General features: G+C 41.9%; 111 protein-coding genes, 1 riboswitch and 1 other annotated feature (1 of these 113 cut by a window edge). Of the genes, 24 read left to right on the forward strand and 87 right to left on the reverse strand.

The features are described 5' to 3' along the window. The first annotated feature begins 5 nt into the window (after window positions 1-5). The gene (locus tag OSJ91_RS20330; protein ID WP_214791049.1) at window positions 6-440 is read left to right on the forward strand and encodes a universal stress protein; all 435 of its coding nucleotides are present in this window, start codon (window positions 6-8) and stop codon (window positions 438-440) included. Window positions 441-497: 57 nt separating this feature from the next. Here OSJ91_RS20330 and argH read toward each other — a convergent pair whose 3' ends face one another. Both argH and OSJ91_RS20340 read right to left on the reverse strand, forming a co-directional pair. Then, complete coding sequence (argH, locus tag OSJ91_RS20335) at window positions 498-1877, reverse strand: argininosuccinate lyase (protein ID WP_485890312.1); 1380 nt, start codon at window positions 1875-1877, stop codon at window positions 498-500. Further along, entirely contained in the window at window positions 1874-3079 is a 1206-nt protein-coding gene (locus OSJ91_RS20340; protein ID WP_402938900.1) for an argininosuccinate synthase, read from the reverse strand. The genes argH and OSJ91_RS20340 overlap by 4 nt, the downstream gene beginning before the upstream one ends. 213 nt (window positions 3080-3292) lie before the next feature. Between OSJ91_RS20340 and OSJ91_RS20345 the strand changes: the two genes are divergently transcribed. After that, window positions 3293-3607: a hypothetical protein gene (locus OSJ91_RS20345; RefSeq protein WP_101222925.1), complete on the forward strand. Its 315-nt coding sequence runs from the start codon at window positions 3293-3295 to the stop codon at window positions 3605-3607. A gap of 57 nt (window positions 3608-3664) precedes the next feature. Here the strand turns inward: OSJ91_RS20345 and OSJ91_RS20350 are convergent, their stop codons facing one another. The 4 genes from OSJ91_RS20350 to OSJ91_RS20365 all read right to left on the reverse strand — a co-directional run bounded on the left by OSJ91_RS20350 (window position 3665) and on the right by OSJ91_RS20365 (window position 7598). Continuing rightward, a complete protein-coding gene (locus OSJ91_RS20350; RefSeq protein ID WP_350299702.1) occupies window positions 3665-4177 on the reverse strand; it encodes a MogA/MoaB family molybdenum cofactor biosynthesis protein in 513 nt (170 codons plus the stop codon). After that, entirely contained in the window at window positions 4174-5016 is an 843-nt protein-coding gene (locus OSJ91_RS20355; protein ID WP_485890313.1) for an EcsC family protein, read from the reverse strand. The genes OSJ91_RS20350 and OSJ91_RS20355 overlap by 4 nt, the downstream gene beginning before the upstream one ends. A gap of 212 nt (window positions 5017-5228) precedes the next feature. After that, a complete protein-coding gene (locus OSJ91_RS20360; RefSeq protein ID WP_350299704.1) occupies window positions 5229-6434 on the reverse strand; it encodes an acetate kinase in 1206 nt (401 codons plus the stop codon). 177 nt (window positions 6435-6611) lie between these two features. Next, on the reverse strand, window positions 6612-7598 hold the full coding sequence (locus OSJ91_RS20365) for a class I SAM-dependent methyltransferase (RefSeq protein ID WP_137018157.1): 987 nt from the start codon (window positions 7596-7598) through the stop codon (window positions 6612-6614). A 465-nt stretch (window positions 7599-8063) separates the two neighbouring features. Between OSJ91_RS20365 and OSJ91_RS20370 the strand changes: the two genes are divergently transcribed. Further along, window positions 8064-8375 (forward strand): hypothetical protein, encoded by a 312-nt coding sequence (locus OSJ91_RS20370; RefSeq protein ID WP_350299705.1) that lies wholly within the window; start codon window positions 8064-8066, stop codon window positions 8373-8375. Between the two features lie 207 nt (window positions 8376-8582). On the opposite strand, the gene tpx is transcribed toward OSJ91_RS20370, so the two are convergent. From tpx to OSJ91_RS20415, 9 genes are all read right to left on the reverse strand, one after another. After that, complete coding sequence (gene tpx / locus OSJ91_RS20375) at window positions 8583-9083, reverse strand: thiol peroxidase (RefSeq protein ID WP_101222931.1); 501 nt, start codon at window positions 9081-9083, stop codon at window positions 8583-8585. Between the two features lie 176 nt (window positions 9084-9259). After that, the gene (gene ytfJ / locus OSJ91_RS20380; protein ID WP_350299706.1) at window positions 9260-9742 is read right to left on the reverse strand and encodes a GerW family sporulation protein; all 483 of its coding nucleotides are present in this window, start codon (window positions 9740-9742) and stop codon (window positions 9260-9262) included. Between the two features lie 16 nt (window positions 9743-9758). Next, window positions 9759-10451 carry a DUF2953 domain-containing protein gene (locus tag OSJ91_RS20385; protein WP_485890314.1) on the reverse strand — a complete coding sequence of 231 codons (693 nt, stop codon included), beginning with the start codon at window positions 10449-10451 and terminating at the stop codon, window positions 9759-9761. A 99-nt stretch (window positions 10452-10550) separates the two neighbouring features. Further along, on the reverse strand, window positions 10551-11090 hold the full coding sequence (locus tag OSJ91_RS20390) for an RDD family protein (protein WP_350299708.1): 540 nt from the start codon (window positions 11088-11090) through the stop codon (window positions 10551-10553). Between the two features lie 12 nt (window positions 11091-11102). Beyond that, window positions 11103-12104: a signal peptide peptidase SppA gene (gene sppA / locus OSJ91_RS20395; RefSeq protein ID WP_485890315.1), complete on the reverse strand. Its 1002-nt coding sequence runs from the start codon at window positions 12102-12104 to the stop codon at window positions 11103-11105. Between the two features lie 275 nt (window positions 12105-12379). Next, a complete protein-coding gene (gene pdxA, locus OSJ91_RS20400; RefSeq protein WP_350299710.1) occupies window positions 12380-13375 on the reverse strand; it encodes a 4-hydroxythreonine-4-phosphate dehydrogenase PdxA in 996 nt (331 codons plus the stop codon). After that, window positions 13375-14667 (reverse strand): four-carbon acid sugar kinase family protein, encoded by a 1293-nt coding sequence (locus OSJ91_RS20405; RefSeq protein ID WP_485890316.1) that lies wholly within the window; start codon window positions 14665-14667, stop codon window positions 13375-13377. The genes pdxA and OSJ91_RS20405 overlap by 1 nt, the downstream gene beginning before the upstream one ends. 27 nt (window positions 14668-14694) lie before the next feature. Next, window positions 14695-15669 (reverse strand): 2-keto-3-deoxygluconate permease, encoded by a 975-nt coding sequence (locus OSJ91_RS20410; RefSeq protein WP_485890317.1) that lies wholly within the window; start codon window positions 15667-15669, stop codon window positions 14695-14697. Between the two features lie 154 nt (window positions 15670-15823). Next, window positions 15824-17491: a PrpR N-terminal domain-containing protein gene (locus tag OSJ91_RS20415; RefSeq protein WP_485890318.1), complete on the reverse strand. Its 1668-nt coding sequence runs from the start codon at window positions 17489-17491 to the stop codon at window positions 15824-15826. A gap of 312 nt (window positions 17492-17803) precedes the next feature. Here OSJ91_RS20415 and OSJ91_RS20420 point away from each other — a divergent pair, with 312 nt between their 5' ends. Further along, window positions 17804-18604, forward strand: coding sequence for an NAD kinase (locus tag OSJ91_RS20420; RefSeq protein WP_137018150.1), 801 nt, complete (start codon window positions 17804-17806; stop codon window positions 18602-18604). A 38-nt stretch (window positions 18605-18642) separates the two neighbouring features. Here OSJ91_RS20420 and OSJ91_RS20425 read toward each other — a convergent pair whose 3' ends face one another. From OSJ91_RS20425 to OSJ91_RS20445, 5 genes are read right to left on the reverse strand one after another with little or no spacing between them, the layout of a single operon-like run. Further along, on the reverse strand, window positions 18643-19413 hold the full coding sequence (locus tag OSJ91_RS20425; RefSeq protein ID WP_485890319.1) for a TatD family hydrolase: 771 nt from the start codon (window positions 19411-19413) through the stop codon (window positions 18643-18645). 19 nt (window positions 19414-19432) lie between these two features. Next, the gene (locus OSJ91_RS20430) at window positions 19433-20176 is read right to left on the reverse strand and encodes an ABC transporter ATP-binding protein (RefSeq protein WP_413019269.1); all 744 of its coding nucleotides are present in this window, start codon (window positions 20174-20176) and stop codon (window positions 19433-19435) included. Then, window positions 20160-20942, reverse strand: coding sequence for an ABC transporter permease (locus tag OSJ91_RS20435; protein ID WP_485890320.1), 783 nt, complete (start codon window positions 20940-20942; stop codon window positions 20160-20162). The genes OSJ91_RS20430 and OSJ91_RS20435 overlap by 17 nt, the downstream gene beginning before the upstream one ends. Further along, window positions 20939-21223 carry a thiamine-binding protein gene (locus OSJ91_RS20440; RefSeq protein WP_485890321.1) on the reverse strand — a complete coding sequence of 95 codons (285 nt, stop codon included), beginning with the start codon at window positions 21221-21223 and terminating at the stop codon, window positions 20939-20941. The genes OSJ91_RS20435 and OSJ91_RS20440 overlap by 4 nt, the downstream gene beginning before the upstream one ends. 11 nt (window positions 21224-21234) lie before the next feature. Then, the gene (locus OSJ91_RS20445) at window positions 21235-22230 is read right to left on the reverse strand and encodes an ABC transporter substrate-binding protein (RefSeq protein WP_350299717.1); all 996 of its coding nucleotides are present in this window, start codon (window positions 22228-22230) and stop codon (window positions 21235-21237) included. 134 nt (window positions 22231-22364) lie between these two features. Then, window positions 22365-22474, reverse strand: a riboswitch (TPP riboswitch). 314 nt (window positions 22475-22788) lie between these two features. On the opposite strand from OSJ91_RS20445, the gene OSJ91_RS20450 reads away from it, so the two are divergent. Continuing rightward, entirely contained in the window at window positions 22789-23616 is an 828-nt protein-coding gene (locus tag OSJ91_RS20450; RefSeq protein WP_350299718.1) for a protein-glutamine gamma-glutamyltransferase, read from the forward strand. A gap of 62 nt (window positions 23617-23678) precedes the next feature. Here OSJ91_RS20450 and rarD read toward each other — a convergent pair whose 3' ends face one another. The 7 genes from rarD to ezrA all read right to left on the reverse strand — a co-directional run bounded on the left by rarD (window position 23679) and on the right by ezrA (window position 32938). Further along, entirely contained in the window at window positions 23679-24608 is a 930-nt protein-coding gene (rarD, locus tag OSJ91_RS20455; RefSeq protein ID WP_350299719.1) for an EamA family transporter RarD, read from the reverse strand. Between the two features lie 79 nt (window positions 24609-24687). After that, on the reverse strand, window positions 24688-26292 hold the full coding sequence (locus OSJ91_RS20460; protein ID WP_485890322.1) for an amidohydrolase: 1605 nt from the start codon (window positions 26290-26292) through the stop codon (window positions 24688-24690). 150 nt (window positions 26293-26442) lie between these two features. Then, window positions 26443-28026 carry an acyl-CoA synthetase MbcS gene (mbcS, locus tag OSJ91_RS20465; RefSeq protein ID WP_485890323.1) on the reverse strand — a complete coding sequence of 528 codons (1584 nt, stop codon included), beginning with the start codon at window positions 28024-28026 and terminating at the stop codon, window positions 26443-26445. Window positions 28027-28379: 353 nt separating this feature from the next. Then, complete coding sequence (locus OSJ91_RS20470; protein ID WP_034309203.1) at window positions 28380-28586, reverse strand: alpha/beta-type small acid-soluble spore protein; 207 nt, start codon at window positions 28584-28586, stop codon at window positions 28380-28382. A gap of 82 nt (window positions 28587-28668) precedes the next feature. Beyond that, window positions 28669-29880: a tRNA uracil 4-sulfurtransferase ThiI gene (gene thiI / locus OSJ91_RS20475; RefSeq protein ID WP_350299722.1), complete on the reverse strand. Its 1212-nt coding sequence runs from the start codon at window positions 29878-29880 to the stop codon at window positions 28669-28671. Further along, window positions 29877-31025, reverse strand: coding sequence for a cysteine desulfurase family protein (locus OSJ91_RS20480; protein ID WP_350299723.1), 1149 nt, complete (start codon window positions 31023-31025; stop codon window positions 29877-29879). Before OSJ91_RS20480 ends, thiI begins: the two co-directional genes overlap by 4 nt. Window positions 31026-31243: 218 nt before the next feature. Further along, entirely contained in the window at window positions 31244-32938 is a 1695-nt protein-coding gene (gene ezrA / locus OSJ91_RS20485; RefSeq protein ID WP_350299724.1) for a septation ring formation regulator EzrA, read from the reverse strand. Window positions 32939-33106: 168 nt separating this feature from the next. On the opposite strand from ezrA, the gene hisJ reads away from it, so the two are divergent. Next, a complete protein-coding gene (gene hisJ / locus OSJ91_RS20490; RefSeq protein WP_350299725.1) occupies window positions 33107-33910 on the forward strand; it encodes a histidinol-phosphatase HisJ in 804 nt (267 codons plus the stop codon). Window positions 33911-33924: 14 nt separating this feature from the next. On the opposite strand, the gene refZ is transcribed toward hisJ, so the two are convergent. Next, a complete protein-coding gene (gene refZ / locus OSJ91_RS20495; RefSeq protein WP_101222952.1) occupies window positions 33925-34563 on the reverse strand; it encodes a forespore capture DNA-binding protein RefZ in 639 nt (212 codons plus the stop codon). A 154-nt stretch (window positions 34564-34717) separates the two neighbouring features. Here refZ and OSJ91_RS20500 point away from each other — a divergent pair, with 154 nt between their 5' ends. Next, window positions 34718-35197: a GAF domain-containing protein gene (locus OSJ91_RS20500; RefSeq protein WP_485890324.1), complete on the forward strand. Its 480-nt coding sequence runs from the start codon at window positions 34718-34720 to the stop codon at window positions 35195-35197. Between the two features lie 2 nt (window positions 35198-35199). On the opposite strand, the gene OSJ91_RS20505 is transcribed toward OSJ91_RS20500, so the two are convergent. Beyond that, window positions 35200-35340, reverse strand: a complete 141-nt coding sequence (locus OSJ91_RS20505; protein WP_350299727.1) for a hypothetical protein — start codon at window positions 35338-35340, stop codon at window positions 35200-35202. 310 nt (window positions 35341-35650) lie between these two features. Between OSJ91_RS20505 and rpsD the strand changes: the two genes are divergently transcribed. Beyond that, entirely contained in the window at window positions 35651-36253 is a 603-nt protein-coding gene (gene rpsD, locus OSJ91_RS20510; RefSeq protein WP_063232686.1) for a 30S ribosomal protein S4, read from the forward strand. Between the two features lie 97 nt (window positions 36254-36350). Here rpsD and tyrS read toward each other — a convergent pair whose 3' ends face one another. Then, complete coding sequence (tyrS, locus tag OSJ91_RS20515; protein ID WP_350299728.1) at window positions 36351-37607, reverse strand: tyrosine--tRNA ligase; 1257 nt, start codon at window positions 37605-37607, stop codon at window positions 36351-36353. 66 nt (window positions 37608-37673) lie between these two features. Beyond that, window positions 37674-37890, reverse strand: a binding site (T-box leader). A gap of 148 nt (window positions 37891-38038) precedes the next feature. Here tyrS and OSJ91_RS20520 point away from each other — a divergent pair. Further along, window positions 38039-41062, forward strand: a complete 3024-nt coding sequence (locus OSJ91_RS20520) for a transglycosylase domain-containing protein (protein WP_485890325.1) — start codon at window positions 38039-38041, stop codon at window positions 41060-41062. A gap of 131 nt (window positions 41063-41193) precedes the next feature. Here OSJ91_RS20520 and acsA read toward each other — a convergent pair whose 3' ends face one another. Further along, a complete protein-coding gene (gene acsA, locus OSJ91_RS20525) occupies window positions 41194-42912 on the reverse strand; it encodes an acetate--CoA ligase (protein WP_101223490.1) in 1719 nt (572 codons plus the stop codon). Between the two features lie 337 nt (window positions 42913-43249). On the opposite strand from acsA, the gene OSJ91_RS20530 reads away from it, so the two are divergent. Genes OSJ91_RS20530 through OSJ91_RS20540 form a run of 3 tightly spaced genes read left to right on the forward strand, consistent with a single transcriptional unit; the run spans window position 43250 to window position 45733 of the window. Beyond that, on the forward strand, window positions 43250-43882 hold the full coding sequence (locus tag OSJ91_RS20530) for a GNAT family N-acetyltransferase (RefSeq protein WP_034309235.1): 633 nt from the start codon (window positions 43250-43252) through the stop codon (window positions 43880-43882). Window positions 43883-43908: 26 nt separating this feature from the next. Continuing rightward, window positions 43909-44559 carry an acetoin utilization AcuB family protein gene (locus OSJ91_RS20535; RefSeq protein ID WP_214748659.1) on the forward strand — a complete coding sequence of 217 codons (651 nt, stop codon included), beginning with the start codon at window positions 43909-43911 and terminating at the stop codon, window positions 44557-44559. Further along, a complete protein-coding gene (locus OSJ91_RS20540) occupies window positions 44552-45733 on the forward strand; it encodes an acetoin utilization protein AcuC (protein WP_350299731.1) in 1182 nt (393 codons plus the stop codon). Before OSJ91_RS20535 ends, OSJ91_RS20540 begins: the two co-directional genes overlap by 8 nt. A 90-nt stretch (window positions 45734-45823) precedes the next feature. On the opposite strand, the gene ccpA is transcribed toward OSJ91_RS20540, so the two are convergent. The 5 genes from ccpA to OSJ91_RS20565 form a co-directional block, all read right to left on the reverse strand. Then, complete coding sequence (ccpA, locus tag OSJ91_RS20545; protein WP_350299732.1) at window positions 45824-46828, reverse strand: catabolite control protein A; 1005 nt, start codon at window positions 46826-46828, stop codon at window positions 45824-45826. Between the two features lie 382 nt (window positions 46829-47210). Then, the gene (locus OSJ91_RS20550) at window positions 47211-48287 is read right to left on the reverse strand and encodes a bifunctional 3-deoxy-7-phosphoheptulonate synthase/chorismate mutase (protein WP_101222960.1); all 1077 of its coding nucleotides are present in this window, start codon (window positions 48285-48287) and stop codon (window positions 47211-47213) included. Between the two features lie 486 nt (window positions 48288-48773). Next, a complete protein-coding gene (gene ytxJ / locus OSJ91_RS20555) occupies window positions 48774-49100 on the reverse strand; it encodes a bacillithiol system redox-active protein YtxJ (RefSeq protein ID WP_485890326.1) in 327 nt (108 codons plus the stop codon). 130 nt (window positions 49101-49230) lie between these two features. Further along, window positions 49231-49803 carry a YtxH domain-containing protein gene (locus tag OSJ91_RS20560; protein ID WP_350299734.1) on the reverse strand — a complete coding sequence of 191 codons (573 nt, stop codon included), beginning with the start codon at window positions 49801-49803 and terminating at the stop codon, window positions 49231-49233. A 45-nt stretch (window positions 49804-49848) separates the two neighbouring features. Next, a complete protein-coding gene (locus OSJ91_RS20565) occupies window positions 49849-50358 on the reverse strand; it encodes a DUF948 domain-containing protein (RefSeq protein ID WP_101222962.1) in 510 nt (169 codons plus the stop codon). 228 nt (window positions 50359-50586) lie between these two features. Here OSJ91_RS20565 and OSJ91_RS20570 point away from each other — a divergent pair, with 228 nt between their 5' ends. Then, complete coding sequence (locus OSJ91_RS20570) at window positions 50587-51699, forward strand: aminopeptidase (RefSeq protein ID WP_350299735.1); 1113 nt, start codon at window positions 50587-50589, stop codon at window positions 51697-51699. 53 nt (window positions 51700-51752) lie between these two features. Here OSJ91_RS20570 and murC read toward each other — a convergent pair whose 3' ends face one another. The 7 genes from murC to OSJ91_RS20605 all read right to left on the reverse strand — a co-directional run bounded on the left by murC (window position 51753) and on the right by OSJ91_RS20605 (window position 60822). Then, entirely contained in the window at window positions 51753-53057 is a 1305-nt protein-coding gene (murC, locus tag OSJ91_RS20575) for a UDP-N-acetylmuramate--L-alanine ligase (RefSeq protein ID WP_485890327.1), read from the reverse strand. 285 nt (window positions 53058-53342) lie between these two features. After that, a complete protein-coding gene (locus OSJ91_RS20580; RefSeq protein WP_434547744.1) occupies window positions 53343-56180 on the reverse strand; it encodes a DNA translocase FtsK in 2838 nt (945 codons plus the stop codon). Between the two features lie 418 nt (window positions 56181-56598). Beyond that, window positions 56599-57786 carry an amidohydrolase gene (locus OSJ91_RS20585; RefSeq protein WP_350302919.1) on the reverse strand — a complete coding sequence of 396 codons (1188 nt, stop codon included), beginning with the start codon at window positions 57784-57786 and terminating at the stop codon, window positions 56599-56601. Window positions 57787-57977: 191 nt separating this feature from the next. Beyond that, complete coding sequence (locus tag OSJ91_RS20590) at window positions 57978-58694, reverse strand: hypothetical protein (protein ID WP_485890328.1); 717 nt, start codon at window positions 58692-58694, stop codon at window positions 57978-57980. A gap of 343 nt (window positions 58695-59037) precedes the next feature. Further along, window positions 59038-59844: a DUF1444 domain-containing protein gene (locus OSJ91_RS20595; RefSeq protein WP_350299738.1), complete on the reverse strand. Its 807-nt coding sequence runs from the start codon at window positions 59842-59844 to the stop codon at window positions 59038-59040. Window positions 59845-59894: 50 nt separating this feature from the next. Further along, window positions 59895-60206 (reverse strand): thioredoxin family protein, encoded by a 312-nt coding sequence (locus tag OSJ91_RS20600; protein ID WP_230135653.1) that lies wholly within the window; start codon window positions 60204-60206, stop codon window positions 59895-59897. 109 nt (window positions 60207-60315) lie between these two features. After that, complete coding sequence (locus OSJ91_RS20605; RefSeq protein WP_350299740.1) at window positions 60316-60822, reverse strand: hypothetical protein; 507 nt, start codon at window positions 60820-60822, stop codon at window positions 60316-60318. Between the two features lie 123 nt (window positions 60823-60945). Between OSJ91_RS20605 and OSJ91_RS20610 the strand changes: the two genes are divergently transcribed. Next, window positions 60946-61395, forward strand: coding sequence for a YtoQ family protein (locus OSJ91_RS20610; RefSeq protein WP_101222968.1), 450 nt, complete (start codon window positions 60946-60948; stop codon window positions 61393-61395). Window positions 61396-61528: 133 nt separating this feature from the next. Here the strand turns inward: OSJ91_RS20610 and OSJ91_RS20615 are convergent, their stop codons facing one another. From OSJ91_RS20615 to OSJ91_RS20625, 3 genes are all read right to left on the reverse strand, one after another. Beyond that, on the reverse strand, window positions 61529-62398 hold the full coding sequence (locus OSJ91_RS20615) for an AraC family transcriptional regulator (RefSeq protein WP_350299741.1): 870 nt from the start codon (window positions 62396-62398) through the stop codon (window positions 61529-61531). Between the two features lie 120 nt (window positions 62399-62518). Then, window positions 62519-63040 carry a DUF84 family protein gene (locus tag OSJ91_RS20620; protein ID WP_350299742.1) on the reverse strand — a complete coding sequence of 174 codons (522 nt, stop codon included), beginning with the start codon at window positions 63038-63040 and terminating at the stop codon, window positions 62519-62521. Window positions 63041-63121: 81 nt separating this feature from the next. Then, window positions 63122-64195 carry a M42 family metallopeptidase gene (locus OSJ91_RS20625; protein ID WP_053535952.1) on the reverse strand — a complete coding sequence of 358 codons (1074 nt, stop codon included), beginning with the start codon at window positions 64193-64195 and terminating at the stop codon, window positions 63122-63124. A gap of 177 nt (window positions 64196-64372) precedes the next feature. Between OSJ91_RS20625 and OSJ91_RS20630 the strand changes: the two genes are divergently transcribed. Then, entirely contained in the window at window positions 64373-64690 is a 318-nt protein-coding gene (locus OSJ91_RS20630; RefSeq protein ID WP_350299743.1) for a hypothetical protein, read from the forward strand. A gap of 49 nt (window positions 64691-64739) precedes the next feature. On the opposite strand, the gene OSJ91_RS20635 is transcribed toward OSJ91_RS20630, so the two are convergent. Both OSJ91_RS20635 and trmB read right to left on the reverse strand, forming a co-directional pair. Then, the gene (locus OSJ91_RS20635; protein ID WP_485890329.1) at window positions 64740-65585 is read right to left on the reverse strand and encodes a YtnP family quorum-quenching lactonase; all 846 of its coding nucleotides are present in this window, start codon (window positions 65583-65585) and stop codon (window positions 64740-64742) included. A gap of 147 nt (window positions 65586-65732) precedes the next feature. Beyond that, window positions 65733-66371 carry a tRNA (guanosine(46)-N7)-methyltransferase TrmB gene (gene trmB / locus OSJ91_RS20640; protein WP_485890330.1) on the reverse strand — a complete coding sequence of 213 codons (639 nt, stop codon included), beginning with the start codon at window positions 66369-66371 and terminating at the stop codon, window positions 65733-65735. A gap of 242 nt (window positions 66372-66613) precedes the next feature. Between trmB and OSJ91_RS20645 the strand changes: the two genes are divergently transcribed. Beyond that, window positions 66614-66889: a YtzH-like family protein gene (locus OSJ91_RS20645; protein ID WP_350299746.1), complete on the forward strand. Its 276-nt coding sequence runs from the start codon at window positions 66614-66616 to the stop codon at window positions 66887-66889. Here OSJ91_RS20645 and OSJ91_RS20650 read toward each other — a convergent pair whose 3' ends face one another. The 8 genes from OSJ91_RS20650 to OSJ91_RS20685 form a co-directional block, all read right to left on the reverse strand. Next, on the reverse strand, window positions 66890-67672 hold the full coding sequence (locus tag OSJ91_RS20650) for a phosphotransferase family protein (protein WP_063232868.1): 783 nt from the start codon (window positions 67670-67672) through the stop codon (window positions 66890-66892). A 292-nt stretch (window positions 67673-67964) separates the two neighbouring features. Then, window positions 67965-68996 (reverse strand): diacylglycerol/lipid kinase family protein, encoded by a 1032-nt coding sequence (locus OSJ91_RS20655; RefSeq protein WP_350299747.1) that lies wholly within the window; start codon window positions 68994-68996, stop codon window positions 67965-67967. Next, the gene (locus OSJ91_RS20660) at window positions 68908-69909 is read right to left on the reverse strand and encodes an NERD domain-containing protein (RefSeq protein WP_350299748.1); all 1002 of its coding nucleotides are present in this window, start codon (window positions 69907-69909) and stop codon (window positions 68908-68910) included. The genes OSJ91_RS20655 and OSJ91_RS20660 overlap by 89 nt, the downstream gene beginning before the upstream one ends. A 25-nt stretch (window positions 69910-69934) precedes the next feature. Then, a complete protein-coding gene (thpR, locus tag OSJ91_RS20665; RefSeq protein ID WP_350302920.1) occupies window positions 69935-70486 on the reverse strand; it encodes an RNA 2',3'-cyclic phosphodiesterase in 552 nt (183 codons plus the stop codon). 289 nt (window positions 70487-70775) lie between these two features. After that, window positions 70776-72014: an Nramp family divalent metal transporter gene (locus tag OSJ91_RS20670; protein WP_350299749.1), complete on the reverse strand. Its 1239-nt coding sequence runs from the start codon at window positions 72012-72014 to the stop codon at window positions 70776-70778. Between the two features lie 214 nt (window positions 72015-72228). Next, on the reverse strand, window positions 72229-73083 hold the full coding sequence (dat, locus tag OSJ91_RS20675) for a D-amino-acid transaminase (protein ID WP_350299750.1): 855 nt from the start codon (window positions 73081-73083) through the stop codon (window positions 72229-72231). Between the two features lie 21 nt (window positions 73084-73104). Beyond that, window positions 73105-74517, reverse strand: coding sequence for a dipeptidase PepV (pepV, locus tag OSJ91_RS20680; RefSeq protein WP_350299751.1), 1413 nt, complete (start codon window positions 74515-74517; stop codon window positions 73105-73107). A 258-nt stretch (window positions 74518-74775) separates the two neighbouring features. Further along, window positions 74776-76113, reverse strand: coding sequence for an MATE family efflux transporter (locus OSJ91_RS20685; protein ID WP_485890331.1), 1338 nt, complete (start codon window positions 76111-76113; stop codon window positions 74776-74778). Between the two features lie 431 nt (window positions 76114-76544). Here OSJ91_RS20685 and OSJ91_RS20690 point away from each other — a divergent pair, with 431 nt between their 5' ends. Further along, window positions 76545-77279, forward strand: coding sequence for an SDR family NAD(P)-dependent oxidoreductase (locus tag OSJ91_RS20690; protein ID WP_350302921.1), 735 nt, complete (start codon window positions 76545-76547; stop codon window positions 77277-77279). 86 nt (window positions 77280-77365) lie between these two features. On the opposite strand, the gene OSJ91_RS20695 is transcribed toward OSJ91_RS20690, so the two are convergent. From OSJ91_RS20695 to OSJ91_RS20765, 15 genes are all read right to left on the reverse strand, one after another. Further along, window positions 77366-77851 carry a DedA family protein gene (locus OSJ91_RS20695; protein WP_350299753.1) on the reverse strand — a complete coding sequence of 162 codons (486 nt, stop codon included), beginning with the start codon at window positions 77849-77851 and terminating at the stop codon, window positions 77366-77368. A 234-nt stretch (window positions 77852-78085) separates the two neighbouring features. Then, window positions 78086-78634 carry a signal peptidase I gene (gene lepB, locus OSJ91_RS20700; protein ID WP_350299754.1) on the reverse strand — a complete coding sequence of 183 codons (549 nt, stop codon included), beginning with the start codon at window positions 78632-78634 and terminating at the stop codon, window positions 78086-78088. Window positions 78635-78728: 94 nt separating this feature from the next. After that, on the reverse strand, window positions 78729-79112 hold the full coding sequence (locus OSJ91_RS20705; RefSeq protein ID WP_485890332.1) for a DnaJ family domain-containing protein: 384 nt from the start codon (window positions 79110-79112) through the stop codon (window positions 78729-78731). Between the two features lie 439 nt (window positions 79113-79551). Continuing rightward, entirely contained in the window at window positions 79552-81432 is a 1881-nt protein-coding gene (locus OSJ91_RS20710; protein ID WP_485890333.1) for an immunoglobulin-like domain-containing protein, read from the reverse strand. Window positions 81433-81611: 179 nt separating this feature from the next. Then, on the reverse strand, window positions 81612-82025 hold the full coding sequence (locus OSJ91_RS20715; protein WP_350299756.1) for a DUF4064 domain-containing protein: 414 nt from the start codon (window positions 82023-82025) through the stop codon (window positions 81612-81614). 171 nt (window positions 82026-82196) lie between these two features. Then, window positions 82197-82370 carry a hypothetical protein gene (locus OSJ91_RS20720; RefSeq protein WP_157831021.1) on the reverse strand — a complete coding sequence of 58 codons (174 nt, stop codon included), beginning with the start codon at window positions 82368-82370 and terminating at the stop codon, window positions 82197-82199. Between the two features lie 185 nt (window positions 82371-82555). After that, entirely contained in the window at window positions 82556-84115 is a 1560-nt protein-coding gene (gene cobA / locus OSJ91_RS20725) for a uroporphyrinogen-III C-methyltransferase (protein ID WP_485890334.1), read from the reverse strand. Next, window positions 84018-84833 carry a uroporphyrinogen-III synthase gene (locus tag OSJ91_RS20730; protein WP_485890335.1) on the reverse strand — a complete coding sequence of 272 codons (816 nt, stop codon included), beginning with the start codon at window positions 84831-84833 and terminating at the stop codon, window positions 84018-84020. Before OSJ91_RS20730 ends, cobA begins: the two co-directional genes overlap by 98 nt. Before the next feature lie 462 nt (window positions 84834-85295). Further along, the gene (locus OSJ91_RS20735) at window positions 85296-85742 is read right to left on the reverse strand and encodes a hypothetical protein (protein ID WP_485890336.1); all 447 of its coding nucleotides are present in this window, start codon (window positions 85740-85742) and stop codon (window positions 85296-85298) included. Between the two features lie 1026 nt (window positions 85743-86768). After that, window positions 86769-87050, reverse strand: a complete 282-nt coding sequence (locus OSJ91_RS20740; RefSeq protein WP_485890337.1) for a hypothetical protein — start codon at window positions 87048-87050, stop codon at window positions 86769-86771. Window positions 87051-87178: 128 nt separating this feature from the next. Further along, on the reverse strand, window positions 87179-87889 hold the full coding sequence (locus OSJ91_RS20745) for a DsbA family oxidoreductase (protein WP_095394304.1): 711 nt from the start codon (window positions 87887-87889) through the stop codon (window positions 87179-87181). A gap of 74 nt (window positions 87890-87963) precedes the next feature. After that, window positions 87964-88419 (reverse strand): RrF2 family transcriptional regulator, encoded by a 456-nt coding sequence (locus OSJ91_RS20750; protein WP_052137319.1) that lies wholly within the window; start codon window positions 88417-88419, stop codon window positions 87964-87966. 192 nt (window positions 88420-88611) lie between these two features. Next, window positions 88612-89376: a TIGR03943 family putative permease subunit gene (locus OSJ91_RS20755; protein WP_413019340.1), complete on the reverse strand. Its 765-nt coding sequence runs from the start codon at window positions 89374-89376 to the stop codon at window positions 88612-88614. Continuing rightward, window positions 89376-90386, reverse strand: a complete 1011-nt coding sequence (locus OSJ91_RS20760) for a permease (protein ID WP_350299762.1) — start codon at window positions 90384-90386, stop codon at window positions 89376-89378. The genes OSJ91_RS20755 and OSJ91_RS20760 overlap by 1 nt, the downstream gene beginning before the upstream one ends. A gap of 116 nt (window positions 90387-90502) precedes the next feature. Then, complete coding sequence (locus tag OSJ91_RS20765; protein ID WP_485890338.1) at window positions 90503-91171, reverse strand: YdeI/OmpD-associated family protein; 669 nt, start codon at window positions 91169-91171, stop codon at window positions 90503-90505. Between the two features lie 760 nt (window positions 91172-91931). On the opposite strand from OSJ91_RS20765, the gene OSJ91_RS20770 reads away from it, so the two are divergent. Continuing rightward, window positions 91932-92435 (forward strand): DinB family protein, encoded by a 504-nt coding sequence (locus OSJ91_RS20770; protein ID WP_350299764.1) that lies wholly within the window; start codon window positions 91932-91934, stop codon window positions 92433-92435. Between the two features lie 180 nt (window positions 92436-92615). Here the strand turns inward: OSJ91_RS20770 and OSJ91_RS20775 are convergent, their stop codons facing one another. The 13 genes from OSJ91_RS20775 to OSJ91_RS20835 form a co-directional block, all read right to left on the reverse strand. After that, complete coding sequence (locus OSJ91_RS20775) at window positions 92616-93428, reverse strand: PhnE/PtxC family ABC transporter permease (protein ID WP_350302922.1); 813 nt, start codon at window positions 93426-93428, stop codon at window positions 92616-92618. Window positions 93429-93487: 59 nt separating this feature from the next. Continuing rightward, window positions 93488-94273, reverse strand: coding sequence for a PhnE/PtxC family ABC transporter permease (locus OSJ91_RS20780; protein WP_350299765.1), 786 nt, complete (start codon window positions 94271-94273; stop codon window positions 93488-93490). Next, complete coding sequence (gene phnC, locus OSJ91_RS20785; RefSeq protein WP_350299766.1) at window positions 94263-95051, reverse strand: phosphonate ABC transporter ATP-binding protein; 789 nt, start codon at window positions 95049-95051, stop codon at window positions 94263-94265. Before phnC ends, OSJ91_RS20780 begins: the two co-directional genes overlap by 11 nt. Window positions 95052-95078: 27 nt before the next feature. Then, window positions 95079-96113: a phosphate/phosphite/phosphonate ABC transporter substrate-binding protein gene (gene phnD, locus OSJ91_RS20790; RefSeq protein WP_485890339.1), complete on the reverse strand. Its 1035-nt coding sequence runs from the start codon at window positions 96111-96113 to the stop codon at window positions 95079-95081. A 128-nt stretch (window positions 96114-96241) separates the two neighbouring features. Then, window positions 96242-96955 (reverse strand): phosphonate C-P lyase system protein PhnL, encoded by a 714-nt coding sequence (locus OSJ91_RS20795; protein WP_413019351.1) that lies wholly within the window; start codon window positions 96953-96955, stop codon window positions 96242-96244. 22 nt (window positions 96956-96977) lie between these two features. After that, window positions 96978-98156: a phosphonate metabolism protein PhnM gene (phnM, locus tag OSJ91_RS20800; protein ID WP_350299769.1), complete on the reverse strand. Its 1179-nt coding sequence runs from the start codon at window positions 98154-98156 to the stop codon at window positions 96978-96980. 32 nt (window positions 98157-98188) lie between these two features. Continuing rightward, window positions 98189-99034 (reverse strand): ATP-binding cassette domain-containing protein, encoded by an 846-nt coding sequence (locus OSJ91_RS20805; RefSeq protein WP_350299770.1) that lies wholly within the window; start codon window positions 99032-99034, stop codon window positions 98189-98191. Continuing rightward, on the reverse strand, window positions 99035-99889 hold the full coding sequence (locus OSJ91_RS20810; RefSeq protein ID WP_413019353.1) for an alpha-D-ribose 1-methylphosphonate 5-phosphate C-P-lyase PhnJ: 855 nt from the start codon (window positions 99887-99889) through the stop codon (window positions 99035-99037). It lies immediately after the preceding gene. After that, window positions 99882-101018, reverse strand: coding sequence for a carbon-phosphorus lyase complex subunit PhnI (locus tag OSJ91_RS20815; protein ID WP_350299772.1), 1137 nt, complete (start codon window positions 101016-101018; stop codon window positions 99882-99884). The genes OSJ91_RS20810 and OSJ91_RS20815 overlap by 8 nt, the downstream gene beginning before the upstream one ends. Then, window positions 101000-101617, reverse strand: coding sequence for a phosphonate C-P lyase system protein PhnH (phnH, locus tag OSJ91_RS20820; RefSeq protein WP_485890340.1), 618 nt, complete (start codon window positions 101615-101617; stop codon window positions 101000-101002). Before phnH ends, OSJ91_RS20815 begins: the two co-directional genes overlap by 19 nt. Before the next feature lie 14 nt (window positions 101618-101631). Then, entirely contained in the window at window positions 101632-102057 is a 426-nt protein-coding gene (gene phnG, locus OSJ91_RS20825) for a phosphonate C-P lyase system protein PhnG (protein WP_350299774.1), read from the reverse strand. 281 nt (window positions 102058-102338) lie between these two features. Next, window positions 102339-103040, reverse strand: a complete 702-nt coding sequence (locus OSJ91_RS20830; protein ID WP_350299776.1) for a GntR family transcriptional regulator — start codon at window positions 103038-103040, stop codon at window positions 102339-102341. A gap of 251 nt (window positions 103041-103291) precedes the next feature. Beyond that, entirely contained in the window at window positions 103292-104149 is an 858-nt protein-coding gene (locus OSJ91_RS20835) for a PHP domain-containing protein (protein ID WP_485890341.1), read from the reverse strand. 1502 nt (window positions 104150-105651) lie between these two features. On the opposite strand from OSJ91_RS20835, the gene guaC reads away from it, so the two are divergent. Further along, the gene (gene guaC / locus OSJ91_RS20840) at window positions 105652-106635 is read left to right on the forward strand and encodes a GMP reductase (RefSeq protein WP_034309334.1); all 984 of its coding nucleotides are present in this window, start codon (window positions 105652-105654) and stop codon (window positions 106633-106635) included. Window positions 106636-106688: 53 nt separating this feature from the next. On the opposite strand, the gene OSJ91_RS20845 is transcribed toward guaC, so the two are convergent. After that, a complete protein-coding gene (locus OSJ91_RS20845) occupies window positions 106689-107030 on the reverse strand; it encodes a zinc ribbon domain-containing protein YjdM (protein WP_350299778.1) in 342 nt (113 codons plus the stop codon). Between the two features lie 145 nt (window positions 107031-107175). On the opposite strand from OSJ91_RS20845, the gene OSJ91_RS20850 reads away from it, so the two are divergent. The 4 genes from OSJ91_RS20850 to OSJ91_RS20865 all read left to right on the forward strand — a co-directional run bounded on the left by OSJ91_RS20850 (window position 107176) and on the right by OSJ91_RS20865 (window position 111665). Beyond that, the gene (locus tag OSJ91_RS20850; RefSeq protein ID WP_054400643.1) at window positions 107176-107865 is read left to right on the forward strand and encodes a response regulator transcription factor; all 690 of its coding nucleotides are present in this window, start codon (window positions 107176-107178) and stop codon (window positions 107863-107865) included. After that, window positions 107862-108866: a sensor histidine kinase gene (locus tag OSJ91_RS20855; RefSeq protein ID WP_413019358.1), complete on the forward strand. Its 1005-nt coding sequence runs from the start codon at window positions 107862-107864 to the stop codon at window positions 108864-108866. The genes OSJ91_RS20850 and OSJ91_RS20855 overlap by 4 nt, the downstream gene beginning before the upstream one ends. A gap of 101 nt (window positions 108867-108967) precedes the next feature. Further along, window positions 108968-109729, forward strand: coding sequence for an ABC transporter ATP-binding protein (locus OSJ91_RS20860; RefSeq protein WP_485890342.1), 762 nt, complete (start codon window positions 108968-108970; stop codon window positions 109727-109729). Then, window positions 109719-111665 (forward strand): FtsX-like permease family protein, encoded by a 1947-nt coding sequence (locus OSJ91_RS20865; protein ID WP_485890343.1) that lies wholly within the window; start codon window positions 109719-109721, stop codon window positions 111663-111665. Before OSJ91_RS20860 ends, OSJ91_RS20865 begins: the two co-directional genes overlap by 11 nt. 60 nt (window positions 111666-111725) lie before the next feature. On the opposite strand, the gene OSJ91_RS20870 is transcribed toward OSJ91_RS20865, so the two are convergent. After that, on the reverse strand, window positions 111726-112790 hold the full coding sequence (locus OSJ91_RS20870) for an NAD(P)/FAD-dependent oxidoreductase (RefSeq protein WP_485890344.1): 1065 nt from the start codon (window positions 112788-112790) through the stop codon (window positions 111726-111728). Window positions 112791-113212: 422 nt separating this feature from the next. Next, on the reverse strand, window positions 113213-114853 hold the full coding sequence (locus OSJ91_RS20875) for a PucR family transcriptional regulator (RefSeq protein WP_485890345.1): 1641 nt from the start codon (window positions 114851-114853) through the stop codon (window positions 113213-113215). Window positions 114854-115253: 400 nt separating this feature from the next. Here OSJ91_RS20875 and OSJ91_RS20880 point away from each other — a divergent pair, with 400 nt between their 5' ends. Beyond that, a protein-coding gene (locus OSJ91_RS20880) for an alanine dehydrogenase (RefSeq protein ID WP_485890346.1) crosses the window boundary here: on the forward strand, window positions 115254-115343 show its 5' portion. It continues 1032 nt past the right edge of the window; 90 of the gene's 1122 nt are visible here — the first part of the coding sequence; it begins with the start codon at window positions 115254-115256; its stop codon lies off the right edge, out of view.

Here is a 115343-nt window from a genome sequence, read left to right on the forward strand (position 1 = left end):
ATAGTATAGATTATAAAAATATTCTTGTAGCAGTGGATGGTTCGGAAGAAGCAGAGTGGGCCCTAAAAAAGGCAATCTATTTAGCAAAACTCAGTGACGCTACCCTTGTGCTCACACATATCGTGGATACAAGGAATTTCCCTACTGTCGAAGCTTATGATATGACTATCCGTGATCACTCTGAAACCTTTGCCAATGAGCTATTGGACAAGTATAAAACGGAAGCCATTGCATCCGGGATTGCAAAGGTCCAAACAGAAGTTGCCTATGGTTCTCCTAAAGTTCAAATTCCAAGGGATTTAGCGAAAAAGCATTCGATTGATTTAATTGTATGCGGTGCAACGGGCCTTAACGCAGTCGAACGTTTCCTTATCGGCAGCGTGTCGGAAGGCATAGTTCGCCATTCTAACTGTGATGTAATGGTCGTGCGTACGAATTGATAAAAGAAAATGATATAAAAAGCTCGTTCGCCAAATTGGTGAACGAGCTTTTTCCTGTTATTCACTTACCAGTTTTTCCGCTTTTTCAATCGCCAGCAGGACTTGGGCAAAACCTGTACCGCCCGCACTGTTACGGCGTTTAACTGCCTCATAAGGATTTAATGCATCATAAATATCATGATCAAACAAATCGGAAGCTTCCTTGAATTGTTCAATGCTCAGGTCGACTAAATAGCAGCCATTCTGGACACAGAACAATACAAGCTTCCCGACTACTTCGTGCGCCTCACGGAAAGGCATCCCCTTTGAAGCCAGGTAATCAGCTAATTCAGTCGCATTCGAGAAGTCATTTTTTGTTGCTTTTTCCATTATGTCCGTTTTCACTTTCATCGTTGAAATCATGCCGGCAAATATTTTAAGTGAACCAACAATGGTCTTAACCGTATCAAAAACGCCTTCTTTATCTTCTTGCATATCTTTGTTATAAGCAAGCGGCAGTCCTTTCAAAACAGTCAATAACCCCGTTAGGTTCCCATAAACCCGTCCTGTTTTACCACGGATCAATTCCGCCATATCAGGATTTTTCTTTTGCGGCATAATGCTGCTTCCCGTGGAAAAGGCATCATCCAATTCAATGAATTGGAATTCCTGGCTTGACCAGAGAATGATTTCTTCGCTGAAACGGGATAAATGCATCATCATTGTCGCACTGTTGCTCATGAATTCAATGGCAAAATCACGATCACTTACCGCATCAAGGCTGTTTTCGTAAATACCCTCAAACCCCAATAGCTCGGCACTGAGGGCACGGTCAATCGGGAAAGTCGTCCCAGCTAATGCCCCAGCACCCAATGGAGAAATATTGATCCTTTTGAAACTCTCGGTGAAGCGCTGCTTATCACGCTCAAGCATCCAAAAATAAGCCATTAAGTGGTGCGCAAATGAAATGGGTTGTGCACGCTGCAAATGTGTATAACCTGGAATTAGCGTTTCCACATTTTTCTTGGATTGTCCCAAAATCGCTATTTGCAAATCATTGATGAGTTCCAGGATCACTTTCGTTTGGTTCCGCATATATAGATGAAGGTCGGTTGCAACTTGGTCATTACGGCTTCTTCCTGTATGAAGCTTTCCGCCAACTGGACCGATTTCGCTTATTAGCATACTTTCCAGGTTAAGATGGATATCTTCCATCTCAACCTTAAAAGTCAATTCACCCTTCTCAGCCTTTTCCTGTAAACTTTTCAGACCTGCAACGATCTGATCCGCATCTTCTTCAGGTAAAATGTTGCACTGCTTTAACATGGTTACATGAGCTAAACTGCCTTGAATATCTTCAAGGACAAGTTCCTGGTCAAAGGAAATGGAAGCTCCAAACTCATCTACCCATTCTTCGGCGGATTTCGTGAATCTTCCTCCCCAAAGCTTGCTGCTCACACTGTCACCTTCTTGTTATTGACCATGCTGTTCACTTTCGTTGGAAGTCCCCATAATTTAATGAATCCAACTGCTGCATCATGATCGAATTCGTCTGCTTTTGTATAGGTAGCCAATTTTTCATCATATAGGGAGTACTCGGATTTTCTTCCTTCAACAATCGCATGACCTTTGAATAGTTTGACACGGACCGTACCCGTTACATTCACTTGTGTTTCTTTCAGGAATGCAGCCAAAGCCTTTTGAAGCGGAGAGAACCAAAGTCCTTCATAAATCAATTCAGTCATTTTCTTCTCAATCACCGGCTTGAAGTGCGCCAATTCTTTTACAAGCGTGATATCTTCAAGTTCTTTGTGTGCAGCTATCAATGTCATCGCACCAGGAGCTTCATAGACTTCACGTGATTTGATTCCTACTAATCTATTTTCAACGTGATCGATACGTCCAACTCCGTGTTTGCCGGCAATTTGATTCAACTCGACAATCAGGTCAGCCAGTTTATAGTTTTTATCATTTAATGTAACCGGCACACCCTGTTCAAAACCAATTTCAATGATATCGGCAGTATCTGGCGTACATTCAAGGCTTGTAGTCAAATCATATGCTTCTTCCGGCGGAGCTGCCCAAGGATCTTCCAGGATTCCACACTCGTTACTTCTTCCCCAAAGGTTTTGGTCAATCGAGAACGGACTCGCCATGCCAATCGGAACGGGAATGCCATTTTTCGCTGCATATTCAATCTCCTCTTCACGAGACCATTTCCAGTCACGAACAGGTGCAAGAACTTGCAAATTAGGGTTCAAGGCGGAGATGGATACTTCGAAACGCACTTGGTCATTTCCTTTTCCCGTACAACCGTGCGCAACGGCTACCGCGTTTTCCGCTTCAGCCACTTCCACTAATTTCTTTGCGATTAGCGGACGTGATAAAGCTGATACCAATGGATATTTCCCTTCATACAAAGTATGTGCCTGAAGAGCCATCAATGCGAATTCATCAGCGAATTCGTCCTTCGCATCAATGACATAGGAACTTACCGCACCAACAGTGATCGCTTTTTCTTTAATGAAGTCCAAATCTTTTCCTTCACCGACATCCAAACAGCATGCCACAACTTCGTACCCTTGATCTTGTAACCATTTAATTGCAACGGAAGTATCCAAACCTCCGGAATATGCTAAAACAACTTTTTGATTTTCCATTTCCATCGTCCTTTCGTGTGAATAAAAATTCATCGTTTGTTATTTTTATTCAATCTATGATTAGTACTTTATCATCTTTATTAAAGGAATACAAGGGGTATTTTAAAGATTTTGCTAAATAATCCGCTAATAATTTTAGTGAATTTACACATTGGATGCTTCCGCGGGAATATAGTAAACTAGGAGTATGATAAATCGAAAAGTGGAGGGCATATGAAAGAACTATTTACCTTTGATGAACGGCTTGGCATCTCAATTCCCGATTTGAATCTGGAGTGGGATGAATATACAAAAGGCGAGCAACAGCAAATACTCGTACACTGGGAGAATATCCGGGGAAGCATCCCGGACCGCATCAAGGAACTGGAATCCACCATTAACCGAAAGCAGTTTCGGCTCTCCGATGAAAGTAATTTCGCCAAATCATGCCAGCTCAATTCCGAAATTGCGGAACTTGCTTCCATCATCAATGATTTATGGCTATGGTATCGTGCCAATCAAGTCGTAAGTGAAAAGATGCATAATTAAGGCCTATTCCATGCAAAAAAAGCCACAGTTTAAAACTGTGGCTTTTTTTGCATCCTCTTATAAATCCTTGCGAAGTTCACCAACGACATGTCCCAATTCCGGAAGAATCAATTTATTCATCGCAAGCCGAACCGCCCCTGATGAGCCTGGGGTGGAAAAAACGGCTTTATTGTTCACGACTCCGGCAATCGCCCTGGATAGAATGGCGGCAGACCCGATATCCTCTTGATAACTGAGCATTCGAAAAATCTCGCCAAAACCGGGAATTTCCTTGGTCATCAACTCTTTGACCGCCTCGATCGTTACATCCCTATTGGCGATGCCAGTGCCACCATTTGTTAATATGACATCGACCTTGCTGATTTGGCTGCCAGAAGTGACCGCATCCTGAATCGCTTTCCGCTCATCTTTAACGATTACATATTCATTCACTTCATGACCATTCGATTTCAGCAATTCCATCATCAGTGCTCCGCTTTTATCCGTTTCTTCATTACGTGTATCGCTGACGGTTATCACCATGCAGCGAACTGCCTCCGTGACGGCTTTTTTATGATTCTTGACACTCATTCTTCATCAGCCTTCTTCTCCAGTAAATAACGATATTGATAGAACTTCTGGGCAAATTCACTGACACTCCGGGTCATTTGATAATTGGATCCAGCCCCGATGGCCATGCTGAAGAACGGTATGCCCCGAACCAGTTTTTTTCGAAAAACAGTAATGGATAATGCTTTCAACAGCTGCTTCAGAGGCTGTTCCATCCAGGTAGGGTTTGTCAGTTCTTCGATTCCTAAATAAAAATAGTCATCTTCTGCGGTCTGGACCTCGCGGATCAATTCTTCCCACGCTATTCCTTGGAGCCTCTTTGGCATCGCTCCTGCATTGAATACCTTAAGGGCCAGCATCATTTCAAACGGCGTATTCACCTCGACACCATAAGACATCGCAATAAGCTGTACGATCCTGACATTGATGACCGTCATGGCCGGAATATCGCTCCCTAGCAGAAGCAGGCCTCCTGATCCGCTCATCCCGCCCTGTGCAAATGAATATAAGCGATGCTTAGCGATATGCTGATTGGCTATGTAATTCAACTGATCGATCGATAAGTGATTCAAATCACTCAGCGTTTCGATATCTTCATTAAACACGCGCGCAGATGCTAAAATCCGCTCTCTTGCATCTATTTGAACTTGTGAGCTCTGAACCATGGCATGTAAATGAAAAAGCCAGGTATCCAGCTTTTCAAAAAACTGTTGTTGGACGTTTTCAGGAAGCAGGGCAAACCCCTGCTCCAACCATTTATCATACAAAGCAGCAAGGTCCGTGGGCTCATATTGATAAAGCTTTTCCTGCCATTCACTAATTTCATTCCAAATTTTCATTTCCCGGTTCGTGAATTCCATGCATCAAGCCTCCTATGTACAGAATTGGTGGATTCTCCCTTAAGTATACCATAGAGGACAGCTTTTCAGAGAACGGATGATGGGAATTCAGTATTAATGGGGATTGGCTGCATGGGCATAAACTCCATGAGGAGTCGGATTTCAAGGAGGAAATTTTATGGGAAAGACCCCTTACCAGAGGGATAAGGGGATCATTATAAAAAAACAGGAAGTCATGTTTTCCTAGTCTCGCTCAAAGCTATTTTCATGGTATCCCTGACAATCATGATTTCTTCATTAGTGGGGATGACCATGACTTTTACAGGGGAATAGGGTGCATTGATGAACGCTTCCTTGCCCGAGGTGCGATTGAGATCCTTATCCCAATATACCCCCATGAATTCAAGTCCCTCCAAGATTCGCCCCCTAATGGTTTGACTGTTTTCACCGATGCCCGCTGTAAAAATGATGCCATCCACACCTCCCATTTTAGCTGAATAGGAGCCAATGTACTTGTGAATTCGGTCTGCGAATACTTTAAGTGCGAGTTCAGCCCGCTCATTGCCTTTATCCGCTTCAACTTGAATATCGCGCAGGTCGCTGGAAAAACCGGAAAGGGCCAGGATGCCGCTTTTCTTATTCAGGACATCCAGAACTTCATCTGCTGTTTTACCCGTCTTCTCCATGATATAAGGAATCAATGCAGGGTCGATGTTCCCTGAACGAGTTCCCATAGTAACACCGGCCAATGGTGTAAATCCCATTGATGTATCAATTGATTTGCCGCCCTTTATGGCCGTGATGCTTGCACCATTCCCTAAATGGCACGATATCAATCGAAGCTGTTCAATTGGGCGGCCAATCATTACGGCTGCCCGCTGTGATACATATTTATGTGAAGTACCATGAAACCCATACTTCCTTATTCCGTATTTTTCATAATATTCAAGAGGCAAGCTGTACAAATAGGAACCTGCTGCCATCGTTTGATGGAAGGCAGTGTCGAATACCGCAACCGCTGGCACATCACCCAGTGCTTGCCTGAAGGCTTTGATCCCGGTGATATTGGCGGGATTATGAAGGGGCGCCAACTCGGAAAGCTTTTCGATTTCCTCTATTACATCCTCCGTAATCAAGACCGATTCGCTGAATACCTCACCGCCATGCACCACCCGATGCCCTACGCTTTCTATCTCTTCAAAGGAGTCAATGATGCGATGGTCAATCAGCTTTTCCAATAAAAGCCCTACAGCCACTTCATGATTTGGTATATCCATCGTTTCAGATACCTTTTCGCCTTCGAAGCTTAAAGTAAATGCGGAATCTTTCAAGCCGATTCTCTCAACAAGACCTTTTGTAATTACTTTTTCACTAGGCATCTCAAAAAGCTGAAACTTCAATGAAGAGCTGCCCGCATTAATAGCCATGATTTTTGACATCCATCCTGCTCCTTTTCTCTAAGCTAGTTCTTCCAATGTTATCTCAACGAAACATGCAGTATATTGAACAATCTTATCATGACAAGCGAATTCAACCAAATATTAATGAATAATTGCAAATAATCACTCTCAAATAAAAAAATGAAAGCCAATGCCCGGGGCATCAGCTTTCATTGTCTATTTTTCCTCTTTAAACCAATCGTCCATCTGTTGCATGACAGACCTGGTCGCTTCGAAATCCGACAACTTCGGAAGCTGTACGAGCAATGCCTTCTTCGGTGCTTCGATACCCTCTTTTTTCTTTTGAAGGATCAGGATGCTTTTCGCAGCCGCTTCACTTTTAAACATGGAAAGCGGCAATTGCACCATCCCTTGGATATGTGTATGCTTCTTCAGAAAATCATTGAGTTTCGGCGCTTCCTCCGAGACGAACAGGTTATTCGGGACAATGAAGAATAGATGTCCGCCATCCTTCGCATGTTTAACACCTTGTTCAATAAACAAATGGTGTGCATACGAATGTCCCTTATCGGCCTTCAATTCATATTCAGCTGCACGTACATCATTCGGATAATAACCAATCGGCAAATCACTGACCACAACATCTGAAGGATCGATGAAAAGCGGCTCCAGGCTGTCCTGGTTAAAAAATTGCAGCGGGTGTTCTTGCAGGTTGGCACCTGCATAAGCAAGCCTGATCAAGGTTTCGTCAATCTCGACACCATATGAAGCGATGTTTTTATCAGTAAGTTGATTCAAGATCGCAAATAGTAAGTTCCCCGTTCCGATGGCTGGATCGAGCATGACTATCTCTTTTTGATCCTTTGTGAATTTACCGACTAAATAACTGACGAACATGCCGACTGCATCAGGAGTCATATGATGATTCGGCTGAACGCTCTGCTGCATGCCTTTTAAAATGGCAAGCTGGTACGCTTTTCGGATTGCTTCTTTTTCATATTTCTCTGGTGAAAAATCTGCATAATGCTTCACTAACCTTTTTTTCGATACTTCACTGATTTCCTCCTGCAGGACTTTCCCTTCGAAGAAATTCTCGCCCGTTTCACCTAAGGCATCCAGATACGTACATGATAGTTCACTTTGCAATATTTGGGCTGTTTCATCAAATTCATAAAATAATTGTTCAACTGGGGTAGACTTCACTTATTAATTCCTCCTGTTTGCTTCTGTCCCTATTTTAAAGGTAAGAAGAAAGAGATACAAGCCGTACGTCCTGCTTATCATTCTTCGTTTGTTTAGCGTACCGTTTTCCGTTTTGAAATTCCGCATATAAGGAATCTCTCGCGCAAAATTTTAACCATGAGTAAGTAAAAGGTAAATTAAATACAAGGTGTAAAATTTGGACGTTGATTTCCACTTCAGGCACTCGCTTTCCGCGGGCGGTCGGGGAGCCTCCTCGGCTTGCGCCTGCGGGGTCTCCCCTAGACACGCTTTTCCCGCAGGAGTCTCGTACCTTATGTTCCAATCAACTTTGTTTTGAAATTAGATGGAAAACCTTTTGTCTAAAAACTCAAATACGGGTAGTGTTGTTGCCCTGTATTTTTTTTTTATTTGGATAGGCTCAATGAATGCCCAAACAGAATACCATGCATGAGGTGGTGATTATATATGGATAATCAATATCAAAACTATCATGGGCAGGTTAATCCGATAAATCAGCAACATGATATTCAGTCAGCAGATGAATTAAACAGGCAACAACAGGGGTTTCAACAAGGGTTTCGACAAGGATTTCGACAAGGGTATCGACAAGGATATCGAGAAGGATTTCGAGCAGGGCAACAACAGGGGTTTTTCCCAGGACCGAGACAATTGCCGTCGTGGCCTAATGAAATTGACATAAGAGTTGGAACACCTAATGGGCAAGAGTGGTCTGGCAAGGTTGTTTTACCACAAAATGGTCCGACTTTCGAGCCTTAACTGATCCAGCATATAATAAATGAATCTAGTCAAAAGAACCGAACTGTATCGATCGACCTCAGAAATTAATAATAACCACAACTTAAATGAATATTAGAGCCTAAAAAGGACCTGTCCACTTCAACGACAAGGTGTTTATCAACAAGAAAATCAACATTAAAACAAAAAACCGGGCACATTGCGCCCGGTTTTTTTTGAATTCGCATCTTATTTTGCCGCTTTAGCCGCTTCGATTGCACCTTCGTAATTAGGATGGCTGGTGCCTTCACTTACATATTCTACATATGTGATTTCATCAGAGCTGTTCACTACGAATACAGAGCGAGCCAATAGACGAAGTTCTTGCATGACTACACCATATGCTTCACCGAATGAAAGGTCACGGTGATCGGAAAGAACTTGAACATTATCCAAGCCGCTGGCAGCACACCAGCGTTTTTGCGCGAAAGGAAGATCGTTACTGATCGTAAGTACTTTTACATTATCCAATTTTGCCGCTTCTTCATTAAATTTACGTGTCTGTGCGTCACAAACACCTGTATCCACGGATGGAACCACGCTGATAATGCGGACAGAACCTTTGGAGTCGTTTAAAGTAACCGGAGATAAGTCATTAGCCAATACTGTAAAATCAGGTGCTTTGTCCCCAACTTTTAGTTCTGGTCCCACTAAAGTGATCGGGTTGTTTTTAAATGTAACTGAAGCCATTAAAAATTCCTCCTTTTTCTGCTATATGTACAAGCATAATAATATTTGTTTTGCCGGAATTTTGCAATTAATTGAATTGGGAAATGTGATTGGTGCTTGTACATGACATCCAAGCTTTTGAATCTGTAATGACATACTGCAGCAAAAATAAAAACTCGGCGGATGCCGAGTCGCAGTTAGAAATCAATATCCATTTTAGGTTCTTGGTACCTTTTTGCAGCTTGTTGACTGCCGCCTTGGTTTTGATTACTGCCCTGCTTTTGATTATTGTCTTTCTTGGATAGCATGGACTGGATCTTATCGACGACTTGAGGAGCTAAATCCATCATTTTTTCGAGAAGATGCGTCCCTTCATCCAGATGGATCATTTTCACCCCATGGGAACCGACAATCAAAAAGGCAATTGGTGTTATGGAAACCCCGCCGCCGCTACCGCCGCCAAAGGGCTGCTTGGAACCACCTTGCTGTCCTTGCTGGTTTCCATCCATCACAAATTCGCTGCCACCGGCTGCAAAACCAAATCCCACTTTGGATACGGTTAAAATGACACTTCCATCCGGAGTTTCCACCGGATCTCCGATGATCGTGTTCACATCGACCATTTCTTTCAGATTTTCCATAGCTTCTTTCATTAAACCTTGGATCGGATGATCTGACATTTAAATTCCCTCCACTCTAGAACGATTGTTTATTGGAATCACCTGATAGCTTCGCTAATTTCCTCGACTTGAAATGCGGCTTCCCGCCTTTCCAATAACGAAGCAGTTTTATTCCAGTCACCATAGCCTGCCCGATTCTAAATTGTAATATGCAGGAAATCGACGTGTTTGCCTGCCATCTCTGAAAGTCGGGTGTAATGGAATAGGAGGGCATGATCCGGAAGTTGAAATAGCTTGTCAGCAACCCGATGATGGAACCTTTGAGTGCCCAGCATGCTCCAGTTAAGACACCGGTGTGTGCAGCGTTTTTAGTACCGACCTTACTATGCCAGGAGAATTTTTTGACTTGGACTTTCCCAGCGAAGTGACGGACGATCTTATGGAATCCGATGATATGCTGAAGCATCTCCAGAATGTCTGCAAATCCGTCACGCAGATCTTCGGCTGTGATTTTTTTCTTTTCTTCCTTTTTTGTTTTTCCGTTCATTTCTTTTTCTTCGTTTACTACTACAGTTGCCGAGTCATCTTCCATTTTCATGACCGGAACCTTGAGTGTATAGTGAAAAAGCCCGTACCAAGCTGATAATTTAATATGTATTAGGTCATTCGTTTGGACACGTTTGTAGTCGATGGACACTTTTACTTTAGTGAAAACAACAATAAGCAGCACCAAAATGAGGATACCTATTATCAACAAAAGCCACTTCATGCACCCACACCCCTTCAGCCTATCATTATCGGCATATGCAAAAAAAATAAACCTGCAAAAGCGAAAATCACGCTCTTACAGATTTATGAATGGAAAAAATCATCTTCTGATCAACACTACGCCCGTGTCTGCAAAGACATCATGCAAAGCCTGTTTCTTCGGTAATAGGCCTGCCAAGAGATAGCCAATCCAAGTGACCTTTGAAATATAGCGGCCAATCAGCTCCCTGAACAAAATCGTTCCCCATGAAATGTTTTTTTTCTCTTCCTTCAATGCAACGACTTTCAGTCCAAAAATCATTTTACCAAGAGTTTGGTTCAAGAATTTGGTCATCAAAACAAAGTATAAGAAGAATACGACCCCCGTTAAAAAGCCCTCTGCGGAAAACCAGAGATCATCTGTCCCTTCATAAAACTTGAAGATGGGATGAATCAAAATCCGGTTCAAACTTCCGATAACCAATAGATCGGCTAAATAGGCCCAAAACCTCATCCAAAAACCGGCAAAATGAACTTTCTTGACACCATCATCATCCACGGCCTTACTGGCTGTTGAAAATCCCTGCTGAACGGGAATCTCTTGATCTGCCATTAGATTGGTTGAAGCGATTTGTTCATTATTTTCATTTCTTTCCGTCATCCTTCAGCCCCCCTATTCCGCATACAAATACATTAAGCGTGGAGAATTTGAAGAGGAAAGGATTTTTGTCAAGACTGCCGTTTCCACATCATTTCCCAACATTTTTTGCGCACCCATACTGAATAATGAACCGAATCCTGCCTCATCTGTATAACGGATAACTTGAGCATCCTTTTCACCGATATCCGTTTTCATCGCGGCAATTACATCATCCAAATGGCCGAAATCATCGATTAGATGGTTTTCTTTAGCCTGACGTCCATCATAAATGCGGCCATCGGCGATTTCCCTTACTTCCTTCTCTGACATACCGCGTCCGTCTGCAATGATTTTTACAAATTGGTTATAAGAATTATCGATCATGTCTTGGAGTATTTCACGTTCTTCACCAGTCATTTCCCGGGTCGGACTCATAATATCTTTGTGTGGTCCGCTTTTGATGGTTTGGAACTCAACACCATACTTCTTGGCCAACTTCTCGTAATTATACCCCTGCATGATGACACCAAGTGAACCCGTCATCGTTTCCGGACTAGCATAAATCTTATCGGCTGGTGCAGAAATATAATATCCTCCTGAAGCCGCCATAGACCCCATTGATACATAAACAGGTTTTTTCACTTTCTTGATATCAAGGATCTTTTCATATATCTCTGCACTTTCGACGACACCGCCGCCTGGAGAATTCACCCGAAGGATGATTCCTTTGATATCATCATTTTCCTCAGCCATCTTCAGCTTATCCATGAAGGCACGGTGATTATATGTTGCCGAACTAAGTAATGAGGCTTCTCCTGTATCTTGAATCGTGCCCTCTACATCGAATACGGCAATTACATTAGAGAAATCATCGCCTTCTATGACTTCCTCGTAAAATGCACTTTCAGAAGCAAATAAATCATCAATGATATTTTCCGTATCCGCTGTAAATATAGTCGTAGCCGTGCCTACAACAATAGAAACAAAAAATAAAACGGCTGCAATTCCAAGTGCCGCCCAACGCTTTCCATTCATCTGTTTTCCCCCTTAAATATATGTATCCTTCTTACCATACGAACTAAAGACGAAAATGTTTCATTCCATGATAAACCAAGACATATAAAATTGTAGCAAATAATCCTCCAATTGGAAATATATTGGTGCATTTTGCACAATCTCCATTTATTTTTCAATCTTCATTAATATATTAGTTTTACCAAGTTTCAATTTTTGAGCGGAGCAGTAAATGCCGTAAACGGAAAATCAGCTCAACTAAAAGACTGCCGGGATCATCCCGACAGCTTCTCTATTTATTGCTTTGGAGCTAATTCAATTGCTGACTGAATGGCCGCAAGCATGCTTTTTTCATCAGCGATGTTCTTTCCAGCGATATCAAAAGCTGTGCCATGATCTACGGAAGTTCGGACAATTCCGCCCTTGAGCCCTACGGTAATATTGACCCCAGCCTCAATCCCCATAACCTTGATTGGGGCATGTCCCTGATCATGATAACAGGCAATGACAATATCAAAATCTCCACGCCCAGCCCGGTAGAACAATGTATCTGCAGGAAGCGGTCCGCTTACATTGATTCCTTCAGCCTGTGCCCTTTCTATTCCAGGCATTAACTTCTCTTCTTCTTCACCATTTCCAAATAAGCCATTTTCCCCTGCATGTGGGTTTATTCCACAAACGGCAATGCTTGGGTTTTGGAAGCCCGCCTTTGTCAGCGTTTCATGTGCAAGTTTAATTACTTTGTACGTCCGCTCAGGATTAATGCTTTCGATAGCTTCAATCAGCCCCATATGAGTCGTCAAATGGATGACCTTTAAATTGGGAGTGGTCAGCATCATCGAAAAGTCATTTGTATCAGTAAGGTCAGCAAGAATCTCTGTATGACCCGGATACATATGACCGCCTTTGTGGAGCGCTTCTTTATTCAGTGGGGCTGTACAGATTGAATGAATCTTCTTCTCCTTTGCCAGGTCGATGGCCTTTGCCAAGTATTGAAAGGCGCCGTCTCCCGCTAAAGCAGAAACTTCTCCAAATGGAAGGTCCAAAGGCAGGATGTCCAGATCCAGAACATCTATCGAACCGAACTCATATTTCGCCTCTGTAGGATCTTTTATGGCATGAACCGCTCCCTCAAAGCCTACTATAGGCTTAACCTTTTCTATTATTTTCGCATCTCCGATAATTAGCGGCCTGCACTGTTGATACACCTCAACGTGAGCCAGTGCTTTTACGATAATTTCCGGGCCAATTCCCGCCGCATCTCCCATCGTAATTCCGATAATGGGTCTCATCAATCATTCTCCCCCTTCAACTTATTCATCGCATGAATAAATACGTCCTCTGAACCAAATCCTCCAGCTTTCGTGACGACATAAATATCGTCATTACCTAGGAATTTGGAGATTGGGACTCCTATTTCCAGTTCATCCAGCAATTCGAAACCTTTTACATCCCATAGATTGCATATTTGCTTGGCCGTATCGCCGCCGGTCATTGTCACACCTTTAAAATATTGTTTCTCTAACAGGACAGAACATACTGTTCCAATCGCTTTCACAATCTCGTTACTGACCTGTGTATGAGTAAGGCCTTTAGATTCGCCTGTTTTCCAAGCCATTTCAATATCCGCTTTTTCTGCAGTGGAATAAATGACGACATCCTGCCCTTGTGCTGCCATTTGGATGGCCTCATGATAGACTCTCCTGATTTCCTCAGTTCTTTCCCGGTCGTCCCCTACAGCTTTATGGGACTCGAATGATATGGCATGTACCTGGGTCTGTTCCAGCATTTTTTTCAACTGTTTCCGTGAATTCTTATTTACACTTCCGATCACTGTAAGGACCGGCGAGCTTGAATTAGGGATCTTCAATCGATTTTCCTTGTGTGGAATGGAATAATGGTCAGGCAGGTAATTGGCGATCCCTGCCGATCCCGCCCAGGCCACTTCAAGATTCATTTCCTTTGTATAATTCAATATGTCGTTCAAATGCTGCTCTTCGGTTGCATCGATGATGATATACGTTATCGAATCCTTTGCAAACCCTAATAACTTTCTGTTCACATGGTTTTTGCCTTTGTCCAAATCTCCCACTGTAATTGTACCAATTTTATGTGATGTCTGGGCGCCAATCAACTCTGGCAGATACGATTGGGTCACAGGCGTTTTTGGGTCCTTGGAAATCTCTGTTTCTCCAAGAGGAATACCATTTAAATAGTGGGTAGAATCCAGAATTGACCTTCCATTTTTAGGATAACCCGGAGCGATCATGACTAAATCCGGCCTTATAGCATCATAGATGCCATCGATTTCAGCACCGATATTACCGCGCATTGTCGAATCCAGCTTTTTGAATATCGTTGAGAAGCCAGCCCGCTTTAAAAAACCTGCCGCTGCCTTGACTTTATCGTAAGCATCTTGCCTCTCAAGTGAGCGGCTGTCTGTATCAAATACGACGGCATCATAATCCCGTACATTTTCTTCATCCAATCCAAATAGTACGGTCGTTTTAAGACCATGTCGAGCCAATTGGACTCCGCTATCATTGGCGCCTGTTAAATCATCCGCAATAATCGCTAATTTCATTTAAATCCCTCCAAAACATGGGCTAGCCTAATTATTGTATTTAGCCACTCCACCCTTCTTATCCAAATGCTTGGATAGGAAGCCGATGAATACCGGGAGAAGGATAGCTGTTGTTACAACACTTGCTGCAATTTGTACAGTAGCAAGCTCCGCATGGATCCCGAATGAAGCATTCGCTGCCACGATAGCCACCGGAGTCCCGACGGCGTTACCCGCAGTGGAGCCTTCAGAAGCACCGACAATCGGGTTCCATCCTATCCATTTAAAGATCAGATACCCTCCTCCACCAGTTAGGAGAACTGTAATCACGCCAAGTAATACTCCACTTAATCCACCTTGGATTATCGCTGTGAAATTAATCCCCATACCTAATGAAAAAGCAAAGAATGGAACAAGCTTATCGCTTCCTTTAGAAAGGAAATCTTTCATCTCGGAATCCAAATTCCCTAATACCACCCCGACTAGCAGTGGAAGCAATACGGCTATGAACGAAGTTGGAGAGAACATGCCATCAGCGAAGCCCATTGTCCCGAAAATAGCAAGCGCTACCATTGTTAAGAATGGACCGTCACTTAAAGCGAGAAATGGATAGGCAGCCTTGTCTTCTTCTTTCCCATACTGACCGGCTAATGCAATATAAAGCCCGCCATTGGAATTTGTCATGGCTGCAATAATTGCCAATGGTGCCATCCCTAAAAACAATCCGTTACTATCTGCCAGCCAGAACCCAAGTAGGCCGACCAGTGCTCCTAACACCCACTTATATGTTAAAAGTATAACGCCCTTTTTCACCGAAGTGCCTGCTGTACGAAGATTGATTTGCGTTCCGGCAATTAAGAGGAATAATGCTATCAAAGCACTTGAACTGTTCACGAAGAGTGCTTCCGTAAAACCGCCAATCCTTAATAGACTAGGAAATAATGTATTGATAGTGGCTGCCAGCAATAGCGGAACAACCATCATCCCCCCTGGGATACGATCAAGCGTTGCTTTAATTCTCATAATAAAAACCCCTTTGTTTTATTATTAAAGCGCTTACAATATTCATATTAAAATACGATGTTAATAAAAGCAACACTTATAAAAATATAAAACTACTTTTTGTTAAAATAGTTTAAAAATGCAACACTCTAATCAAAAAAAAACAAACTTAAAGTCATTCTTTAAGTTTGCGCCATAATGTTGCCCGGTTAATACCCAATCGTTCGGCAGTTTTCGTTTGATTATAATTTTCCTCTTTAAGAACTCGCTGAATGATATACTTTTCCATTTCTTTTAGCGTCGCTTTTTGTGAAACGAAGATATCAGTCGAAATGTTATTATCTTCTATTATTTTCTGAATGGTTTCCTTTCGTATCACATACTCTTTTTCATTTAAAGCAATTTGCTTAATTAACTGTTTTAAATCGTCAATGTTGTTAGGATACGAATACTCTTCCAGAAGAGCAAGAGCATCACTTTTTATATTCATTGCGGTTGTTCCATACGTTTGATGATAATAGGATAAAAAGAATTTCGATAAGTTTCCTATATCGCTCTTTCGTTGCGATAAATCCTGCATATGAATCGTGTTTATTGCAAAATGTCCAGCAATGGCTTCGTTGATTTGAACATTTGATACAATGAATATCGATAGACTTTTTCTGCAGCAAATGCTTAGAAATTCTCTTAATGGTTCATAATCATCTAGACAATCGATATTTTTCAGAGTTATGGTGCGGATATGCTCAAGAGGGAGCTTGTTAAGATCAGCTTCCTTGAATTCTTTGAAATCAATTATAAGAAGCTTTCCATTTTTAGTTTGTTCATTATGTATATAATTTACAAGAAACTCCTTACCCGTCCCTCGATTTCCTTTTAAGTGAATGATTTCATGGTTCTTATATAGCGATGTTACATTATTTATGAGAACTGTATCTATGGCAATCGGTTCTGAGATGGAAGCTTCCTTAATCTGCACCCCTTTTTGTTCGAATCGTTTCATCGAACTGGCATCTAATACATAAACACCATATGAAGAGTACAAACCATCATGCCAAAAGCCGTCTACCTCTATACTGCTGCCATCCTGTGAAAAACTGGTATGAAGCTGCTTACTTACGTTCACTTCTCCATTCATGGTTCTATATTGATCATCGGTCAATGGATTGAAGTCAAAATCCGTTAAATGCTCATAGACGATTTGGTTATCACTATTTAAAATGATGATATTGTGGACTTCTTTGACTAAAAGCCTTTCAAACATCCTATTGATGTCGCTTTTGTAATGAAGATAGGCAATCATTTCCCTAGCATCATTGATAGCCCTTATGATTGATTCCTTTCCCGATTGAATGAGGAATCCTTTCATGCCATAAGAGATGGTTGTATTTATTGTAATCACATCACCAACAATCTGTTTATAACCCTCGTTTTTCAAAGTCAAAATGAGAGGAGCTACTTCTTTTGATTCACGGACCGTATAAACCTGTAAAGGAAGGTCCAATAAGTCAATAATCGATTGGGCGCCTGATGTTATATTTGAAAATCCTACGATGGCCGTTTTATCTTTAAGCTCACTGGCCAATGTCAGGGAACGGATCATATCATAACCGGAAAGGTGCATGTCGATCACTGGAATATTGATCGATTTCTTAATTAACTTGGCCGTCCCTCCCCTGCTGATTATGGCATCCGCTCCGTTTTCCGCTTCCAATTTTGCAAGTTCAACACCATTTTCCAAGTCGCCTATGGAATACCCTATTTCTATGTCTGGATAAAGAGGCACACACGCTTTTATAATTGGAATCATTGATTCATACGGTGCAATGATATGTACTTTCATACACATAACCTACTTTCTTTTATATCCGAACCCTATTCACCAATTGGTCATATACCCTTTGTATGGCAGGGATTTAAAGAGCCCTTACTGAGAATTCATTATACCATTATTCGCTTTTCACTTCCTAAAAGGAACTGCTTCGCTATCGAGTTAATACTGCTTCCTCAAACGAATAACAAAAATGTTTCATTCCATGATAAACTATGTCATATAAAAATGCACGAAATGTGCAGCTGCATTTTGTACTGCGGTTTTCCTTTTTCAAAAGAAAAGAAAGCCCTTTCATAAACATACATACTAGGAGGGATCATGATGAACACTCGAAGGAATATTTATTTTTTCCATGCACCTAATGCAGAGATGCTTAGCAAGGTTGAATACCTGTCAGACTTGGCGAAGCAACATTCGTATGAAGTCATCCAGGATTTCACAAAAGCAAACATCATCGTAAGCATCGGTGATGACGGCACATTCCTGCAGGCAGCCCGTAAAACCGGGTTCAGGGATGACTGTTTATATGCGGGCATTTCCACCACAGGTAATTTGAATATGTATTGCGATTTCCACTTGGAAGATACGGATAAAATGATCGATGCCATGACTAGAGAGCAAATTGAGGTGCGTAAATATCCAACCATCGATATCCAATTGGATGATCAGCCCTCCTTTTATGCCCTTAATGAACTCAGTATCCGGTCTTCCATCACCAAAACGTTCATCATGGATATTTTCATTGATCGACTCCATTTTGAAACTTTTCGCGGGGACGGAATCATTATTGCGACTCCGACAGGAAGCACCGCCTATAATAAATCGGTCAATGGGGCCGTTGTCGATCCCCTTCTCCCTTGCTTTCAAGTGAGCGAGCTTGCTTCCATCAATAATAATACCTATCGGACCTTAGGTTCCTCATTCATTCTAAGCGGTGATAGGACGTTGACCATCCACCTTGAACAAAACGGACCAAGCTATCCGATCATCGGAATGGACAATGAAGCCTTAAGCATCAATCATGTCGAACAGGTAAAGGTCCGGTTAAGCGGTAAAGTCATCAAGACCGTTAAGCTAAAAGACAATTCCTTTTGGGAAAAGGTTAAAAGGACCTTCCTTTGAACGAACTAAAAAGGTACCGGAGATGATAGCCGGTACCTTTATATATGATAAAAATCTTTCGTATTTTGATAAAGGGTTTCATAAACATTTTCAATCGGCAACCCTTTAATCGAAGCAATTTGACGCACACTGTCATGCATCATGCCGGGATGGGTCCATTTCCCTTCGAAAACCCCTTCAAACGGCCATGGGCCATCCGTTTCAATCATCATCAGATTAAGTGGGTATGCCGAAACTAGATCCTGTATTTCCCTCTCATAACAAACATCAGGTGTAATCGAAATGCGGTAGCCCTTTTCGGCCATTCTTTCGACTGTCCGGATATCGCCTTTAAACCAATGAAAGTGCGCCTTTGTGATTTGATGCTTATCCAAAAGGTCGCAAACGATAGGTGCATCTTCGTGGACGGCATGAAGGATAACCGGCTTTTCCACCTCTTTAGCAAAAGCCAGGAACTTCTCCAGTATCACTATATACGCTGAGTTATCAATATCAGGATTTTCCTGCCTTAAGTAATAGGGCAGTCCAACCTCACCTATGGCAACCATATCTTGACGATGTTCCCGCATCCAGTTCAATAATTCGTTCACTTCTTCATCACTCGGGAGGGGCTGCTCTGGATGAAAGCCAAAGGCAGGCTTAATTCGGGAATCTTTCAGTGAAAGCTGATAATTGTTAATCGAAGAAGCCAAATTCATGGAAACAGTCAGCAAGGATTGCAAATGAACCTTTTCCATGTCAGTCAAAATCTGCTTCCGCTTAACAACATCATATTTATCCAAATGGATATGGCTGTCAATGATTCTCAAAATTTAATAGCCTCCTTACTTAAGTAGAAAGAGTTGGCATTAATGCTGCATATAACTCTCTTTTCAAATGAAAAAATTCATCACTAAGAAGCTGTTCTTCACTTCTTGGCCTTGGAAATGGAACATTCACTTCTTTGATGACAGCAGCCGGTTTTGCTGATAACACATAAATTCTATCGGATAGGAAAACCGCTTCATCTATGCTATGCGTAACAAAAAGCACCGACCTCCGATTTTCTTCCCAAACCGACAACAGCCATTTTTGCATTTTCAATCTTGTCAGTTCATCCAAGGCAGAAAAGGGTTCGTCCAGGCACATCAAGTCCTGTGGACTTAAGATACTCCGGATGAATGCGGCCCTTTGCTTCATGCCTCCTGATAATTCATGCGGATATGCTTTCTCATACTCTTCTAATCCAGCTTTCATCAAAAGGGCTTTTGCCTTTTCTTTATCTTTGATCCCAGCAAGTTCACTTCCAAGCAAAACATTTTCCAATACCGTTCTCCAAGGTAAAAGGGAAGGCTGCTGCGGCATATAGCTGATATGGCCCTTTAAACCATTTATCTTTTTACCATCCAGTGAAATGATGCCATGATCCGGCTTCAAAATACCGCCGATCAAGTGGAACAATGTACTTTTACCACTGCCCGATGGCCCAAGGATCGTGACAAATTCCCCATCACCCACATGAAAATTCATATTCTCCAATATATTCTGTTTACCATCGAAAGAATAGGAGACATCTTTAATTTCCAGCTTCATCCTTGCCGCCCTCCTTTCTCTTCCAAGAAACTAAGTATTTCTCCAGGAAGGTGATGATTCCAAAAAAGATCAGGCTCATTCCCATGATGATGAAAATGGCAACAAACACCCGGTCTGTCCTGAACGCAGAAGACGCGAGCGTCATATAAACACCAATCCCCGATTTTGCCCCGAGCCACTCTGAAATAACCGCACCCATTACACTATAGGTGGCCGAAATTTTCAGGCCGGAGAAAATGAACGGGATTGAGTGGGGAAATTCCAGCTTCCAAAATAACTGGTTCTTTCCCGCTCCCATCATCTTGAAATAATGCTTAAGTTCGTATGGTGTCTGGCGAAAACCGTCCAATGATGCAACCGCAACCGGAAAAAAACATACAAGCGAAATCACGATTAACTTAGGCAGCATGCCAAAGCCAAACCAGATCACCAAAAGCGGGGCCAAAACTATGATAGGTATATTTTGTGATAGTATGAGCAGAGGATAAACCGCGTCCTTCACACCTGGAAATAGGTGTAAGGTTGCAGCAACCAATAAGCCGATGCAGCTTCCAATAAAAAAGCCCGACAACGCAAGCTCATTTGTGGATATAAGGTGTCCGTAAAGATTGCGCGACGACTCAATTCCTTCAATGAAAATGGCCGATGGAGCGGGAAGCAGCCATTCTTCAACCTTCAATAAGATTGTCACTGACTCCCAAACTATCAGCAACAATAATAAAAGAAAGAAGGGAGCCCCCTTCTTCCAAATTCCCCTTCCGATCATGCCCGATATTTCTCCGTTAACGTATCCATCGTAATCCCGCTTGGCTGATATAATATTTTCACTTGCGAAATGACATTCGGCGATCCTATTTCAATCATTCTTACATTCATTTTTTCTATCACGGCAAAAAGTTCGGAAAGCTCGCCCTCCATTGTCGTTTCAAGCGGGTGAACCTCATACTTGACACCTGATTCTTCAATGATCTTGATTGCTTCATCGACCATAGGGATGACATTTTTCCCTTTAGGGATAATTTGTATACTAATTAATGAATTGGCCATTGTATTTCCTCCTATTTTGGTAAAAATTCATTGGTAAATGCCTTTTCAGGATCGAAATCACCTTCAAGAAGCTTGTTTTCAGTCATCCAATCACTGTAATTCTTCCAGATTTCCAGTTTTTGTTCACCCCAACGCGGAGCATCATCCTGATACTTGGCTGCAAGCCACTCCTGGCTTTTCTTAACTAGTTTTGCATCAAGATCCGGCGCAGACTTAATTAACATGTCTGCTGCATCAGCAGGATTCTTAATCGCAAACTGGTACCCTTTCGATGCTGCATGAACGAATGCTTTAACAGTTTCGGGATCTTCTTTTATCATCTTTTCATTTGTAGTCAAAACAGGCGTATAGTAATCAAGCTTATCTGAGTATTCGGTTAAGTAAACCATATTAAGCTTTTCATTTCGCAACTCAGCCTCAATGCCTGTCCATCCATAATAAATCCAGGCAAAATCTATATCCCTTTTAACCGAAGTGAAAAAATCCATGTCTCCTGTATTGACTATATCCACTTCATTTACATCCGCATTTTCTTTTTTCATTAGTGAATCAATAATGGCCTTTTCAACCGGAGACCCCCAGCCACCATACGTTTTCCCTTCAAAATCCTTGGGAGTTTTAATGTTCTTTGCCTCAGGGGAAGCGAATCCAGAGGTATTATGCTGGATGACGGCAGCAACCGAAACAATCGGCACGCCCTGCACGCGGGCCTGCGTTATGCCCTCCTGGTAGCTCACGCCAAATTCAGATTTTCCTGAAGCGACAAGCTTATCCGCTCCAGCTTCACCTGGCATGATAATTTCCACATCAAGACCTTGGTCTTTAAAATAACCTTTTTCCTTGGCTACATACAATCCTGTATGGTTTGTATTCGGTGTCCAATCGAGCACGACCGATACCTTTTTTAATTCTTCATTTTTAGATGCTTCTTCTTTTTCATTAGTTCCGCCTGCACCGCATCCAGCCAAAAGGAACAACGAAGTTAACAGTGGTAAGAATTTATTCAAGTCATTATCCTCCTACACATCTTATAAGATCCATATGCCGGAACCATAATGGGGCTCCAGGTTCTATTCAAATACTGGATAAAAAAGCAAAAAACGCCCGAAGATGAATTCGGACGTTAACATACAAAACAGAAAATCAGTAATAATATGTTCCCTCCGCTGGCATCATCCAGATCAGGTTCAAAGAGTCAGCATCTAAAGGATGCAATCTCAGCCAGCAGTACTGGCCCCCCTACATTTCTCGCACATATGAACTTTTCTCTCTCATTATATCAATTCATAGGGAAAAAGGAATACTAATTTGCTTCTTCTCACTAATTGGAAAGGTATTCCTGGCACTTTAGGATTTCTTGCAAAACATCTTTTGGAACGAAAATCATTGAAAGCAAAATAATTCTGCCTCTTTCCTTTCTAATCATTCTTGGCTGCAACGGTGGCGGACACTTATCAAATAGTCATTTCTTTGCAAGCATTCATATAATGAGCATTACCTGTAGACATTTTTGTTTACCGGTTTTATTAAACCCTTAATTTCATAAGCAAAAGGTGGATATGATCATGATAAAGATTAATCACAAATGGTTAGATGTCAGTCAAATCCAACCAGGTACAGCATCTGCCAAATCACTTGAAACTCTTCAATGCTTGGCGGAAGATTCTAACGTTTTTGAATACCGGAACTTTGGGGATTTTAATTTCGAGATACAGCTGAGGAACCGAGTCATAGAGGCAGCTATTGCGTTGGATAAAAGTGGTCCGGAATTTTCCACACTTGAGGAATCTCAATCCAATCAAAAATATTGGCACCTTTCAAAGGATGGCACCTTTACCCTTCAGCCAGGGATTCTCCCTCATGCTGCGCTTGTTGACATTTTCATGAATGGAAGGCTTTATGCCTTCGAATGCGGGACAGCAATAGTCGTCACTTTTTTAAAGGCGATTTTGGATTTAATCGGCCCCAGGAATTTCGACTATCTTTTTTCAGACCTATTTTTATATGACTTTCGCCCTCCAAGGAATATGGCTCTTATCATTCACCAAGGACGGGATTATTTACCAGGGGATTGCGTTTACTTCATAAACCCTGATCATGACGAGACAACTCCTGAATGGCAAGGTGAAAATGCCATATTATTAGGGAGAAACCTCTTTTATGGCCACGGGATCGGGATTACCACTGCACAGGGAATCATCAATGAATTAAATAGCAATAGAAAGCCGTACGCCACCATATCAGCATTCTTGACAACACATATCATTTTCCTGGATAGTTCCTTCTATAGACAATTTCAACTAAATATCCCCCGAGCAAAGCCCGATCACTGTCCTGTCAGCCTTTCCAATTGTATTGTTTCTGAAATAGGTTCGAAGATATACCTTTCATGACCTTTTTGTTTTATATGCATAAAAAAATGCTTGGGGAGAGATCTCCCAAGCATTTTTTCTTTTCACGCACCAATATTCCCTTTGCCTTTGAACCTGCGGGCACTTGCCTGACCCCATTTCGTTATGGATAGTGTATAAACAGCCAAGGCTGACCATATGAACAAAAAGGCTAAAAGATGTGCTTTCGTGAAACTTTCATGATAGACGAATACCCCGATCAATAAAGATAAGGTCGGAGCGATATACTGAAAAATGCCAAGCATCGATAACGGGATCTTCTCCGCCCCTTTTGCAAAATATAAAAGAGGCAATGCCGTGGCAATCCCGCCGCCCACCAACAGCAAGCTTGTGCTTCCATCTGTAAAGAACTGCATTTCTGATCGGTTCATTAAGTAGATCAGGTAACCAAGGGCCAGAGGCGTTACCATCATCGTTTCGAGCGTCAGCCCGATCGCCGATTCGGCCTTGATCATTTTTTTTGCCAGACCGTATAATCCAAAGGTCATGGCCAAAACAAGAGAGATCCACGGGATCGTGCCGAAATGAATGCCAAGGATCAAGACTCCGATTCCTGCAAGCAGGAATGAAATGATTTGGGCCCCGCTCAATTTTTCTTTTAGGACTATCACGCCCAATAGTACACTGACTAGCGGATTGATATAATATCCAAGGCTCGTGTCGAGGATCCGTCCTGAGTTAACGGCCCAGATGAACACTCCCCAATTAGCTGTAACAAGCAGTGACGCCGTTAGTAATGCCGTAAAGAGTTTCGGATTTCCCATTATGTTTTTGACATAATCAAGAAACGCTTGCCATTTTTTCATGAACATCAATAAAACCAGCATGAACACGAAAGACCATAATACCCTCTGAGCTAAAATTTCTATTGCACCGACTCCCTGAAGGAACTTCCAGTAAATCGGCACAACTCCCCACATCATGTAAGAAAGGGCTGCATAAATCGCCCCTTCTTTTTGTTCATCCACTTTCATAACAAGCCTTCTTTCCATTTACATCCTTTATCTAACTCCAACTAACAATTTTGTATTTCCATTTCTTTTTTTGCAACTGTTAATTTTTATCATACATGATTTTGTCATCGATGACCGTCATGACCGCCTCGGCTTTCAGGAGATCATCCGGTGCAACAGCAAAGACATCCAGATTAAACACGGTAAAATCAGCATCGTACCCTTTATTGATCATACCACGGCGTTTTTCCTGGCCGATTGCTGCAGCACTCCCTTTGGTATACAGTGCGAAAGCCTCGTATACGGAAAGCCTTTCAGACAAACCATACACGGTACGGTCCTCACTGTTGATTTTCATCCTTGTGACAGCTGCATGAATGCCCAAAATCGGATTTAATGGTTCAATGGGTGCATCCGACCCTCCCGCACAAATGATGCCCAAATTCAAATAGGTTTTCCAGGCATAGGAGGATTCCAATAGATCGGCTGGTACCTTTTCTTCCACCCACGGAAAATCGGACGGGACGAAACCCGGTTGGATATCAAAAATTACCGGCAGCTTTGCCGCCCGCTGCAAAAGCTCCGGCCGCACAATCTGCGCATGGATGAGCCGGTCCCTCTGTCCCTTTTCCGGGGGGAGGGCTTCAATAGCATTCAAGACGTATTCAAAAGCAAGATCGCCAATCGCATGGACAGCAATCGGCATTCCGGCAGCCCTTGCTTTTTTCACCCATTCCTGAAGCTCGTTTTCAGTGAATATCGCGACTCCATTCGTATTCTTTTGATCTACATAAGGTTCGCTCAACAGGGCTGTGCGTCCGCCTAAGGAGCCGTCGGTAAAGATCTTCATGCTGTCGAATTTGATATATCGCGTACCTTTCTGATAGCCGCCGCCTGCTGCCAGCATTTCTTCAAACGCTTCGTGATGGACGAGCAAGTTGGCGCGAAAGGCCATTTCCCGGTCCTCGATTACCGATTTAAACGCCTGATATGTCGGCATGAAGCCATTGTAGTAATGGAGGTCCTCAGTATGTCCGCCAGTCAAACCTAGCTTATATGCGTCTTCTATGGCCTCTGTGAGCGCGTTTTCGATATACTCTTGATCAATGCCGGGAAGACTGTCTAAAATAAGGTTCTGCGCCTGACTTTCTTTAAATAAACCATTTAAACGTCCGTCAGGATAACGGCAGATCACCCCGCCTGAAGAAGGTTCTTTAATATCTTCTTTAATATCCGCTTCCAAAAGGGCACGGGAGTTGACGACCAGGGCATGCCGGCAGATCCTTTTCAATACAATGGGATGATCTGCCGAAATCGCGTCAAGTTCATCCCGTAATATCAATTCAGGTCTCGGCCATTCATTTTCATTCCACCCTTCGGCAACGATCCACTTTCCAACCGGGGTCTTTGAGCACTTTTCCTTCAAGGATTTCATGATGGACTCCCTGCTATCCATCAAAGAGAGGTCTAAACGAAGCAGCCTTTCTCCATGCCCGACCAAATGGAGGTGACTATCCACTAACCCCGGCAGCATCGTTTGTCCTTTTAAGTCGATTTCCCTGGAAATATTGCCGGCATATTCATTTTTCAAATGGTCCAGGCTGCCGGTATCAACAATTACCCCCTTTTCAGTGAAGACTGCCTCCACTTGATCATTTTCTTTAACCATCGTATAAATCGACCCATTGAACCATAACGTTCCCATTCCGGCTTTACACTCCTTATTAAATGATTGTTACTGTGCAGATATGCAGTAAGTGTACCATCTCATATCATGAATTCCCATATTTATGCTTTTTAATCAATCCCCTATGTAATAAAAAAAACGCCAGCCATGGGGGCTGACGGTTTTCGATCAATTGTTAAGAAGTGCTTCTTCCCTTTTCCGTAAATCCACCCGTTTGATTTTACCTGATGTCGTTTTGGGCAGCTCTTCTAAAAATTCGATTTTCCTTGGATATTTATATGGAGCAGTCAATTCTTTCACGTGCGATTGAAGCGTCTTGATCAAGTCCTGGCTGTTCGGATCGATATCATCCATCAAGACGACATACGCCTTGACCACATTTCCCCTTATTTCATCAGGACTTGCTATAACGGCACACTCTTTAACATATGGATGCTTAACGAGTGCATCTTCCACTTCAAACGGTCCGATCGTATATCCCGAGCTGATGATGATATCATCAGAACGACCCTCAAACCAGAAATAACCATCCTCATCCTTTTTCGCTTGATCACCAGTGATATAATAGTCCCCGCGGAATTGCTGTGATGTCCGCTCCGGATCTTTAAAATATTCTTTAAAGAGAGCAGGTGTATCGACATGTACGGCAATATCACCCACTACGCCAGGAGAACAGGGCTTACCGGAATCATCAACGATTTCCACATGGTTGCCCGGAGTCGGTTTGCCCATGGAGCCCAATTTAATTCCCATGCCTTTCGTTACACCTACCAACAGGGTATTTTCAGTCTGTCCATAACCATCACGCACTTCAATCTGGAAATGGTTTTTAAAGACCTCGAACACTTTTTGATTTAAAGGCTCTCCCGCTGATACAGCACTATGAAGATGGGATAGATCATAGTCATCAAGGTTATCCACCTTTGCAATCAATCGATACTCGGTTGGTGTGCAGCATAATGCATTCACTTTGTAGTCCTGAAGCAGCTGAAGATATTTTTTCGCCTCGAACTTACCATGATAGGCAAGGCCTGTCGCTCCCGTTCCCAGAACCGCCAGGAAAGGACTCCAGATCCACTTTTGCCACCCTGGGCCTGCTGTTGCCCAAACGACATCCGTTTCGCTGATGCCGAGCCAGTTTGCAGCAGACGTTTTCAAATGGGCATAAGCCCATCCATGTGTATGGACGACCCCTTTTGGATTTCCTGTCGTTCCGGAAGTATACGATAAGAACGCCATATCCCCACTCTTCGTGTCGGCCATTGTCAGCTGATCGGACTCCTCAGCTGCAAGCTCATTCAAATCCAGCCAATTTTCAATTCGTTTTCCGATTGAAAATTTAAGGAGGCTTTCCGCTCCTTCTATTTCATTCACTTCATGAGTATATTCATGATAACTGATGATTCCTTTGACATCACCATGGTTGACTCGATACTGCAAGTCCTTCGCACGAAGCATTTCCGAACAAGGTATGACAATCATGCCAATTTTTAATGCGGCTAAATACACTTGATATGCTTCCACCAAACGAGGAATTATGATAAGGACCGTATCACCTTTACCCAGTCCTTTATTCTTTAAGGCATTTCCAATTTTATTTGCACTCTTTAATAAATTCTCATATGTAAGTTGTTTTTTATCTCCGGTTTCGTTCTCCCAGAGTACGGCAACTTTTTCTGAATCTTTTGCATAACGTTCCATTTCACTCACTAAGTTGTAATGTTCCGGAGCCAATAAGTCTTCACGCTTCATATTCTTCCCCTCCAATTATGAACTCTTAGTACCTACTCATTATACAAGATACTTCTCTAATATTTCTATTTATTTTTACAAATAAATAAAGAGAGCGGGTGTTGAACCCGCTCTCTGCAGACGTAGACAAACTCGAAGAAAAGCGAATTTGCCTGCAGTTTTTTATTGATAAACGTCAGTTGATTTTAGAAATCCGATCCCTTTCCGCCGATTGTCTGCGTTATTCGGCAGGAGTGTCACAAATTTCTTCAATCCAATTAGAATTACAGTAAAAAATAATGCAGTGAAACGAAGTCGACAAACGTAAAGAGAGCGGGTGTTAAAACCCGCTCTCTGTAGCCATATTTATTAAATTATCTGTTGAAACCTCCGCCTAATTGTTGTTCAGCCATTTGAACAAGGCGTTTTGTGATTTCTCCACCAACTGAACCGTTAGCGCGAGATGTTGTGTCGGCACCAAGTTGTACGCCGAATTCTGTAGCGATTTCATATTTCATTTGTTGTAGAGCTTGTTCCACTCCAGGTACCAATAATTCGTTTGAGCTGTTGTTGTTTGCCATGTGTTTTTCACCTCCTTGTGATTATAGAGTGTGTTAAAACACATGGCTTCATTCGCACAATTTTATTGGTAATTACAGGATATTAAAATAAATCTTCCATCGTTTCTTCCTTATCGAAAGTCTGACCAGGTTTAACCGTCAATATTTCTGTTTCGGAGACCGCTTTTTCGATCAAGGATTCAAAGTCGACGAAGCTTTCATAGTAATTGACCTTTTCACGTTTCGGTTTCGTTTTTGGGCTTGCCGGCGTAAAGACCGTACAGCAATCTTCGTACGGCAGATTGGATATTTCAAATGTATCAAGCTCTCTTGCAATTTTGATGATTTCCGTTTTATCCATGGTAATCAGCGGGCGCAGGATCGGTGTATTCGTCACCTCATTGATGGCAAACATGCTGCTCATCGTCTGGCTCGCAACCTGTCCAAGGCTTTCACCGGTAATCAGTGCCATGGCTTCTTCCTTTTCACGGATTCGATCGGCGACCCGCATCATTAAACGACGGGTAGTAGTCATTGAGTAGTTTTCCGGGATTTGTTTTTGAATCAATAATTGGATTTCCGTAAATGGAACGATATGCACTTTCATGCTTCCATTTATTTCGGCAAGCTTGCCCGCCAAATCAATGACCTTTTGACGTGAACGTTCGCTCGTGAACGGTGGGCTGTAGAAATGGATCGCTTCCACATCCAATCCCCGTTTCATCGAAAGGAATCCCGCAACAGGGCTATCAATCCCGCCTGAAAGCATCAGCATCGCCTTTCCGCTTGACCCGAATGGAAGACCGCCAGCCCCCTGGATGATTTCACCTGTCAAATACACGGCTTCGCGTCTCACTTCCACTAGCAGGTTCAAATCAGGGTTCTTTACATCCACTTTTAAATCCTCTGTATTTCGGAGCAAATGCCCGCCGATTGCCCTATTAATTTCATCGGTATTATATGGAAAATCCTTATCGGCGCGTTTTGTCGTGATTTTGAACGTGTTTACCTCTTCAAGAGTATGATTCAGGTAATACAATGCTGCCGTTTTCATCACTTCCAGATCACGCTCTATTTTTATCGCAGGGCTTAATGACTGAATTCCAAAAATGCCTTTCAATCGGTCAATGACAGGCTTATGGTCCGCACCGTTCAGGAGAACGTACATCCGCTCCCGGTTGGCTGTAAGCACTACACCTTCAATATCTTTTAAACTCCAGCGGATATGTGCCTTCATTTTGTCTACAAAGCCTTTACGGTTTCTTTTTTTCGTGGAGATTTCTCCATAACGGATAATTATATGATCAAATTTCATTTTGCAACCCTCATTATTTTTTCTAAATTAGCGACTATTTTCTGTATCGCCGCCAGAACTTGCTTTGCTTCTTCCATTTCATTGCCATAGGTAGTACTGATTCGGATGACGCTTTCGGAACGAGCCGAATTATGGAACATTGCATCCACCGTTTTGCTTATCGTTCTTTTTTTCGAAGAACAGGCACTAGTTGTCGAAACATATATTCCTTCCGATTCAAGTGCATGCAGCAATACCTCGGATTTAAGTCCGGGAACGGAAAAATTCACAATATGGGGTGCCCCTTCTTCAGGAGTGTTAACCAACACCCCGTCCATTTCCTTCAAACCTTTATATAAATAAGTTTTGATTTGCTGCAGCTTATCATGATACAGCAATTGATTGTTCATACTAATACGCAAAGCCTTCGATAGGGCGACGATTCCCGCAACATTTTCGGTGCCGCTCCTGATTTTCGTTTCTTGATTGCCGCCATGGAAAAGCGGATCGACCCGAACGCCTTCACGAACATAAAGAATGCCCGTCCCCTTCAAGCCGTGGACCTTGTGGCCGGAAATTGTACATAAATCCACATTGGCATCACGCAATGATAAAGAAACTTTGCCTGCTCCCTGCACATTATCGACATGAAAGAGCACGTTTGGGTATTGTTTTATCAATTTGCCGATTTCAGCAATCGGCTGTATCGAGCCAACTTCATTATTAACATGCATGACGGAAACCAAAATGGTATCCTCCCTCAATGCATCCTTAAGGTCCGTTACATCAATTTGCCCAAATTCGTTAACGGGAAGATTTGTGATCTCATAACCCATTTTCGTCAATGATTGGCATGCATCTTCTACAGAAGGATGTTCAATCGCTGTCGTGATTATGTGTTTGCCGCGATTTCCCTGAGAGTGTGCGGCCCCTTTAATGGCAAGATTATTTCCTTCCGTCCCCCCGGAAGTGAAATATATTTCCGAACTCTTCACCTTTAATAAATCAGCGATCTGCTTTCTTGCAGCGGAAAGCAGTTTTTCGGATTGCACCCCAAGTCCATGAAGCGAAGAGGGGTTCCCGAAATAGTCCGAAGTAACCTTCATGAATGATTCGATTACTTCGGGATATGGTTTTGTTGTTGCACTATTATCAAAATAAATCATGGGCTCACCTTCCATGTTTTTGTATCTATGATGGTCACTCTACTAAATATAAGTTTCAATGTTGCTGTTGCAACATCTAATATTAACATAATTGAATTTGAAAGAGAATGTAAAACACTGGTCCATGAATGATAGGATACCTGCTTCTTTTTATTCCCGAGAATGATTTAACTTTCCACCTAATCTATAAAAAGAAAAAAACCCGCCATGGCGGGTTTTCAGGAAAGGACTTCTTCTATGTTCGCACCAATTTTTCGTAAACTGCCTGGGTCGACCTTTTCTATGGCAGTGGCAGCCGTTTCCAATGCGGCTTGATATTCATAGCTTCGGAATTTCGCTTCGGCATCCCTTAGGCTCTCGGCTACCATATCGTGACTGCTTCGATAGCGATTTCCGAATTGGATCACCTTTTCGGCCAAATACATATGTTCGATCAATTCATGGGCTTTTTCGTGGACCCTATTCACCTGTTGAACCGCTTTTTCCAAATAAATATAAACAGCGGCCATGTCAAGCGGCTTTTCTTCAAGTTTCCCCTGAACGTCATCCATACTTTCTTTGGCATCAGATAGCACCACTTTATACTCTTCTGGAAGGCCTGGAATATTGCTTTTTGCAATTAAACGTCCAGTATCGACCATTTTACGTTTCAATTCAGCCAGTGAATCCCTGGCATCCATTTCATCTTTCCGTAAAGCCTGTAATTTAATGGTGAAGTCTTTCTGATTTTCCTGTAATTCCTTCAACTGTTCAGCCAGCCCCTGCATCTCTTCGCTGATAAGGGAGCTTGCCATCACATTATCCTCCATTTTCAAGACAAGCAATTGATGGCGTTTCGAAATCTGGGCAATCTGCTTTTCCATTTTCCGTTGTGCATCGAGCTCATTTTCCGTCAGATGATATGTGTGTTGAACATGTATCGTTTCAACTTTAAGTTTATCGTTTTCATATTCAAGGTCACTAATCGTTTTCCTGAGAACTTCATCATTTTTCAAGATATACTGTTTTGAAAGTACTTCTTTTTCCAAAAGGTCATAAAGCACCTCAATGCTTTCGCGCATATCTTTAATGCCTTTATCCACGGCTTCCGTTTCGGCATTTTCCAATTGTGTTTTATATAGTTCCAGTTCTTCCTCAAGCCGGGATATTTCCTGCTCGAATTGGATATGGCTCAACAGATACCCCTGTCCTGACATCTCCTCATAACCATCCTTCAATTCTTGAAGCTGGGAATGCAGCTCGGATTGGCTATCCACCAATAATTTCGGGAGCATTTCCATTTTAACTGACAGAACCGCCAATTTTTCCTTAATGGATAGAACAAGCTCCCTGGCATTCAAATAATTGCCGTTCACAGTCTCTTCGTCATACTTTTGAAGGATCTGCAATACCTCATCCAAGGTATTTTCCAGCTTATCAGCCGCTTTCCCGTAATTATGCCTGTGTGCAAGCAGGGATTTCTTCAATTGACGGTAGGATTCCTTGATATCCTCAATTTCCAATCGGTTTTTTTCCTCACTGCCTACGAGTTCATTCAGTTCGTATAAGATCTTTTTGATCATTTCCTCGATTTCATTCAGCTTGACTGTAATTTTGCGCTGTACTTCTTTTGAACGGCTGAAACGGTATTTATCGACGAATTCTTCGGCATCGAATAAAAGCTCTTCGACTTCGGGCATATGATCTGTAATGATGGCGTCCCATTCAATGCGCCAGTTCTCGAACATTTCCTCTGTTTCACCTGTCATGTTCAATTGTTTGACTTTAGAAAGCTCTTCCAGCACGGGGCGGTGCATGATGCTTATTTTCCAGGATTCCAGTCGATCGATTTCTTTAAAATATCTCTTTTTGAAAAAATAACCCCAAATGATGAAAATCAAAATTAATACAATTACCCCAATTATGTAATCCATGGTAAGCCCCCTGTTCTAGTCCTTACAGTCTTGCTCGTTTATATATCAATTTTAAAAATGTTAAATTTAATGCTTTTATGATACCATGTTAGCAATAATTTTTGACGAGAAAAATGTTTTTTTTGTAGAAATTTGCTACAAATACCTGTTTTTTGGGAGGGAAGGACCATGAAAGCTGACGGTCATGTGCACACTCCGTTTTGCCCTCACGGCTCTACGGATAAATTCGATGAATATATTACGCGGGGAATCGAGCTAGGATTAAAGGAAATCACATTTACGGAACATGCTCCATTGCCACGAAATTTTCAAGATCCTACGCCTGAAAAAGACAGCGGCATGGACGCTGCCCTGCTCCTGGATTACTTTCAAGAGCTCCGCGTACTGAAAGAACGCCATAAAGACAAAATCCTGATCAAAACAGGTCTGGAGGTTGACTTTATAGAGGGTTATGAAAAAGAAACAAAAGAATTCCTCGACGAAATCGGAGAATTCCTTGATGATAGTATACTTTCCGTCCACTTCATCAAGCATCAAAGCAGTTGGCACTGCATCGATTTCAGCGAAAATGGGTTTGGTGAGATTGCCAATGAACTAGGTTCAGTGGAATCGGTGTATGCCAAATATTACGATACTCTGGAAAAATCAATAACAACTGATTTAGGCATTTATAAACCAAAACGGATCGGGCATATTACGCTTGTCCATAAATTCCAGCATCGATATCCGCCTGCATCTAGTTTTGACGAGCAGGTTTACAAAGTGCTCGACATGATCAAAGAACAAAGGTATGAACTAGATTATAATGGAGCCGGGCATGTAAAGCCGCTATGCGGTGAACCTTACCCTCCTGAACGGTTTGCAAAGCGTGCTTTCGATCTCGGCATTCCGCTTATTTACGGATCCGATGCACATCAAGCTAAGGATTTGGGTCAGGGCCATCAGGCACTGATTGAAGGGTTCAATCGGTAACTCATGTATACACTTCAGCTCCGGCCCGCTAACAGTGGCTGTAGGTCTATGAAAAGGGTATCCTGCAAAAAACGTCCGACTTCATTGGCATAAATATTCGTGTAATAGGCTTCCTGCGGGAACACATGAAGCACATCCATCGCATAATGGGTATGCAGGACAGGGGCCGTCAATAAACCCTTCAACTGCAGCATATACATGGGAACCGAGACCTGCTGGAAACTCCTGCTCTTGATCCCCTGTTCCAAAATATATTGAAAATAAGACTTTTCCTTTGTAAAATAAGTCGAATGAATTTCACGATTTAAATTGGAATCGAGTGAAGATTCCCCATATATGAACCGTGCAGCAAGGAAGTTTTCCCTCTGGAAAGCGAGAATATCCTTTACAAGATTCATCAAGCAATGCTGCGGGCCTTTAAGTTCCAGCAATGTCATGTTCGTCTCTAGGACCAGGATATACTCTTCTAAATAGGAAGTGAAACAGAATTCCAGCAACCCCTGCTTATTCTTGAAATAGTAGGCAATATTTGCAGCGTTCACTTTGGCTTTATTCGCAATATCCCGTATGGATGTAGCATGATAGCCTTTTAAATGAAATAAATGCAATGCAGCTTCCACAATGGCTTGTTTCGTTGGCGTCTGGCGATTCATTCAGGCAATCCCTCGCTTTCTTTGAGACAAGTCTTGTGGACTATTTCTTCATGGAAGAGCCTGAATCCTTTAGTAAGTTCTCGACAATTTCCCAACAATAAAGCAACATGATTAGAAAGTGCTGTAAAAATATGCGGAAGACAGGTGAACGCTTTTGTTTAATGTCGAAATGTATCAAGGAAAAAAAGAAAATAACTATGAACTGGTCAAAAAGCAACTTCTTGCCTTAATTGAAGATGAAACGAACCGGATAGCCAATTTAAGCAATGCGGCAGCTTTACTTAATCAGTTTCTTGATGAGATTAACTGGGTCGGCTTCTATTTATACGAAGAAGGCCAATTAATTTTAGGACCCTTCCAGGGTCTTCCAGCCTGCGTCCGCATTCCAATGGGCAGGGGCGTTTGCGGGACTTCAGCGGCGACTGAAAAAACCCTGCGCATAGATGATGTCCACCAATTCCCTGGACATATCGCCTGTGATGCGGCATCAAGATCTGAAATTGTCATACCGCTCATGAAGGATGGCAAGTTGATCGGTGTCCTCGATATCGACAGCCCGGTCACGGGCCGTTTTGACGAAATGGATCAGCAGGGACTGGAGAAGTTCGCTGAAATCCTTACCAGGCATCTATAAAGTTAAAGGGAGCGGCAATCCTTGCCTGCTCCCTTTTCCATTACAGGCCCTATGTACATGTACCCGGTCCTTCCTGAATTCTTCGCAATATATAACGCTTCATCGGCCCATTTGATATTTTTCTCCATAATTTTTGTATTCATTATCTCATCATAACGCTTACAATGAAAAAACCTTTTTTAAATTTACCTGCTGCGATTCTCTTTATCTATTCCTTAATTAATTACAACTGTCCTTGACTCATTGAGCCAAATATTATACAATACTCCTTGTGTAAAATATTGCAGCCTATGTGACAGCCTTTATGTTCTCATTTTGTTCCTCAATACAGAGGTGTATCTCGTAACTCTCTGCTGCTAGGGCGAAGGTACATGAAAACAAAATGGTCATGATCGTACATTCACACGGTTTTTATTTTACCAAAATAAAAACATTTAAAGGAGGAGTCATCCTATGGCTCGTTATACTGGCCCAAGCTGGAAACTATCCCGTCGTTTAGGAATTTCCCTAACAGGTACTGGTAAAGAATTAGAAAAACGCCCTTATGCTCCAGGACAACATGGTCCTAACCAACGTAGAAAAATTTCTGAATACGGAATGCAACTACAAGAGAAACAAAAACTTCGTCACATGTACGGAATCACTGAACGTCAATTCCGTTCAATGTTCGACCGCGCTGGCAAACTTAAAGGTGTTCATGGTGAAAACTTCATGATTCTTCTTGAATCACGTCTTGACAACCTAGTTTACCGTCTTGGTTTAGCTCGTACACGTCGTCAAGCACGTCAACTTGTTAACCACGGTCACATCACTGTAGACGGAAGCCGCGTAGACATTCCATCTTACAAAGTGTCCCTTGGACAAACAATCGCAGTTCGTGAAAAATCACGTAACTTCTCAATCATTAAAGAATCAGTTGAAGCAACTAACTTCGTTCCTGATTTCCTTACTTTCGATGCTGAGAAATTAGAAGGTACTTTCACTCGTTTACCAGAACGTTCTGAATTGCCTGCTGAAATTAACGAAGCTCTTATCGTTGAGTTCTACTCTCGTTAATAACTTCAAAAAACCCCATCCTTGGATGGGGTTTTTTTTGCACCTAAACACCCCTGCACGAGAAAGCCCGGCTGTGATTCAGCCGGGCCTTGAACAATCATTTCACTAATGTATATTTCTTTTTGCCGCGACGAACTAGGATGAACTCCCCTTCAATCTTAGAAGCTTCCGTCACTACATATTGCAGATCAGTCACTTTCTCCCCATTTATGGAGATTGCCCCATTCTGAATATCTTCCCGAGCTTGACGCTTTGATGGCGAAATTTTCGCTTCAACGATTAAATCGACCAAACCGATATCTTCCTTGCTTTCACGTTCGAAGCTAGGGACATCTTTGAAGCCCAATTTGATTTCCGCCGCACTTAAATTCTTCACCTCTCCGCTGAATAGGGCGGCAGAGATTTTGATAGCCTGGTCAAGAGCTTCCTGACCATGAATCAAACGGGTCATTTCTTCCCCTAAAGCTTTTTGCGCTTTACGCAAATGCGGTTCGTTTTGTACAGATTGCTCTAACTCTTCAATCACCTCACGAGATAGGAATGTGAAGAATTTCAGGTATTTCACGACATCAGCATCGGCTGTATTGATCCAGAATTGGTAAAATTCATACGGAGTCGTCTTTTCAGGATCAAGCCAAATTGCTCCGCCTTCCGTTTTACCGAATTTCGTTCCATCCGCTTTCGTTACGAGCGGGATCGTCATACCGAATGCTTTTGCATCCTCATCATTGGATTTCCGGATCATTTCCAGCCCAGTCGTAATATTGCCCCATTGATCACTGCCGCCAATTTGCAATTTACAGTTGTAATTGCTGTATAAATGGCCGAAATCAATTCCTTGTAAGATCGTGTACGCAAATTCAGTAAAGGAAATTCCCGAATCCAAACGGGAAGCAACCGTATCTTTTGCCAGCATGTAGTTAATGCCGATGTATTTCCCGTAATCACGCAAGAACGTGACCATATCGATTTTTCCTATCCAGTCATAGTTATTGACCATGACCGCACCATTTTCACCTTCGAATTCAAAGATGTGGGATAGCTGCCCTTTTATGCAGTCGGCATTATAGAGCACTTTTTCCAGCGTTTGCAGCTGGCGTTCCTCTTTTTTACCGCTTGGATCACCGATAAGTCCAGTTGCACCACCCACTAATACAATGGGACGATGGCCGTGCTGCTGGAAACGGCGCAATGTCAAGAATGGCAATAGATGTCCGATATGCATACTATCCGCTGTTGGATCGACACCACAGTATAAAGAAATTTTCTCTTTTTCCAAAAGGTTCTTAAAACCCTCTTCATCCGTTTGTTGATAAATAATCCCTCTCCATTCGAGGTCTTTAAGCAATTCCATTGAATATTCCTCCTCCATCTTAGAAAAAATCCGCAAAAAGCACACAAAAACGCCCCTTCATAAATATGAAGGGACGAATGAATTCGCGGTACCACCCAACTTGAGGACATAATATGCCCTCCGCTCAAGACGAATAACGGTCGTCAACCGTTTCCTGCTACTAATCATTTCACAGCAAATGCTCCAGGAAGTAATTCATCATACCATTTGTACCGATTTCCACTAACCACCGGCTCTCTGAAACAGGGATAGTCTGACTACTGGGTCCTATCATCGCGATCATTTAATCATTTTATTGTTGTTAATAAACTTTTATCATACATAAGAACCCTTGTCAACCTACCCTTACAGATTATAGAAAAATAAGAAAGATGCCCTTTCCCCTACCTGTTGTATGCTATAATATATGTGATTTCAGGGGGTATGATACGATGAATAATAATCAAAAAGATAGATTTCTAACAGTCTGGAAGCAGCTGACCAGTTTTTTTCAAAATGAAAAAACACATAGGAACGCGCGGGTTACATACCAAGTCATTTGGAATTTAACGCTGATCCTCATTATTGTCGGGATTTTAGGATTCTCATTCGCCGGCGGTGTCGGAGCCGGCTATTTCGCTGCCCTCGTCAATGATGAGCCGGTACGCTCAAAAGAAGATTTGAAAAAAGACATTTACAATTATGAAGAGACCTCTGAAGTATACTTTGCTGACGAAGTATACTTGGGCAAGCTTAAGAGTGACCTTGAACGTGAAGAAGTGTCCATCGATAAAGTTTCCGAGCATCTAAAAAATGCAGTCATCGCTACAGAAGATGAGTATTTTTATGACCATGACGGGGTTGTTCCGAAAGCTATCCTGCGTGCGATTTACCAGGAATTTTCGAATGCAACCGTCCAATCGGGAGGAAGTACATTAACACAGCAGCTCATTAAAAACCAGGTCCTGACCAACGAAGTATCGTTTGAACGGAAAGCAAAAGAAATCCTGCTTGCGCTCCGGGTCGAAAAATTCTTTGAAAAAGAAGAGATTTTGGAAACCTACTTAAACGTTTCCACTTTGGGACGAAATTCTTCAGGACGTAACATCGCTGGTGTCGAGTCCGCCGCTGAAGGCATTTTTGGCGTGGAGGCCAAAGATCTGACACTGCCCCAATCTGCGTTTATCGCTGGATTGCCGCAAAGCCCTTTCGGATATACACCATATACCCAGAAAGGAAAACTGAAAGAAAATCAAGAGCCCGGCATCAACCGGATGAAAACCGTTTTAAAGCGGATGTATAGTAACGGATACATAACAAAAGAAGAATATGATAAAGCAAACACATATGACATAACAAAAGACTTTATCGGCAAAACGGAGATGCCATCCGAGAAATATCCATGGCTCACCTATGAGATCGAAAAACGCTCAATCGAAATCCTATCCGTCAGTCTGGCAAAAGAAGATGGATATGAAGAGAAAGATTTAAAGAATGATGATTTAAAAGCTCAATATCTAGCACTTGCCGACCGTAAGCTTCGACAAAATGGCTATAAGATTTATACGACCGTCAACAAAAAGATTTATGACAAGATGCAGGAAGTAACGAAAAACTATCCGAATTTCGGGTACGATAAACTGGCGCAAGTCCCCGACCCGGATACGAAGGAAATGAAGACCGTAAGCCAGCCCGTAGAGGCCGGAGCGATTCTTATCGAGAATAAAACAGGGAAAATCATCAGTTTCGTAGGCGGCCGCGATTTCAAGCGGGAACAGACGAACCACGCAACCGCATCATTGCGCTCAAACGGATCAACGATGAAGCCGCTGGTGATATATGGTCCAGGCATCGAGCTAGGCAAGATCTCGCCTGGCAGCGTATCGGCCAACGTGCCGATCTCCATTCCAACAGGCGGCAAACCGTGGAGTCCAGGAAACTATGGCGGCGGCAGCTATACGGGAGTATCGACTGCCCGCGAGGCCCTGAAGAATTCCTACAATATCCCGGCAGCGCTCTTTTACAAGAAAATAATCAACCTGAGTCCCGCTTCGTATTTGGAAAAAATGGGCTTCTCCACCGTGACGAAAGGGGATTACTCCAATCTTGCCTTGTCATTAGGTGCGATGGAAAAAGGTGTAACCGTTGAAGAAAACGTCAATGCATATGGCACTTTTGCCAATTCAGGAGAATTCATCGATGCTTATATGATCGATAAAATCGTTTCGAAAGATGGCAAAGTCATCTATCAGCATAAAGTGAAACCAGTGGATGTTTTCTCTCCACAAGCCGCTTACCTGACGCTTGATATGATGCGTGATGTCGTAAACAGCGGGACGGCGGCCTCAGTCAGGAACCGCCTTGCTTTCTCAAGCGATTGGGCAGGTAAAACCGGTACTTCACAAAACTATTGGGATGCCTGGTTTGTAGCCAGCAACCCGAATGTATCGTTCGGGACATGGCTCGGTTATGACAAGCCAAAATCCTTGCAAGGCACCTATAATGGGCTGGAATACAATAAACGTAATATGTATTATTGGGCAGATCTGATCAATGCCGCATATAAAGTCGACCCTAAACTCATCGACCCCGATAAGCGATTTGAAATGCCGGGCGGAATTGTCAGCCGTTCCTTCTGTGGCGTTTCAGGACTGCTGCCTTCAAGTTCATGCCAAAAGGCCGGGCTTGTCAAATCGGATTTATTCATTGCCAAATATGCTCCATCCAAGGCGGATGATAGTTTCATAGATGGACAATATGTATCAGTCGGCAGTAAACGCTACGCAGCCCTTCCGCAAACGCCTGGCGAATTCACAAGCGGCGGGTTCATGTTGAATCCCGATTCCTTTGCAGATATCGGATTGAAATATGTCAATGACCCGGGATCCGTAATTCCTGGAGCCGAAAAATCAGGAAATGTCGTCGGGGCGACAGCGAAATTGAATGATAATGGCAAAGCACCAGATCCCCTATCCATAACGATCAGTAACGATAAGATTACATGGGGCTTGCATGGCGAAGGAGATGTCGTCGGTTATCGTGTCTATAAAGACGGCAAAAAAGTGGCGAGCATCAATGCTGGGGAGAATCTTGTTTACAAAGTCGGCTCTGGCGGTTCCTATTACGTAACGGCCGTAGACATAGTCGGTAAAGAATCGGCCCCTTCTCAACGTGTTGAAAGCGGCGCTAAAAAGACAGGTTCAAAAGAAGATTCCACAAAAACTAAAGATGATCGCGGAAAAGATAAAATAGCTAACGAAGATAAAAAACCAGACTCAAAAGAAGAGAACGGTTCAGATAAAGAAAAAGAACCAGAAAAAGAAACGCAAACGGATAAAGATAAAGAGCCAGCTCAAGACAAAGAGCAGCAAAACAAAGAGAATACAGATCAAGAAAATCAAGAGACCGACAAAGAGCAAGACACAGTCAATGATAAAGAGCAAGACACGGGTAAAGCTGAAGAAGAGGAAGAATGACACTCTTTCTTGAACTTAAACAGGCTGTCGGTTCCCCGACAGCCTGTTTCCTTATAATCTCCCAAAAAGGCATCCATGGAAGTGACCATGGATGCCTTTTTCCTTTTCAATACTCAGTAAGACTAAGCTTCTCAATCCTCCATCGATGATAAATCACCAGTTGGCAGATCAAGTTCCCAAGCTTTCAAGACACGGCGCATGATTTTACCGCTTCTTGTTTTAGGAAGTTTATCCCTGAATTCAATTTCACGAGGTGCCGCATGTGCCGCTAGACCATGCTTTACAAATGTACGAATTTCCTCAATCAATTCATCGTTTGCCTCGTATCCGTCACGAAGGGCGATGAACGCTTTGATAATTTCCCCCCGAACCGGATCCGGCTTACCGATGACCCCAGCTTCGGCTACGGCTGGATGCTCGACCAATTTGCTTTCCACTTCGAAAGGTCCGACCCTCTCCCCTGCCGTCATGATGACATCATCAACACGGCCTTGGAACCAGAAATAACCATCTTCATCCATATAGGCGGAATCTCCTGAAACATACCAATCACCTGGCATAAAGTAAGATTCATATTTAGCTTCATTCTTCCAGACGGTCTTCATCATCGAAGGCCAGCCTTTCTTGATGGCAAGGTTCCCCATTCTATGCGGCGGAAGCTCGTTGCCTTGATCATCCACTATTGCCGCCTTCACACCTGGAATCGGTTTGCCCATCGAACCCGGTTTGATTTCCAGGCAAGGATAATTGCAGATGACCTGTGCCCCGGTCTCCGTCATCCACCATGTATCATGGATACGGTGATTGAATACCTTCATTCCCCAGCGCACCACTTCCGGGTTCAACGGTTCACCGACACTTAAAATATGGCGGAGAGAACTCAAATCGAACCGCTTAACGATTTCGTCACCTGCGCCCATCAGCATCCTGAAGGCAGTCGGGGCACTATACCAAACTGTGACACCAAAGTCCTCCAAGGTCTTGTACCAGGATTCAGGCTTGAACCGCCCGCCTACAATGACATTCGAGGTTCCTGTCAGCCAAGGTCCAAATATCCCGTAAGACGTCCCTGTCACCCATCCAGGGTCCGCTGTGCACCAATACACGTCCTCATCCTGCAAATCAAGGACCCATCTTGCCGTTTGATAATGTTGGATCATCGCATTATGAACGTGTAGCACTCCTTTAGGTTTGCCTGTGGAACCTGAGGTGTAGTGAAGAATCAGACCGTCATTCCGATCGACCCATTCAATTTCGAATTTTTTGTCGGCTTCTTTTAATTTTTTATTGAAGTTATGGTAATTTCCTTCTTCCTTTATATTTTCCCCCACCAAGAAAATATGCTTTAAATGGGGTAATTCATCCACCGGGACACGCGGCAAAAGTTCAGGTGTCGTCACTATCACACTTGCCTCACTATCTTCAAGACGATCCCTTATGGCGCCTTCCATGAAGGCTTCGAACAACGGCCCTACGACCGCTCCCGTTTTAATCGCACCCAACAATGCAAAATAAAGCTCCGGGGAGCGAGGCATGAAGATGAAAACACGATCTCCTTTTTCCACATTGGCAATGTTCTTGAACACATTTGCCGCTTGATTCGTATAATCTTTCATTTCCTTGAATGTATACTTTTCATTTCTTTTATCGTCTTTGTAATAAAGGGCCACTTTATTCTTTTTGTATGTTTCGACATGGCGGTCAATGGCTTCATACGCAAGATTCACTTTACCGGTTTCAGACCAGGAGAATTCCTTTTCGGTCTCAGACCAGTCAAACTTATTGTATTTTTCATCATAATTCTTTAAATTAAAATTACCTTCCACAACTGGTAACGCTTTCACATTCATACGACAAACTCCCCCTTCATTCGGCTCTATATTTTTATTATAGTATAAGAATCGAATTATCTCAATTTTTAAAATATTGAATACTTCCATATTAGGGAAATCCCTTCTTGGTGAATTTTGAAAGTTACTGGTATATGTTATGGTTAAGGTGAATCCATATGATGGCCGTGAAAGAAGAGGCACTGTAACAAAAGCGCCTTGAACTTTCTGAATTATGCCCCCCGTTTTCATGTATAATTTATGTAAGCTTTCCATTCGGTCAGTTTTTAAAAGCAATGCTTCTTATACTCCGGAATGCGAGAGTGTAAGATTACTATATAACAAAGGTGGTGAAAGAATGGAATATAGTAAGACCTTTTACACTAAGGAACTGCAGACATTAAGCGGAACGCTCATCATCGAGGGGCCGTTAAGCGGCGAAAAAATGTCAGCTTATGAGTTTCACGAAGACTTGGTCGCCTTTCGCCCGCCTGCTTTGCAGCATAAAGCGTTAATAGAGATTGCAGACTTGCCTGAGGGCAGGATCTTTATCGCCCGCGAAAATGAAACAATCGTGGGTTATGTAACTTACTTATACCCCGATCCCTTGGAGCGCTGGTCTGAAATCAAGATGGAGGACCTGATTGAGCTTGGTGCAATCGAGGTCATCCCTAAATACCGGGGTGCCTCCGTCGGGAAGAACCTAATCCGCCTTTCCATGGAAGACGATTCGGTTGAAGACTTCATCATCATCACCACTGAATACTATTGGCATTGGGATTTGAAAGGGACAGGTCTGAATATTTGGGACTATCGCAAGGTCATGGAAAAAATGATGAGTGCCGGTGGTTTGGTTTACTTTGCAACAGATGATCCTGAAATCAGTTCCCATCCGGCCAACTGCCTGATGGCCCGTATTGGCAAAAGGGTCCCGCCGGAATCCATCCAGAAATTCGACCAATTGCGTTTTATGAATCGGTTTATGTATTAAAGAGGCGAGTAAGAGGAGGAAGGAAAATGATTGTTGAAACAATAATGAATGAGGATATTATCACCCTCACTCCAACGGATACAATCCATAGCGCTGTTTTGATCATCAAGGAGAAGCGAATTCGCCATATCCCCATTGTCGATGACAGCTTTCAACTTGTGGGATTAGTCAGCGACCGTGATATTCGGGATGCTGCCCCTTCTATATTCCGTACCGAAGAATACAAAAATGATTTACAAAAACCACTGTCAAGCATCATGAAAACGGAAATAATCACAGGGCACCCACTGGATTTCGTGGAAGAAATCGGGGCTGTTTTCTGTGATAACAATATCAGCTGCCTTCCAATCGTAAAGGGAAGGAAGTTAGTGGGCATCATAACCGGTTCTGATTTACTTCATTCATACGTTGAGTTGACTGGAGTCAATCAGCCCGGTTCCCAAATCGAAATCAGAATCCCCGATAAGGCAGGTTCCCTTCATGATATTGCCCATATTTTCAAAAGGCGCAATACGAATATCCTGAGCACCCTTGTTTATCCTGAAAAAAATGGAACAGACTATAAAATTCTTGTAATTCGTGTACAGACGATGAATCCATTTATGGTGGTGGAGGATTTGAAGAAAGAAGGCTATACCGTTTTATGGCCTAGTCTACCGGGGATTTCACATGAATGATACATCCCTTTTCGTTTATTCGGATGAACTCCTTACCTACAAATTCAACGATGAGCATCCATTCAATCAAAAACGGCTTAAACTCACGCTTGATTTATTAAAAAAACACCATGCCATCAATGATGATCAAATTATCAAGCCCAGAATGGCAACCGATGCAGAATTGGAACTGATTCATGATCACCATTATGTAAACGCTGTCAGATTGGCAGGCCAGGGAAAGCTCCCCCCTGAAAAGGCTGTAAATTATGGGCTAGGAACGGAGGATACCCCTATCTTCCCCAAAATGCACGAAGCAAGTGCCTTGCTTGTAGGCGGTACCTTGACGGCTGTGGATGCAGTCATGACCGGTCAGTCCCTGCACGCACTTAATCTTGGCGGTGGCCTGCATCACGGTTTCCGCGGGAAAGCCTCGGGCTTTTGCATTTACAACGATAGTTCGGTCGCGATTAAATACCTGCAAAAAAAATATGGGGCGCGTGTCTTGTATGTCGATACCGATGCACATCATGGTGATGGAGTCCAATGGTCATTTTATGATGATCCGGATGTATGTACACTATCCATCCATGAAACGGGTCGCTACTTATTTCCCGGCACCGGCAATATTAACGAGCGGGGCCAGGGCAAAGGCTACGGCTATTCATTCAACATCCCGGTCGATGCGTTCACTGAAGATGAATCCTGGCTCGAATGCTACAGGGCTTCCTTTAAAGAGGTCATTGAATTCTTCAAACCGGATGTCATATTAACGCAAAACGGAGCCGACTCCCATTATTACGATCCGCTCACCCATTTATCAGCCACCATGAAGATTTATAGGGAAATACCAAAGCTGGCCCACGAAATGGCCCATAAGTATTGCGAAGGACGGTGGATTGCAGTGGGCGGCGGCGGATATGATATATGGCGCGTCGTCCCGAGGGCTTGGGCGAGGGTCTGGCTTGAAATGACGAATAATGATATATCAGGTCCCCTTTCAAAGGAATGGCTCGATTGCTGGCAGCCTGAGTCCCCTGTTCCCCTGCCGAATGAATGGGATGACATGGAGGATATATACGAACCCATTCCGAGGAAGCCTGAAATTACCGAGAAGAATGCCCTGACGCTTGAAAAGGTCCTTTATCCCATCAGGTCTAACAGGCAAACAACGAAAAGCAATGAACAAAGTTAACCAAAAGATCGTTGAAAAACGATCTTTTTTGTTCGGGCAAACATTAGAGAAACAAAAAGAGAGTGCCCTCGGGACACTCTCCAAACCAGTTTATTTCGTTGATTGACGGTTTTCAATCCGATGTGGCAGGATCACTTTTTCAAGACCTTCCTCCACTTGTTCTTTATTCATCAACTTTGTAAGAAGCCTCATCGCAACCGCACCAATATCATATAAAGGTTGAACGATCGTCGTGATTTGCGGACGCACCATCAATGTCAATCTCGTGTTATCGAAGCTGATCACTTCAAAGTCTTCCGGTACATTATACCCTTTGTCCTGAGCGGCATGGACAATTCCAAGCGCCATTTCATCAGCACCGGCGATGAATGCTGTCGGTCTGTCTTCAGCTTCCAGGTACTTTTCAAAAGATTCAATTCCTGAATCATATGTATAATCACCTTCAACGACATAACTTTCATCAAATGAAAGCCCAGCTTCTTTCAATCCTCGTTTATAACCAGTCAATTTCATTTCATTAATCAGCGCGGAAGGGTTTCCGCTTACAAAAGCGATATTCTTGTGGCCTTTTTTAGCGAAGAAGGTCACTGCGTCGAATGCCGCCGCCTCATAATCAATATTGACCGATGGAACTTGTCCGCTTTCATCCACCGAACCTGCCAGAACGATTGGAACAGGTGAATTCTTAAACTCTTTGACATGCTCATCAGAAATGTTGCCGCCCATGAATACGATACCATCCACTTGTTTTCCAAGCATCGTATTCAGCAAATGGAATTCCTTATCTATATTCTCATCAGAACTGCTTAGAATGATATTGTATTTATACATGGTGGCTATATCTTCTATGCCCCGTGCCAATTCTGCAAAAAAGATGCTTGAGATATCCGGGATGATGACCCCGACTGTAGTCGTTTTCTTTGAGGCAAGTCCCCTTGCCACTGCATTGGGACGGTACCCTAACTTCTCAATTACATCTGAAACTTTCTTCCTTGTTGCAGGCTTTACATTTGGATTCCCGTTAACTACGCGGGAAACGGTGGCCATGGAAACATTCGCCTCACGCGCCACATCATAAATGGTTATATTATTCATTCATCCATTCCTCCATTTCTTTCATTTTCCCCATAAAAGACCCGAATTATTTCGGAAAATAATCTTTTATGCGTTTTTCTCTATAAGGAAGATTATTTTAGGAACGATCTGCCTAACAAAAAATGCAGTCCTACTCTCTTCTCAGTCAAATATTCAATACCCTATTCAAGTATAAAATTCACATAGATATCACTTTATGTATGACTCAATCTTCCGAACAGTTCTCATTCTTGTTATTTATCATACGATAGTCGAATCTTTCCTGCAATCCAATAGTGCTCATTTCGAAGCTTTTTCTGCAAAAACAAGTATTTTACCATTAAAAAAAGCCCTTGCCAAGTTGGTAAGGGCCGTAAATAGATCATTTAAAGACTTTCTTAGCTTATACAGTTACCCAGTTCAAACGTTTAATTTCTTCGTAGAATTCATCAAATTGTTTGAAGTCCATTTGCTGTGCAGAATCCGATAAAGCAACGGAAGGATCTGGATGCACTTCAGCCATAACACCGTCAGCACCGATTGCAAGAGCCGCCTTAGCCGTAGGAAGCAGAAGATCGCGACGTCCAGTTGAATGCGTTACATCAACCATGACCGGTAAATGAGTTTCTTGTTTTAAAATCGGTACAGCAGAGATATCAAGTGTATTTCTTGTTGCTTTTTCGTAAGTGCGGATACCGCGCTCACAAAGGATGATGTTGCCATTGCCCTGCGACATGATGTATTCCGCTGCATGAATGAACTCTTCAATCGTTGCAGCCAGTCCACGTTTTAAAAGAACTGGTTTATTTACAGCACCTGCCGCTTTTAGCAAGTCGAAGTTTTGCATGTTGCGCGCCCCGATTTGGATGACATCGATATGATCGATCGCCGCTTCGATATCGTTGGCACTCACGATTTCACTGATTACAGCCAAACCGTATTCATCAGCAACACGTTTAAGTATTTGTAACCCTTCCAAACCAAGCCCTTGGAAGTCATATGGAGATGTACGTGGCTTAAATGCACCGCCGCGCATCAATTTCAAGCCTTTAGCTTTAATGACTTCCGCCACCGCAGCTGTCTGTTCATAAGATTCAACGGCACATGGTCCGAAAACGAAGCTAGGGATCCCGTTACCGACCAATTCACCCTTAATGTCGATGATAGTGTCTTCAGCCTTTTGTTTTCTCGACACAAGAAGCGTTTTCTTCTGATCATCTTTTTGTAGCTCCAAGCCCAATTTAAAGATTTCTTTGAAAATATGTTTAATCGAACCAAGATCAAGCGGTCCTTGATTATTGGCTTCGATAAGATCCAGCATTGTTCTTTCACGGACCGGATCGTAACGGTTTACACCTTGTTTTTCTTTAACGCGACCAATTTCCTGTACAAGTTCAGCACGTTGATTAATAAGATGTAATAACTGAAGGTTCACATCATCCAGTTGATTACGAAGTCCATCAAGCTCTTTGTTGCTCATTACAAATCCATCCCTTCGTTTTTTAAAATATAAATCGGTTCAGCAGACTCAAACTTATAAAATCCCATATGGATCCACCCCGATTGTTTTATCAATGAAAAATTTAGAATATTTCATGTATGATTAAATCAATTATAAATGAAGTGCCCATAAATGTCACTATATTTTTCTTTAATAATTAAACGCTTTTAAGCATTAAAGTTATAAATGCATAAAATCAGGTGTTACACATGCAGGAAAAACGATTTAGACTGAATATTGGAACAATCCGTTGTAGGAATTATATTGGAAATAGAACAAGAAAGCTATAATTTAATTGATATTTTATCTCAAAGAGCATTGGACCATGATCAAATCGTCTGCCACTTGAACAGGAAGGGCCTTTAAAGAAAAGGTTTCCCCTGGAGATCGTTTAAAATTCCCATGACCACCAAATCCAATAATAAAAGGCCGGACCCCTTGCCAAAGGGATCCGGCCTTCATGAATCATTCAGAGATGGCCTTGCTCAATGAATCATATGTAATACGCCAATGGGACTCATTCCAGGTCGGTTTTCCACTTTTAAAAAGGATGGCCTGAGGTGATTGATGTTTGACAACAAATGTTTCTGCCACATAATTGGATAGTGGACGAGCTTCCTGAACGGCTAAATAGGCCGTTTTAATTTGTGCGTTCTCTAAGATGTACCTCTCATATTGTTCAAATGCTTCAGCGCTGACCGGGCATGTTACGCTATGCTTGAAAAGCAGGAATGTATCCTCTTTTAGCAGCTGATTGAATTGTTCTTCTGTTTCGATTTTGCTCATGACCATAATACATTCTCCTTTCCTTGTACATATAAATTTTACCATCAATAAGGCGATGAAGCCATTGAAGCACTTCACCGCCTTATTCTTCGTCCCTTTATGCCACTTCATCCCCATTAAAGGAATTCAAGGAATATTATTTCTTTAGATTATTCTCTGTTTCATCAAATGCCTTTTTCGCTTCATCTAGTTTTAATTTTGCCGCATTCTTGTTTCCGCTTGTAGGATCGGCAGGATTATTTGCCGAATCATTGCCGTTAGCAAAGTTCGTTTCGACGGATACGATAGGAGAATCGGAAGTTCCGGTTACATCTATATCCTTATTGCTCGAATTCGTCGTATCATCAGCTGCGTCGCCGTTTTCTTTACCCGTTTTTAGGCTTTTCACTTTATTGACGATATTTGAAGATTTATTGGAAACGATTTCCGTGACAGAGCTCGTTTTCTCTTTTGCTGTATCAGCAAGTACTGTACCCTTTTCCATCGCCGTTTGTCTTAATCTTTCCGTTTTCTCTGAAATATTTCTAGCCTGTTCATTGAAGTCATTCCTTAATTCCTTGCCTGTTTTCGGAGCCATGAACAAAGCTGTAGCCGCTCCGATCATCCCGCCGATCAAGGCGCCAATCATAAAGTCCTTCGAATTGATCGAGTCGCGTTCGTCCTCATAAGATTTCTGATAGTCCTTTGCCGCAAATTCTTTTTGAGTCATAATACATTCCCCTTTCAATTTTAAGTTCATTTTTTTACCTTGATTTTAAGATCTAGAACGTAAAAACCTTTTTTTAGGCAGGTTATCTGTTTCCAGTGCTTCCCTTTCTAACTCCGCCCTTTCGGTTGGAGTCGGGGCAGCCTGTTTGCTTCTCGCCTTCCACTTGTCTCTGATCTCCATGGCAACATTGCTCCATTGTACAATTTGTGAGATTCGGTCTTGATTATTATCAATCTCAGCCTGCACTTTATGGGAAACCTTTTGGATGGAAGAATTGAAGCTGGAGATGGATGTTCCTACATCCTTCACCGCATCCACCACCGTGTTCAGGTTTTCTGACTTGTGCTGCAAATCTTCAGCCAACGTATTCGTTTTATGTAATAACTGAGTAGTTTCGAGCGTTATGCCCTGCATTTGGCTCTCTAGTCCTGTCAGCGTCCGGGCCACACTGTCCAGGGTAGTTTGAAGTGATGTCAGTACCTTTGTTAGGAAAATAACAAGTACCAAAAAAGCTATCGCTGCAACAGCAGCACTTACGTATAAAATAATCTCCATTGGAACACCTCCGAAAAAAATCGACTTATTTAATAGCTGTTAGATATTAATTACCCCTTCCCTAATATTATAAACGTATTTATTTTTTCAATATACCCTATCAAACCCTAATCTGGAAATATTGTTGTCTGCATCCAGTTCCTCCGTAAATTCATGGGTCACACTTATGGCAGGAAATCGGGTATGATAGAAAAGATAAGTCGAATTTAAACAATGGAGGTATTTTTTATGAAAGATCCCAGAATTGGTACATTGGCCAAAAACTTAATCAATTATTCCGTGAAGCTTCAAAAAGGTGAAAAAATCTTGATCGAAAACTTTGGATTGCAGCGTGAACTTGTTAACGCACTTGTGAATGAAGCCTATGCAGCAGGTGGTTACCCATTCGTCCTTTTAAAGGATCACCAAGTGGATCGTGCCTTGCTGATGGGTGCCAAAGAAGAACAGTACAAGCTGATGGGTGAGTTTGAAGCAAACGTAATGAACCAGATGGATGCTTATATCGGGCTTCGTGCCGGGGATAATATCAATGAACAATCCGATGTCCCTTCAGAGAAGATGGCGATTCATGGACAGACAGTCGGTAAAGTACATAGAAATATCCGCGTGCCAAAAACAAAATGGGTCGTACTTCGCTACCCGACAAATTCCATGGCCCAATTAGCCAAAATGAGCACAGAAGCATTCGAAGACTTTTATTTCGAAGTCTGCAACCTCGACTATGGCAAAATGAGCGCAGCAATGGACAACCTTGTTGAATTGATGGATAAAACGGATAAGGTCCGCTTGACTGGGCCCGGTACGGACCTAACCTTCTCCATCAAAGACATTAAAGCGATCAAATGTGCGGGTGAGCTGAACATTCCTGACGGTGAAGTATATACGGCTCCGGTTAAGGATTCCATCAATGGAGTGATTTCGTATAATACTCCGTCCCCTTATCAGGGTTTTACTTTTGAAAACGTGAAGTTAACATTCAAGGATGGAAAAATCGTTGAAGCGGTTGCGAATGATACAAAACGCATCAACAAAATTTTTGATACTGATGAAGGCGCACGATATGTCGGTGAATTTGCAATTGGTGTAAATCCTTATATTCTACACCCGATGCAAGATATCCTCTTTGATGAAAAAATTGATGGAAGTTTTCATTTCACTCCCGGACAATGCTACGATGATGCCTTTAACGGAAACCATTCAGACATTCACTGGGACCTGGTCAATATTCAGCGACCTGAATATGGCGGCGGGGAAATCCATTTTGATGACGTCTTGATACGTAAGGACGGACGCTTCGTTTTACCGGAACTGGAAAATTTAAATCCAGAAAATTTAAAATAACGTAAAAACCAATAAAAAAACGACCGACCCTCTACAGCGGGTCGGTCGTTTTTTTATTTTACCTGCAGTGAATGCTCATAGGCTGCTTGGAACTTTTGAATGTCCCCTGCACCCATGAATAACACGACACTGTTTTCATGATTTTGCAATATTGATGTTGTATTCTCCGTAATCAGCTCGGCACCGGGAATCTTATCTTGAAGATCTTCAATCGATAACTTCCCTTGATGTTCACGAGCAGATCCAAAAATTTCACATAAGTATACTTTGTCGGCCAAATTCAAGCTGTCGGCGAATTCATCAAGGAATGCCTGAGTTCTCGAGAAAGTATGCGGCTGGAATACCGCAACAACTTCACGCTCTGGATATTTCTGACGAGCCGAGTCGACAGTTGCAAAGATCTCGGTCGGATGATGTGCATAATCATCAATGATGATCTGACTTCCGATTTCCTTTTCGGAGAACCGGCGTTTAACTCCGCCAAAAGTCCGCAATTGGGCTTTCACAGCTTCCGTATCCAAGTTTTCATATTTACAAAGTGCAATGACACCGAGTGCATTCAACACATTATGCTTTCCAAAAGTAGGAATAATGAATGTATCATAGTAATTGTTCCTTACATGCACATCAAAAGTCGTGCCATCCGGAGTGACGGAAACATTTTTCGCTTGAAAATCATTTCCTTCTGCAAATCCGTAAAAAATAACCGGTACTTTCGCCTGAATATGTGGTAAATGATCATCATCCCCGCACGCAATGATGCCTTTGTTGACTTGAAGGGCCATCGTTTGGAAAGCCTCGAACACGTCTTCGACATTGGCGAAATAATCAGGATGATCGAAATCGATATTCGTCATGATTGCATAATCCGGATAGTAGGAAAGGAAATGACGGCGATATTCACATGCTTCGAATACGAAGTAATCAGAATTCGCGATTCCTTTACCCGTTCCATCCCCAATCAAGAAGGATGTCGGTTTAGCGCCCCCCATCACATGGGCAAGTAAGCCGGTCGTCGATGTTTTACCATGCGCTCCCGTAACCGCCACGCTGATGAAGTTTTTCATGAAATCACCTAGGAAACGGTGATAACGGATGATCGGCAAATCAAGTTCTTTTGCCTTCACGATTTCCGGATGGCTATCCGGAAACGCATTTCCTGCAATGATGGTCATTCCAGGTTGAATATTTTCCTCGTTGAAAGGAAGGATTTTAATCCCGGCTTTTTCTAATGCCAATTGTGTAAAAAATTCTTTTTCGTAATCGGAACCCTGCACTTCAATATTCATATCATGCAGTATTTGTGCAAGAGCACTCATACCCGATCCTTTAATTCCCACAAAATGGTAAGCAGTCATAAAGCGAACCTCCACCAATCGTCTACCTGTATGACAGTATATGACGTCATCTTTTATTTGTTTTTTCATTACGAGACTTGTTAGTAACGCAATTTCTTCATAGGTTTTTCAAGCTTATATTTTCAATCATTCATCAACAAAAAACTATTATATCACTTTTTTATTCATTCATCCATGTCAGGCAGATGCCAATTTATCAAATCATTGGCTTTTCCCTTAATTAAGGTGATAAAAAAGGGTTTTCACCCTTTCACATTATATACAATTTCCTTTTATTAGGTTCTCTTAATTAACATGCAAAAATTCCAGTTCTTCTTCCGTAATCAATACATCCCTGGGCCTTGAGCCCCTGGATTCGGAAACTACTCCATGTTGCTCCATCATTTCTATTAGGCGCGCTGCACGGTTGTAACCGACACGGAAGCGCCTTTGGACACTAGATGCAGATGCAGCCTGCTGGCTCACGACAAATTCACATGCCTCGAAAAACAGTTCATCCGCTTCTTCCGTGACCTGGGCCCTGTTCAGCAAGTCTTCCTGCTCGAACAGGTATTTTGGCTGCTGCTCCAGTTTAACATGGTTGACGACTTGGTCGATTTCTTCATCACTCACAAAAGTCCCTTGTAGGCGCACCGTTTTTGAAGAGCCGTTTTCAGCGAATAACATATCTCCTCTTCCCAATAATTTTTCTGCACCGCCGCTATCGATGATCGTACGGGAGTCGACTTGTGAAGAAACCGAAAAAGCGATCCTTGTCGGGATATTTGCCTTAATCAATCCAGTTATGACATCGACTGAAGGTCTTTGAGTGGCTACAATCAAATGGATGCCGCAGGCACGGGCCTTTTGGGCAATCCGGCAAATCGCTTCCTCTACATCAGCCGGGGACATCATCATTAGATCCGCAAGCTCATCGATGATCACCAGGATATAAGGCAGCTTGCTTGAATATTGACCGGCTTTTTCCGCTTGGTCATTAAAGCGGGTGATATCACGGACACCGGCATGTACAAACAATTCATAACGCCGTTCCATCTCCTCTACAGCCCACTTCAACGCAGCCGTAGCGGCTTTTACATCGGTTATGACTGGACTGACCAAATGCGGGATCCGGTTATATGGGGCGAGCTCAACCATTTTCGGATCGATCAATAGCAATTTCAACTCCTGCGGCGTCGCTTTATAAAGCAAGCTTACCAGCATGGTGTTGATACAGACACTTTTCCCCGATCCCGTTTGCCCGGCTATCAAGCCATGCGGCATCTTTCTCAAATCCGTGATGATCGGCTGACCGGATATATCGAGTCCTAAAGCCACAGCAAGCGGTGATTCATGCTCTTGAAACTCAGTACTTTCCAAAACCTCCCGCAAAAATACCGGTTTGCTTTTCCTATTCGGAATCTCGATGCCAATTGTATGTTTACCCGGAATAGGCGCTTCCATCCGCATATCCTGAGCAGCTAGGCTTAATTTGATGTCATCCATCAGGTTCGTCACTTTATTCACCTTCACTCCCGGTTCCGGATGCACCTCGAAACGAGTTACTGCCGGTCCTTGAGTGACATTGACTACCTTTGCACGGACATTGAAATTCTTCAATGTCTCATCAAGTAATAAAGTCTGTTCCTCGAGCCACACATCATCATGCACAGCATAAGTGGGAGGTGTCAGCAATTCGATATTCGGAAACACATAGTATGGATTTTCATTTTCATCTGCTTCCACGGAGCCAAAAACTGCCGGGATTTCGCCCTTACTGCTTTCTGCCGCTGCCTCTGTATAAACTGCTTCTTGATACCCGGTTCCAGAAATGGGGGATTCCTGTTCCAAGAGCGGCTTAGGGTTGGAACCGATGTTGGATTCGACTGTATTTTCAGGCACGGCGACGGTTTCGGAACCAATCTTAGTGTCCGAAAAGGTAGGTGAAATGTCCGGAGTCTGCTCTTTCGGCATAACTCTGCCTTCCTCCGGTTTCCATTCAGGAATGGTGGATGGTTTCGCTTGTCCTGCCTCCATTTGGGCAGCATCATCCATTGGCCGCTTATCAGATGAAACTACTGCCCTTTCCGAATTAAGGCTTTTTTTTTCCGGCATCATTTTATTCATGAAAACATTTTTTTCCCGATCTTGCTTAAGCATCATCACATTAAATGGGATATGTTTTTTCGGACGTTTGTGCTGCACTTCAGGTATTGCCTCAGATGGGTCTTCAGGCATTATCCCTTGACTAACGGATGGTTGATTGGATTGTACAGCAATCTCCCCAGGAACCGATATCGCTTCAGGCGGTGTGTCGTCCGTCTGTTCCATGATGGATACAGCGACTTCGCGTCCAAAATCGACTTCGTCCTGGTCAATAGCCTCTTTTTCCACCGCAGGCTCAATTATGTTAGGCTCGATTACTGCTTGTTCTGGCAGTGTCTCAATGGAATTCCTGCGAAAGAAAGCGGGTATCTCCGAATCTTCCCGTTTTTCTTCCGCTTGTTCCGGTATAAGAACGGATGGTTCTGTCGTCAATTCCTCATGTGACACTTCTTTTGGGATTTCAGGAATCGATACTGGAATCCCGATATCGGGTTCTTCTTTTTTAAGGATAGGCATTTTGCTTTCCAGTTCATATTCGACAATTTCTTCAGAAGCGACTATTTTTTTTTCCGGACGACGGAACCCATAAATGGGTGAAGGGATTTCCGTCGGCCGGAATGGAGTATTTGAAGGGACTATTTTTGAGACTTCCTCCCGTTCGAAGTTTCTCCGTTTTGGTTCAGGATCCCTCACAGGCCTTCTCGTTTCTTTGGCCGCGTTCCCCTGTTTGGGTTCATGATCTTCCCTGTTTCTTTCCCTAGGCTTTCTTTTGTTCTGTTCACGGTCTGGAATGAGCGGAAACTTGAACTGCCCTTTTGGATATTGAAACAGGATTTTCGTATCAGGGTCTGGCGTCTGCGACATTTTTTCCACTTTTTGATTGTAAACCTTTATTTCTTCTTCCTTTGACTTCGAAAGCTTTGAAAAATCCATTTTCCTTAATGTCTCTTCATCAAGCGGTTCATCTATAATAATTTCTTCAATTTCAATAATTTCCTCTGCTTGGAACCATTTTTTCATCTTATTTAGCCATTTCAAAACTATCACTCTTTCTACATCTGTAGTTATGTAACTAATTCTACCAGTTATTTTAAAAATATCGAGAAAATTTAAGCTAAATTGGGATTAGTATCTATTTTTTTACCGTACTCTTACTAACTAAACGTATTTCGCAGAACTCCTACCCTATTAAACCCCTTCTGGAATGAGTTTAAACCTACCCATCGCGAAATAACATTAGCCCCTAGTCTACTATTTAAATAAAACACCGCTGTTAAATCGCGTTTACAAAGAGATTAAGTTTTCATGAGGAGCAAGAAGCAAACTGGTCAATTCATTGAAGCATCCTTCACGAAACCTCCGGTGGCATCCTGAAACCCATAAAACACCGTTCGTTAATACCGAACGGTGTTTTGTGGGTTTCTGCATTTTTTTACAAACAAATATACCAATGGGACTATTCCCATTCATAAAAATTGCATACAACTTGGGCCACTGATTTGGATGCGATCAAAAGGGCATCTTCATCAATGTCGAATTTAGGATGGTGATTGAAATATGCCTTCTCCACCCCTTTCGGTTTACAGCCAATGTAAAAGAAGCAGCCAGGAATCTTTTCTGCATAATACGAAAAATCCTCTGAACCTGAGAAAACCGGAAATTCCAAAACCTTCTTAATATCTTTGTCTTTCATGCTTTCCAGACTATTTTTCACGAATACAGTCAGTTCAGGGTCATTAAATAACGGAGGATAATCAGGCACATATGTTAGCTCGCACTGAACATCAAATTCCGTTTCTATCCCTTTGACGATCCGGTGGATTTCCTTATCGATCAGCTTTTGGGTTTCTGCTGTCATATAACGGACATCCCCTTCAATTTCTATACGATCTTTAATGACATTAAAGCTTCCTTTTCCATCGAAGGAGCCGATTGTGACCACGCCCATATCAAAAGGGTTCAAGCGGCGGCTGATTACCGTTTGTACGGCTGTCACGAAATGGGCGCCTGCCACAATGGCATCATTAGCCATATGCGGGGACGAACCATGGCCGCCTACACCCTTTATCGCCAACTTGAAATAGGTCCGTCCAGCCATCGAATAGCCGCCGTGATACCCGACAACTCCTGCTGGATGGGACGGAAATAAGTGGATTCCAAAAACGGCATCCAGTTCATCCAAAAACCCTGATTCCATCATGCTTTTTGCTCCACCTGGGGGTGTTTCTTCTGCATGTTGATGGATTATTTTTATCGTACCGGATAGGGAATCTTTAAGCTCATTGATGCAGTCTGCCAGAACCAATAAATAAGCGGTATGCCCATCATGTCCGCAGGCATGCATAACACCTTCATTTTTTGAACGGAACGGGACATCCGCTTCTTCTGTAATCGGCAATGCATCGAAATCTGCACGGAGACCTATCGTTTTCCCAGGTTTTCCGCCTTCGATCGTTACGATGATCCCTAATCCATTTCCTACATTCGTTTGAATCGACACATCCTTTCCCTTATAAAAATCAATGATATATTGTGCCGTTCTCTCTTCTTTGAAGGATAGTTCCGGATTCTCGTGTAAATGACGGCGGATTTGAACCATTTCCCCTTTACGGGCTTCCAGCATGTTCATTAATTTGCTTTTCACGTTCACAACTATTCTCCCCCTTATTTGTTGGTCAGGTATGCCTTTCGTGGCCCATGTATAGCATTTATACATCATGCTCTGTTAATTATCATTGTGGATAAACAGCGTAATAGAAAAGGCCTCTGCTTGTAGGTCCTTACTTAGTTGCTTAACTAACGCACCGGATATTCTGGATATTACTAAAAAGGAATCTATTGGAATATTTGCTGTTCATATTTCCAATATAAGCTCTCGGAGCTATTCTTTTCTAAGAAGGTGACTATAAATTTAGTTTTATAATCTCGATCTGAAAATGAAACTTTATGATTGTATGTCCAACCTATTTTTCCTAATTTGCTGAAAAGATGCTGTTCATCGGTATCAGTTTCTCTCATAATCCGTTCTCTTCCTATGACTTCACCATTTCTCTTTTTGATTTCGAGAAACACATCTATATAAGAAACTTCTTGTTCACAGACAATACAGCAAGAATATTTTCTGTTAGGGCTGCTTTTCTTCGCATAAATCCACTTGTTCTCAAAGTCTAGGTTTATTATTTTTTGATGGATATCCTTAAAAAGGCTAATATCAAAATTAAGTTCCTTTGCTACTTGTTCTAAAGGTTTTTGCATAACTTCAAGTGTATATTCTTTTTTCCTTTGGTCCGTAGGCAATGAGAAAAACTCTTTCATATTAATCTCAGCAAAAACAGATTTATAATTAAACATAATAAACGAATCAGCGTCTAATTTATTTATTATGTCCAAGCCTGATACACAATTAATCATTATTCCCTTATATTCATCCGTTTTGAATTCTGGAAGCAAACGACTGTATAAAGAAGCGATACATCTTGTTTCCCTATAAAAGATTAAATTTGCCTGTCTATCCTCTGGAAAGAATAATTCAATATTTCTTATAATCGGCATAACTACCTCCGGAAAACCAATGAAAATATTTTTATAATGCCGGAACTAAGCAAAAGCCGCTACTGCTCAATTAAAAAAATTGCAACGGCCCCTATATTATATTGGACGATAAAAAGGACAAAGAGTTTAGCTCCAAGGGATATTTTTGGAGCTCCTTAGCGCCTCAATGCTTTGCACTCTCCCACAACGTTCATCCGCTTGTTCTATCATTATATATTTTCAAAATATTCCAATTATATTATCACCGATTAAAAAATAAATATCAACTCTGAGTTATACACTCTATTAAACTTTAAAAGGACCGCTGCCAGATGCTGACACGGTCCTTTTGTGATTCAATATATTATTGTTCACGTTTTTTGTTTTTACCCATAATGAAGATGGGCTCCAACTCATTTTCTTCGTAAAGGAATGATAGAGCCGTTATCGGAACATGACCGCTGGCAAAGAAGCTCATCGCCATTTGCGCAAGAATATCATAGCCCGTATCATTCTTCACATCTGCAATGATGATGACATCCTGATGGGGAATGGCCACAGCCATGGTTCCCTCGATCCTGTCCTTCATTTCCCGAAGCCATGATTCATTTAGAATCCTGCTGGCATCATATCCATCATTCGTGTTCAAAAAATAAAATGCATTACCTGCAACGATATCCGACTTCATTTCAGTGGAGAGGGAACGGGCATTAAAAAGGGCAATTTCACGGATTCTGTCACCCTGCCAATTTTCCCGTTGAATCATCTTTTCATCTATAAGACGGTAGGTTTTTCCTAAATCAAGGGCATAAAAAACCCGGGTTTCAGCCGTATGCTCATCGAATAAAAATGGATTTCCTTCTTCCGATTCCATTGGAAAGGAGGTCGAGCGAATGACTGGGAAAATGAATTTCTCCTTGCCTTCCATACTGTGTTCTTCCCCCATCACATTCAGGGCCTCTTCTACGTAATAGGTAATTTCATCGATGGCCTTTTCCTGTACGTTTTCATAGTTAGCAAGCACAGGAGGCAACTCGATGGTGATCCCCTTCCCGGTCTTCACATTTTCCACCCGTAACGTATCTTGCTTGCTATCGAATTTGAATGTGCGATTCTCATCTTTTAAACGTTCCTTCAAGATATTTTTCAGCTTCGTGCTGTCCATTTTCATGTCTGACCCTCCTCTTCATTGAAAAATCCCCAGCGAGAAGGGGAAATTGATTATAATGATTGAATGAATTCCTCAATTTGTTCTTGCGTTTTGCGATCCTTGCTCACGAATCTGCCTAGCTCTTTGCCATTCTCATATGCGATGAAACTTGGTATACCGAATACATCATTAGCCGCACACACATCGATGAATTCATCACGGTCCACATAAATGAATGTAAAGTCAGGAAATTTCGTTTCAATCTCCGGCATGATCGGTTCGATTACACGGCAATCTCCACACCATGTTGCTGAAAAAAGAAAGATATGTTTGCCTTCATTTTTCAAAGCATCATATTGCTCAACGGTTTGTAATTTTTCCATTTGTATATTCCTCCTGCTCTAAATGACACCTTAGTTTTTATAATCCCATCATACCAGAGTCTTTGCGAATCAACCATTAATACGGATCGGTTGAAAGGCAGGGGTCCTCTTATTTCTGGGGCACGGATGAGACGATTTCCATCATTTGTTTTGCATCGGTTTTTAATTGGTCTTTATCCGTTTCGGTTGTCAGCTTCACCCCGCCGATCCCCACTGCAAGCTCATACTTTTCTTTCGGTATCTCTTTAATCGAAATAAAGCCGAATTTATCATCGGTTTGAAAAGAATGCAGCACTTCAAATTGATCCTCTTGTTCCTTTATCGCCAAATATAACACGGAGCTGTCTTCTTTTTCATTCGGATTGACAAATAATATATAAATCTTATCACCTTTTTGTAAAATCAAATTATTATCATGTTCTTCCACTACTTTAAAATCGTTTGGCAGATGGACCTGAATTAGCCCTGCCTCTTGATTGGGCTGTTTTTCATCGTCACGAAAAGCCACTTCAGCAGCCTTCATTGCCCTTTCGGTTTGTCTCTCGATACCTGAGCAGCCCACGATCAAACTGCTTATCAACAGGAAAACAAAAAAATTCTTATTCGATAAAGCCATCGTCATTCCTCCAGCTGTCTCTTTTACTACCTTATGGATAATATTATCCTTATTTACGGAATTCATCCATTTACTAAAAAACATGGTACAATGAAAGCAATTTTAATACCGAGGAGGAAAACAATGAAGTTAATCGTGTATCTTGCTGGGGAAATCCATTCAAATTGGAGAAGCGAGTTGAGAGATAAGGCCGCTGCACTGAAGCTTCCTTTAGAATTCGTCGGCCCGATGGAAAATCATGAACGCTCCGATAATATCGGTGAAGATATCCTCGGAGAACAGCCGAATCCCATCCTGAAGGATGCAGCCGCTTCCCAAATCAATAATTTGCGGACAGGTCTTTTGATGAAAAAAGCCGATCTTGTTGTCGCTCTGTTTGGCGAGAAATATAAACAGTGGAATACTGCCATGGACGCAAGCACCGCCGTTTCCCTGGGTAAACCGCTTATTTTGATTCGTCCGGAATCCCATCATCATGCCTTAAAGGAATTGTCGGAAAAGGCGAGTGTCACGGTCGAATCCGTGAACCAAGCCATGAAGGTGCTTTCTTATATTTTTGAAGAAGGGCTGTAAATCTCCCTGTCCCTTAACCTTCCAGCTCAAGTATGAAGGATTCTTATTTACCCAAATAAAAAGCTTGCAGGGGAAAATTAGATGCCTAATCTCCCCTGCAAGCGAAAAACGAATAAATTTTTATGGTTGAACACTATCCCTTTTTAATGGGAATCCAAATTTCGGAGTAATAGTCAGGGTTTGAAGCGTCGTCGTTCGCGTATACTTCCAATTCAGGAGTGCCGGCATGTTCATGACCGCTGGTAGGGAACCATTCGGAAAAAATTCGCTTCCAAGCTTGTTGCATGCTATCAGGCATAGGTCCGTGAACTTCGAATACAACCCACTTGGAAGCCGGTATCGTAAGGGTCGAAAACTCTTCAGGCGCTTTTCCGGCATACTCTGCACCTATCCAATAATCCATCGTTTCATTTTTTTCAACAGCCCGCTTATCGACACATACACCAAGCAAGCCATCTATTTGGCCATTGTTCAATTTCGCTAACTTATCTCCTGTTCCATCCGAATTGACTTTCTCCCACAACTTTGGAATCCCGATCAAATTCTCTTCATTAACCAAGGAAAACTCTTGCTTGATTCCAATCAATTGAAAGGAATCCCTTTCAAGGATATTGTATTTCATCGGTTTTGCCCCTTTCAGAATGACCTGTATCATCAGGCGTTCATAGAATTTCAGCTTCCCCATGTACTTTCGGGCTTCGCTTGGAGAAACCCCATGCTGCCTTCGAAAAGCTTTTGAGAATGCCTCGGGGTTGTCATAGCCGTACTTGTAGGCTAAATCAATGACCTTGCCATTTGTGGATGAAATCTCCTGGGCCGCCAAGGTCAGTCTTCGACGCCGGATATATTCACCAATGGAAATATCCGTTAAAATGGTGAATGTCCGTTGAAAATGAAAAGCTGAAGCATTCGCCTGCCTGGAAATGCTCTCGATCGTCAGGTCCTCCAATAAGTGCTCTTCGATATAGTCGATGGCCTTTTGGATTGATTCAACCCACCCCATATCCGCTCACCCCTTGTCACTATACTAGCAAGGCCGCTCTATAAAATCCTGTCTTATTCTGCTCTGTTTTGGCAGTGTTCGTTTCCATCATTCGAAGCCCACCCTTTCCATGCCAGTGATTCAAAAATCCTGCTTTTTCATTTTCAGCTTATATTCGTGTTGACCGGCTAGCATCCTCATGATATGAAGGAACATTTCCCCCCTGGTGATTCGCTCATTTGTAAATACGCCGATCGCTCCTTCCTTTTTGCTAATATTCTCTTGCCTTGTGAAGGCGTCCATCACCGGGCCCAACTCTTCACCGTCCAGCAGCTTCCCGGCAACGATTCCCGGAACCGGGATTCTCGCTCCGGCAGCTACTAAGACCTCACCGTCCCTCGTGGCCATTGCGCCCCAATTACACAGAAACAGGGCTTGTCCCATTTTCACGACACCGCCTTCAAGTCCGATACCCATTTCGGCATCACTGTGAATCAAGCAATTCCGGGCACGCGTCATTGCCCCCTCCATCGTTTCCTCGTCTGAAAAAGGCTGTTCCGGAACCCCGCTCTCCACTTGAAGCGAAATGATTTCAGCATCTTCATATACACCAAGCACGGCACTTACTTTCGCCGGATTCTTACTGCCCACTGCTATTTTCAATATAATTACCTTCCTTCTATGTAAAAAAAAGCTGATGGAAAAGGATACATGAAGCATCCCTTTCCATTTCAGCTTCCTCCATCAACCGTTTTTTATCAAGGTCTCGAATGTCGTTTTATCACAGGAACGAACCAATTTCCCAATCAGTTCACGTGCAGCGGCATAATCATCAATATGAATCATGGATGCATGTGTATGAATATAGCGGGAACAAATGCCAATCACCCCGCTTGGAATGCCTTCGTTTGCAATATGGACTTGCCCTGCATCCGTGCCGCCTTGGGAAACGAAATATTGATACGGAATCTCATTCGACTCGGCCGTATCAAGGATGAATTCCCTCATGCCGCGATGCGTAACCATCGAACGATCGAAAATGCGGAGCAGAGCCCCTTTTCCAAGCTGGCCAAATTCACTTTTACTGCCGGACATATCGTTCGCCGGACTTGCATCCAAAGCGAAGAAAAGATCTGGTTTAATCATATGAGCTGCAGTTTGAGCGCCCCGTAATCCCACTTCCTCCTGGACAGTTGCCCCGGAATATAAGACATTTGGTAACGTTTCACCTTTTAAATCTTTTAACAATTCAATCGCAAGTCCGCAGCCGTAACGATTATCCCACGCTTTTGCGAGGATTTTCTTCTCATTGGCCATCGGCGTGAATGGACAAATCGGTACAATCTGCTGACCTGGTTTAATACCGATTCTCTTAACATCTTCCTTATCATCCGCCCCGATATCAATCAGCATATTTTTGATATCCATTGGTTTTGAGCGTTGCGACTCATCAAGCAAATGAGGCGGAATCGAACCGATGACACCAATGACCGGACCGTTATCGGTTATGATTTCCACTCTTTGGGCCAAAAGCACTTGACTCCACCAGCCTCCTAGGGTCTGAAAGCGAATCATTCCATTTTCCGTTACGGAGGTGACCATGAATCCCACTTCATCCATGTGCCCGGCAACTAATACAGTCGGACCATCCTCATTGCCTCTTTTTACGCCAAATATTCCGCCAAGGCGATCTTGGACAATTTCATCCGAATACTTTTCCAGCTCACTTTTCATGAAACTCCGAACTGCATGTTCATTTCCCGAGGCTCCCGGTAATTCCGTCAATGTTTTAAAAAGCTCCAAAGTCTCATGATTCATTTTTCTACCCCTAACCTATGTATTGTTTCTTACTATTTTACAGAACTTAGCATCGTGTTACACTAGAAAGTTCTAATTTATCAGTTAATGGGTAAAATTTCAAATTATTAGTCAAATAAAGCGTTCTTCTGTATACTGGAAGAAGTGATTTTAAAAAATGCAATGGAGGAGAAATCAATGAATTGGAAAACGTTTTTACTGGGTACTGCAGCAGGGTTTGCTGCGGGCTATGCGACAAAACAACTATTGGATCAATCAAGTAAACCTTCTCCCGATAAAGTCTTGGCCCAAGTGAAGGAAACAGTCAAAAAAGATGGAAATATATATGGCTCATGGATCTTGATGAAGCCGGAAAACTATACAAAAAATGATTTGGACTATGAAGTGTACAAAGGCGGGGTCACCAGAAACACAGAGGGTAAACGCGAGCAATTCGAATTTGTTGCAGATGCCTCAACAGGAACGATATTGGAGCTTAATGCGCAAAATGATTGAAACATAAAAGGAGGGGCGTCAAAATGACGTCCTCCTTTTGCTTTCCTTCTTAACGCTTCCGTTTCAATTCGTCCATTATCTCCTTACCCGTTACATCCCATTTGATGGCACAGTATTGGGCATCATGGTAAAAGCTGTACCAAGACCCATTTTCCAGTCCGGATTTCATCCACTTTTCCTTCGCTTCGATAGAAGTCATGGGATAATCATCATATGCGAGGACCCAGAGGACATTCGCATGGGCGTGCGTCGGCATGATATCTGCCATGTGAATCAATCTATCCCCGCCATCCTCAATGATGATGATCGCATGTCCATCACTATGTCCCCCAGTATGGATCATTTTAATACCGTCCGTAATTTCCAGCTCACCTTCAAAAGGACGTACAAGAGAAGCGACAGCCTCCCAGTTTTCTGCCCAATATGTACTTTTTGAACGAATATTCGGTTTTTTCATTTCATCCCATTCAGTTTGGGTCGTAATGATTTCTGCACGCTCGAAAACAGGCACCCAAGTTTCGCCTTCACGTTTCGTCAAACCGCAGGCATGGTCGAAATGTAGATGGGTCATTAAAATGTAATCGATATCATTTGGCTGAAGCCCAAGTCTGCCAAGATCTTCGACAAGATTGGATTCCTCCGTCACCCCAAAATTCCGTTTCTGCTTGTCATTCAGCTTTCCATTTCCAATACCGGAATCTATAAGCATGTTCAATCCATTAGCCTGCACCAAAATCGGATCCGTTCGTAGTTCGATTTGGTTATTTTCGTTAACAGGATACTTCTTGGACCAAAGCGGTTTCGGTACAACACCGAACATCGCACCGCCATCCAAGTGAGTCACACCGCCATTCAACCATGTTAATTTAATTTCCCCTATTTGCATCTTTTCCATTATACCCCTCCTCTTCCTATAGTTTAACACCCACTTCCATATATTGAAATTGATAACGATCAAGTCGTCCTCGTGATAGAAATACACCCGCTTTAAACAGTAAAAAAACCAGATGCTGTGCACCTGGTTTCTGATCGGTGATTATGATTATTGGAACATTGCTTCCAATCTGTATATCCGGTTTCCTTTACTCGAGAACTTTTCTTCATATTCAGTCATGATATTGCCTTCAAAATTACTGTTATGCAGATCAAGGCTTACATATTTCAAGAGCATGCCGTATTCGGAAATACTCTTCAAGGAAGATTCGAATAACCCTTGGTTATCCGTCTTGAAGTGGATCTCGCCTTTGTCTGGCAGGATGCATTCATATACTTCGAGGAAGGTCCTATAGGTTAACCGACGTTTTGCATGACGTGATTTCGGCCACGGATCAGAAAAGTTCAAGTAGACCCGATCCACGTCACCTTTTGCAAAATAGTCCCCCAAGTTCGCTGCGTCAACATTCAACAGCTTTAAATTTGGAACATCCGCTTCAATCAGCAAGTCCAATGCAGCTACAATGACACTTCCATATACTTCAATTCCAATGAAATTCACATCAGGATGGGCTTTTGCCATTTCTGTGATGAATCGGCCTTTGCCCGTACCCACTTCAATATATAACGGATTATCGTTTCCGAAAACTTCATGCCATTTACCTTTATGGCTCACTGGCTGCTGAATTACATATTGTGGAAAATCATTCAAACGGTCTTCAGCCCAAGGTTTATTTCTTAAACGCATGATGACACCCCTATTTATAATATAATCGTTCAAACCATACCACGAGTGGATGGATTCCTGCAAGTTGATTTTTTCAGGAAACACCCACTGATCAAATAAAAAAACTGCCGGCCATCCAGGCGACAGTCTCTGTAGTTTTCATGTATAAAACTTTCAGCAAAACACACCATAAATAAGTGAAGGGCAGGCAAGAACCACCTGAGAATCCCTTGAATCCATATTTAAGAAAGGAGAGGTATTATATGCCGCTTTCCCATGAACATCAAATGTCACTATTGAAAGATATATTGACCAATCATCAATCAGACTGCTGCGGATCCGTTTCTGAATGTGAACAGGTTGAAAGGCTCGTCAAATCCTTAATGATCAATATGGATATTGACAGCAATGTGAAATCGATACTGACGGAGATTTACGAATACAGCCAGACAGGCATCGGTACCGCCGATTTAGATGCACATATTTCAACCCACCAGAACGACTTGTCCCAGTGGGTGGATGATATAGATCAATTCTGATCAGCCAACCATCAATAATGCTTCCAGTTTTTGCAGTAATTCATTTCTTTCCTCGTACCGCTTTCTGCGATGATGCCATTGGATGGAAAGCACAAGTTGTGAAACCGTGTGCCATTTCATCCTCATCTCCAGGCCTGCATCAAGCTTCTTGCCGTAACGGGCAAGCCATTGATTCCATTCTTCCCTTGGGACATATGAATACAGGAGTATGCCGAGGTCAATGGCCGGATCGCCTATGACCGCTCCGTCCCAATCAATCAGGAACAATCCGTCCGTTTCGGTCATGAGCCAATTATTGTGGTTCACATCACAATGACAGACGACTTTTTCGTCGCATTCAATCAACAGGAGATTGTTCTGTAAAAAATGGATGGCCTGCTTGATAATCGGAATGTCCGTAACATCCGAAGATAACCCGGTTTCTATGTCTGTAAGTATACTTTCAGGTCGTAAAGGGGATTTCCCAAGCCTTTTGAGCATGCTTAACAAAGGATCGGATTGATGAATTTTTTGAAGCAGCTTTGCGACTCTTATATTGTTCATTTCCTGCTGAGATAGCTCCCTGCCTTCCATCCAATGCTGGGCCGTAATTACATCCCCATTTTCCAGGCGTTTTGTCCACATTAACTTTGGAACAATGCCCTCAGCTGAAAGAACAGCTAAAAATGGCGATGAATTTCGTTTAAGGAAGAGCTTCTGCCCCTCTTTCTCGGCAATAAAGGCTTCTCCCGTAGCTCCTCCAGCAGGGGATATATCCCACTCCTGACCTAATAAATGTTCCAACTGGTTCACCTTCGATTTCCTCGCTTAATCATACAAATGTGGGTACGTTCACCTAGTGTATGTATTACCACTACTTTGAGTCCATGTTTTATAAAAAATCCGCCTGCTGGCGAAGCTGCATATATACTTGCATCGGGATGATACCCGCAATTAAAAACATCCTCATTTTAGAGAAATAAAAAAATAGCTATTGAGCAATTAAACAATAGCCATAAATTAAATTTTAGTTGAAAAACGGTTTCTTCGTCAAGTACTATAAAACGATTATACGCATAAAACAAAAACAAATAAATCATTTCATATTTTTGTATGGGATATCACCCTTGAACATGACGCGCATTTTCTCTTTCAGAACCACTGCAGCAACTTCGTCCCTACCAACAATTTCTCCATCAGACTGGATTTTTACTGACCCTTGATTCTTCATTTTTATCATTTTACCAGAAAAAGAATCAACATTTTTAATGTTGAGGTGACCGCCCCATAAAACGGTGATGAAGACGGTCAATAATTTCAACAAAGTAATATCATGGACCGCAATCACGTTCAACCTTCCATCATCCACCTTCGACATCGGTGAAATTTTCATTCCACCTCCAAAGTAGGGCTGGTTCGCAATGACGATGAACCATACCTTTTTCAAAAGATGCCGATTTCCATCAATGATCAATTCCATGCAGCTGGGCTTGTAAGAAAATAACTTTTTTATAAAAATGAACAGATAAATTAATTTACCCGCTCTGACAAAATTAAACCATTTTTTCAGAGGGGAACGGTTTGCTTCATCGGAAATTTCAGCATCAATGCCCATTCCCAGGCTGTTCACGAAATAACCCACCTTGCCATTCGTCTCAAACTGTCCAATATCAATGGCATTAAAGGCATTATCCTGAAATAAAGAAAGGGCTTCTTCCATACTCTCAGTTTTTTGAATGCCCCTTACATAATCATTGCCGGACCCAGCCGCAAGGGAGCCGATGATTGCGTGAGGGAAACCAATGGCGCCATTTATCATTTCATTAATCGTGCCATCTCCCCCGACAGCAATCACCCGGGTATCCTGATTCGTCCCTGATAGAATTTCCTTCGTCAATCTTAGCGCATGCCCCTTTTCCCGTGTAAAAAACACCTCATGGGGAACAGCTTTTGATTTCAGTATTTCCTCGGCTTTTTTCCAAATCTTCAAACTCTCTTCATTTCCAGCCACTGGATTGACAATGAAATACACCGTTTCATTAAGGGGCGGCATGCTCATTTCCTTCTGTTTGGTTATATTCGGCTTCCCATTCAGGTCGCAGGCTGGATGTAGTTTGGCAATATTCAAGCAATGCCTGCGCCCCTTTTAACTGCTGTGCCTTAAGAGGAGACGATATTGCCCGCATCCTTTCAAACCATTCCGGGAAGGTCCGTTTATCCAATATCGTAATATCATAAGGGGCTTCGGGATAATCGACATATCCATTCCGGGATAAAATCACCTTTTTAATCGGCATGTTCACTTCATATAGCTCAAATAACTGGGTGACGATGTTCGTCATCCGATTTGCGCCCAACAAAGGATTGAGCACTTTTTTATCAGGATGCTTATGATGCCTGCGGACCCAGAACCGATCACTCGAACCGATGAATGCAGCGTCTTCTTCCGCTTCCAGAAAAGTGATGCACCAAGCCTCAACAGGGGTCAATAAAATGACTTCGACTTCAACAGGCGCATTTTTTAATAGAAAGATAGGTTTATATAATACGAGAAACGTATCCGGAAAACGCTGCAGAAAAAAGCGGAGCCTCTCATCCAAAAAGAATGATTGGTCCACAAATGACTTTTCACGAAGCGTCGAACTGCCCCATTTCATTTGAAAGCGGAGCAATTGATTTAAATAATTTTGCTTTAATTCATCCAGACTGGCCGGACGGAACGGAAATCTTAATGAAAAAACATTAGTGTCTTCAATCTGGCTCGGCATTGGCAGTTCTTCTGCTTCTGCCTCCTGTTTACCTGTCCGGTGGAAGATGCCTTTAACCTTTTTTAAAAGGCCCTTTGACTCTTCCTGAGGCGGATCGAATTTGACTTGTGTTTCAGTATGTTCGCTATACAACCGATCTAGCTCGCCCGCATTATAAGCAGCCTTCAATTTATCCCATTGCTGTTTTTTCAACCGTGCAAATTGTGTTGGATAACGATAAATATCCTGCTCATACCGGGAAATATAATCCTGCATCTTTATGAGCTGTGCCATTCGACCACCACCCATCTCTCTATTTTTAAAGGTTTATCGTAAAAATCTTCTCGTAAGAAGGGGAAGCTCCAAGATGTGTTTGATATAACGCAACCTGATCTGCTTCAAAATGCTTATCCTGCAAATTCGCTAGCTGGCGGACGCTCTCCAACGAAAAGGGACTATTCCCCTCGAATTTTCTTGCCAGCGTTATATGAGGCTTAAACGGCTTTTTATCAAGTTCAAAACCCGCTTCGATACAAGAATTATAGACTTTCCTTTGGATGGCAAAAAGCCTATCTTGCTGTTTGACGCCTGCCCAAAGAATCCTTGGACTGTCACTCTTGCCAAAACCGCCGATATCGCCGAGTTCCAAGCCGAATGAAGCCTCATTGGAAAGCTCGCTTTCCACACGCCCCATGGCTCCCTCTTTCAATGTATCGGGAGCATTGCCCAAAAATGCCATCGTAATATGATAATCGGCTGGATGCAGCCATTTCTTAAATGGAAATTCTGGCTTAAGCTGTTCCGTAACAGCATTTAAATAAGCCTTAATATCATCAGGCAATACTAAAGCAAAGAAAAAATGAGTATTCATGGTCACTTTCATTCCTTCCTATTTTCCCTTTAATTTTACCATAATTCCGATTGCATATACCTTTTCTTGGGCTTCCTAATAAATATTCCCTCCATCAGGAATATTCAAATCTAACTTACTATGAACGCGGTCCAGGAGGGATTTTTTCGGGCTGGGTCGGATTATACACGAACTGGGTCGGATTATCTCCGCGCTAGGTCGAATTTTCACCGAACTGGGTCGGATTAACGAAACACACAGCAAAAATCCAAACAAAAAAGGACCAAAGATTGGTCCTTCCCTGCTTCTTTTAACTGAAAAGTGTTTCGTAAAGCAGGAACAAGTTCAGTCCAATGATAAGTACAGCTATAAGCCAAGCGACGCTCGAGGTGATTTTATGGTTGACCAGGCTGCCCATGATTTTTTTATTGCTTGTAAACATGATCAAGGGCACTAAGGCAAACGCGATGCCAAACGAGAGTACAACTTGGCTCATCACAAGTGCTTTGGATGGATTCACTCCCCATAATATTATGAGCAGGGGCGGGACGGTGGTAATGACCCTTCTTAAATAAATCGGTATATGTCTTTTAATGAATCCTTGCATGACAACATCACCTGTCATTACACCAACGGATGAGCTGGATAAACCGGCAAATAATAATCCTATTCCGAAGAACATCGCGACTGATGGTCCAAGCATGGCCCCGAATTGTTGGTAGGCAACATCCAAGTCCTCCACCAGTGCTCCATTATTATGAAATAGGGCAGCTGAAACTATGACCATGGCGGCATTGATCGCACCTGCAATCAACATGGCGATGACAATGTCAATGAGCTCAAAACGATAAATCCTTTTTCTCTCCATATCGTTTATTCCGACTATTCTTCTTTGCGTCAAAGAGGAATGAAGGTATATCGCATGTGGCATAACGGTGGCTCCGAGCATGCCGGCCGATAGTAAAATACTGTCCACACCCTCGAATTTTGGAGTGAAGAGTCCTAAAACAACGGCTGAAGTGTCAGGTTTTGCATAAAAAACTTGAGCGCCAAAAGCTATCACAACGACAAATATCATGACCGTAATCAGGGCTTCGAATGTTCGATATCCTCTGCGCTGGATTTCCAGAATGGCAAAGGAACCAATCGCTGCAATTATTGCCGAAGTGATTAGCGGTAAGTCAAATAGTAAATAAATCCCTAGTGCCGCTCCTATGAATTCAGCTAGGTCGGTTGCCATAATAACGGCTTCGGCCTGAATCCATAAGAAGAAAGATGTTTTTTTCGAAAATTTTTCCCTGCATAACTCTGGAAGGTTCTTTCCAGTGGCTATCCCCAATTTAGCTGATAGTGATTGGATTAGCACAGCCATTAAATTGGATGCGAAGATAACCCATAATAACGTATAGCCATATTTAGATCCGGCTGTAATATTGGTCGCATAATTCCCTGGATCAATATAGGCAACAGCTGCTATAAAGGCAGGCCCTAGATAGGGAAGCAGTTTTTTTATTCCTCTCGAAGGAGATTGATGCAACACATCGGACATATCTATTTCTACTCCTTTTTAAACGCAACTCAAATTGTTGCAACAGGTAAACTTTTTAGGTTATTAGCAAGTATATTCCTGGTTTTTGAAAATGTCAAAAAAGGAGGCTTGCATATGGATTGATTAACGTGATTGGGGATTCGGGGAAGGCCTTCTCGCTTCCGACTACACAGATAAAAAACCCCCTTGCCAAAAGTGGCAAAGGGGCATCTATCTATTTAATGGAACCGCATTGCTTCTCGATTTCCTCGGAAAACAGCTTCTGCAGTCTTTGAGTTATCGGACCGGGTTCCCCGGCTGCTATCGATTGGCCATCGATATTAATAATTGGTGTCACTTCGACGCTAGTGCTTGTATAAAGGACTTCGTCGGCTGCCATCATGTCCTCGACCGTGAAGGCTTCTTCGACATAGGGAATCCCATGATCCGCGCAAAGTTTCAGCATCACCTGACGGGTAATTCCATTCAGGATCAAGTTTGTGGCCGGATGCGTTTTAAGTTGCCCATCCACCACGATTGAGACATTTGACGAACTACCCTCCGTCACCGTACCTTCACGATGCTGGATCGCTTCATCACAGCCGGCTTCGGCCGCTTGCTGTTTAGCCATTATATTACCAAGTAGATTTAAACTCTTGATATTACAGCGCAGCCAGCGTATATCGTCAGTGGTAACAGCCTTGACCCCTGGCTTCATTTTTCCTGTATAAGGCATTTCCTTGGTATAGGCAACAAAGACCGGTTCCACCTCTGCAGTTGGAAAAGAGTGTGTACGCGGAGATACTCCCCTTGTCAGCTGCATATAGACGATACCGTCCCTCAGATGATCTTCAGCGATCAGGTCTTTCATGCGGGTTTTGATTTCCGCTGCTGTAAAAGGAACTTTCATCTGAATCAACTTCGCACTGTCCATCAGCCGGTTCAGATGCATATCCCCCGCAAATAACTCGCCATTATAAACCCGAATGACTTCATAGACGCCGTCACCGAATTGGTATCCCCGGTCTTCAATATCTACCTTTACTTCGGACCTGCTTTTAAGGTCGCCTTTAAAAATGATTTTTCCCATGTCTTTCTCCCTCTTTGCCTCTTATTTAGCCAATTCATGAATGGCACGTGCATAAATGGACGTTGCCTTAAGCATATCTTCAATATCAATATATTCATCTTTCTGATGCGCAATGTCTTCGCTTCCAGGGAAAAGCGGGCCGAATGCTACGCCTTCTTTCAATGAACGGGCGTAGGTGCCGCCCCCAATCGAAAGGAGTTCTGCTTTGTCACCTGTCTCCGCTTCATAAACTTCCTGCAAGGTCTTAATCAAGAAGCTTTCACTGTCCACAAAATGTGGAGTCGAATGCGAATTGGTCTTCACTTTCAAATTATATGCCGCAAGTCTTTCTTCCAATGCCGCCTTTTGCTGTTCCCACTCAAACGTCACTGGATATCGCATACTGAAACCGATCGAGCTGTCCCCTTGTTTTGAATAATTGAAAACGCCAGCATTGAGCGTCAGTTCACCTGTTTGTTCATCCGAATAAGCCACACCTAAATTATTTCCGCGGGAATCTTCAAACAAACGACCCTTAATGAAAGTGAAGTAGGCTTTCGCATGCGGATCAAGAGTAAGATCAGCTAAAAATGCTGCTAAATAGAGACCTGCATTTCTTCCATTTTTCGGTTCCATTGCGTGTGCCGAAACACCATTCATTTCAAGCAGCACTTGATTTTTTTGCGGAACGGCTTGGCCTCTCAATGAGTATTTTTGCAAATAATCCTGATAGTTTGCCGCCACTTCAGCAGGGTTGGCCGCTTCCACAATGGCCGTAGCAAAATCCGGTACCATATTCGTCCTTCGACCTGAAGAAAATTCGATGACATTCACGTCTGAGTTCGTGCCATTTCCTGCATCGGCAGGGTGTATAACCGAGAAATCCCAGATTCCTTTTTCCGCACTGATGATCGGGAAATCAGCATCTGGCGCGAAGCCGATCGAGGGCATTTCCTCCACTTCAAAGTACCGGTCAACGCAGCGCCAGTTCGATTCTTCATCGGTTCCAATGATCATCCTCACACGTTTGTTCAAAGGTTCTCCTAGCTCCCGAACCAGCTTCATCGCATGATAAGCAGCCATCGTCGGCCCTTTATCATCAATTGCCCCGCGAGCATATATGCGGCCATTGCGGATTTCAGCGCCGAACGGATCCGAACTCCAGCCATCTCCCTCAGGTACCACGTCCACATGGCATAATATCCCAATTAACTCCTCACCTTCACCCATTTCAATATGACCAGCGACATTATCGACATTTTTCACAGTAAAACCGTCTTTTTCTCCTAATTGAAGCATGAATTCCAGTGCTTCCTTCACCCCTTTACCGAATGGGGCCTCCTCTGTAGGATGTTCCTCATCCAGTACACTTTTTATTTTCAATAAGTTTTGAGTATCCAGTAATAAGTCCATTTTCCGTTTTTCAACTTCTTCTCGCCAATTCAATTCACTCAAAATACGACAACTCCTCTTTTATATATATTTTTCATTTTATCACTTTTACTACCTGATTCGCCAAGCGTTGCTACCTATTCTTCGTATTCCCGTATTATCGCTACCGTCAAACTAACGATAAAACCCTTACATAAATAAAAAGCACCCCGTTGATTTCCTCCCCAGGCACTCGCTTTCCTCGGGATTCTCGCACCTTTCATTCCATCAACTAAAATTTAGATAGACTCCCTTTTGTCTACAAAAAAACACCCTCTTTTATTAAAAAGAGGATGATTTCATTAAACTATCGGCATCCATAAGCTTTGTTACTTTTCGGTTTAGCCTCGGGATGTATAATGCTAAAAACACGGAACGTCCTATACTGAAAGCCAGGAATGCTAGCCATAATCCATGATTGCCATGATTGCTGACCGCTGAGAATTGGACAATCAAAAAAGCCAATAGTGCAAGAAGCATCGAGTTCCTTACTGGAACGGCTTCAGTCGCACCGGTGAACACTCCATAAAAAATGAGTCCGATAAAGGCACTGAATGGGAATAACACTATCCAAAGTCCATATTCATGGGCCAGTTCGATGACACCGGGAATATCCGTGAAAAGGAGAATGACCTCATCGCTGAATAGATAGTAAGATGCGGCAAGTATGACCGAAGCATATAAGCCCCACCGCGCCGATAGTGAGAGTGTTTTTTTATAAAGGTTTATATCTCTCGAACCAATCGCCTTCCCGACCAGAAGACTTGATGCATTCGCGAAGCCATCAAAGCAATAGGCCATCAGGTAATGGATTTGAATAAGTACGGCATTTGCCGCCAGTGTCTCTGTCCCGAAAGTGGCTCCCTTGGCTGTAAAAAGATTGAAAACCGTGATCAGGCAAATGGTCCTGATGAATAAATCCCTGTTGACCACCATCATTTTTTTCAGGGAAGCCCGATCGAACCCCTCCCGGAATGAAAATGAATCCGGTACGTTGACCGCTTTCCGGATCACCCACAAGCCCAGGAAAAACGCGGCAATCTCTGATATCAATGAAGCGGCAGCAACCCCTGATACAGACCATGAAAAGCCATTTACAAAAACGAGGCATAAGAATATATTGATCACGTTCATGAAAACTTGGATGAACAAAGATGTTTTTATCCTGGATTTCCCGATTAACCAGCCTAAGATGACATAGTTCAATAATGCAAAAGGTGCACCCCATATCCGGATGCCGAAATAGTCTGCGGCAAAGGCGGAAACGTCCGATTCAGGACCGATTGCACCTAACGAAACATTCAAAATGGGCTTTTGGATCACGATAAAAAGAAGACCGATGATCGCTGCTATCAAAAAAGGCCGAACCAAGGCCATCAGGCTTTGCTTTTCATCCCTTGCCCCCTCCGCTTGTGCAGCGAAGGCAGATGTACTGACCCGAAGAAAACCAAAAAGCCAATACATCGTATTAAAAATAATGGTTCCGACAGCCACCCCGCCAATATAGGCGGGATCGCTCAACTTTCCAACCACAGCCGTATCGACCGCACCGAGCAAGGGCGTACTCATCGTCGAAATCGTAAGCGGGATGGCCAAGGAAAGATACATTCTGTTATTCATATATGATGACCTCCAATGTACATAAAAGTTCTAAAAAATCAAATTTGGAATGACGTTATAAAAATTTGTATTCAAAGTACAAAAAGATTGCAGTATTTCATTTTAATCACTAGAATTGAACATATGGTGCTCCCCAAGATCATACGATGCCTCTACAAGATTACTTGTGAATCGGTTCAAATAGAACGGATTAAGCTATTTTAGATATTGATGATATACGGTATCAAATTTGTAGATTAAAAGATTGATAACGCTCTCAACGTTTTCCACAAATATTTTTTATCCAGCAAGAAAAAGTAAATTCGCAAGCAGAAAAATAAAATGCTTGACGGATTCTTGAAGGAGTTATAGTATTGCTCGTTGATAATATAACTTTTGAACTATGCTTGAACATACATTCATCGTTACAACAACAATTAGGAGTGATCATGATGGGAAGATTGACTGATAAAGTAGCCATTATCACAGGCGGAGCATCTGGTATGGGAAGGGAAATGGTTGACCTATTCACAAAAGAAGGAGCACAAGTCATTGCTGCTGATATCAATGAAAAAGCTGTAGCTGTTGTGAATGAATTGGATAACGTCCATGGAGCTGTACTTGATGTATCTTCAGACGAAAGCTGGAAAAAAATGACCGATGAAGTTATCGCTAAATTTGGCAAGATCGACATTTTGATTAACAATGCCGGTATATCAACGGAAAAAGGCATTAACGATACGTCATTGGCCGATTGGCAGCTAATGTTAAGCATCAATGGATTTGGACCATTCCTTGGAATGAAACACGTTGTTCCTTACATGGCTAAAGAAGGTAAAGGCGCAGTCGTGAACATTTCTTCCTTTACTGCTCAAATCGGAATGGGCTTAAACTCTTATTCTGCTTCAAAAGGTGCCGTTCGTGCTATTTCCAAGGCTGCCGCAACGCAATATGGCCGCATGGGTGTCCGTGTCAATGCCGTATTCCCTGGTATCATCGAAACACCGATGACTCAAAAATTAGAAGAGTCAAAAGAGTTAGTGAACCAAATGATCAAGGCAACTCCATTACAACGCTTGGGTCAGCCGGCGGATATTGCAAATGCCGTGCTTTATCTAGCATCCGATGACGCTTCATACGTAACTGGTGCCGAGCTTGTCATCGACGGTGGATACTCAGCTCAATAAATATAGGCAGAAATGGAAAAACCCGTTTCTGGAATCCAGAAACGGGTTTTTCTGATTCAATAAAGAAATTTTGAAGTTGAAATGATTTAAGTTAACACTCCAATGAAATAGCCAAAAGTCGTAAATACCAAACACCAGCTGAAAGCCCCTGCTCCGGCAAAGATAAAGTACTTTCGTTTCCCCATTCCATTCATACCGGAAATGTAACTGGCGAAGTGACGGACTCCTGGGATGAAATAGGCTATGATAATGGTCCAAGGACCGTATTTATTGAACCATTTCTCCAATTTTTCCAACCTTGCAGGGGTCATTTTGATCCACTTACCATACTTCCTCAAAAAAGGCTTCCCTACCTTTTTCCCGATGAAATAACTGAAAAGCATCCCGGTTATCGATCCAAGGAAACTGACAAGGAATGCTCCCTGGACATTCAAAACGGAAATGGATGACAAATAGCCGACAAAAGTCATCATGAACTCATCAGGAACCGGCAAGCCAATAATCCCAATGGCCAACAGCCCATATATCGCGAAATAACCATAGTTTGATATTAAATCCTTTACCATATCCATCTATAGTACTCCATCTCAGCACCCTTTTTTAAAGTAATCCAATTTCTAATGCGGGCCTGGGTAACGTGATTACTTCTTTTTAATAGGATAACCTAATTTAACCCAAATGAGTTGATTTTCATAAAAAAAGATAAAAAAAAGTAGAATTGACACGTTTTTTGTTGAAAAACCTGTATGACAATGAAATGAAAAACGCAACAATAAAGCGGACTCTAAACCTGAGTCCGCTTCTTCTTATTTCACAATCTTTATTTCATTGATCGGCCAATACACTAGATTCGCCTTGCCTACAATTTCATCGACGGATATCGTGCCGATTTCACGGCTATCCAAACTATTTTGGCGATTGTCCCCCATAAGGAACAGCTGATCTTCCGGCACAGTCATGCTGCCTGTAATATCTTCGAGCTTGAAGGATTCAGTCAGCGGCACCCCTGCCATCTGATTCTTATATTTGTCCAAGTATGGTTCTTCATAAGCTTTCCCATTAATATAAAGCGTATCATCTTTATATTCAATATGGTCACCTGGCAGACCGATAACCCTTTTTATATAATCTTTATCTACCGTCGCATGAAAAACGACAATATCAAACCGGTCGATATTATCGATATTCGTTCCAAACTTGGTAAGAACAATTCTCTCGTGGTCTTGCAGAGTCGGCATCATTGACTCACCGTCCACGACAATCGGTGCAAAAATATACGTTCGAATTAAAAAAGCTAGAATGACTGCAATCAATATCGCTTTTATCCATGAAAAAACTTCTTTTCTATTTTCCAATCGAAGTCCCTCTCTCTGTTTTTTATTCATGCCATTATATCATAATCCTTTAATGATCACGTCATACAAATACCCACATTTTACACATTATCAATTACTTCCATTTTTCATATTGGATATCGATGCTTTCCAACTCTATTTCCCTGCGCTGCATTTTGGCTGGACAAATCGCATTATATGTACGGACTTTCTCATTTATTTCATCAATTCGTTTCATTATTTCAGATTCAGGTCCATTCATTTTTTTCAATCGAACCAATCCGGATAGCTCTTCCCGAATTTCTTTTTGCCATTTTATCCAAAGCGGAAGGTAGCCGGCAACCTTGGCCTTTGTCAAGAAATTGTCATATATATTTCCCGATAACGCCGACTCCGGAAGCGGTTTTCCAAAGCCAGGATTATTCTTCAACCCGCCGTCACGTTCATATTCCTTAAAAATCTGATCCATCCAGTTTACATGCCCGTGTTCTTTGCCCATAAACAATCCCCCTTCAGATCACTTTCTGTTACATCTATTTACAATTATAACATTTTTATCAATATCCACTCCACCCTGAAGGACACTTTCTACTATTATATATGCATATCTTTCAGCCAATCACATTCAGACATCAAAAAAAGAATTCCCTATGACGGGAATCCTACAGATTGTAGACAAACTCGATGAAAATCAAGTTTATCTACAGTTTTTATGAGGATTTGTAAAATCTTGGACGTCGATTGAAACGTAGGGCACTCGCTTTCCGCGGGCGGTCCGGTAGCCTCCTCGGCGTTTTTGGGCCTGTGGGGTCTACCCTCGACTCGCTTTTCCCGCAGGAGTCTCGCACACCCGCTCCAATCAACTTTGTTTTAAAATTTAGATAAAACCTTGCCTACAAACTCAAGGATTCCCCTATTGCGGGAATCCTTTTTGCCTTCTATTTAACTGTGATTTTCCTTTTTACTTCTGCCTTGTTCTTCGATTTATCCGTAACTGTGTAAGTCAATGTATAGGTACCTTTTTTCTTCGTATTCACCGTACCTGTTATTTTGATCTTACTTGTTAAACTTCCATCAAGATTATCTTTCGCAGATACACCTGATTTAGGATTGAATGTCGAGTTATAGGCAATGGTTTTGCTTTTGGCACCGGAAATGACCGGCTTGGTGCCGTCTACCGTAATTTTTCTTGTGACTGTCGCAGTATTTTTCGATGAATCAGTGATTGTATACTTTAATGTATACGTTCCCTTTTTCTTCGTATTCACCGTACCTGTCACTTTGATTTTACTTGTCATGTTGCCATCCAGGTTATCTTTTGCAGAAACACCTGATTTAGGGTTAAAAGTCGAATAATAGCCAACGGTTTTACTATTGGCTCCCGAGATGACTGGCTTGGTGCCATCTATCGTGATCTTCCTTGTGACTGTCGCTGCATTTTTCGATGAATCGGTGACCGTATACTTCAATGTATAGGTCCCCTTTTTCTTCGTATTGACTGTACCCGTCACTTTGATTTTACTAGTCAAGTTGCCATCGGCATTATCCTTGGCACTCACGTTCGTTTTTGGATTGAATGAAGAATTAAGTTTGATGGTTTTATTCCCGGCACCTGAAATCACTGGCTTGACTTGATCATAAACGGTTATTTTCCTTGTGACCTTGGCAACATTCCCAGCCTTGTCAGCTACCGTATAAGTCAAATTATAGGCGCCCACTTTCTTGGTATCCACCTTACCTTCAACACGTATGGCACTCGTTAAGTCACCATCTTTATCATCCTTCGCCTTTATGCCGGTTTTAGGATTGAAGGTTGAGTTGAATGGAATCGATTTACCGGCAGCCCCTGAAATCACAGGCTTATTTGTATCCTTGACAATCGATGGCCGATTGGAGATGTAAGCCGATGAAACATACCCCTTAATACTTTTGTCTTCCGTTTGTACGGGGTAAAAGACAAATTTATTTCCCTTAGAATCGTGATATTCAAAATTCCCTGTAATGATCAAGCTTGTATTGGGTGGCACACGTACTGCACCTTCCGTATTGCTTATTTCTTTCCTGATATTCGCGCTTGATGATGTCACCACTTTGTCACCTGCCTTGAACCAATAAACAGAGTCATGCGTTTGATCTGTCAGCGTGTATTCAAGATTTTTAAAGATGATATTTTCAGTGCTAGTCCGATCATATTGAAAGTCCGATGTTTTGAATGGATACTTTGCCAGTTTTGTATCAGTTAAATAACTTTGTTTTTCTATCTCAGCAAAAACTTCCTCTTGGTAGGCATTTGCATTTCTTTCCCCGTTTTCCTGGTAAAGAGGACTGTTCTCCGGTTTTGTCCCATTGTAAGCCATGACAGGGAAATACCAATTTTCGATGACCCTCCGTCCTGCACCTTTGATCTTAGGCAAATCCCTTCTTGAATACATGCCATTCAGGACCTCGACGCCTGCCTCGATATTGTAGACTATATCATTTTCCAGCTTTTTCTGGTCATATCCAGTTTTATTGGTAAGCTGCATTAGACCGATGCCGCCATCGTCGGATTTAATCGGTTTACCGTCCTCATTAAATTGCCTCCAATCCCCGTTTTCCTGCGTAGCCACCGCTTTTACCACTTCAGGGGGGATTTCAGCCTCTATTGCCGCATTCGTCAGTAAGCAGTTGATCTGCTTATGGGAAGGATTTTCATTGGATTGAATCTCACCGAATGATGAACACGCATTGGTTATTCCAGACTCCGCTAAAGCCTGTCCATTGAACAAACCAAGTGTTAAACAGGTCAGTGCTCCAATCTTCATTAAAGGTATCTTCATCGATCGAACTCCAGTCTATTTATATTTAAATCTATAATAATAGTAACATGATAGACTGGTGATTGCAGGTATAATAAGGTATTTACTCCTAAAATATCCTTACAGCATAAAAGAAGCTTACCCGCATTATCGGGAAAGCTCCTTTGTTTTCAAATTACAAAACTATGTATGATGCCGGATCATTCAATCACTTCCACCGTTTCCCTCGGCTTCCTTACAAGGCACATGATACCCGGTACGATGAAGAAGATAAGCGGCCAAACATGAAAGATCGTCACAATGCCCGTAATGATCAATAAGATTCCGGCTCCCTTCACTTTGCCGCCTTTTAATAGAAAGATAGCGATCAAACCGCCTGACAAGGCAATGAACAGCGATATGATCCCAGCCCATAATAAGCCCATGAAAAATTTGACTGACATATCTATCTCAGATGAAGAAAACTCCTGAGAATCTGACATTAATGAGTAGTCCACCATTTCTTTCAAATCGATACTGTTGAGATAAACGGCCGTTATGATCGTCACGATTAAAAAAATTGCAGCGATGCTCACGCCTATGATACTTAATACGTATTCCCATGTCCGTTTCATTTGCTTCGCCTCCCTGGAAAAGTCACTTATATATAATACCCAATCTGGGAAGGAATAAAAGACTTTTATTCTTTACTCCTCAAAATCTTACGAGCGTCCATTTGGCAAGGCTAATCCAATCTATCCCTGCCATAACTCGCAAACAGGAAACCGACCCCGGAGATACGGCCGTCACTCATCCTTCTTTTTCAATCGTTCATTTAATTCATCTCTTTTATTTTCAAGGTTATTCATTTTTGTCATATGTTTTATAAAGAAACGGATCGACTTCACAACCATTACGAATAGCAGAACTAGTAGGGCAAGGTAGAATAATTGCCATAAAATATCAACAATATTAAACATTAAGTCACCGCCTGTCTTTGAATGAATTCCGGCCAATAAAAGCAGTAAGTAAGGGCTTTTCGTACTCCGTGATGTTCCGTAATTAAATGATAACACGATTGGACTTAACACTGAACGCCAACAATATTAATAGAAGTGAATAACGAAGCCCCTCCAAAGGAAATAGACTCTGTAATTATCAGAGCCTAAAAAACATACCTATTCACGATCAACTCCACCAATTGTTCGACAGACGGTTCATTGGGCATCATATCCAATGTAAATCCATAGTCTTTAAGTCTATTGCCGGTACTTTCCCCGATTACCCCGATGGAGGCTTGATTTAGAAGCCCTTCAACATCCACGTCTGCCTTGTTCCCATATTGCATCAGCATATCAACTGAATGCCGATTCGAAAAAAGTACCGTTCCGACAGCTTTCCCCTCCAGCATTCTCGGAAGGATTTCAAGGAATCTTTCATCGACAAATTTATCGATTGATTGAAAATAGTCTCCGTCCCCATGAGCCGGATCTCTTTGATCTCTGTTTCGATCTCCAACAACCAACAGTGTTCCGGCTTCCGCCATCTCGGATTTGAGCTCTGCCATCAGTCCCCGTTGCTGTAAAGCCTTTTTCGATTTTCTTGATAACACATAAAGTTTCGAAGAAATCTGGCGGAAATCAATTGCATGTTCTGTGAGTGAATCCAAGAATCCATGGACACTTTCGGGCGAAGTGAAGAGTATTTGATCATACGAAAGAAAAGAGAGCAGCTGACTTTGTTCTATTTTCACTTTTGCCGCATTCCATTTAGGAAACTCGATGACTTCGCCGCCAAGTTCATGCAGGGCTTCTGCCAAGGAACTCTTTGCCGTTCCTGTCCTGGCCACTAAAAACCGTTGTCCATATAGCGGCTTCTTTTCGAACCATTGCAGTTTTCCCCTTAGTGAAATGATATCCCCGACCAAGGTGATCGCAGGATTGCCAAGCGATCTTTCACTTACCCTTTCGACGATATCATCCAATGTCCCCTCGACACTTTCCTGTCTTCCATATGTCCCCCATTGAATGACGAGTGCCGGCGTGTTCCCAGGCTTTCCATGATTGACCAAATTTTCACGGATATAAGAAAGATTGGCCACACCCATATAAAAAGCGACCGTATCTATACTTTTCACAAGCCCGTTCCAATCTATATCCTTCTTCGTTCGGTCATGGCCCGTCACCATCGCAAAGGAGCGTCCGTAATCCCGATGCGTGACGGGGACTCCTGAATACATGGATGCGGCAATGCTGGACGTAACCCCCGGAATGACTTCGAATGGGATTCCCTCATCCTTCAACGATTCCGCTTCCTCCCCGACTCTTCCAAAAACGGCAGGGTCACCGCCTTTCAAACGGACGACCCGCTGCCCTGCCTGTGCTTTGGAAACAAGCAGCTCATTGATTTCCCCTTGACTGATGCCAGTGGTATAAGGTGTCTTGCCACAATATATCAATTCACAATCGAGGGTGGCAGCCTCCAACAGTTTGGGATTTAGCAATCTGTCATACAAAATGACGTCCGCTTTTTCAATTTCTTTTTGACCCTTTACGGTAATCAGGCCCATATCACCCGGACCTGCACCCACAAAATAAACCTTGCCCTTGGTCATGCTGCACTCACCCCTATCTGCTTGCCATTCCCTGATAATATTTAACCAGTTCCACCATTGCACTGCCCATCCGTTGATCTTCAGGATAAATGACCCGCTCGATCCCTTCATCGATTACCACCTGCGCCGTTACCTTTCCGACCGCAAGAGCAATTACATCTGATGCAAACAGGTCGAATATCTTATCCTCCACACCTTGTTCACGGACAAATCTCATTAAATTTCGCGGCTGCGGTGCACTCGTGAACACAACCGAATCGATTTTGCCTTCAAGGAGTTCTTGGATCAGCTGCTGCATCGTTTCTTTTTCGGGCGGTATATGTTCATATGGCAGAATTTCTTTATGCTCCACTTTTTGTTCATCCAACCAATTCATCAAAAGTGGCGCCGGATCGCCGTGAAGCTGCAAAGCGACCTTTACACCTCCTGGCAGATGACCTTCCAGATTGCGAACAAGACCTGCCGTACTGCCATCATCATCACGGATTAATGGCTGCAGGCCAAGCTTTTTCAGCATATTCACCGTTTTATAACCCCTAGCTGCAATTTTCATAGACTTCAAGGCTTCTACGAAACGATCTCCCGCTTCCATCTTCACGGCCGTTTTATATAATAATTCCGTCCCCACTCCCGTCGTGAGGATAATCCAATCGAACTCCCCTTCCATCAACCGGGTGACATCCTCTTCCAAATGGGAATCATCAAGGAATACCGTCCCCTGTGCCGGGCGAACGAGCGGGACTCCCCCAAGATTTTGAACGATTTTACTAAGTTCTTCCGTCTTCCTTGCTCCCAATAAAGCAACGGTCCTGCCATTAAGCTTACTCATCCATGCCCCTCCTATATGTACATTCAATTAAATCCATCTCACCCATTATACAAATTTTCAGTCTTTTAAACTATAAAAAACGGATTCCGTATCAAAAACAACGCTTTTTCTTTCTTTTATCCTATATGAAATTAAGCATATCAACCAAGAACTAGCATTGTTAGGTCATATCTAAAATAAAAAAAACTTCAAATTGTATAATAATAGAAGGTCTTTTGGCATACTGAAAAAATAATGCTCTGCTGTATATAATAAACTTCGTTACATATTTCCAATAAGTTCGAATATAAAAGCTCCTAAACCTAATGATAAAATCACAAAAATACTAGAAAATATAATTATGTTTTTTTTCCTTTTCAACGATCCTATAATGAAAAAAAAGTAAAGATATAATGAATGAAATGATAATTAAGATTGAAATCCCCATGTCCTCCCCTTCCTTTTATTAGTATTTGGTATTTTTCATGAGTTGGTAGTAAAAATAATTTGAAATACGTCTTCTTTATATATCACAAATTGAAGTAGAAAATTCCTATCCTTATCAATATATGTAATAGTTTCCCCTATTTCATCTAAGGATGAAGTAAAATTAGGACCGTATAATTCTTTAACAGTAGTCAAGTTGTCTCCGATACTAACACCTTTACTAGTCTTTATATTAGGGTTTTCAGAGACAATACTATTAACTTCATTATCCATTAAGCCAAGATATAATTTTTCAAACTTAAAAGAATCATTATTTTCACTAGATAATAATATTGCCATACCAGGATCATTAACTAATTCCCCATAGTTATTTTTTAATTCCTTGAGTTTTAATGGGGTAATTTCATCGCCAAGATGTATCTCATTAAATGCTTCACTCTTAAGATTAGTGCTCTTTACAAAGAAATTACTTCTTTGTATCAAGTAAAAAGGTAATAATATAACTACAATAGATACAATTATTACAATAGTAAATTTTAATGGTAAAGATTTTAATAAAAAATAACCAAAACATAAAACAACAATAGCTCCTAAATATAAAATATCATCACTTCCCTTCTAGGATTCACTAAATGTAGGAGTACCATATCCTTTAAATTTATTAAATTCAGCTTGATTGTTTGTCATTTCAATTAATTTAGTATACACATTCGATTGAGTGAACTTTGGATATTCTTCTAGAATCCTACTCACTAAGCCCGACATAATTGCAGTAGAGTATGAAGTCAAAAGCATAACTTACAGTAGAGGTGATACAGTAAAAAAATAAACCCAAAATCATAAATTTTATTTTAATCATAATATTCCTCCATTTGTATTATTTAACAACTACTCTACTTATACCAATAATAATAAAATAGTAAAATAGAACCGAAGTAATGTGAGTAATAATACCTATAATAAAATGAAAGAATATTTTTCTCACCAATCTTAGAACATGATATAATGTTCTAACAATTTACCTAGCTGGGTTTTTTCTATGACCAAAAAGGGGAAAGCCTTTCAAAACTATACAGAGAGATTAAAGCGAGTCGCTTGCTTGAACTTGATCGAAGGCTGAACATATTGTTTCTTTCGTGACCATTTGGTATTAAAGTGATGCACAAATAGCTAGTTGGGAAAGGAAGGCAAAACAACGAGTCTTTTGAAAATACAATAGTATATGGAACCGTAAGAATTTTTCCAATGACGAAAATGCTTATTTTATAGCGTAGGTAAACTATTTAATAAAGCCCAAAGGAATTGTCCTAAAAGCCACTATAAATGTTCTTAGCAACACTAAATTCTCTTTAGTCTTTTTATCTAAATAAAATTCAACAAGTGTTACTCTTTCCGAAATTTTATGCACTTGTTTTTTTCCTATGAAACTTCCATTCCCTCATCTTATCTTTTCCAGTCAATACAAAAAAGCTGCCATCAGGACAGCGATTTTCACGATTTAACTTTTTGTTAATTCTTATTTATCACCCTTTGGGCAATATGCTCCTGTTCTTTTTTTACAAAAACATCATATTGATTGGTTTCATGGCGATTCTGAAAGTTTTCAGTGCCTAAATTCATAGGCGTTTTCGTTTTGAATGGTATCCCTTCCCTTTCCAATTTCGCAACCGCCTTATAATAATTTTCATTCCCGAATGCTGTATAAATACATGTCCAATATTTATAGGAAATTAGTTTGGCAATTACTGCACATGCAATCACGAAGGCTAGTATTCCAATTATTATATACACCTTTTAGCCCCCTTTCATTTCGGACTTTTGTAAAATGCCTTCCTGTACACTATATTCTTTGCCATATATAACATTTCCTTTTTAAGTAAAAAAAGGAGACCCCAGTTTGGGGTCTCCTTCTTCATCTTCTATTTTTCCTTTACGTTACAAGAACCGTCCGTACAAGCGTCGCCTGTTGCTGGATCATTCACGATTGTTAGTGGATTTTCCTCAGCCCATACTTTTTTTAGCGTATCCAGGAACGCTTCTGTTGGCTGGGCACCAGAGATTCCATACTTGCGGTTAATGACGAAGAATGGCACGCCTGTAATACCAAGCAGGCTTCCTTCTTGCTCATTTCCTCTGACCTCAGCCGTGAATGCCGTTCCTGCCAGCATGGACTCCGTCTCGGACTTTTCAAGGCCAACCTCTTCAGCCAAACTAGCCAATGTAGCGTGATCGCCAATATGTTTGCCTTCCGTAAAGTAAGCTTTAAATAGTCGTTCATTCATTTCTTTCTCTTTACCTTTTGATTCAGCAAAGTGCATCAAGCGGTGGGCATCGAACGAATTCGTTAAGACCACTTTGTCCAAATGATAATCGAGTCCCAATTCTTTAGCCTGTTGAGTCAGGTTTTGGCTGTTCGCTTCCACCTGCGCTTGAGACATGCCGTATTTCTTGGCCAGCATTTCATTTTGAGTCATATTGATATCCCGCTCAGCCTCTGGGTTCAACTCAAAACTGCGAAATGAGACTTCTACCTGATCTTTATTTTCAAACTGCTTTAACGCCTCTTCGAACCGACGCTTGCCTATATAACAGAACGGACATTGATAATCCGACCAAATTTCCACCTTCATGTATATACCTCCTTATTTTAAATGCAATCGCATTAAGCACATTATATAATCCTGGGTATCCTCTTGCAAGGATATTACCCCAGACACTCATTTTCAAAATTGGTGAAGTCGACTTTTTTCATGAATTCTTCCAATGTATAGCCCTTTAGCAGGCGCAATGTTTCCTTTTCGGCTTCGTTCATGATTTCCTCCAAAGCCGTATCCAGCTGCTTCCCGACCTCACCGCATTCGCTCGTTTCCATACAAACAAGACATTCCGGCCGTACCGCTTGATACACATCCGCCAAAGTCAGCTGAGAGGCAGGCACCTTCAAACTATATCCGCCTTCCCGTCCTTCCTTTGTTTCGACGATCCCCTCAGCTGCAAGCTGTGCCATCACCCTTCTTAAAAAAGTGGCGTGTGACTTCACCTTTAAGGCGATTGCCGAACTTGTCAGGAGCTTTTCGCTTTGTGCGAGCCAAACCAAAGAGTGAATGGCAATGGCAAACCGCGGCGGTCCAATTTGATTGTTTCGATTACTTGAAGACAAGATTATCCCCCCTTACACTCTTATCCATGGTAAGGCCATTATACTATGTTACGTGCTCCCGAACAAATGGCGCCGTTTCTCGATTTTCCGACCGTAGCGCACGATTTTACGTCCGTTTCCGGGTTCCGCAAAATAATATCCCCCTTTCGGCACCAAAACCCGGCAAACATCCTTTTGCCGGGTTTTCCACTTCTACTGAATGATTTGTACATTTTCATATAAATAAGCTTCTTCCGGTGCCTTTATTTTCTTCGACTCTTTTAAATCGATCACCGGTACGGGTTCCCCTTTATAGCTTCCTTTTTTTAAGGTCCCTGTAATCGTATACCAATCATTCGTCTTCATTCCTTCCACGTTTCCGTTGACCATATATCCGTATAACGTCGCATCGACCACACAGCAGGACATGGAGAGGCGGGAGATCGCCATTTGTTTTTTCGTAAATGTATCCTCACGGTATATGAACCCCGAAATCTCTATTTCCTTCCCCTCGATCGTATCGAGGTTGTTCAGTAAATCATCCAGTACTTCAAAATAATTATCATCGGTTACGGAGATTTTCTCCCCATTCGCATGTTTCCCTGAATCATATGAACTTACCATCTGTGCCTGCTGCTTCGCCATCCCCCTTTTCGCCAGCACTTCCCCGCTTAAGGTAAAATCGGTCAGGATGAAGCCCAGAAGAATCGGAATGAAGAACAAACTATATTTCAGGACCAGTGCGGAGGAGGAAGACTCCCCATTCGATCCGCAATCACAATGTTGTTCACCCTGTTTTTGTTTTTTCATTCGGAGAAGGCTGATTACTAAAAAAGCAAAAAGTGCCGCCAATGCATATGGAACCATCTTGGGTGCAATCAATTTCGTTAAATATCCTGAAACATACAATTTGAAGATCATGAGGCCCAATCCCAGCAGCAGCAATCCTTCAAGTCTTTGGATAAAAAAACGTTTCATCAGAAGCCCCCCTTACTGATCAATCCGCCTGCAATCAGGCAGAGGCTGAAGACGACTGCGAAAATAAGCAGGACATACGTGACGACGAAGCTCCGTTTAAAACAGGACATCATGATCAAAACATTTTTCAGATCCAGCATGGGACCAAATACAAGGAATCCCAGTATGGAGCCTGGCAGAAAACTATGGGAAAAGGAGGCCGCTACGAATGCATCAGCTGATGAACAGAGTGAAAGCACAAACGCAATTCCCATCATCAACGCCGTGCCTTTTATTGGCGCCTGACCAATATCGGCCATTACGGACCGATCCATGAACACCTGAAATACACTGGCAAACAAGGCCCCGATGATAAAGTATCTGCCGACCATAAAAAACTCCTGCGAAGTATGATCAATAAAGCTTGTCCATTTACTGGACTGAATATCATGTTTATGCCCTTGTACCAGTTCCACCTTGTCCTCTTTCACCACATCTTTTGTGCTGAATATATGAATGAATAAACCTGCGATTATGGCCGTCAGGACACAAACAATGATTCTTCCATATAGAATGGCGGGATTATTTTGGAACGCATAATAAGTTGAGCCGAACACGATGACATTCAATATTGGGGCAGTTACGAGCAAGACCACACCCGCATGGACCGGGACACCCTTTTGAATCAATCTCCGGACGACCGGGATGATTGCACATTCACAAACCGGAATGATCAGCGCCGCCACTATCGCAGCAAAAATGGCTGTCAGTGGTCTTTTTGGTATCATTCGCTGAATGATTTCTTCACTGATGAACAACTGGATGAACGATGAAGCAATGGCCCCGAGGAACAGGAAAGGAATCGACTCTAAAAACAATCCCAAAAACACGACCAATACAGAGTGAAGCATCGGGTAGCCCGAGAAATCAATCGCTTTGGGAATGATTACATCGCCTAGAAAAAAGAATGCCAGCAGCAAAAACAGCAGAATCAATAACAGCAAATTTCCCGTGTAGCGTTTCAAAAGCATATTTAACCACCTCGCAAATCATAATTATTACGATTTAAGTTTGGATTCGGTCTAGTATATGCTTTTGATAGGATGAACAGAACAAGAAAAAAGAGAATGGAAGACATTCCCCACCCTCATTTATTTCTTCGATATAGATCCCTGCTCTTGTAACCCTCTCCTAAAATCATTTTCATTTCCTGGCGCCGTTTCACTTGGGTCGCCTCTTGTTTTGCACTATACACGTAACGGGCCCAATCCTTGCGATACCCTGGAGTAAGTGATTGATAGAACGCAAGCAAATCAGGAGAATCCTGCAAATCTTTCTCAATTTCAGAAATCTTTCCGATATAATCATCTACTGATTGGCTTGCTTTGGTAGATGGACGGTTTCTATTTTTCGAATCTTCTTTCAGTCCGACTACCGTAAAGACATCATCCAACCCAACCATGCGTGCAAACTTCAGGTCGCTCGAGCCAACATACCCTTCATCATCCGCACCAAGGCCTTGCATCAGATCATCACGATGAATAAATGTAGCATATTTTTTATTCCCCTTCTTGGGGTACGCCAAAAAAATATAGCCGTTTTTACTCAAATGATTCTTCTCGATTACCTTATCCACGATTCCTTTTAAAGAATCCATATCCAATACAAAAGCAAATATAAGATCATAGGCACTTTGATTAAGTTCCGCATCGTAATCCGGCAACTCTGCTAAATAATCCGCCCCGGCTGGCAGATTCAAGACTGCCACCCGTTCATATTTATGTAAATTCAGTTTTTCGACTATTGTTTTAGCCATTGGCATTCACCATCCTAGTTCATTTTGTCTATCTTCAGTTTATAAGCTGCCCATTGCGTTATCAACTTTTCTCTTGGTAGTCTATCCACTATTATAAGCAAACAGACGATGCGGAAACCTTCCATCTTTTTTCATATAACCATTTCTAGGAAAATATTAACTATGCTATAATTCAGATATCATCAATTTCAATGCCCACTTCTTAGAGTTTTTCCCCTTTAACATGATAGCAATCTCATAGAGTACGGATGTATAGCTAAGATAAATACCCATATCCCGGTAGAGCGACGATTCCCGAGCAACTGTTAACCCAATTACAGCAGATGCATAGATTTCACTGTATTTTTTATTGCAACAAAGCAGTCCTAATGTAATGATAAATGCAATGTGAACAATTTTGAAATTCCGGAATGGGCTAATTCTTCATTTTCCGGTGCAAAAGATGAAGCCCTAGACGTCGCATTCTTGTTTTTGAAGCCTAACATACTGAGTGCAGGCATAAACTTAACTATTGTGCATAGGCATTAGGGTATCAAAGCTTCAAAAACAACAATGCAGTCCCTAGAAAACGTTTAAAAGCCGATCTTAGACCATGGTCTTTCCGAAATCATATTCCAATCATCATGAATCCACTTTAATTCAGGTGTTTTTTCCGTAGTTTTTATGCATTCTTTATGCAATCAGATATCCCTTTGTTTTTTCCTATATCAAAAAATTCAGTGATGCTTTCATATGGGGGTGTCACAAAAGGGGAGTTCTCATGAATTTTATCGAGTATGATTTGCTATTTGAATCAAGAAAACAGTTAATAGAGGAAATTACGGAGTTGGATGAAAAAATGCTCCACCATAGGCCTGTGCCTGAAGTATGGAACATCGCCCAAATTTGCCATCATTTATATCTTACGGAACAGGTTTTTACAGAAGTTATAACAAATGGCATTCGGGAAAGGGATTTTAATAATATCATTCAAAAAAACATTTACTTCGTTACTGATAGAACAAGGAAATTCTCATCCCCTGAGGTCATTTCACCCTCTTCAACCCCATTTCAATTATCGAGCCTTATGGATTTGCTGGCAGAATCAAGGGACCGATTATTACAGGTTCTTTATGATATGGATTCAGATATCTTGTTAAATAGAAAGAAAGCCAAGCATCCCCTTTTCGGGGACCTCTCATTGGATCAATGGATTGAGTTATTATCCTTACATGAACAAAGGCATATCAAACAGATACAAGAAATAAAGTCCTCCCTTATATAAGCCTTTCATGACAATGACCATTAGAGAATAAGCCGGAGACAACGAATTTCAAACAAATAAAGAGACCACGTCATTTTGTGGTCTTCTTTCATGCATGCTCTGAAACGAACGTGACTGTCGAGGGCTGCACCAAGTTGATAGATTGGCAGAGCTCATATTTCCCTTGCCAGCATTCTAAATTCAAGATGATACTTTTAGTTTCCTTTTGATTTGTGTTGCGAAGATTTCAAGACAGATTGCAATTATCAGGATAAAATAAGTGATTGCTCCAATTTCACTCAAGTCAAAGTAAAATCCACTTGCCATGAACATATCGAAGCCGATTCCTCCTGCGCCTGCGGCTGCGCCCATTGCGACCGCCACTGCAAAATTGATTTCAAAGCGCATGAAGGTCCACGAAATGATATAAGTGATCGAAGATGGAATGATGACTTGGAATACGATCTGCCACCAATTCGCTCCGCTTGCTTGCAGGGCTTCTATAGCTCCTTTATCAATTTCCTCGAAGGATTCCGAGTAGGCCTTTACAAGGTAACTTATGGAGTGAAACGTCATCCCTATAACGGCCGCTACACTGCCCAATCCTGCTGCGACTGCAAAAATGAGGACCCATAACACGGTAGGAACGGCTCTAATCAGGGCAACCGATCCCTTTATGATAATCGATAATGGCTTGGACGAGATATTTCCTGCCGCTAAAAGCCCCAACATCAGGGCAATGATCGCACCAAATATTGTTGTCAAGAAAGCTAAACCTAATGTAATCGACACCTGATAAAGCGCTTGAGTAAAGGTAAAGTGCTTCAGATGGGGCTCAAAAAACATGGTCTTCAAATTGTCGACGGTCAATGATAGCGCGTCCCACAGTTTAACATCCTTATAATCAAAACTGGCAAAAGCGTATATGGTCACAACCGCCAGTACCAGCATACTCAACCTAATCGCGATTGAAGATTTCGAGAAGGGCTTTTTCGATAGTCGTTCAAGTAGCATTTTATCCAAATCCTGTCCAGTAGGAGAAGGAAATGATTTGATTGGACCCTCTGCCTGCATTATAAAATCACCCTCCTCACATAATTTGAGATCAATTCAATAGATAATATCGAAATGATGATCGTAATGACGACAAGACTGGCAATGTCATAACTCAAGTTTTTATAGTACAGATTAAACGTAAAACCAATGCCCGATCCTGTAAGCAGCCCGACCAATGTTGCATTCCTGATATTCGTTTCAATCATAAAAAGTACCCAGCTGATCATTTGCGGAATTGTTGAAGGAATCACAGACTGCGAAATGACGGTTAGATAACTTGCCCCGGTTGTCTGCAAAGCTTCTACGGAACTTGAACTCACTTCATCGATCGTTTCAATAAAAGCTCTTGTTAAAAAACCGAAAGATCCGAAAAACAAGGCAAAATAACCGGTCAAGGAACTTTGTCCAAATGAAAATAACAGTACTAACGCCCATATTGAGACATCAATATTTCTAAATAAAACGGCTATCCCTCGGCTAAAACCTCCGAAAAAGGCATTCACCCTTGTCGTATTGGAACCCAATATCGCAAATGCAAAGGCCAATATTCCCGCGAGTGTGGTGGCTGCAACGGATATTAAAAGTGTTTCTTTCAGCTTTATCAAAATGTCTGGCAGCTTGGTAAGGGAATCCTTTGTTGGATAAAAATTCGATAACGACCATTGTATGGCCTTAGGAACCGAAGTAACCCCTTTTGCGATGCTGAATTCTGTAATGATGATGGAAACAGCCGTCGCAGCCCCAATAAGCAAAAACAATAGTAGTGAATTTCTTCTTTTTCTTGCAAAAACATCAGCCGACATGGGAACCTCCCAAATCAAAAATCAACTTTCCTTCATCCGATCCATAAATCTGATGGATATCATTTGAGGTTATATTTTGAGTTGTGCCATTGAAAACAACCTTGCCACCATTCACACCGATGATTCGATCCGAATATTTCAGGGCCACATCGACTTGATGCAGGTTGACAACAACTGTGATTCCCATGGAAGTGCAGATATTCCTTAAATGATCCATGATCACCTTGGAAGAATTCGGGTCAAGAGAGGCAATCGGTTCATCGCATAATAGCAATTTAGGATTTTGGATAAGTGCCCGCGCAATGCCAACCCGTTGCTTCTGTCCTCCGCTCAACTGATCGGACCTTTTATAGATTAGATCTTCCAGACCTAGAATTTGGAGCACTTTAGCAGCCTGAAGTTTCTCCTCTTCACTATAAAGCCCAAGGATTCCAGCCAGTGTAGATTTATAGCCTAATCGTCCATGCAGGGTATTTTCAATCACACTTAATCTATTTACAAGATTATAATGTTGAAAAACCATCCCTATTTTCCTGCGTACTTTCTTTAACTCCCTTTTATTCACCTTGTATACATGATCATTATCAAAAATGATTTCTCCGCTAGAAGCATCGATCATCCTGTTGATGCATCGAAGAAGAGTTGATTTCCCTGCTCCGGATGGCCCTATGATCGAAACGAACTCTCCTTCTTTCACAGTGAAGTCAATATTGGATAACGCCTTTGTACCATTTCCAAAATGTTTTGAGACATTTTTCACTTCCAATAATGTTTTCATGTATGATCCTCCTACATATTACTGCCGTTATTTAGATAATTCACGAATTGGATTGAACCAGTCATCCTCGACTTCTACCAATCTTTCTTTTCCGCTCACCCGTTTAAATAGCCCTGATAACTTAGAATCTTCCGGTACAAAAACTTTATCGTTATTTGCTATTTCATCAGACATCAACGTTTCAAGAATTTTTTCACGTGTTTCTTCACTGACTAATTCGGTGTTAACAACGAAAGGTGCATTCAAGACTGGAGTCACTGAAATGAGTGAGAATGTCTTACCCACAACTGTGTTGAAGGGTTCAGCTGCATCCTTCTTTACCTTATACACGGCACCTGCTTTATTCTCTTCCCCATCGGCCAGCTCCACATAATTATTGACACATGTGTCACAAAAAGCAGCCACTTCCGCTTTCCCTGTCAAAAGATTTACAGCCGAACCTTGGTGTGAACCGCCGTAAAGCACTTCACTGAAGAATTTATCTTTCCCGCCTTCCAATAAATCCTCGGCTTTTAATTCCTTAAACTTATCTTGCTGCGAGAAATAATCAACGATTCCTGTGGAAGGAACTTTGAAGCCTGATGTAGAGCTATTTGATACGAAAGAGAACTTTTTCCCTTGGATACCGTCTATCTTATATTCGCCGTTATTTTTATAGTCATCCGCATTTTGAACAGCCAGCCAGCTATTATAGACTGCATCATCCAACGTACCTGATTCACCGCTTGGAACAACCAGAGGTTGAACACTATCGTTTTTGTTGTTTGCTTCAATATATCCTTGTGCACCCAGGAATGCTAAATCTGCGTTTCCATTAGCAATGGCCTCGATTGCAATGTTATAATCCGTAGTGGTCTTATGTTCCACTTTCTTTCCTGTGGCATCTTCTAAGATCTTCCCGATTTCATCGCGGGCTTCCCCTAAATCTTCCCCTGATTCATTTGGCAGCCATGCTACGGTCAATGTATCATCTTCATTTGCACCTGTTGAACTACTAGAAGAACAGCCTGTAAACACCAGTAAAATAACTAACATCAATAGAGACATCATCGATTTTTTCACGTTAAATCTCCCCTCCAATTTAAAAGATCTTTTCTCATTTCAGTCACTTCACATATAACAATACCGGTACAATACTAACCTGCCGTTAAGGGGGCTGAATATTCAGTAAAATTTGTGTGAATTCATCATTAAATTTTTTGAATAGCTTGAGTAAAACATCCATTCTGCATGCTATATTCCTTTGTTACTAATCGATTCATGAACTCCAAGTCATGAAAAATGCCCAGCATTGTCGTTCCTTCGTTCATTAGCTGTTCAAGCAGGGTTTTCACCTTCACTTTAGAATCGTGGTCCAAACTTGCAGTCGGTTCATCCAACAGAAGGAGCCGCGGCCTTTTCACCATTGCTCTTGCAATATTTAACCTTAGCTTCTCTCCTCCTGAAAAAGTAGCAGGGTAACTGTCCCATAGCCCTTTGCCTATTTCAAAGTGATCGAGGATTTTTTCTGTTTCAATATTGGCCATTTCCCTGGTTTGTCCCATTTCAAGGATGGCCCCGGTAACGAGCTGCCTTGCTGTAGTTCTTGGCATGACATTTAAAAATTGGGATACATAGCCTATCTCATGCTTACGCAGGTAAATCATTTCCCTTTCTGTAGCTCTCGCTAGATTAATCGCACCATAGTGGGAAGAATCATACCAGATGTCTCCTTCTTGAACCCGATAGGTACCATAAATCGATTTTAGGATCGTTGATTTTCCGCTGCCGCTCTTGCCTGTAATGCCAATAAATTCGCCTTTTTTCACTGTGATCGTAATATTGCTGACCGCATGGATATTCTTGCGTTGATTATGTAAAATAAAAGACTTGGATAAATCATTGATCTCCAATATGTTCTCCACTTTGCCACCCGCTTTCTAAAATTTATATCCTGTAATTCGTTTTTTGAATCAATTTTCCATCTACAATAACAGTTGTTATTACAGGGAAATCACCAGAAATTTTTTCAATAATAAGTATGTCAGCCTTTTTCCCTTCACGAATCGATCCAATTTCGTCCTCCATCTTAACTGCCTTTGCGGGATTAATCGTAACTAGCTTGAACATATCGACAAGATCCATCCCATGGTTTTCGACTAATTCAAACATTGAATGCAGAAGGGCCGCAGGGTAATAATCACTGCATAATATGTCAATGCTTCCATCCTGAATGGCTTCAGAGGCACTTAAGTTCCCACTGTGAGAACCTCCTAAAAGCACATTTGGTGCACCGGCTATAGTATACATCCCCATATCATGGGCCTTACGGGCAATCTCAAGTGTGATTGGAAATTCACTAATACTCGTTCCAAAGCTGTTAACCAATTCAAGCTTCTCTATTGAATCATCATCATGTGAGGCAACGGCAATATTGTTTTCCCTTGCCAGCAGTGCGATTTCCTTCATTCTTTCAATCGTCAGCTTTTCTTTCACTTGATGAGTCCGGATCATGACATCAATGGCTTCATCACTATAATCGTTATACCCTCGTAAAGTGTTTCGATAAATCTCTAGATGCCGATACTGCCCTTGTCCTGGAGTGTGGTCCATGAATGAGACCAGATGCACTTTCTTTTCCGAAACATATTCTCTTAGACTATCAATATCCTCCAAATTATCGATTTCATAACGGGCATGAAACCGATGACGTACTAGGTGCTTCATCTTATGTGTTTGATCAATCAAGTCAATAAGCTTCCTAACATTCTCCGGCTCCCGAATTGGCTTATATGCGTATTCAGTGGATTTATAGAGCGATAGAGAGTGGAACATGGTCGTGATTCCGTGCGTAATCAGTTCCTTTTCCGTTTCTCTTAAGCTCAAATTAAAATTCATTAAAGAAGTCGGGCGCGGCGCAGTCATATGTTCAATATAATCAGAATGGAGATCAATGAAACCAGGTGAAACATATCCGCCCATAGCATCCAGCACTTCCATCTCAGGACTTCTTTCAATTTCTCCCACAGGTGCAATCCGGCAAATTCTATCATCCTTAATTAAGAGATCATGGTCCATCAGGATCGAGTCTTCCGTTATTATTTTTCCATTTTTAATCAGCAACAATGTCTCTTCCCCCATTTTCGGTTTAGTTTCTTTTACAGCAGCGAGTGTACCAATTGCTGGGTATAAGGATGCTGTGGATCTTCGAGTATTTGATCTGTTAAACCTCGCTCGATTATTTTACCCTCCAGCATAACGAGCGTACGGTCTGCAAGCATTCGGATTACGCCCAAATCATGGGATACCAATACAATGCTAATATTCAAATCTCTTTGAAGACCTTTAATTAAATCCAATACACTTGCTTGAACTGATAAATCTAAACCCGTGGTGACCTCATCCAAAAGCAGTATGGGAGGATTGTTGGACAATGCTTTGGCTATCTGGACCCGTTGCTGCATTCCCCCTGAGAAATTCCTCGGGTCTTCTTTCATTCGATGAATGGGAATATTGACTGCCTCAAGGAGCTCGGCGCCTCTTGTTTCCATGCTGCCAACATGTCTGTTCCCAGCTGAAATCAACTTCTCGGCAATATTGCCTATCGAGGAGAAATCCATTTTCAACCCTAGAATCGGGTTTTGATAAACCTTCCCCATCAAGTGGTTTCGAACGAATCTTTTTTTCTGGGCAGACTCGAGGAATAAATTCTTTTTTCCATCCTCAAAGCCAGCCACAAACAGTTCTCCATCTGTTACTTCTTCGTCAAAATACAAACTTTTCATTAAAGTGGATTTACCGCTGCCGCTTTCCCCTACAATTCCGAGAACTTCACCGTGATACAAATCGAACGTCACATCTCTGCAGGCATATATCGTCCCGCATTCGTGGCAATAGTTTTTCGTCACTTTTCCTGATTTCATTTGCTTGCATGCCGAACATCCGTCACCATACTGTTTGTTCATTTGTTTAACCGATAATACGGGAACCTCAAGCACAGACATTTAATTCACTCCCAATGATTGTTTTTGATTGACCATTTCAAGGCAATTGCTTGTATCATTGCATTGGAAATACGTTTCACCTGATTCCTCATCAACAAGTTCATCCAAAAACACATCATTGGACCCGCAGAGAATGCAAGCATGATTTGCAAAGGACTCGATTTCAAATTCATAATCATCAAATGCCAAAGATGATACATTTGTATATGGGGGTACTGCATATACCTTTTTCTCTCTGCCTGCACCTAACAAAATGAGAGCTTCATTACCGTCCAGCTTGGCATTATCGAATCTTGGTATTGGACTTGGTGCCATGACATACCTGTCGTGAACCATCACCGGATGGTCTGCATCCGTCGCCATTATTCCGTACTTCATAATTTGTTCAAATAACATAAGCCATGCTCCGCTATACTCTCTCTCAGCATGCAGCTTTTTCGTTTCATGTTCGCTCGGCTCAAAATTCCTTAAAGGTTCCGGTAACGGAACTTGAAGAATTAAAATCTGGTCTCGTTGCAGCGGCACTTCCGGCACCCTATGTCTTGACTGGATTAAAGAGGCTTCTTTTGTGCTATCTGTTGTCCTTACCCCAGTGGTATCAGATACGAGTTTTTTTATGTTAACGGCATTAACGGATTCATCCGAGCCTTGGTCGATCACCTTAAGGACGTCATCCTTTCCGATCAATGACAATGTCAACTGCAAGCCGCCCGTGCCCCAACCTCTTCCAATCGGCATTTCCCTTGAAGCGAATGGGACTTGATAACCGGGAATGGCAATCGCCTTCAGTGTTGCCCTTCTTATTTCCCGTTTCGACCCTTCATCAAAGAATGCAAAATTATAAGTCTTATTCATGCAATCCAACCTCCTGCTCTGTGGTCTTATCTTTTGACTTCCGAATGCTATCAAGCTTGGATTGGAACGTAACGTAATGAGGCATCTTCAAATGGGAAATGAAACCCGTTGATTCCACTGAATCTATATGATAAAGAACGAATTCCTCGTTGTGACTTGGAAACTCCTTGTTTGGTTTTTCCAGGCAATTATCCAAGATGCCCATTGCGATTGCTTTCGTTTCATTTTGTCCCATGCACATGCCATAGCCAACTTCAAACTCTATTTCTTTTTTGCCTTGTTCTTTCTCTACCGTAAGCGGAATGAGCATCTCTACCTCGGTTGCTGTGAAGTCCCCAATATAATAGCTATCTTCCTCTTGCCCTTCGTCCAGCAGCGGGTGATCGAGATGGATGGGCAGCTGTCCTACGCGCAGCTCCCCTACTGTCGGGTGCAGTGCACCATATCCACGGATGACTGCATAAGCAAGTGATGTCACTGCACCGGTTTGGCCTCTTGTTAAAATTTGCAGGCGTTCACTCCGCATTGAAGGAAACTCCAGACTTTTCCTTGTCACATCCCCAGGCTGCAAATCATTGTTTTCACAGCTTGCTAATAAGCCTTCACTTCTTAAGTAGTCCAAAACTTTAGGCAGGGAGTTTAAATCAGCCATATCGTTCTGATATTCTGTTGAATGATCTTCCTCTTGAAAAGCCCGTAACCAATCTTGAATGCTTATATCCGATTCATTTTCCAGCTCCGAATCTAGTAACCGATGCGTATAATCGGTCGTGGCACCTAAAATCTGTCCGCCAGGTACATCCTTAAAACTCGCTGAAATCCGCCGTTCCACTTTCATATTTTCAGAACTGATCACCCGTGAAACATGTTTTCGCGGCAAAGTGGATCGATAGGCTCTCAAGAGGAAAACAGCTTCTTCCGGATTGCCTTCAGCCTGTTTAATGGCAAGTGCAGCCAGTGATTGATCATACAAACTGCTTTCTGACATAACCTGATCAATCAATCCTCTCATCCCGGCTTCTATCTTATGCAGCTCTATAGCCGTCCCTTTTTTGACCCGTTCATACTTTAAGCGTTTGATGGATTCCTCAATCGCCTTTGTTCCGCCCTTCACTGCAACATATCCCATATAATCTCACCCCCATTTTCTTTGATTTGAGTCGTTCTCGGTAAAGCTATTAAACGATCTTGTTGATCAACAAAATACATATCGATTCCTAACGGGAATTCTATGTTTTTTTCGTTCCTTGCACCAAGCCAGGCGGAGACATTCGGGAGGCTTATGAAAGATTCCTCTTGAATTCCCGGTCCAGAAAGGATCATTGAGTCCCCTTTCGTCACATCCGATACTTCTAGAATGATCATCGCCGATTCATGAGGGTTCAATAGATTTCCTACCTTTGCTTTATTCAGTGCTTCCTTCATTTGCTCGTCGGAGGCATCATGTAAAATAAAGATAAAATCCGCTTCCGGCAAATCGACAGGCTTTGAATAAGTAAGCTGATTAATCATTCTTGACACCGCCTCCTCCTCCTTTGCAATGACCTTAAAAGTCACTTCAGGGTCAAGTACAGTAAGTGCAAGCAGGATAGTAGAAGATAAGCATTCCATTTGAACATCCAATGTCTTGGCTTCCCTATCCAAAACCATTAAAGTTCCAGGTCTTGAAGTCGCCGTTACAAGCTTTCTATAAACAGTTTGTATATCATGAACTATATCCAAATTCATTGCTTTCCCCCCTCTTATTGAACATCCATTGTTTCAAAATTAACCTTGGTTCTTAAGATTGATCGATTCAGCTCTTGAAGATTTTTCTGTATATTCTTCTTCTCATTTTCTAAAACATGTGACCATAATCTTGTTTCGCCAAGGTCAGCCTCATAAGCGGCATCAATGATCGCTAAACTATGCGCCAGTTCTTCCCGATGTCCCTTAACGATACCAATCCCGATTGAATCCTGGATTTGTACCGTGCATTCAGTCACCAGCATTTCCCCTAGATAAAACAAGCTCTTTTTTGCCGTTTCCCTTGTCTTTAGCAACACGAGGGCACTCTCTGGCTTTTGAATGACGGTAACTTTATATTTCATTGCTATTTCCTTGGCAAATTCCTTCGCAATGTCCTCAGAGCCTTGAATCAAAATCTCGGTTCTTTCCCTTCTTCTCATTCCAATGGCCTCCAAATGTTTTAGTTTCAAGCTAACATCTTCACTGTATCTTGTTGCCAAGTGAACGTACGTTAAGAAAGAGTAAATCTTTGTATGAAATTTGTTAAAGCCGGGCCTGCACTATTCAAATTTCGTGCTTCACACGTGAATTCGGAGCATTTACTCGTGAGTTCCGTACCTTTACTCGTGAATTCGGGACATTTACTCGTGAGTTTCGTACTTTTACTCGTGAATTCAGGGCATTTACTAGTGAATTCGACCGATATCTAGAATGGAAGTTTTTATATAACATATGTGAAACAATCGCTCCGATAGATTATGTTCGTGTGCTCAAGGACTTGATTGCTCCGCTTATCCCGGCATAATGATTCCACTTGCAAAAGTGGAATTAAACTTGAACACTGCAAAATATCCCGTTCGAATAGTGTGGGAAAAATCACATTCAGCGTGCTCCTGCTGGATCCGAATTCTACAAAGCCACGCTGCCGATAATATTGAAACATGGAGGTTATATCCGGACCGTCCTTTTCTATTTCAGGAAATGTTGATTTTGCTACAAAAGATGTATGAAGAGCAATCGGGAAATCGTCCATTAACCTAAGCCTGCCAATTTTAAAGACCTTGTCATCACTTTCCACCCCAAGGCTTTGAAAGATCTTCTGATCATAAAAAATTTCTTCGCAAAAAATAGTACTCGTTTGAAAGGAAAACTGAAATTCTTTCATTTTCTCGGTGAAACTAACATCTCCGGATAGAATTAACGGAATTTGTTTTTTTGTTTCCTGGACATAACTTCCCTTACCTTGCTTTGAATAGATAAAGCCTAAATCTTGAAGCTGCTCATATGCCTTCCTGACAACCATTCTTGGTACATTAAATTGATCGGCGAGTATATGCTCTGAAGGTAACTTTTTATCCAATTGAAAGGTCCCACTCTTAATTTCAGATATCAAATGATCCACTAAAAAGTTTTTTTCCGCCAACAGAAATCCCCCTTTACATATTCGATCTGCATAATACCCATTTTTCCTTGTTAATGTCAGTGTAATGAGAAAATATGAAGCTACCATGATTTTCTTGTAAAAAAAAAGTCCTGGTCAATCACCAGAACAAAAGAAATACTTATCATATGAATCTTTTCAATACATCCTCCTGCATTGTTCAGTCTTTCAAATGGCTTATCCAGCATATTTAGCAGGCCGCTTTCACAGCAAGATTCCTGGTTTAATGAACATCATTTAATGGCCATGTTTTTTTGCCTTAATTTCAAAGCATCCACACATTCCCTTCCTGGGCTCATACTGCCAAGACGAATCGACTTCTCCCCATAATCCCCATGAAAATCCGAACCACCTGTCTTAATGAGATTATATTGATCTGCATATGAAATCGCTCTTTCCTCTTCTGCATGCCCATGATGAGGGTGAAGAACTTCAATCCCTTCAAGCCCTGCTTCTACAAGCTCAGGAATAATTTCGAAGCTCCCGTATTGACCAGGGTGAGCAAGGACCGGCACGCCTCCGGCAACACGAATCGCCTTTACAGCAAGAATGGCATCCACATACTCCATAGGAATGAAGGCAATGCCTGGCTCTTCTCCATTTTGGCCGCGACTGAAGATCTTCTTATACAAATCTCCATAGATGGAATCCGTATACCCCGATTCCCGCAGCGCTAGCATAATATGCTGTTTATAAACACCGGTTCCTCCCCTGAATTTAGTAACCTGATCCCAAGTTATTCGATAGCCTGCATTGATTAGTCGTTCCACCATTTTTTCAGAAGCTGCATTCCTTTTTTCAATCAATGGATTACAAAGCTCCTCAAGTGCCTTATGACCAGGCTCAACAAAATAGCCCAAAATATGTACACGCCTGCCTCTTGCAAAGTCATAACCAGAAACTTCTATACCAGGGATGATTTCAATTCCTATTTCCTTTCCCCGTTCCACCATCTCTTGCAATCTTATCGTTGTATCATGATTTGTAATTGCTAAATGACCAATGCTCTCCCTTTTTGCCACCTCCAATAGTTCTTCAAAAGAACTGGAACCATCTGAAATGTTCGTATGACAATGCAATTCAACCTTCATGCCAATCCCCCCATTCTTTTTTGTTGCCCATTATCATTTTAACTTAGTGCCATGTCGGTCTCGTTAAGAAGATGTAAAAAAACGTAAAGGTGTAAACGTCATACAAATTGGTGAAAATACTTAAGTATTTCAGGCTGTAGACAAAAAAATCCAGTTGATTTCAGAAATCCGCTCCCTTATCGCCGACTGTCTGCCAAGCCGCATCAAAGTAAACGTCTCCGGGGTCTCGGCTAGCCAGTTATTCGGCAGGAGTGTCGCGAATTTCTTCCATCCATTAAGGAGTACAGGAAAAAAACATGAAGGATAAACTAGTCTTAAACATGGTTTAGATGAGCCCGGCCTGCAGTTTTTTCTTTTAAAAATTCCAGTTGATTTCAGAAATCCGCTCCCTTTCCGCCGACTGTCTGCCAAGCCTCCTCGACGCAAGCGTCTGTGGGGTCTCGGCTAGCCAGTTATTCGGCAGGAGTGTCGCAAATTTCTTCCATCCATTAAGGAGTACAGGAAAAAAACATGAAAGATAAACTAGTCTTAAACATGGTTTAGATGAGCCCGGCCTGCAGTTTTTTCTTTTAAAAATTCCAGTTGATTTCAGAAATCCGCTCCCTTTCCGCCGACTGTCTGCCAAGCCTCCTCGACGCAAGCGTCTGTGGGGTCTCGGCTAGCCAGTTATTCGGCAGGAGTGTCGCAAATTTCTTCCATCCATTAAGGAGTACAGGAAAAAAACATGAAAGATAAACTAGTCTTAAACATGGTTTAGATGAGCCCGGCCTGCAGTTTTTTCTTTTAAAACACAAAGGTGATTGGAACGGAAGGCGCGAGACTCCTGCGGGAAAAGCGTGGCATGGGAGACCCCGCAGGCGCGCCGAGGAGGCTCCCGCCCGCCCGCGGAAAGCGAGTGCCTGGAGTGGAAATCAACGTTCCCATTTTACAAACCCCAAAAAAACTTTTGGCAAACAAATATTATCTAGTTTGTAGACAAAGAAGACCTATCTTTTTACACAAAGTTGATTGGAACGTAAGGCGCGAGACTCCTGCGGGAAAAGCGTGGCATGGGAGACCCCGCAGGCGCGCGCCGAGGAGGCTCCCGCCCGCCCGCGGAAAGCGAGTGCCTGAAGTGGAAATCAACGTTCCCATTTTACAAACCCACAAAAAAATGTTGGCAAACAAATATTATCCAGTTTGTAGATAAAGAAGACCTATCTTTTAACACAAAGATGATTGGAACGGTAGGCACGAGACTCCTGCGGGAAAAGCGTGGCATGAGAGACCCAGCAGGCGCGCCGAGGAGACTCCCGCCCGCGGAAAGCGAGTGCCGGAGTGGAAATCATTTTCGTTGTCTATTTCGCTTCCTATCCTGTTACGGATTTTCCATCTAGCTGAAATAAAATCAAAATAAAACCAATAAAAATTTTGACTTACTGTCAAAAATGATGTACATTACCTAATGGGCGAACAATTTTTATTAAAAAAGACAAAAATATTCGTATATAGAGGTGCATAACATGGAAAACGTGTTTGATTATGAAGATATTCAATTAATTCCTGCAAAATGTGTAGTAAATAGCCGTTCTGAGTGTGATACATCCGTTACTCTAGGTAAACATACATTCAAGTTACCTGTAGTACCTGCCAATATGCAAACGATCATTGATGAAAAGATTGCCATTTACTTGGCTGAAAACGGTTACTTTTATGTAATGCATCGTTTTGAGCCAGAAAAACGACTGACTTTCATTAAAGACATGCATTCAAGAGAATTGATCGCTTCAATCAGTGTCGGCGTTAAAGAAGAAGAATACGGATTCATCGAACAATTATCGAATGACAACATTGTGCCTGAATACATTACGATAGATATTGCACACGGACATTCCAATGCCGTGATAAAGATGATACAGCATATTAAAAAACATTTACCTGAAAGTTTTGTCATTGCAGGAAATGTGGGAACTCCTGAAGCGGTACGTGAATTGGAACATGCCGGTGCAGATGCTACAAAGGTGGGCATTGGACCAGGGAAAGTATGCATCACTAAAATCAAGACTGGATTTGGAACAGGCGGCTGGCAATTAGCTGCACTTCGCTGGTGTGCAAAAGCGGCAAGCAAGCCAATCATTGCTGACGGCGGCATTCGCACAAACGGTGATATTGCCAAATCAGTTAGATTTGGAGCTTCGATGGTCATGATCGGATCACTATTTGCCGGACATGAAGAATCTCCAGGTCAAACGATCGAGAAAGATGGAAAAGCCTTTAAAGAATACTTTGGTTCAGCTTCTGAATTCCAAAAAGGTGAAAAGAAAAACGTTGAAGGCAAAAAGATGTTTGTCGAGCACAAAGGATCTTTGGAAGATACGTTGAAGGAAATGGAACAAGATCTTCAGTCTTCCATTTCATATGCAGGCGGAACCAAGTTGGAAGCCATCAGGAACGTGGATTATGTGGTCGTAAAGAATTCAATCTTTAACGGTGACAAAGTTTATTAAGAAGGAACGTAATAAAGAACGGCCTAATCAATGGATTAGGCCGTTTTTTATCATTATACCTTTTTAACAAATTGGGATTTTAATTTCATTGCACCAAAACCATCAATCTTGCAATCAATATCATGATCTCCATCAACTAGACGGATGCTTTTGACTTTAGTGCCCATTTTTAAGACGGATGAGCTCCCTTTCACTTTAAGGTCCTTGATTACCGTAACGGTATCACCATCATTCAAGGTATTTCCATTAGCATCTTTGATAACCTTCTTTTGATCACCATTTTCGTTTTCCGCTTCCATCGTCCACTCATGGGCGCATTCCGGGCAAACAAAAAGACTTCCGTCTTCGTATGTATATTCTGAATCACATGCAGGGCAATTAGGAAAATCAGGCATAAATTCACTTCCTCCATTCATTATGCCAATTTTAATATAATAATGGTTTACACACAACCAGTAGTCTATTACCTCCCCTCCTCTAGAACCTATAAAGGTTTTACTATATACTTTTAAGAAAAAGCTGGAAAGTGCGGTGAACCCATTGTTTAAACTTCTTTTGATAGAAGATGATACGACGTTATTCAATGAAATTAAAGATAGATTGGCGCAATGGTCTTATGATATTTACGGAATCGGCGATTTTAGTAAAGTGGTTCAGGAATTCACGGACATAAAACCTGATTTGGTCATCATTGACATACAGTTGCCGAAGTTTGATGGATTTCATTGGTGCAGAATGATCCGGGCCCATTCCAATGTTCCCATCATCTTTTTATCATCACGCGATCATCCAACCGACATGGTGATGTCCATGCAGCTTGGAGCCGATGATTTTATCCAGAAGCCTTTTCATTTCGATGTACTCATCGCGAAGATACAGGCCACACTTCGCCGTGTCTATAATTACAATACCGAAAAGATCGAGTTGAAAACCTGGTGCGGCGCAACTGTGGATTATGAGAAGAACACGGTATCGGCCGAGACGGGCACAATCGAATTGACGAAAAATGAAATTTTCATTTTGAAAAAGCTCATTGAACAGAAAAACAAGATCGTAAGCCGCGAAGAATTAATCAACAGCTTATGGGATGACAAACGTTTCATAAGCGATAACACCCTTACAGTGAATGTGAACCGTTTACGAAAGAGGTTGGATGAACTGGGCTTAGGGCATTTTATCGAAACGAAGGTCGGACAGGGCTATATCGCCGTGGAAGAGGCAAATGCATGATCAGAAAATATCTCGTGGAAAGGTTCAGCTGGATCACATTCTACATACTTCTTCATCTATTCATTATCTTTGTCGCCTATCTTGATTCAGCCATTCCGTTAAGGCCAATACTGTATATTGTTTTTTTATCGTTGCTCATATTCAGTATGTTTCTGATATTCCGCTATAAAAAAGAAACATTTTTTTATAAAAGTTTAGAAGCGCGGGAAGACAACCTGGATATTACGAATATAGCCGAACCAGAAAGCCCTTTCGAAAAAATCATAGAAAACAGCATCATTAACCAAACCGAAATATTGAAGCAATCCGCAGCAATCGGCCGAATGACTTTAGAGCAGGAGAAGGATGAATTATTATCTTGGATTCATGAAGTGAAGACACCATTGACGGCGATGCATTTAATGATTGACCGCTTGGATGATGAATTGCTGAAATCACACTTGACTTATGAGTGGCTGCGCATTCATCTTCTTCTTGATCAGCAGCTCCATCAAAGGCGCATGCCTTTTATCGAAAATGATTTGTATATAGAGAAAAACGATTTGGAAACAATAATCTTTGATGAGATTAAAACGCTGCGATCATGGTGCATTCAAAAAGGGATTGGCTTCGACATCCAATTGGACGTAACCGAAGTGCTTAGTGATGCCAAATGGCTGGCCTTCATCATGAGGCAGCTCTTGACCAACTCCATTAAATACAGTGAGAACTCAGATATCACGATTTATAGCCATGAGCGAGCCGGACAAACGGTTCTTGAAGTGCAGGATTCCGGACGGGGCATTGACCCAAAGGATTTATCCCGCATATTTGATAAAGGATTTACATCGACGACCAACCATCGTGACAATGCGGCAACCGGCATGGGGTTATATTTAACCAAGAATGCGGCAGAGTCCCTATTCATCTCCATTGATGTGAAATCAGAGCTTGGAACCGGGACGACCGTTACCTTGACCTTCCCAAAAAGAAATGATTTCGTGAATATCACAAGCATGTGACAAAAGTGTCACATGCTTTTATTCTTTGTTCGTCCAAACGAAGGAAAAGAAATACATGGCCTTTTATAATGAGGATATAGAAAAAAAGGAGTGTATCCAAAATGAATATATTAGAAGCGAAAAAAATCCATAAAAGCTATGGTAATAAATTCAATAAACAAGAAGTATTAAAGGGTCTTGATATAAGTATACAAGAAGGTGAATTCGTAAGTATCATGGGTGCTTCCGGTTCAGGAAAAACGACTTTGCTGAATGTCCTTTCCTCGATCGATAAAATCAGCAACGGCACCATTACGATCGATGGTAAAGAGATTTCAGGGATGAAAGAAAAGAATTTGGCCGAATTCCGTAAGAACCACTTGGGCTTCATCTTCCAGGAATATAACCTATTGGACACACTGACTGTCAAAGAAAATATCCTTTTGCCCTTATCCATTACAAAAACGCCCGCTAATGAAGCGGCACAAAAGTTTGATAGCGTGGCGAAGGAACTGGGCATATATGAAGTGAAGGATAAATACCCAAATGAAATTTCCGGTGGTCAAAAACAGCGTACTTCTGCAGCACGGGCTTTCATCCATGATCCAAGCATCATATTTGCGGATGAACCGACTGGGGCGCTTGATTCAAAATCAGCTTCCGATTTACTGAACAAACTGAGCGAAATGAATCGAAAGCACAAAGCGACCATCATCATGGTAACCCATGATCCCGTGGCCGCCAGTTATTGCAGCCGAGTCATTTTCATTAAAGATGGACAAATCTATACACAATTGAATAAAGGTGAAGAATCCAGACAAACCTTCTTCAAGGACATCATGAAAACACAAGGTGTATTGGGAGGGGTTCAAAATGAGCATTAATCAACTCATCTTGCGAAATCTGAAGAAGAATCTGAAGAACTATTATCTGTATGTGTTTGCCCTGGTCTTCAGCGCTTCCCTTTACTTTGCTTTTGTCACCTTGCAATATGACCCATCGCTGGATGAAGCGGAGGGTACGGTGAAAGGGGCCGCCTCCATCAAGGCTGCATCAATCCTGCTTGTTGCGATTGTTTCCATATTCCTTTTATATGCCAATAGCATTTTCATAAAAAGACGCAGTAAAGAAATTGGCTTATTCCAATTGATAGGCATGACGAAGAACAGGATATTCCGTATTCTGAGTGTGGAAAACCTGATCCTGTATTTCTGTTCCGTATTCCTGGGAATCTTTGTAGGGTTTGCCGCTTCAAAATTGATCATCATGATACTATTTAAAATAATGGGTGTCGAGGCAATCGCGACTCTTAAATTTTCTTTTCAGCCGCTAGTGCAAACCGTGCTCGTTTTTAGCGCCATCTATCTTTTAATTATGTTGATGAATTATGCCTTCATTAAGAGGCAAACGATTCTATCATTATTTAGAGTGACTTCAATGACGGAAGGAAAAGTGAAAAAGGTTTCGATGTTCGAAATGATCATCGGGATATTCGGGATCATCCTGATCATTGCTGGCTATGTCGTTTCATCCAAATTATTCGATGGAGCTTTTACAGAGATGACTGAGCTTTTTATGGCCATGATCTTCATTCTGGCAACTGTCATCATCGGTACCTACCTATTCTATAAAGGATCTGTAAGCTTCATCTTTAATATCATCCGTAAAAAGAAAAATGGCTATTTGAACATCAATGAAGTATTGTCCCTTTCATCCATCATGTTCCGGATGAAATCGAATGCGATATTATTGACGATCATCACGACCGTTTCCGCACTAGCGATTGGATTATTATCATTAAGCTATATCTCCTACTACTCAGCGGAGAAAATGGCACAAAGCAGTATCCCCACCGATTTTTCGATGACGGATAAGGGAGATGCGGATACATTCAAAGAAGCTTTATCAGACAGTAAAATTGATTATGACGAAAAGGTGATCGATGTCATTCAAGTGGATGTCAATGTAAAGGAAATAATGGAAACGAGCCTCGAAGGAATGAACTTCGATCCGGACATCATGACCGTTCCCGTCATCAGTGATGAATCCGTTAAAGGAATCAACCTCGCTGAAGATGAGACCCTTTTCAGCGGATACAGTAATATGATGGAGAAGGTCATATCCTTGAAGGATTCCGGAAAGATTGAACTGAAAGGCAAAAATGAAGTGATTCCGCAAACATATATGGGATTGAAAGATGATACCTTCCTGCCCTATTACTTCACGAATGGCGGACTGCCCGTTGCCATTGTAGACCAAACGATATTCGACCGTTTGAAAAAGGATGTCGACCCCAAAATCCAAAAAGTATCATCCGTTAATATCGGCATTGATGTGAGGGATGAAGCTGAACTTGAAAAAGCGAATGATCTATTCAAAAAAATGAGTTTTAAAGAAGAACATGTGAATGATTCCCAATTCGAAATGTTCAACACCCAGAAGAAGAATATGGGTCTTATCATGTTCATCGTCGGCTTCTTGGGATTAACCTTCCTTATCACATCCGGCTGCATCCTGTATTTCAAACAAATGGATGAAAGTGAAGGGGAAAAATCCAATTATACGATCTTAAGAAAACTGGGATTCACACGAGGTGACCTACTTAGAGGAATCCAAGCAAAACAGGTTTTCAATTTCGGCATTCCCTTAATCGTCGGGCTGCTTCACAGTTATTTTGCAGTCCAATCAGGATGGTTCTTATTCGGAACCGAAGTTTGGACACCGATGATCATCGTTATGGCATTATACACGGCACTGTATTCAATCTTCGGAATACTATCCGTATTTCATTACAAGAAGGTCATCAAAGAATCTCTATAATTTCGAAGATACTAAAAGCTCCAGGGCCAATGAGGCCCTGGAGTTTTTTTCCGTTTTTCTTTAAAGTACCCCAGCCGGTTTCATCATTTCCTTGATCAATTCCCTGTTGCGCTTTTTAAAGATTTCATTATGGGAAGAAACCATTCCAACTCCGTGAGCGTCAGGCTGGATATATTGTTTCGCCTTGTTTACGGCATTTGCAGCATCTTGAAAAGTGCCTGCTATCAGGTTCAATTTACCTTCATGCTTTAAGATATCACCGGCAGCGTATATTCCATCCATCGAGGATTGACTTGCAGGAGTACCTTCAATATAATAATTGTCGGCAATGGCAATGTCCACTTTACTATTTCGAAGCAGCGATGTATCACGCTCATAACCATGATTGATGATCACCTCATCGATCGGTAAGTAAGAAACGTCTCCCGTTGCGTGATTCGTCAGTTCAACATGTTCAATTGATTCATGATCATCGCAGGCGATCAATTTTGTAATCGTCGTATTCAAGAAACAAACTGCAGAGCTTTCCATCAATTGCCTTGCTTGTGATTCATGTCCTGCTAAACTATCTTTCCTGTATGTCAGATACACCTTTTTGGCGATGGGCTCCAATTCATTTGCCCAGTCTATTGCAGAATTCCCGCCGCCTGAAATGATCACCGTCTTATCCTTGAAACGATTGAAAGACTTAACAGTATAGTTTAAATTGGAGACTTCAAACCTTTCTGCTCCGTCTATTTCCAACTTTTGCGGATTCAGGATTCCCCCGCCAACCGCGACAATGATCGTCTTGGAATAGTGCGTTTGACCTGAAGCCGTATGTAAAACGAAGATCCCCTCTTCATTACGTGTGATTGATTCCACTTTTTCATTCAAGACAACTGTTGGATTGAATGTTAAACCTTGCTCCACTAGCTGCTCAATTAATTTTTCCCCAGTAGTGGGTGTCAGCCCTCCAACATCCCAAATCATTTTCTCCGGATAGACATGAATTTTCCCGCCTAGCCGTGGCTGGTATTCAATCAGTTTAACTTTCATTTCTCTAAGTCCGCTATAAAAAGTGGAGTAAAGGCCTGCTGGCCCTCCTCCAATAACCGTTACATCAAATAAATCTTGCTGTTCCATTTCCGTCCACTCCCCGGTAATCAAGTGTTATTGATTATCATTCTCATTTAATCGTACACCCTTTTCTCACTTTTTACAATATGGATTTATTAAAAAACTCTGTTCATTTTAAAAATCAACAGAGTTTTTTATTTCCAATCACTATAACTTACCATTCATTAAGTGCGTATGAATGATAAACGGAATATTGGAGTACGGGTATGGACATTGATGAATATTATTCCTAAATTACTTTTATCCTCTGTCTTAACCTAATTATTGATAGTATTAATAAGGGAAATAAAACTTGCAAGTGATGGCTGCTACGAAATACTCCTGCTTGTAAGTATCATTATGCCTTTAAACGTATCACATCAGCTGTTATCTCAAAATAACGTATTAGATTTTATTACTGTAGGTGTAATGTGGTTGGCGGTTGATAACTACTTCGTAGCTACTTCCCCTTGCTGTATGAGTTGATATGCTTTCAAAGCCATTTCAACGTTTAATCTGTTCTCCGGCATATCAAAATCAAGATCAAGAATCTTTTTTATTTTTTCCAGCCGATGATAGAGTGTTTGTCTTACAACATGCAATTTTTGAGCAGTAAGCTTCTTTGAGCGATCAAGCTCAAAGTATTTTGCTAAAGTCAAAAGCAATTCCGTTCCATATTCCTTATCATAGGATATTAAAGGAGAGAGATAGTCTTCAATAAAATGGACTGTATCTTGATCATGCTGAATTAATTGTATCAGCCGAAAGATGCCAAGGTCTTCGTAAAAGTCACTTGTTGAAAACGTACGATAATTTAAAGCTAACTGCGCTTCTCGATAACCAGTATGAGCATCCAAAAGTAACTGGTATTGTCGCCCAACGCCTATACGGATTTGGCTAGATTCACCTTCTTTAACATATAGCAAGGCATTGATCACTTTCAAGAAGCGGGCCTTAGAGGAATCGGCAGTTCCAAGATCAATAGCTAATACAATAATCTGGTTTCTCACTGATGTGATATAGGGTGTAAAAGAATGTTTTGCGAACCCAGATCGAATTTTTAAAGAATAATGATAAATAGCGGATTCATTTTCTTCATCCGATAAACTTAATGTAGACGGATGAAAAACATCTTCGATATCAACGATTACAATTCGATAACGTATAGAAGCGCGCTTAGATTTTAACGAAATAAATCCCCTTGCTTGTTCCTCATTATTGATGCGTCTATAAAGTAAATCATTTAGCCATGTAGATTCTAACCGTAATCGTTTTTCATCCAAATAATGTTTGCGCAATAAGTCTTGTGAGATTGCTAGAGAAGCACGATCAAGGATTAGGAAATCAAATTCATCCGATTCACGATCTAAAACCATAACAAGGTACGCCCAGATTTGATCCATTGCTCCGATCGGTTGGAGAAGAATAGTATGGTTTAATGCCTTCCATTCAACGGGCGAATCATTTGTAATTCGGTCATGCCAGTGTTCTTTATCTTCATAAATGGTTTGAAGTAGCTTTTCCATGAATTCATTTTTCAATCCTGGAATCGAAAAAGGTGTTCCATCTATAGGAAGATAGATAATTGGTGCTTCTGTCTTCTGTTGCAACAACTTTAAAATATTGGATAACCCATGAGTTGTGAGTGACAATGAATGGAACTTTCTTGAAATAGAATCTAATGTAACCAACTTCTCATGATGAGCATTAATGATATACGAATGTAGATCCTGTGCTATTTCGACGAAATTTATGAATTCTTTGAAAATAATAATCGGAAAGTTATACTCATTTGCCATCTCAATCATTTCTTTAGGCACCTTTTCGAAGTGGTGTCCAAGTTCTATACATAAACATGAAGCGTTGCGTTCAATAAGATTTAACAAAAATGAAGTATTAGAGGAGTCTCTCCATTCAAACCCAAATCCGGTGGAGAGTATTAGTTCCCCTCCCTGAAAGATGGTATCATCAAAAAACGGAATTTCAAGGACATGTGTCCATTTGACTTGACGATGCAACCCGTTTGTCCCCGCAACTACCTCCGTCTTTGAAAAGAGTGGGCGCTTAAGAACATCTTGTACTGTAAGCATATGTACCTCCTCATTTTATAATAGTTAGCTGTATCATCTTATTATAACTATACTAGAAAGTCTAAGCCCATAAAATATGGAACCCTATCTCTGTTTAACCCCAAGTTATGCGTTCTTTTACGTGCTTTGATGAAAGACCTTAATCAATTTCATAATTCACACTATATTTCATCAGTTATATGTGTGCAGTACTGAAACTTAAAATGACCAATAGAAAACAATGGAAAAATTATTATTTTTCCCCAATGCTATATTCCTAAAAGTTCAAGAAGACCAAAAGTGCTTGGTTAAAAAAAAACTAATATAAATTTAACCCCGTGTCTAATGAAAGGGCTATCATTTCCCTGTAAGATTTTAGAATGTTCAATAAATTAAATGCAATTAAAAAGGAGAATGAACAATGATAGTAGGAGTTCCTAAAGAATTAAAAACTGCAGAGACTAGAGTGGGATTAAATCCAACATGGGTAAAAAAATTAACAGCTTACGGT

The sequence above is a fragment of the Bacillus sp. T-10(2022) genome, from assembly GCF_056502895.1.

Excerpts from the sequence above, each read along its gene's own strand:
- OSJ91_RS20595 (WP_350299738.1), bottom strand. The coding sequence starts at position 59,844 with ATGAAAATGGACAGCACGAAGCTGAAAAATATCTTGAAGGAACGTTTA.
- guaC (WP_034309334.1), top strand. The coding sequence starts at position 105,652 with ATGGAAAACGTGTTTGATTATGAAGATATTCAATTAATTCCTGCAAAA.
- OSJ91_RS20535 (WP_214748659.1), top strand. The coding sequence starts at position 43,909 with ATGATTGTTGAAACAATAATGAATGAGGATATTATCACCCTCACTCCA.
- OSJ91_RS20660 (WP_350299748.1), bottom strand. The coding sequence starts at position 69,909 with ATGGCACAGCTCATAAAGATGCAGGATTATATTTCCCGGTATGAGCAG.
- OSJ91_RS20695 (WP_350299753.1), bottom strand. The coding sequence starts at position 77,851 with ATGGATATGGTAAAGGATTTAATATCAAACTATGGTTATTTCGCGATA.
- hisJ (WP_350299725.1), top strand. The coding sequence starts at position 33,107 with ATGAAAGCTGACGGTCATGTGCACACTCCGTTTTGCCCTCACGGCTCT.
- OSJ91_RS20755 (WP_413019340.1), bottom strand. The coding sequence starts at position 89,376 with ATGAAACGTTTTTTTATCCAAAGACTTGAAGGATTGCTGCTGCTGGGA.
- OSJ91_RS20605 (WP_350299740.1), bottom strand. The coding sequence starts at position 60,822 with ATGGCTTTATCGAATAAGAATTTTTTTGTTTTCCTGTTGATAAGCAGT.
- OSJ91_RS20760 (WP_350299762.1), bottom strand. The coding sequence starts at position 90,386 with ATGCTTTTGAAACGCTACACGGGAAATTTGCTGTTATTGATTCTGCTG.
- OSJ91_RS20450 (WP_350299718.1), top strand. The coding sequence starts at position 22,789 with ATGATAAAGATTAATCACAAATGGTTAGATGTCAGTCAAATCCAACCA.
- OSJ91_RS20710 (WP_485890333.1), bottom strand. The coding sequence starts at position 81,432 with ATGAAGATACCTTTAATGAAGATTGGAGCACTGACCTGTTTAACACTT.
- OSJ91_RS20460 (WP_485890322.1), bottom strand. The coding sequence starts at position 26,292 with ATGGGAACGTTATGGTTCAATGGGTCGATTTATACGATGGTTAAAGAA.
- OSJ91_RS20625 (WP_053535952.1), bottom strand. The coding sequence starts at position 64,195 with ATGAATCATGAGACTTTGGAGCTTTTTAAAACATTGACGGAATTACCG.
- thiI (WP_350299722.1), bottom strand. The coding sequence starts at position 29,880 with ATGAAATTTGATCATATAATTATCCGTTATGGAGAAATCTCCACGAAA.
- mbcS (WP_485890323.1), bottom strand. The coding sequence starts at position 28,026 with ATGAAGCGTGAAGACTTATTGGCTCCGGAACATTACAACTTAGTGAGT.
- tpx (WP_101222931.1), bottom strand. The coding sequence starts at position 9,083 with ATGGCTTCAGTTACATTTAAAAACAACCCGATCACTTTAGTGGGACCA.
- phnH (WP_485890340.1), bottom strand. The coding sequence starts at position 101,617 with ATGAATTTGGATATAGTTCATGATATACAAACTGTTTATAGAAAGCTT.
- refZ (WP_101222952.1), bottom strand. The coding sequence starts at position 34,563 with ATGAATCGCCAGACGCCAACGAAACAAGCCATTGTGGAAGCTGCATTG.
- phnC (WP_350299766.1), bottom strand. The coding sequence starts at position 95,051 with ATGAAAACATTATTGGAAGTGAAAAATGTCTCAAAACATTTTGGAAAT.
- OSJ91_RS20355 (WP_485890313.1), bottom strand. The coding sequence starts at position 5,016 with ATGGAATTCACGAACCGGGAAATGAAAATTTGGAATGAAATTAGTGAA.
- OSJ91_RS20690 (WP_350302921.1), top strand. The coding sequence starts at position 76,545 with ATGGGAAGATTGACTGATAAAGTAGCCATTATCACAGGCGGAGCATCT.
- OSJ91_RS20420 (WP_137018150.1), top strand. The coding sequence starts at position 17,804 with ATGAACACTCGAAGGAATATTTATTTTTTCCATGCACCTAATGCAGAG.
- OSJ91_RS20385 (WP_485890314.1), bottom strand. The coding sequence starts at position 10,451 with ATGAAGTGGCTTTTGTTGATAATAGGTATCCTCATTTTGGTGCTGCTT.
- OSJ91_RS20805 (WP_350299770.1), bottom strand. The coding sequence starts at position 99,034 with ATGTCTGTGCTTGAGGTTCCCGTATTATCGGTTAAACAAATGAACAAA.
- thpR (WP_350302920.1), bottom strand. The coding sequence starts at position 70,486 with ATGAATACTCATTTTTTCTTTGCTTTAGTATTGCCTGATGATATTAAG.
- OSJ91_RS20440 (WP_485890321.1), bottom strand. The coding sequence starts at position 21,223 with ATGGCCAATTCATTAATTAGTATACAAATTATCCCTAAAGGGAAAAAT.
- OSJ91_RS20615 (WP_350299741.1), bottom strand. The coding sequence starts at position 62,398 with ATGGGGTGGGTTGAATCAATCCAAAAGGCCATCGACTATATCGAAGAG.
- OSJ91_RS20720 (WP_157831021.1), bottom strand. The coding sequence starts at position 82,370 with ATGTTTAATATTGTTGATATTTTATGGCAATTATTCTACCTTGCCCTA.
- OSJ91_RS20685 (WP_485890331.1), bottom strand. The coding sequence starts at position 76,113 with ATGAATAACAGAATGTATCTTTCCTTGGCCATCCCGCTTACGATTTCG.
- OSJ91_RS20405 (WP_485890316.1), bottom strand. The coding sequence starts at position 14,667 with ATGAAATTAGCGATTATTGCGGATGATTTAACAGGCGCCAATGATAGC.
- OSJ91_RS20745 (WP_095394304.1), bottom strand. The coding sequence starts at position 87,889 with ATGAAGGTGGAAATTTGGTCGGATTATCAATGTCCGTTCTGTTATATA.
- OSJ91_RS20345 (WP_101222925.1), top strand. The coding sequence starts at position 3,293 with ATGAAAGAACTATTTACCTTTGATGAACGGCTTGGCATCTCAATTCCC.
- OSJ91_RS20480 (WP_350299723.1), bottom strand. The coding sequence starts at position 31,025 with ATGATTTATTTTGATAATAGTGCAACAACAAAACCATATCCCGAAGTA.
- pdxA (WP_350299710.1), bottom strand. The coding sequence starts at position 13,375 with ATGAGACCCATTATCGGAATTACGATGGGAGATGCGGCGGGAATTGGC.
- ccpA (WP_350299732.1), bottom strand. The coding sequence starts at position 46,828 with ATGAATAATATAACCATTTATGATGTGGCGCGTGAGGCGAATGTTTCC.
- OSJ91_RS20775 (WP_350302922.1), bottom strand. The coding sequence starts at position 93,428 with ATGCTACTTGAACGACTATCGAAAAAGCCCTTCTCGAAATCTTCAATC.
- OSJ91_RS20430 (WP_413019269.1), bottom strand. The coding sequence starts at position 20,176 with ATGAAGCTGGAAATTAAAGATGTCTCCTATTCTTTCGATGGTAAACAG.
- OSJ91_RS20865 (WP_485890343.1), top strand. The coding sequence starts at position 109,719 with ATGAGCATTAATCAACTCATCTTGCGAAATCTGAAGAAGAATCTGAAG.
- OSJ91_RS20560 (WP_350299734.1), bottom strand. The coding sequence starts at position 49,803 with ATGACTCAAAAAGAATTTGCGGCAAAGGACTATCAGAAATCTTATGAG.
- OSJ91_RS20780 (WP_350299765.1), bottom strand. The coding sequence starts at position 94,273 with ATGTCGGCTGATGTTTTTGCAAGAAAAAGAAGAAATTCACTACTATTG.
- OSJ91_RS20390 (WP_350299708.1), bottom strand. The coding sequence starts at position 11,090 with ATGACGGAAAGAAATGAAAATAATGAACAAATCGCTTCAACCAATCTA.
- OSJ91_RS20415 (WP_485890318.1), bottom strand. The coding sequence starts at position 17,491 with ATGAAAGTACATATCATTGCACCGTATGAATCAATGATTCCAATTATA.
- rarD (WP_350299719.1), bottom strand. The coding sequence starts at position 24,608 with ATGAAAGTGGATGAACAAAAAGAAGGGGCGATTTATGCAGCCCTTTCT.
- OSJ91_RS20870 (WP_485890344.1), bottom strand. The coding sequence starts at position 112,790 with ATGGAACAGCAAGATTTATTTGATGTAACGGTTATTGGAGGAGGGCCA.
- OSJ91_RS20350 (WP_350299702.1), bottom strand. The coding sequence starts at position 4,177 with ATGAGTGTCAAGAATCATAAAAAAGCCGTCACGGAGGCAGTTCGCTGC.
- OSJ91_RS20360 (WP_350299704.1), bottom strand. The coding sequence starts at position 6,434 with ATGTCAAAAATCATGGCTATTAATGCGGGCAGCTCTTCATTGAAGTTT.
- OSJ91_RS20730 (WP_485890335.1), bottom strand. The coding sequence starts at position 84,833 with ATGAGTAAGCTTAATGGCAGGACCGTTGCTTTATTGGGAGCAAGGAAG.
- OSJ91_RS20410 (WP_485890317.1), bottom strand. The coding sequence starts at position 15,669 with ATGAGAATTAAAGCAACGCTTGATCGTATCCCAGGGGGGATGATGGTT.
- OSJ91_RS20845 (WP_350299778.1), bottom strand. The coding sequence starts at position 107,030 with ATGCCTGATTTTCCTAATTGCCCTGCATGTGATTCAGAATATACATAC.
- OSJ91_RS20565 (WP_101222962.1), bottom strand. The coding sequence starts at position 50,358 with ATGGAGATTATTTTATACGTAAGTGCTGCTGTTGCAGCGATAGCTTTT.
- ytxJ (WP_485890326.1), bottom strand. The coding sequence starts at position 49,100 with ATGGTCATGAGCAAAATCGAAACAGAAGAACAATTCAATCAGCTGCTA.
- OSJ91_RS20770 (WP_350299764.1), top strand. The coding sequence starts at position 91,932 with ATGAATTTTATCGAGTATGATTTGCTATTTGAATCAAGAAAACAGTTA.
- murC (WP_485890327.1), bottom strand. The coding sequence starts at position 53,057 with ATGACTGCTTACCATTTTGTGGGAATTAAAGGATCGGGTATGAGTGCT.
- OSJ91_RS20670 (WP_350299749.1), bottom strand. The coding sequence starts at position 72,014 with ATGTCCGATGTGTTGCATCAATCTCCTTCGAGAGGAATAAAAAAACTG.
- OSJ91_RS20875 (WP_485890345.1), bottom strand. The coding sequence starts at position 114,853 with ATGCTTACAGTACAAGATGTTCTTAAGCGCCCACTCTTTTCAAAGACG.
- OSJ91_RS20855 (WP_413019358.1), top strand. The coding sequence starts at position 107,862 with ATGATCAGAAAATATCTCGTGGAAAGGTTCAGCTGGATCACATTCTAC.
- OSJ91_RS20540 (WP_350299731.1), top strand. The coding sequence starts at position 44,552 with ATGAATGATACATCCCTTTTCGTTTATTCGGATGAACTCCTTACCTAC.
- OSJ91_RS20600 (WP_230135653.1), bottom strand. The coding sequence starts at position 60,206 with ATGGAAAAATTACAAACCGTTGAGCAATATGATGCTTTGAAAAATGAA.
- ytfJ (WP_350299706.1), bottom strand. The coding sequence starts at position 9,742 with ATGTCAGATCATCCGATCCAAGGTTTAATGAAAGAAGCTATGGAAAAT.
- ezrA (WP_350299724.1), bottom strand. The coding sequence starts at position 32,938 with ATGGATTACATAATTGGGGTAATTGTATTAATTTTGATTTTCATCATT.
- OSJ91_RS20550 (WP_101222960.1), bottom strand. The coding sequence starts at position 48,287 with ATGAGCAACAAAGAGCTTGATGGACTTCGTAATCAACTGGATGATGTG.
- OSJ91_RS20505 (WP_350299727.1), bottom strand. The coding sequence starts at position 35,340 with ATGAATACAAAAATTATGGAGAAAAATATCAAATGGGCCGATGAAGCG.
- OSJ91_RS20340 (WP_402938900.1), bottom strand. The coding sequence starts at position 3,079 with ATGGAAAATCAAAAAGTTGTTTTAGCATATTCCGGAGGTTTGGATACT.
- OSJ91_RS20470 (WP_034309203.1), bottom strand. The coding sequence starts at position 28,586 with ATGGCAAACAACAACAGCTCAAACGAATTATTGGTACCTGGAGTGGAA.
- OSJ91_RS20370 (WP_350299705.1), top strand. The coding sequence starts at position 8,064 with ATGGATAATCAATATCAAAACTATCATGGGCAGGTTAATCCGATAAAT.
- OSJ91_RS20630 (WP_350299743.1), top strand. The coding sequence starts at position 64,373 with ATGAATTGGAAAACGTTTTTACTGGGTACTGCAGCAGGGTTTGCTGCG.
- OSJ91_RS20860 (WP_485890342.1), top strand. The coding sequence starts at position 108,968 with ATGAATATATTAGAAGCGAAAAAAATCCATAAAAGCTATGGTAATAAA.
- phnG (WP_350299774.1), bottom strand. The coding sequence starts at position 102,057 with ATGAGAAGAAGGGAAAGAACCGAGATTTTGATTCAAGGCTCTGAGGAC.
- OSJ91_RS20435 (WP_485890320.1), bottom strand. The coding sequence starts at position 20,942 with ATGATCGGAAGGGGAATTTGGAAGAAGGGGGCTCCCTTCTTTCTTTTA.
- OSJ91_RS20835 (WP_485890341.1), bottom strand. The coding sequence starts at position 104,149 with ATGAAGGTTGAATTGCATTGTCATACGAACATTTCAGATGGTTCCAGT.
- OSJ91_RS20765 (WP_485890338.1), bottom strand. The coding sequence starts at position 91,171 with ATGGCTAAAACAATAGTCGAAAAACTGAATTTACATAAATATGAACGG.
- dat (WP_350299750.1), bottom strand. The coding sequence starts at position 73,083 with ATGGGAAAAATCATTTTTAAAGGCGACCTTAAAAGCAGGTCCGAAGTA.
- rpsD (WP_063232686.1), top strand. The coding sequence starts at position 35,651 with ATGGCTCGTTATACTGGCCCAAGCTGGAAACTATCCCGTCGTTTAGGA.
- OSJ91_RS20815 (WP_350299772.1), bottom strand. The coding sequence starts at position 101,018 with ATGGGATATGTTGCAGTGAAGGGCGGAACAAAGGCGATTGAGGAATCC.
- OSJ91_RS20590 (WP_485890328.1), bottom strand. The coding sequence starts at position 58,694 with ATGCCGATTATAAGAAATATTGAATTATTCTTTCCAGAGGATAGACAG.
- OSJ91_RS20705 (WP_485890332.1), bottom strand. The coding sequence starts at position 79,112 with ATGGGCAAAGAACACGGGCATGTAAACTGGATGGATCAGATTTTTAAG.
- OSJ91_RS20610 (WP_101222968.1), top strand. The coding sequence starts at position 60,946 with ATGAAGTTAATCGTGTATCTTGCTGGGGAAATCCATTCAAATTGGAGA.
- tyrS (WP_350299728.1), bottom strand. The coding sequence starts at position 37,607 with ATGGAATTGCTTAAAGACCTCGAATGGAGAGGGATTATTTATCAACAA.
- OSJ91_RS20645 (WP_350299746.1), top strand. The coding sequence starts at position 66,614 with ATGCCGCTTTCCCATGAACATCAAATGTCACTATTGAAAGATATATTG.
- acsA (WP_101223490.1), bottom strand. The coding sequence starts at position 42,912 with ATGAATGTGAAAGCGTTACCAGTTGTGGAAGGTAATTTTAATTTAAAG.
- trmB (WP_485890330.1), bottom strand. The coding sequence starts at position 66,371 with ATGCGTTTAAGAAATAAACCTTGGGCTGAAGACCGTTTGAATGATTTT.
- sppA (WP_485890315.1), bottom strand. The coding sequence starts at position 12,104 with ATGAATGGAAAGCGTTGGGCGGCACTTGGAATTGCAGCCGTTTTATTT.
- OSJ91_RS20570 (WP_350299735.1), top strand. The coding sequence starts at position 50,587 with ATGAAAGATCCCAGAATTGGTACATTGGCCAAAAACTTAATCAATTAT.
- cobA (WP_485890334.1), bottom strand. The coding sequence starts at position 84,115 with ATGAAGGGATCGAGCGGGTCATTTATCCTGAAGATCAACGGATGGGCA.
- OSJ91_RS20635 (WP_485890329.1), bottom strand. The coding sequence starts at position 65,585 with ATGGAAAAGATGCAAATAGGGGAAATTAAATTAACATGGTTGAATGGC.
- OSJ91_RS20810 (WP_413019353.1), bottom strand. The coding sequence starts at position 99,889 with ATGAATAAGACTTATAATTTTGCATTCTTTGATGAAGGGTCGAAACGG.
- OSJ91_RS20520 (WP_485890325.1), top strand. The coding sequence starts at position 38,039 with ATGAATAATAATCAAAAAGATAGATTTCTAACAGTCTGGAAGCAGCTG.
- OSJ91_RS20715 (WP_350299756.1), bottom strand. The coding sequence starts at position 82,025 with ATGAAACGGACATGGGAATACGTATTAAGTATCATAGGCGTGAGCATC.
- OSJ91_RS20530 (WP_034309235.1), top strand. The coding sequence starts at position 43,250 with ATGGAATATAGTAAGACCTTTTACACTAAGGAACTGCAGACATTAAGC.